Consider the following 106,271-nt stretch of genomic DNA (forward strand, 5'->3'; position numbering starts at 1 on the left):
TTCAGCATCAGCAAAAGTCGTTATTGACAGATCCAAATTCAATGTGCGTTATGGCTCGGGAAGTTTCTTTTCCAATCTAGGAGATAACACTATCCACGACAATTTTGAATTGGATGTGAACCTTAAGTTCTAATAATAGAATATCTTTTAACCGCGCAAACCCAAATTGCGCGGTTTCTTTTTTCTGAAAAAGTAAAAAGAGAAAAATCTTTGTCAATTAAAATTTCATCTCTATATTTGAGGCAATGAAAACTTTTACAGTACATACTTGGTGGTGGAGCAACTTACGTCAAACGTCGTGAAGTAACATTGCTATAGTATAAAACATATACAAAAGGCTTGTCTCACGACAAGCCTTTTTTGTTTCTTTTCTTCCTTTGTCAATATTAATTTTTGATTTAGTGCAGGAAAAAAATAACTAAGATAAAATTTACCGGATTTCCGGAAATGTAAATATTTATAGATGTACCAGCTAACTACGACCCATACAAAACTACTTGCCGATACAATCACACCTGTGAGTGTATATTTAAAGGTGCGGGATAAATATCCAAACAGCCTGCTCCTGGAAAGTAGCGATTACCATGCCAGCGACAACAGCTTTTCGTATATCTGCTGTAATCCAATAGCTTCTATTAAGATTCAAAATGAGAAAATTTTTGAAAGTTTTCCAGATGGCACCCAAAAAACGACAAATATCGATCAGGACATAAATGTCCCGCAAAAAATTCAGCAGTTTTCGCAGCAGTTTAAAGCTGAAAATTCAGGATTTAAATTTATTAATAATGGACTTTTTGGTTACATCGCCTATGACGGAGTAAGATATTTTGAAGACCTGGAAATCACTAAAAAGAAAGGAGATCTTGGATTGCCGGATATGTATTATGCCGTGTACCAGAATATAATTGCCATTAACCACTTCAATAACGAAGCTTATATTTTTGACCATACCTATAATACGGAAAGTAAAATTGAAGAAATAAAGCAGCTTATTAAAGTTCGTAATTTTGCTACCTATAATTTTACGCGTCAGCAGGAGCCTGTCTCTAATTTAACCGACGAAGAGTTTATAGAAAATGTGAAGTTGGGCAAAAAGCACTGTTATCGTGGAGATGTTTTTCAGATTGTGCTTTCCCGCCGCTTTTCCCAAGCTTTTAAGGGAGACGAGTTCAATGTTTACAGAGCACTGCGCAGTGTGAATCCTTCTCCATATTTGTTTTATTTTGATTATGGTGATTTTAAAATCTTCGGAAGTTCTCCCGAAGCGCAGCTTGTGGTAAAAGATGGCCAGGCAGAAATTCACCCGATTGCCGGAACATTTAAACGCACCGGAAATGATGAACAGGACGCCGAACTCGCCAAAAAACTTGCTGCAGACGAAAAAGAAAATGCAGAGCATGTGATGCTCGTGGACCTTGCAAGGAATGATCTTAGTAGGCATGGTAGCAATGTTAAGGTGGAAAATTATCGCCAAATTCAGTTTTTTTCTCACGTCATCCACCTGGTGAGCAAAGTCACTGGTACCAAACATAAAAACACCCCAACAATGCAGGTTGTGGCAGATACTTTTCCCGCCGGCACCCTTAGTGGCGCTCCCAAACACAGCGCGATGAAGCTTATCGAGAAGTACGAAAATGTAAATCGTGATGCCTATGGCGGCGCAATTGGATTTATGGATTTCGACGGCAATTTTAACCACGCCATTATCATTCGCTCCTTTGTGAGCAAAAATCATCAGTTACATTACCAGGCAGGAGCCGGGGTGGTTTCAGAGTCTGTAGAAGAGAACGAATTACAGGAAGTTTATAATAAATTAGGAGCATTAACCAAAGCATTGGAAATTGCAGAAGATATTTAATTTAGGCGTTACCCTGCGGGTCGGGCTTTCGGCAGTCGCTTTTTTAAAGGAAAAACTTTAAAAAGAGCTTCACAAAGCCTCAATCCCTAACGCAAAAGCATCAAAAGAATGAAAAAGATATTAGTCATAGACAATTACGATTCTTTCGTTTTCAATTTAGTTCATTATTTAGAAGATCTGGATTGTGAAGTAACTGTAAGAAGAAACGATCAATTAGAACTGGAAGACGTGGAAGAGTTTGACAAAATCCTGCTCTCACCCGGCCCCGGAATTCCTTCAGAAGCAGGCCTTCTAAAGCCAATTATCGAAAAGTACGGAGCTACCAAAAGTATTTTCGGCGTTTGTCTCGGCCAACAGGCAATAGGCGAAGTATTCGGTGGAAAATTGGGAAATCTGGATTCGGTTTACCACGGAGTTGCCACTAATATCAACCTTTGTGTAAAAGATGAACCTTTATTTAAAGACTTGCCCGATGGGTTTATGGTGGGACGCTATCACTCTTGGGTAGTACTAAAAGAATTACCCGATGTTCTTGAAGCAACTTCTTACGACGAAAACGGACAGATCATGTCCCTTCGCCACAGAGAATTTGATATTAGAGGAGTTCAGTTTCATCCGGAATCTGTCCTGACTCCTGAAGGGAAAAGAATTATTAAAAACTGGGTAGAAAGTCCCTCCTTCAACCTTACCAAAGGGAAGAAAGTAGCAGACACAAATGCATAAGTTTAACCTTAAAATTGCCTCGACATTTTTCTCATTTTTGGGAGACAGAGGAGAATTATGAAAGAACTACTCAATAGACTTATCAACCACGAAACGATTTCCAAGGAAGAGGCGAAGCATGTTATTTTCAACATTTCAGATGGGGAATATAACAGCAATCAGATCGCGGCTTTTCTCACTGTTTATATGATGCGGAGCATCACGATAGAGGAATTGGAAGGTTTCCGTGATGCGCTACTGGAACTTTGCATTGCTATAGATTTAAACGACTACAATCCTGTAGATCTTTGTGGAACCGGTGGAGACGGGAAAAACACTTTTAATATTTCCACAACGGCATCTTTTGTTACGGCAGGAGCAGGCGTGAACGTAGCCAAACATGGAAATTACGGGGTGTCCTCAGTAAGCGGAAGTTCCAACGTGATGGAGCACCTGGGAATAAAATTCAGTAATGATCCTGACTTTCTCGAGCGGTGTATAGATAAAGCCGGAATATGTATTTTACATGCTCCCCTTTTTCATCCTGCGATGAAAAACGTAGCTCCAATCAGAAAATCTTTGGCGGTAAAAACCTTCTTCAACATGCTGGGACCAATGGTAAATCCTGCTTTTCCACAGAATCAGCTTGTGGGCGTTTTTGACCTGGAACTGGCAAGAATGTATGGATATCTTTATCAAAACACTGATAAAAATTTTACTATTCTGCATGCTCTTGATGGTTACGACGAAATTTCGCTTACTGGAAAAACAAAAATTATCTCCAATCATTCTGAAGCTATGGTGGGACCTGAAGATTTTGGTATTCCGACTTTAGATCCATCAGAAATTGCCGGCGGAGGTTCCGTTGAAAGTTCTGCAGAAATTTTTATGGATATCCTGAAGGGAAAAGGAACCGAGGCTCAAAGCAACGTGGTTTGTGCAAACGCGGGAATGGCCATTGCAACTACCCAAAACGTTTCACCACAGGAAGGATTTGCAAAAGCTAAAGAATCCCTGAATTCCGGATACGGACTCCAGGCTTTAAAGAAGTTACAGGAAATAAGTCGATAATTGTCACTTTAGAGGCACGACCTGGAATTAACAGCATATAAAAAATGAATATTTTAGATAAAATAATAGGCGACAAACGCAAAGAAGTTGCATTAAAGAAAACTATAGTACCTGTTTCACAGTTAGAGAACACTGCGCTTTTTGAGCGGGAAACAATCTCTCTCGCCGAAGCGTTGCGAACGAGTAAAAGCGGAATTATTGCAGAACACAAGCGAAGATCTCCTTCAAAATCTGTTATAAATCAGGATTTGAACGTTCAGGATGTAGCTACGGGATATGAGAATGCCGGAGTTTCAGGAATGTCTGTTCTTACCGATGGAAAATACTTTGGTGGCTCGCTGGAAGATTTGCTTTTTGCAAGAGCAAGTGTCAAAATGCCAATTCTGAGAAAAGAATTCATTATTGATGAATATCAGTTACTGGAAGCAAAAGCTTATGGTGCCGATGTGATTCTACTAATTGCTGCCGTTTTGGAGAAGGCTCAAATAAAGCAATTATCGGAGTTTGCAAAGAATTTAAAGCTGGATGTCCTACTCGAAGTTCACAATGAAGAAGAACTTCAGAAATCTATTATGCCAAGTATAGATATGCTGGGAGTAAATAATAGAAATTTAAAGACTTTTGAAGTAAGTACCGACATAAGTAAAGAGCTTTCAGAAAAAATTCCTGAGGATTTCGTTAAAGTTTCTGAAAGCGGAATAAGTTCTGTAGAAGCTATTAAAGATTTGAAGAATTATGGCTACCAGGGCTTTTTAATCGGTGAAAACTTTATGAAAACCGATAATCCCGGAAAAAGTGCAACAGAATTTATAAAAGATCTGACCAAGTAATATCTGAAAAGCGAACCTCAAAAATTGGCAAATATCAGGCTTAAAATATGTGGAATGAAGCAACCGGAAAACGTTCGGGAAATTGCGATGCTTCAGCCGGATTATATGGGACTTATATTTTATGAAAAGTCACCCCGATTTGTCGCTTCAGAAGTGCCGGAAATTTCTTCAACAATTAAGAAAACTGGCGTTTTTGTAGATGCAGCGCTGGATTTTATTCTGAAGAAAGTACAGGAGTATAAATTAAAAGCCATTCAGCTTCACGGGCAGGAAACCGCGGAATTTTGCAGGAAACTTCGGGACAACCTAAAAGACGATAATGTTGAAATAATCAAGGTCTTTTCAGTAAAAGAAGAATTTGACTTCAGCAAATTAAAGGAATATGAAGAGGTTGTGAATTTCTTCCTTTTCGATACCAAAGGAAAAAATAAAGGCGGAAATGGGGTAACCTTTGATTGGGAAGTTCTTAAAAATTACCCCTCCTCTACTCCATTCTTCCTTAGCGGCGGAATTGGCCTTGAAGAAATAGAAGAGATTAACGAGCTGATGACGTGGTTTCAGAAAAATGGAAAGGAAAATCTGCTTTATGCAGTTGATGTAAACAGCAGGTTTGAAGATGAACCGGGACTAAAAAATGTCGAAAAAATGCAACTTTTTAAAGATCGCTTCTCGATTAAATAACAAAATATAACCCAAAAAGTCTTTTAGACTTTGCAGGAGAAATAGAAAATAAAATGACTTACCAGGCAAACGAAAAAGGATATTACGGCGAATTTGGAGGCGCTTTTATTCCGGAAATGCTTTATCCAAACGTTGAAGAACTGCGCTCGCAGTATCTTGACATTATGAAAGAGGAATCCTTTCAGAAAGAATTTAAGGATCTACTCCGGGATTATGTGGGGCGCCCTACTCCACTCTACTATGCGGAACGTTTCAGCAAAAAATACAATGCGAAAATTTACCTGAAAAGGGAAGATCTTTGTCATACCGGAGCTCATAAAGTAAATAATACTGTGGGCCAGATTCTTATGGCAAAACGCCTTGGCAAAAACAGGATAATTGCAGAAACCGGCGCCGGCCAGCATGGAGTTGCAACGGCTACCGTTTGCGCTTTAATGGGAATTGAATGTATTGTTTATATGGGAGAAATAGACATTGAGCGACAGGCTCCCAATGTTGCCCGTATGAAGATGCTGGGTGCGAAAGTAGTTCCTGCAAAATCAGGAAGCCGCACCCTTAAGGACGCCACTAATGAAGCGATTAGGGATTGGATCAACAATCCGGTTGATACTCATTACATAATAGGATCTGTTGTTGGACCGCATCCTTATCCAGATATGGTCGCGAGGTTTCAGGCAGTTATTTCTGAAGAAATAAAAATTCAGCTCAAAGAGAAAGAAGGCCGCGAAAATCCCGATTATGTCGTGGCTTGTGTTGGTGGTGGAAGTAATGCTGCCGGGGCTTATTTTCATTATATTGATAATCCTGAAGTTGGCATTATCGCTGTTGAAGCTGCCGGAAAAGGAATCCAGAGTGGTGAAAGTGCCGCGACCTCAGCACTGGGAAAAGAAGGAATCATCCACGGAAGTAAAACTTTGCTGATGCAAACTGAAGATGGACAGATTACAGAACCGTATTCAATTTCTGCCGGGCTGGATTATCCGGGAGTGGGACCTATGCACGCAAATTTATTCAGAAGTGGCCGCGGGGAATTTATTTCGGTTACCGATGAGGATGCCATGAAAGCCGGTTTACATCTTGCCAAACTCGAAGGAATTATTCCTGCTATCGAAACCTCCCATGCGCTCGCAATTTTTGAAGACCGGAAGTTTAAAAAGGACGACATTGTAGTGGTAAACCTTTCGGGACGCGGTGATAAAGATCTTAATACTTATATCGAATATTTTAATTTATAACATTTGACCTCACAGGTTTTAAAAACCAGCGGGTCTGGCCAACCATTATTATGAATAGAATTACTCAAAAACTGCAGGAAGACAAAAAACTGCTTTCCATATATTTTACCGCCGGCTATCCTGAACCTGAGGACACGGTACAAATTATTCAGGATTTAGAAAAAAGCGGAATCGACTTTATAGAAATCGGACTTCCTTTTAGCGACCCTTTAGCCGATGGCCCAACAATTCAGGAAAGTTCTACCAAAGCTCTAAAAGCTGGAATGACTACTAACCGACTTTTTCAGCAATTAGAAGAAATCAGAAATTCTGTTGAAATTCCGCTGATTATCATGGGATATTTTAATCCCATACTTCAGTTTGGCGTGGAAAGATTCTGTCAAAAATGTGAAGAATCAGGTATCGACGGACTGATTATCCCCGATCTTCCGGTAGATGTTTATAATGAAGAGTATAGAGCAATATTTGAAGCTCACGGACTTCAGAATATTTTTCTTATCACTCCGCAGACTTCCGAGGAAAGGATCAGGTTTATAGATTCTGTTTCCGACGGCTTCATATATATGGTGAGTACAGCGAGTGTTACGGGTTCTACCAAAGGATTTAGCGAGGAAACTAAAGATTATTTTAAGAGAATTGATAGTATGAATCTTAAGAATCCGCAGATTGTAGGCTTCGGAATTGGAGATCATGAAACTTTTGAGCAGGCCACACATTATGCGAAAGGAGCAATTATTGGCAGCGCTTTTATAAAGCATCTCAACCAGCACGGGATTGGAAAAACTGCGGAATTTGTTAAAAGTATTCGCTAAGCTTTAACCAAAGTCTAACATGGTTTTAATACAGTTTTAGTCAGTCTTTACGTATCTTAATTAAGAATTATAAAAAGGAAAATTATGGGACGTATAGATGAAAGTAGAAATAAGAGGAAAGAACAGAGACGGAGCGATAATGATCCTCTAAGTGGTGAAATTGGAAACCGCGATACCGAAACCAATGACTTTGATATTGATGACAAAACCATCAAAGACCAGCAAAATAAGAAGTAATGGGTAGAGGTGATAAAAAGACCAAACGCGGAAAAATTGCTATCGGTACACATGGAAAGTTAAGACCTAAACGTAAAAAGTTTAAGGTAAAACCAACCACCATGGCCGACACACAAAAGAAGAATTTGGAGCAGTAGTTTTAGAAATGCTCCTTGTATTGGAGAACCCTGAAATCAATTGTATTGAATTCAGGGTTTTTCTTTTTTAGATGTTTATATAATTCCATACTACCAATTGCTCGATTGGCAGATCCAGAAGGTGCGGTTAAAGAAACTGTTTTGATCAGCCTGCCGTCAAGCACAAACTGATGAATTTTAGGAACATCATTGGAAATTACTTTCAGCCGTATGTCGCTTCCTATTTCTCTTAAATGCCTGCGGAAAAAATATTCCGGTCCGTTTTTGCTGTTTCCGCCGGTAAACAACAGCGTATCAATTTTTGGATGATCCCCAAGAATCTGGATCATATTCCTGAGCTCTATCTGTTCCATTCCAAGATCTGAAGCATCAATTTTTTCCCTCCGGCTGCTTTCCACCATATCACAAATCCCAATACCGCGGCTTTTTAACCATTGCTTCCGATGCTCCACAGCTTCTTCAGTAGTTTCAAAACGAAGGCCAATGTCAAAGATTTTATCCAGCACCCGCCAAAGCAGTCCGTCCCGACTTCCGTAGCAAAAATCTACGTCACCTTCCTTTAATTGCCGTTTAGTAAATCGCGGTGGTGGCAATGTCCCAACGATCAACTTCGTGGCATTTTCAGGAATGAAAGGGCGATATGGATGCGTGTGGTGGAAAATGTCTTTTCTTTATTGTTTATTGTTTATTGTTTATTGTTTATTAATAAGATGCCGGCACTAAAAAGACAATTATCGACTAATAAATTATTTTTAGAATTTTTGCTCTTGCAGCGCAACAGTATTTTTTCTTGTTTCTGCTTTTGTTGTCTGATGTTAAGAAAAGGTGGTAGGCTCAAAATGGCAATTATCGACTTAATCGTTCAAAAGAATCTTTGTTCTTGCAGCGAAGCGGTCTTTTTTCCTGTTTCTGTTCGATATCAATCTTTTCAAGAATCTACAATTGTTTATAGTCTACCGGATAAAGACCGGCTCGTTTTCTTTCTCAGTATGTTCTTCGCTAAAGCGATAATTGTCATAATCGTAACCTTTTATATCGTCCAGAGACTGTGCGTCTTTATCAATTATATAACGCACCATAGAACCTCTGGCCTTTTTTGCGTAGAAACTAATGATTTTAAGCTTTCCGTTTTTGAAATCTTTAAAAACCGGAGAAATAACCGGAACTTTTAAAGCTTTAGTATCAACAGCCTTAAAGTATTCATTACTGGCAAGATTCAGAAATATTTCATCATCTTCTAAATCCACATTAAGCGCCTTAGTTACTTTCTCCTGCCAGACTTCGTATAAGTTCTTTTTTCTTTCAATACCGATAGAAGTACCCATCTCTAACCTGTATGGTTGCATAAGGTCGAGTGGTCTTAGAATTCCGTACATTCCCGATAAAATCCTTAGGGTATCCTGCAGCCGGTCGATTTTCTCTGTCGGAATTGTATATGCATCGAGTCCGGTGTAAACATCTCCAGCAAAGGCATACATTGCCGGACGGGCATTTTTCTTATTGTGATCTTCTTCAAATTCCTGATAGCGGGTATAATTTAGATCAGCCAGTTTATCACTAATTCTCATTAAATCTGAAATCTCAGCTTTTGTCATTCTCGAAAGCTTACGATTTAATTTGGCAGAGTTTTCCAGGAATTGCGGCTGCGTGCCGCGTGTAGTTGGTAATTTTGAATCATAATCCAGGCTTTTTGCCGGGGAAATTACAATTTTCATATTCTGAAGATTTTATCCAAAGATAAGCCGAATGAGATAAAACGAAAAAGCATGTTCTATTACTTCTTTATTGAATAATAGAGAAGGTTTATTTCATTTAAACAAAGTATACTTCGTGAAACCGAAGACTTCAATCAATTGCAACGCACTATTTATTCTAAAAGTAATACAATAGCCTTTAAAAGTCAGATCACGAACTTCCTCGTTATCAAAATAAATAGACTTTCTGAAAGAATAGGGATTAGAAGAAATTTTTCTTATTTCTAAAAAAAGGTCATTTTTAAACTTCCGGGCGGCTAAAGGTTTATCTTTTGCAATGTACCGTATCTGCTTTTCAAGGTTAAACCTAAATTTACCTGATAGTTTTATCTTCATATCGAGAAATAATCCTATCCAGTTCAATATCTACTTCGTCTAAACCAGATAGTGTTGAAGTTCCATTTTCAACAGCTTCCAATTCCTGATGCAACTCTGCTTTCTGCTGCTCAAAAACATTGTCTGAAATTATTTCAATTTCATTTTGATCAATTTTCTTAAGCAGGCTTAGTAGATGATCATAAGCCTCTTTGCTTTTAATTTTCAATAAAATATTTTCCATGGTACTGCAATCTGCAACTAAAGATAAATAATTAAAAGGCAGAGTTTTAGATCCTAATCCAGAATTTCCTTCTGATTCTTTGCGTAGCTCTCCCACTTTGCGATGCAATCCTGCATATCCTGCGGAATCCCGTTATTAAAGCTCATCCACTTTTTAGTTTCCGGATGAACAAAGCCAAGGGTTTTGGCATGTAAAGCCTGTCTCGGCAATACCTTGAAACAGTTCTCTACAAATTGTTTGTATTTTGTAAATGTCGTTCCCTTTAAAACTTTGTCTCCACCGTATCTTTCATCATTAAAAAGGGTATGGCCAATGTGCTTCATATGCACCCGAATCTGATGTGTTCTGCCTGTTTCCAGCTTACAGGAAATAAGCGTCACATAACCATAACGCTCCAGCACTTTGTAGTGAGTAACGGCCGGCTTTCCTTTCTCTGCATCCTCACCTTCATATACCGTATTCTGAAGTCGGTTTTTTGGGTGTCTTCCAATGTTTCCTTCTACAGTACCTTCGTCTTCTTCTACATTTCCCCAAACAATCGCAACATACTCGCGCTCGCTGCTTTTATTAAAAAATTGCTTGGATAAGTGCGTCATTGCCTGCTCTGTCTTAGCTACGACTAAAAGTCCGCTGGTATCCTTATCTATTCTATGTACCAAACCGGGACGGTCACTGCTGTTATTGGGCAAATTTTCGAAATGATATACCAGGGCATTAATTAGGGTCCCGCTGTAGTTTCCGTGCCCGGGATGCACCACCATACCCGCCGGTTTGTTTACAACCAGCAGCGTATCGTCTTCATAAACAACATCCAGCGGAATATTTTCCGGAGTTAGTAAAAACTCATATGGTGGATGTTCAAACATCACCTGAACTACATCTCCAGCCTTTACTTTATAATTTGATTTTACAGCAACTTCATTTACGTAGATATTCCCCGTCTTTGCTGCCTTTTGAATCTTGTTACGGGTAGCTTTTTCGATATAATTCATCAAATATTTGTCCACCCGCAACGGATTTTGTCCCTTTTCGGCTACAAATTTATGATGCTCATAAAGCTCATCATCCTGCTCTTCAATATCGTGACCTTCTTCTTCTTTCATTAAAATTCAATTTCTTCTTCTACACCCGTCTCGCTTTCTTCCTCTTCTTCGCCTTCCTGCCTGTACCTGCCAGAACCATCACCCAATACAAGGTCGATAACTGACGTTTTCATAAGCTCATCTCCCGGCTCTACCAGCTCTCCCCTATGACGCATTTCCAGCACTGCATCTTCAGCAATATCTGGTTTATAGGTAACTTCACCAATTTCAAATCCTAATGAGCGCAATGTTGGCTCTACCTGTCTTCTTGTTTTCCTGATTAAATCATTCGGAATAGTTACTTTTCGATATCCTGAAGGATTCAGCGTTAAATAAATTTTCCGGTCTTCTTTCACAAATTTCCCGGGCTCCGGCACCTGTTCTATTACTGAATAGCGGGGAAAGTCTGGATTAAAATTGGCAGAATCCAAAATTTCAAACCGAAGATCCAGTTCATTAAGTTTGTCATCTACATTATCTAAAGACATTCGCGCCAGGTCAGGTACTTTTATACGTTGATCCTGGTTAGTAGAATATTCCAACCACTGAAGTGCCAGAAAAACAATAACCACAATGGCTATTGCGGCCAAAACTAATTGTATCAAAAAAGTTTTGCTGAAGATAAATCGTATTATTCCCATAGATTGGTTTAAAAAACAAAGATATAAAACCCTGCGGTTTTGGATGCACCCGTTATTAGTGATATTTTTGATAACGATTTTAATCTCTACATATTGAACATGAAGAAAAAAATTGCCATCGCCATGGGTGGCTATTCCAGTGAATATCGCATTTCCATCAACAGTGGAAACATGGTATATCAACATCTTAGCCGCGAATTATATGAACCTTACCGTGTTCATATCTTAAAAGGTGAATGGTTTATGGTGGCAGATGATGACACACCTTATCCTATTAATAAAAGTAACTTTACCGTAAGAATTCAGGATAAAACAATTTCTTTTGACTGCGTTTTCAATACGATTCATGGAACCCCCGGTGAAAATGGACTTTTACAGGCATACCTTGAACTTCTTGGGATTCCGCAAACTTCCTGTGGTTATTATCAGGCCGCTCTTACTTTTAATAAACGGGATTTAATTAGTGTTTTAAAGCCCTACGGAATTAAATCTGCGACTAATTTCTTTCTGAACAAGGAGGATAATCTCAATCCTGGCGAAATTGTTGAAAAAGTAGGCCTACCGTGCTTCGTAAAAGCGAATCGTGCCGGAAGCAGCTTCGGGATCACCAAAGTAAAAACGAAAGAGGAGCTTATTCCGGCTGCAAAAACAGCTTTTAAAGAGGATGATGAAGCAATTATTGAATCTTTTCTGGATGGAACCGAAGTTTCTGTAGGCGTGGTCACATATAAAGGAGAAGTTATTGCCCTGCCGGTAACGGAAATAATTTCAGAGAACGAGTTTTTTGATTACGAGGCTAAATACCTCGGAAAATCACAGGAAATCACTCCCGCAAGAATTTCTGAAGAGCAAACTAAGAAGGTGCAGGATATTTCTATTCTTATATATAAAAAGCTAAAGATGAAAGGTCTTACCAGATCAGAATTTATTTTTCATGATGGCGAGCCACATTTTATTGAGATGAACACAACGCCTGGGCTTAGTAAAGCTAGTATTTTACCACAGCAGGCAGCAAAAGCAGGAATTAGCCTGCAAGATCTCTACGGAAGTGCTATTGAAGCCGCTTTGGAAGAATAACTTTTTTTCAACAGAAATTTTTACCTTTAAGCTTATGAGAAAAGCAGTTTTTCCGGGATCTTTTGATCCGCTTACTTTAGGACACATAGATATCATTGAGCGCGCATTGCCCCTCTTTGATGAAATTATACTGGCAATTGGTACCAATTCTGAAAAGAAGTACATGTTCTCCCTCGAGGAAAGACTTTCTTTTTTAAAAGAAGCATTTAAAGAAGAAACTAAAATAAAGGTCACCACTTACAGTGGACTGACTGTCGATTTTTGCAAAAAAAAGGAGGCCGCTTTTATCCTTCGGGGATTAAGAAATTCTAAGGATTTAGAATTTGAAAAAACCATTGGTCAGACTAATTTTCAAATGGCCGGAATAGATACCATTTTCCTGGTGAACTCTCCGGGCAAAAGCCATATCTCTTCTACTGTAGTAAGGGATATCATCAGGCACGGTGGGGACTACAGTTTTATGGTTCCGGATGTGGTAAGGAAAAAGTGAATGAGTAGAATTAAATATTCTCCTTAATTCCATCAGTTACGTTTTCCAAAGCATTGAAGCCAATACCTAAAAATGTCCATTATCGATCTACTGTTTTTTAGCCCTCACAGGTTTTTAAAATCTGTGAGGGCTAATATCAAAACTGGCAATTATCGAAATACTATCCCGTTATTGATTAAAAATTATACCTCACTCCTACTCCTCCAAAATAGTTTCTTGGATTACCTGGGTAATAATATCTTGGAGCGGCACCTCCAAAGCCTACAGCATTGGTAACCACGCTCGCTGCGTAATGTTCATCTAAAACATTATTGATGCCGGCGTTAAAATTAATTTCAAAATAATCTGAAACATTTAAACTATAGACTGCCTTTAAATTTACCAGCTCATAGCTATCTGTATATTCTGAATTACTGTCATTCAGCGGAATTTCTCCCACCGCTCTGTAGTTACTGTAAAACGTGAGGCCCCAGGCTGTAGAAAGATCCAAACCTAAATTGACTGTAGATTTTGGAACTCCCGGCAGCTCATTTCCTGCATTATCCACATCCTCATTTATAAATTCATCGAATTCAAAAAAGTTAAAAGCTGCATTAACATAAGGTTTTCCGGTTATTCCTGCTCCAAAGTCAAAATTGTATTGTGCTAAAAATTCAATTCCGTTATGATCGGTTTTTCCGGCATTTACACCTACATATTGATCCTGACCAATACGCTGCGCAACAAGCAGATTCTCTATCTGGATGGAATACAGTGCAACTTCTGTGTATAACCTATTGTTTAACCAGTTTCCTTTAAACCCGATTTCGTAATTTATTCCGGTTTCGGGCTCCAGGTCTGTATTAATTTGCCCTTCAGGAGTCAGGGTTTCTGCTACAGTGGGAGTAGAAAATCCGTGGCTTATTGACGCATAAATATTTTTTCCAGGTGCAACTTCATAAGTTGTTCCTATACGTGGAGAAAAAATAGTATTAAAACGGTAATCCCCGGTTTGATCAACCTCATCTTCAGCATATAAATCGGTTAAGGTATACCCTGTAGTATTAATATTAAAACCTGCTTCGGCATTCCAGTTTTCGGTTATTTCCAGGCTTATCTGTCCAAAAAAATTAGCGTAGTTTCTTACCTGCTCATTGTTACTTAACCGTGCTCCCCTAACGCTTCCCTGATCTGTAAAATCTTCGAAAAGATTTTCGAAAGTGCCAATCTCGTACCATTCATTGTAATATTCTGCACCAAAGCTAAGCTGAGAAGCCAGATCACCAATATTAGTGTTCAGATTAAATTTTGTACGTGCCCCGGCTGAAAGTCGTTCCTCTTTTAAAATATCAAATGGCCTTGGCTCATAACCATTTCTGAAGTTCATATAAATACTTGTCGTATTATCAAAGTTTTCAGAAAACTGATGCGTATAAGCCAAGCCTAAAAGTCCGCGGTCATAAGATTCGTATCCTTCTGAAGCACCCCAGGTATATGCCGCTGTTTCAGGATCATTAATAAAATCCTCTTCATTTAAAGAACTTGGAATAAAAGCTTTTAATTGGGTGAAATTTGCCAAAAATGAGAGGCTGTTATTTTCAGAAGTTAAGAGCTTCGCATTTACAAGAGCAGATTTACGGTCATATTCCCCATTTTCACGATACCCATCGCTTTTTAAATGAGAATAATTGGCAAAAAAGCTTGTATTTTCTGAACTGTGTGAAGCCAGAACTGTTTTTTTAGAAGTATTAAAGCTGGAAAGTTGATAATTGACCTTTCCGGTGGTTCCCTGTGCTTCAGGATTAGCAGAGTACAGATTTATTGAACCTCCCAGACCAGCTCCATAAATACTGGAAGTAGGTCCTTTGATAATTTCTACCCTTTCCAGAGATTCCTGATCGATATCATCCAACGTGAGTTCACCTTCTGCGGTAGTCATTGGAATTCCATCAAAATATGCCTGAATTCGATTCGTGCTGTATTGAGAGCGCGCTCCAATACCACGAATATTGATCTTGTTGGTATTTAACGCACCCTGATTCACGTACATCCCCGGCACATAATTGAAATTATCCATTAATGCCGTGGCATCTGTACGCCGGAGATCATTTTCTGTGAGTAAACCTACTGAAGCAGGCACTTCCTGAAGTTCATTAGGGATAATTGTGCTTCTAACAACAACTTCTGAAAGATTATCCCGAACAGGATCCAGCGTAATTAATAGCGTTTCATTATAAGATGTAACGGTTCTGTAATTATTCTGAAAACCTAAATAGGTTATTTCCAGTTTAATCGGAAGGTCTTCAGCTTCCAGAGAAAACTCTCCATTTTCACCTGAAAAAACTACAGCATCCGAAGTAAGATTTTTAATTCTCGCATCTACAATTGCTTCAGAATTCTCCGAATTAATAATTCTACCCTCTATGTTCTGACCAAAAACTTTTCCGAAGCAGATAAAAATTAAAGCTGCTAATATTCTTCTTTCCAATAGTTTAATTTTTTTTATTCGACTGAAATTTTCCAGATTACATTCCCATCATCGTCATTTACCAGCAAAGAACCATCGGGTAAAGTGGTGACACCTACTGGTCGACCATAAACTTTACTTGAATCTTTGTCTGCAAAAAACCCGGTAAGGAAATCTTCTGGTTCTTGCGGTTTCCCGTTTTCGAAAGGTACGAATAAAACTTTGTATCCGGCGAGATCGGCCCTGTTCCACGATCCATGCTGTCCTACAAAAGCTCCGTTTTTATACTTATCAGGAAATTGATCTGCTTTATAAAATGTAAGGCCCAGAGAAGATGTGTGGGCGCCCAAAGGAACATCTGGCACGATGGCTTTTTCAACAAGTTCCAGGTGCGGATCTTCTGCCCATCGAGGGTCTTTTATATCCCCAAAATATGAAAAAGGCCAGCCATACCAGCCATCTTCTTTTACACTGGTGAGATAATCTGGAACCAGGTTATTTCCAATTTTGTCACGCTCGTTCACAGATGTCCATAACTCCCCGGTAACAGGATTCCAATCCATTCCCACAGGATTTCTTAGACCTGCACCATAAATTTTTTCACCAGTTCCATCAGGATTAATTTCAATAATGTTAGCTCTACGTTCCTCCTTTTCCATCCCGTGTTCTCCTGCGTTACTGGAAGAACCTACAGATATATAAATTTTGCTACCTTCCTTATTGGTAATTATATTTCTTGTCCAGTGGTGATTGTAACCTCCTGCAGGGAGCTCTACAACAGTTTCCCCACTTGCATCTATTGAAGTTTGTCCCTCTTTATAAGGAAACCTTTTAAGACCATCCACATTTGCAACGTAGAAATAATCATCCAAAATCAGCATTCCATAAGGCTGATTAAGTCCTTCCATAAACACATATCGCTCATCGGGCATTCCGTCTTTATTTGTGTCTCTAAACATGGTAATACGGTTGGCACTTTTTTTGGCGTCATTAGATTCTACCACAAAGACATCTTCATTTGGTGCGACATAACTCCTGCGGGGATGCTGGAGATCTTCCGCATATAAAGTCACTTTAAAACCCTCAGGTGCTTTGGGCTTATTTCCGGACCATCCAATAACTTCACTTTCATTAGTGACAGATTCAGAGGAATAGGGAGGAGGAAGCTCTAAAGAACCTACAGCTGTTTGAACCACATTTGCCGGCCTGTTCGCTATTTCGTCCTTCTTTTCTTCACTTACTTCGTTAAACTGTGCAAATGTTGTCATGCTCATTCCAAGAGCAAAAAGTACACTTAATAAATTTGATTTTCTTTTCATTTTCAAGCAATTTTCTCAAAAATACTCCGAAATTTGTGCCGGGAAAAGTTTTAGAAGCTGATTAGGTTTCCTTTAACAAGGGTTAAATCCGGCATACACCTCTGCATATATTGTAAGCTATGGTAGTTTTAACTATGTTTACCAACAATTATTAAGAAGCTTTTAAAAATTTTGAAGCAGACATCACAAGAAACTTTTTTGTGTGTAATGTCACTCTCTTAAATTCGCTCAAATGAAAAAAAAAGCAATAGTAGCTTTACTTTTTTTACCCCTTTTTATTTCCTGTGATTTATCCAAATATCGCCTGGTGGTAGACTATGATTTTGAAACAAGATTTGAAAAATCTGAAGGTAAAGAGACTGCAACGTATTCTGAAATTATTGATTTTTACGCTCAACTGGATAAAGCTTACACAACTATAAGCTTTACGGAATTTGGTTCTACAGATAGCGGTAAACCTCTGCATCTGGCGGTTTTCAGTCCTTCCGGAGATTTTGATCTGGAAAAACTGAGGCAGGAGCATACGATAATCTTGCTGAATAACGGCATTCACCCGGGAGAAAGTGACGGTATTGATGCCACGATGATGCTCTTTAGAGATTTGGCTGGTGATTCTATTGATGTACCAGAAAATACAATTATCGCCACTATTCCTATTTATAACATAGGTGGTGCACTAAACAGAAATTCCACTACGAGGACAAACCAAAATGGTCCTGCGGAATATGGATTTAGAGGAAATGCGAGGAATTATGACCTGAACAGGGATTTTATTAAAGCAGATACCAAAAATACCAGGACTTTCTATGAAATTTTCCATCAGGTAAAACCTGACGTTTTTATCGATAATCATGTTAGTAACGGTGCAGATTATCAATATACCCTCACCCATTTATTCACTCAGCACAACAAGTTGGGAGGGGAACTGGGAGAGTATCTTAATAAGAAAATGATGCCCGCTCTGGAAGATTCGCTCAAACAGAAAGACTGGGATATCACGCCTTATGTAAACGTTTTTGATAAAGTTCCTGAAGAGGGGTTTAGTCAGTTTTTGGATTACCCAAGATATTCTACCGGCTATACTACGCTTTGGAACACCCTTGGGATGATGGTAGAAACCCATATGCTAAAACCTTACGACCAAAGAGTAATGGGAACTTATGAACTTATGCGGTCCATTGTAAACATTACAGATGCTGAAAGCGCCACTATAAAAGATCTTAGGGGACGTGAAACAAAGAAATACCTTACAGAAAGGTGGTATCCTGTAGATTTTAAACCAGATATGGAAAATCCTACCACAAGAGAATTTAAGGGTTATGCAGGAGAAAGAATTAATAGCGAAGTTACCGGGCAGGATCGCTTAAAGTACGACCGCAATCAACCCTACTCAAAGGAGATAGAATATTTCGACAATTTCACAGCACAAGATAGAATTGAGATTCCGAGGGCGTATATTATTCCGCAAGGATGGTGGGAGGTAATCGATCTTTTACAGCTCAATCAAATAAAAATGGAACCTCTGGCGCAGGATACCGTAATTTATGTAGAAAAGTACAGAATCGAAGAATTCGAAACTGTAGAATCACCCTTTGAAGGTCATTATCTTCACCAGAATACGCAGGTGAGTAAAACCACAGATTCGGTTAGCTTTAGAAAAGGAGACTTCTATGTAACCACTTTTCAGGATGGGGCGAGATACCTGCTGGAAACGCTGGAGCCTACTACAGTAGATTCGTTCTTTAACTGGAACTTTTTTGACACTGCCCTTCAGCAAAAAGAACATTTTTCACCTTACGTTTTTGAAGATATAGCCAGGCAGTTATTGGATACAAACCCCAAATTAAAAGAAGAATTTGAAGAAAAAAAGAATTCAGATTCAGATTTCAGAGATGATTCCTACGCTCAATTGCAGTGGATCCACAGGAGATCAGATCACTACGAAAAAGCCCATTTACGCTATCCGATCTTTAGAGTTCCCAGATAAATATTTTTCAGAAAAAAGAAGTTTTATATTAGCGTATGACTTTTTAAGTGCTTTTTGACTCTTTTCAAAATTTTTCCATTTCGCTTTTTCTATCCCCTCTTTTTGTTCCGGTTTTAACTCTCCGTCGTAGGATGTTCGCATTTCATACCAATGCGTTACCTTAAGCCTGTAATTACCCTTGCGCTTAAAGACATGATACGTTTTCTGAATAAATTTGGTTATCTCCAAATCCTGAACACCGGTTTCTTCTTTTACCTCACGAATAGCAGAATCTTCTATGCTCTCCTTTTTTTCAGTCTTTCCTTTAGGAAGATCCCACCTTTTGTTACGGTAAATAAACAAGATTTCATCCTTATCATTTAACACCAGGCCACCAGCAGCGGTCACTACCCGTAATTTCTTCAGTAAAAACTTCAGAAGTTTTTCTTCGTCTTCATGATAAAGGTTTACGTAAAGCAGTTTTCCTTTATTGATCTTCTTTATCAACTTCTTCAGTCTTACGGTTTTAATAGGGTAAGAAGTATATGCTTCACCAATTTCTTTTTTTGTGGAAAGAATAATTGGGACATCATTTACAAAAACTTTATACATTTGTACTATGATTTTAAATAAAGAAACAGCAAAACAAACCGCTGAACTATTATTGCAAATTAAAGCAATAAAATTAAACCCACAAGAGCCATTTACATGGGCCAGCGGATGGAAGTCCCCGATTTACTGTGATAACAGGGTGATATTGTCTTACCCCCCAATCAGGAACTTTATACGCGAACATTTCGCAAAACAGGTAGAGGAACTCTATGGGAAACCAGATGTAATTGCAGCTGTGGCTACAGGAGCGATCGGAATTGGTATGCTCGTCGCAGAATATTTAAGCCTACCTTTTGCCTATGTAAGGCCTGAAGCCAAGGGTCATGGAAGAAAAAATCAAATTGAAGGTAATATTGAGGAAGGTCAGAATGTAGTTGTTATTGAAGATCTTATCAGCACAGGAAAAAGCAGCCTGAATGCTGTAAAAGCGATAAGAGAAGCAAAAGCGAATGTAAAAGGAATGCTGGCTATCTTCACTTATGATTTTATTGTTGCCACGGAAAATTTCAAAGAAGCAAAGGTAGAGCTTCATACTCTAAGCGATTATGATTACCTGATTGAAACGGCACAAAAAACAAAATATATTAATGGTTCTGAAGCTGATATTCTAAAAGAATGGCGTCATGATCCCGCTAATTGGAATAAATAATCATGAATTTAGAAAGTCCAAAAGTAACCGCAAATAAAAATCAGCAGGAAATGTTTGAATTTTTGACCAATGTCGAAAATTATGAACAGTTAATGCCAGAGAGCAAGGAAAAATTTAAAGTATTAGATCAGGAGACTTTTTTGTTCGCCCTAAAAGGCATGCCAGAGATAAAATTGAAAATTCAGGAGACCGAAGAGCCAAAGTTAGTGGTTTTAGGCTCTACTTCAGATAAACTGAATTTCTCCCTTAATATCCATATCGATAATTTGAATAAAAATAAGAGTGAAAACCAGCTTTTCTTTCATGGCAAGTTCAATGCAATGATGAGTATGATGGTTAAAAGTCCGCTACAAAAGTTTATCAATAGCCTTGCTGAAAATATAGCGAAAGTATAGGCTGCACTTCAGATAAGAGAGCAGCAAAAAATGGCAAATATCGACCTGCAGAGTTCACAAGCCCTTATGAGTTAGATAATTGCCATTAAAATAGGATTATTTTCTTCAGAAGAGAAGTTTTATTTCCTTAAGATCGAAAGTTTTATAATCGGAATCTTCTGTTTCCACGAATAATCTTCCTTCACGCGTTACCCCTCGTATAATTCCGGTTAAATGGCTACCGTCTGGAAATTCAAAGGCAGAAACCTTGTCTTTTCTAAACATTTTGGAAATATATTCGTCCAAAAGCAGTTGTTTTTGGTGAGCTGCCAATGTTTGAAGCCCTTTTTCGATAGCATCCAGTAAATTTTCCAATAGCCTGTCAAGGTTAAAATTCTGACCTGACATTTGCTGCATAGAACCTGCCTGGGGCAGGTTTTGGAATTCCATTTGATTTACATTCAATCCTATTCCCAATACCGATGCCGATATATTGGCATTTTTTAGAATGTTTTCAATTAAAATCCCGCAAAGCTTAAAGTTTGCTGACATTATGTCGTTAGGCCATTTGACCGCTACTTTTGGAATTTCATATTTCTTTAAAACATCTGCAATCGCCAAAGCTACCGCTGCACTTAAAAAAAATTGATCTTCAACCGCAAAATCAACATGAGGATACAACACACTAAACGTAAGATTTTCACCGGGGTTTGAAACCCATCCTGCACCACGCTGGCCTTTACCTTTGGTCTGACAATGAGCCACTACACATACAGGCTCAAAAGTAGATTTGCCGTGGTACAAATCACGAGCAAATTCATTTGTAGAATTGATGGCATTAACTTTGATTATACGCATGTAGAAACTAAAGGCGCAAAGGCATTAAAATGTTATAATATAACAGGCTTTAAAAAGACTAAAAAGTAATAACTTTGCGTAAAGAAATAAATTTAATGGCAAAAAAAGAAACGAACAGCGATCAACTTATTGCTCAAGTTATAAAGGGAATTGAAGAAGTAAAAGGAAATAATATAGACATCCTGGACCTAAGGGAAATTGAGAATACTGTTTGTGATTACTTTATCATCTGCAATGGTACTTCTAACACGCAGGTAAATGCCATAGTAAATTCCGTACAAAAATCTGTTAGTAAATCTCTTAAGGACAAACCCTGGCATATTGAAGGTAGCGAAAATGCCGAATGGGTACTTATGGACTACGTAAATGTTGTGGTTCATGTTTTTCAACGACATATAAGAGAGTTTTACGACATTGAAAGTCTTTGGGGTGACGCAAAGATCACCAGTATTGAGACCAATTATTAAATCTAATCCAGAAGTAAGCAAGAATGGCGAAAGAGCAACCCAAAAAGAAACTAGATCCTAAAAAGCCTAAATTTAGTGCGTATTGGATCTATGCGGCTATAATTATTATTTTCTTAGGAATTCAATTTTTTACCGGCGGCGGCTTTAACGAGCCAGCCAAGATCACACCAAACCAGTTTGAAGAATACCTGAAAGATGGTGATGTTCAAAAGGTCGTTATTGTTAATAGTCAAAAGGCAAATGTCTATCTCACCGAGGAGGCAAAACAAGAAGATCAACATCAATCCAAGACTAATGAAGAAATGTTTGCTGCGGGAGATACCCCAGCCTATACCTTTAATCTTGGGAGCCTTGAGAAGTTTCAGAATGACGTAGAAGATATTGAGCAAGAATATAACGTTTCAGCAAACGTGACCTTTGAGAGGGAAACTAATGTTTGGGGTGAAGTTTTCTTTACACTTTTACCTTTTATACTAATTATAGGTATCTGGATCTTTATTATGCGAAAAATGAGTTCTGGTGCCGGTGGTGGTGCCGGGGGTCAGATTTTCAACATTGGAAAATCCAAGGCGAAGCTTTTTGATCAAAATACCGATGTAAAAACATCTTTTAAAGATGTTGCCGGATTGGAAGGAGCAAAAGAGGAAGTACAGGAAATCGTAGACTTCCTGAAACAACCAGAAAAATATACTGCTTTAGGTGGAAAAATCCCAAAAGGAGCTTTATTGGTTGGTCCTCCGGGAACCGGTAAAACTTTATTGGCAAAAGCCGTAGCTGGAGAAGCTAAAGTTCCGTTTTTCTCGCTATCGGGCTCAGATTTCGTCGAGATGTTTGTAGGAGTTGGAGCTTCCAGAGTACGTGATTTGTTTAAACAGGCAAAAGAAAAATCTCCTTCTATTATTTTTATTGACGAAATTGATGCCATTGGTAGGGCGAGGGGAAAAAGTAATTTTTCAGGATCTAATGATGAACGTGAAAATACGCTTAACCAGTTGTTAACAGAAATGGACGGCTTTGGCACCAACACAAACGTAATTGTGGTTGCAGCAACAAACCGTGCAGATGTTTTAGATAAAGCCTTAATGCGTGCAGGACGTTTTGACCGGCAGATCTACGTAGACCTTCCCGATCTAAATGAGCGAAAGGAAATTTTTGAAGTTCATTTAAAACCGTTAAAAAAGGTTGCAGATGAGCTGGACACAGAATTTCTGGCAAAACAAACTCCAGGATTCTCGGGAGCCGATATTGCGAATGTTTGTAATGAAGCTGCTCTTATAGCGGCAAGAAAAGGAAACAAAGCAGTAGGAAAACAGGATTTTCTTGATGCCGTAGACCGAATTGTTGGTGGACTTGAGAAAAAGAATAAGATAATTACTCCTGAAGAAAAAAGAGCTATTGCTTTTCACGAAGCAGGGCACGCAACGGTTAGCTGGATGTTGGAACACGCAGCTCCTCTTGTTAAGGTAACAATTGTTCCCCGCGGGCAGTCTTTGGGTGCAGCCTGGTACCTACCGGAAGAACGCCTAATTGTAAGGCCAGAACAGATGCTGGATGAGATGTGTGCAGCTCTAGGTGGTCGTGCGGCAGAAAAAGTAACGTTTGATAAGATATCAACCGGCGCACTTAGCGACCTTGAAAAAGTAACTAAACAGGCAAGAGCGATGGTCACAATTTATGGCCTTAACGATGCTGTAGGAAACCTAACATACTACGACTCTTCAGGGCAAAGTGAATATAATTTTACAAAACCGTATAGTGAGCGTACTTCAGAACTTATAGATAAAGAGATTTCGGGACTTATTGAAGCTCAGTACCAGAGGGCCATCGCTCTTCTTACAAAGAACAAAGATAAGCTTACCCAATTGGCTGAAATCCTGTTAGATAAAGAAGTTATCTTTAAAGATGATCTTGAGAAAATTTTTGGTGCGCGACCATTTGCTAAAGATCGGGAAGAGCTTGCTAAAGCCACTAAAAACGTAACTCCGGAAGAGGAAGTAGCCCAGGCTAATCCCGATTCTGATAATTTTGATGGAGATACTGTTGCTAATAGTAACAGCGATTCCGTTAAAAAATAGTTTTTTAAGCATCTGTAAAAAATCTTAATTTGACCTAAGGTTAAATTAAGATTTTTTACCTTTGAGATAATGACGTCGAGAACCACACATAACACTTTATGAGTCTATTTAGCAGATTCCTGAACCCCAAATCTAAATCAGACAAAAAGCAGGAAAGTCCTGAAAAAGCTGATAGGGGAAAGTATATGCCTGAGGTAAAATTACCGACAGACGAGAGATTTATGCTTAACTTCAGGAATAATGGGGGGAAATTTCTCTATTGTGAGAGTAATGATGAAGTTCTTGAGGCTTTTGACAACATCCTGCTGGAAAACGACTGGTATGAGAAAGAATGTTTTTGTTTTGACCAGGGGCTTCAGGATAAGTTTAATAATTTTAACCTTGATTTTAACAGATCTTCCCAGGCAGCTTTCCTCCTTTCTACCTGTGAGTACCTTATTGCCAATGATGGGTCTATCCTTATATCCTCAAACCAGATAAAGGAAAGCAAATTGCATGATTTACCCGCTAATTTTGTCATTCTAGCCTCCACTAGTCAGCTTATTGATACTATTGGGGAAGGATTACGGGGCATAAAATTCAGAAATAAGCAACATATTCCCTCCAATATTACCACCATTAAAAATTTCGAAACGCAGAAAGAAGGTGATTTTATGAGCTATGGAAGTAGCGCTAAAAACCTATATTTGCTACTTCTTGAAGATCTTTAATATATGAGGGAAGCCATAATCAGAACTATTTCAGGATTATTGTATATATCCATTTTGGTAGCTTCTATCCTCTCTTCTGAATTTGTTTTTATTAGTTTGTTCTATTTAATTGGTCTAGTGTGCCTTGTTGAAATGCAAAAACTACTACATCTTAAAAGTTATGCATTATATGCAGTACAGGCCTTGCTTTTTTACCTCTTCAGTTATTTAAAATTTGATCAGGACGCTACGATCCTTCTTCTCTTTATTACCATGTTCGTTAATTTGTTTCTTGTTAAGGATTTAATGGTGGTTAATAAAATTCCGGTGTTTGAAAAGAAGAAATACATTATTATTATTTTCTACCTTATCTCCTCCGTTATTTTTCTTACACTTATTCCAACTATTGCGGGAGTTTTTATACCTAAACTGGTCGTTGGAATTTTTATTTTGATATGGACTAATGATACTTTTGCCTTTATTGTGGGTAAAAATTTTGGTCGCAGAAAACTTTTTGAGCGCATTTCTCCAAAGAAAACTATTGAAGGTTTTTTAGGCGGACTCATTTTTAGCTGCGTAGCCAGCTATTTTATTCACTTTTACACGGAATTTTTAACTTTCCCAATTTGGTTGGGATTAGCTGTAATATTAAGTATTTTTGGTACGCTGGGCGACCTTATTCAGTCTAAGTTCAAAAGACAGGCAGGCGTGAAAGACAGCGGAAAACTAATGCCGGGACATGGCGGCCTATTTGACAGGTTGGACAGTATTATTTTTGCCAGTCCCTTTGTTTATGCATATTTATACCTATTAGATTATGTTTCATAAAGAAGGTTATAAGATAATGATCATTACTGCAATTCTATTAATTGCAATAAATGTTCTTAGTTACAGTTTAATAAACACGTACTGGATTAAATTTTTAATCCTTATCGTCACGATCCTACTTTTCCTGCTCGTCATCCAATTTTTCAGGAATCCGAAGAGAAAAACTGAAATTAATAATCAAAATGTAGTAGCACCAGTAGATGGAAAAGTTGTCGTAATTGAAGAAGTTTACGAAAAAGAATATTTTAAAGACAAAAGATTACAGGTTTCTATTTTTATGTCCCCCATAAATGTTCATGTTACCCGGCATCCTGTGGGAGGAAAAGTAAAATTCAGTAAGTATCATCCCGGGAAGTTTCTTGTAGCATGGCACCCTAAATCCAGTGAAGAGAACGAAAGAACTACAGTGGTTGTAGAAAATGAAGTTACAGGAGAAATTCTATATAGACAGATTGCCGGAGCTATGGCCAAACGAATTGTGAATTATGCCAAAGAGGGAGAGGAAGTTATCCAGGGAAGTGACAGTGGCTTTATCAAATTTGGTTCCCGTGTAGATGTTTTTATGCCTTTAGGTACGCCACTAAATGTAGAGCTTAATCAAAAAGTTAAAGGCGGCATAAGTGTGATTGGAAAAATTCAGGAATAATTGAATTATGCCAGAGGAAAAGAATACAAAGTTTTTAAAGGCCTATAAAATGGCAAGTACAACAGATCAAAGGTTTCCACCAGATGTGTTGCTTCACTTTTATGCTTACTATAAGCGCGCTACTTCAAAAAATGGCTTTTATCTGCCACCTACCAGTGTTGGAGATTTACGCTCCGCCTTTAAAGTAAATGCTCTAGTTCAGGTTAAAGATTTGACCAAACAAGAGGCTCAGGAAAAATATATTGACCTGGTAGAAGAATATATTGGCAGCGTAGATTAGTCTCCACTGCCAAATTTCTTAAAAAATTCTTCCTCTTCTATTTCAAACTTTCCAGACTCGCTTTTAAAGCCTCTATTTTCGATTCAGCATCTGCTTTCTTTGCTTTCTCTATAGCGACCACTTTTTCCGGAGCATTATTTACAAACCGCTCATTAGATAGCTTTTTGTCAACAGACTTCAGAAAGCCTTCAGTATAAGAAAGCTCCTCTTTCAGTTTCTTTATTTCAGCATCAACATCTATGGCTCCAGTTACAGGAACAAAGTAGTCATTTGATTTTACACGGAAGGACAGTGCTCCTTCAACCTGCTTCTCCACATACTCCAGTGCCGAAAGATTACCCATCTTTCTAATAACAGGGTCAAAGAATTCTGAAGTTTTTTCGTTGTTTAAAACTTTAAATTCAATTTCATTTTTAAAAGATATATTTTTTTCTTTTCTGATCTTTCTGATTCCCGTGATCACTTCTGAAGCAACTGAAAAATCTGAAATAATTTTTTCATCGAAAGAACTTAATTCTGGCCACTTAGCTATAATTAAAGCTTCCTGCGGAGTTCTTCCTGTTATTTCCTGCCAGATTTCTTCGGAAGAAAACGGTGTGAAAGGATGCAAAATCCTTAAATTATCTTCAAGAATAGCAATAACTTCCTTAAATGTAGTGGCATCTATTGGCTCTCCAAAACCAGGTTTCACCATTTCGAGGAACCAGGAACAGTAATCGTCCCAGATGAGCTTATAAGTTGCCATTAAAGCATCGCTAATCCTGTATTTATCGAAATGATCTTCTATTTCATGCAAAACCTTTAGAAACTTCGCCCTGTACCAGTCAATTGCAATTTTTGAAGTTTTATCCTGTTCTTTTTCTTCGGAAATTTCCCAACCTTTTACAAGCCTGAAGGCATTCCAGATCTTATTTATGAAGCCACTCCCCTGTTTACAAAGATCTTCATCGAACATAAGATCGTTCCCGGCAGGAGAACTTAATAACATCCCCACTCTCACGCCATCTGCGCCATATTGCTCAATTAATCCCAGTGGATCTGGAGAATTCCCCAGAGACTTTGACATTTTCCGGCGCTGCTTATCCCGAACAATCCCAGTTAAATAGACATTTTTAAAGGGTCGTTCTCCCTGGTATTCATATCCTGCCATAATCATACGAGCTACCCAGAAAAAGAGGATTTCTGGAGCGGTTACAAGATCATTTGTAGGGTAATAATACTGAATTTCCTTATTTTCCGGCTCCAGAATACCGTTAAAGACACTCATTGGCCAAAGCCAGGAAGAAAACCAGGTATCTAAAGCATCCTTATCCTGACTGATGTCCGATAATTGCCATTTTTGACTACCCGTCTTTTCTTTAACTTTCTCAAGGGCTGCTTCGGGATTTTCAGCAACAACAAAATCTTCTTTTCCGTCACCATAGTAATAAGCGGGAATCTGCTGTCCCCACCACAATTGTCGGGATACATTCCAGTCCCGCACATTTTCCATCCAGTGCTTGTAAGTATTCAGAAACTTATCCGGAACGAGATTTATATCGTCACCAACAACCGCTTTTATTGCAGGTTCGGCAAGATCTTTCATCTTTAAAAACCATTGATCACTCAATTTAGGTTCTATAACCGCCCCTGTACGTTCGCTGGTGCCTACTTTGTTAATATGCTCTTCAATTTTAACGAGAATTCCCAGCTCTTTCAATTCCTCTGTAATTTCCTTCCGAACAACAAATCTGTCTTTGCCTTCGTAGTGCATTCCGTAGAAATTCAAGGTAGCATCATCGTTCAAAATATCGATAACTTCAAGATTATGCTTGTCACCTAACATTTTATCATTCTCATCGTGTGCCGGAGTTACCTTTAAACACCCTGTACCAAATTCCAGATCTACATATTCATCTTCTATAATCGGAATTACACGATTGTTGATAGGAACAATAGCTTTCTTTCCTTTTAGGTGGAAAAATCGTTCATCATTAGGATTTATACAAATAGCCGTATCCCCAAGAATGGTTTCCGGTCTGGTGGTGGCGATCGTCAATGTATCGTCACTACCTTCAATTTTATATTTTAGGTAATAAAGATTCCCCTGCTTTTCCTGATGAATAACTTCCTCATCAGATAGAGTGGTTTTAGCTTCAGGATCCCAATTTACCATTCGGTAGCCCCGATAAATTAACCCTTTTTCATAAAGATCTATAAAAACTTTTATGACTGAAGCAGACATCTTTTCGTCCATAGTGAACTTTGTCCTCTCCCAGTCACAGGAAGCTCCCAGTTTCTTTAACTGTTCCAGAATAATTCCACCATGCTTATGGGTCCACTCCCAGGCATGTTCCAGAAATTCTTCCCGGCTCAGGTCATTTTTATTGATCCCTTCAGCCTTAAGTTTTGCTACAACTTTAGCTTCCGTAGCAATAGAAGCATGATCTGTCCCCGGCACCCAGCAGGCATTAAAGCCTTTTAAACGAGCGCGTCTTACCAGTACATCTTGAATGGTATTGTTCAGCATATGTCCCATATGCAAAACTCCAGTTACATTAGGCGGAGGGATTACAATGGTGTACGGTTCTCTCTCGTCTACTTCTGAATGGAAATAATTATGATCCATCCAGTATTTGTACCACTTATCTTCTACTTGTTTTGAATTGTATTGGGAAGCAATAGCCATAATTTGGTCTGATTTTTGAAATAAAAGCAAAAGTAATTATAACTGAAGGATTTTGAAAGAAGTTGAATTGAATAAAATTTGGTGTAATTTTTAATTCAGAGTATCTTTACAATATCTATCTAAACCCAAAAAACATGAAAAAATTAGTACTAATTGCCACTTTTATTTTAGCCGGAATAGGAACTACAATGGCACAGGCCAAAATAGTATTCCAATCTGAGACAATTGATTATGGCGAAATTAAAAAAGGAAGTGATGGAGTTCGTGTGTTTGAATTCACAAATACAGGAGATGAACCACTTGTAATTAAAGAGGTATCCTCCAGCTGTGGTTGCACCATTCCGAAAAAACCTGAAGGCCCTATTGCGCCGGGAAAAACCGGAACTATTGAAGTAAAGTACGATACTAAAAGAGTGGGACCAATTAGAAAAACAGTTACTGTTTACTCTAATGCTGAAGAGACTATAAAAGCCCTTAAGATTAAAGGAAAAATTTTACCGGAAGAAGTTACCGAGATTTAAAACTAAATTTTAAGAAACAAAAACCTCCCAACTGGGAGGTTTTTTGTTTTTCAGAAAAGGTAAAAAGGTCAGTTTATGGTTGTGTTTAAATTCCTTCTATATATTGGCCGCAACCCTATCAATTCTACTATTATTTTTGCATTTTTGTATTCTATAAAAAATTGACAGTTATGCCTAGTATTTCCCAGAAGGGTCAAAATATGCCCCAATCCCCTATTCGAAAGCTTGTTCCATATGCAGAAGCCGCTATACGGGAGGGAAGGACGATCTACCAGTTAAATATTGGCCAACCGGATATAAAAACTCCGCAGATAGCATTAAATGCTATAAAAAATAATAACATAGAGGTTCTCTCCTACAGTCATTCGGCTGGTTTTCTTAGCTACAGGGAGAAGTTAGCAGGATATTATAAAAAGCATGATATCCCAGTAAGCGGCCAAGATATTATAATTACAACAGGAGGGTCTGAGGCACTTAATTTTACAATGGGCAGCATTACAGACCCTGGTGATGAAATAATCATTCCGGAACCTTTTTACGCCAATTACAATGCTTTTGCAGAAACTTCAGGCGTGAAAATCCTGCCCATACAGGCTTCTTTTGAAAATAATTTTGCTTTACCACCTGTAAGTGAATTTGAAAGCCTCATTACAGAAAGAACAAAGGCTATCCTTCTCTGTAATCCTGGAAATCCTACCGGCTATCTTTATACAAAAGATGAAATTCAGCAAATAGCAGATCTTGCTATAAAGCATGATATTTTTGTCGTGGCGGACGAAGTTTACCGCGAGTTTGCCTATGACGGTGTAAAACATCATTCCATCATGAGTATTGAAGGATTGGAAGATCACGCTATAATGGTGGATTCTGTTTCCAAAAGATACAGTATGTGCGGTGCCAGGATTGGTTGTCTTGTTTCCAAGAACAAGGATGTAATAGCCGCTGCCATGAAATTTGCACAGGCAAGATTAAGTCCGCCTACTTTTGCTCAAATAGCGAGTGAAGCAGCATTAGATACTCCGCAGGAATATTTTGATGAAGTAAATAAAGAATATACACTTAGAAGAGATATCCTTATAGAAGGCCTGGAAAAAATTGAAGGTGTAAAAGTTGCAAAACCCAAAGGGGCATTTTATTGCATAGCCGAGCTTCCGGTAGAAAATGCCGAAGACTTTGCAAAGTGGCTCCTGGAAAATTTTCAGCATAATAATGAAACAATAATGGTTGCACCGGCGGCAGGCTTCTACTCTACTCCAAATACCGGTTTAAACCAGGTGAGGATTGCGTATGTTCTAAAAAGGGAAAATCTGGAGCGGTCAATAGAAATTCTTGAAGTAGCCCTTAAGCAATACAACAAATAACATGCAGTTTCTGCATAATGCCTCTTTAAAGGAATATAATACGTTTGGAATTGACGTTAGCGCCAGGCGCTTTATCTCTGTTACTAATGTAGAAGATCTAAAGGAGGTGCTCGCGCAAACATATTCGTCAGAACTTTTTATTCTTGGCGGCGGAAGCAACATGCTTTTAACAAAAGACATTGAAAAAACCGTTCTTCATATTGATCTGAAAGGGAAGGAATTAATTTCAGAAAATGAAAATGAAGTTCTTGTAAAAGCCAGTGCCGGTGAAAATTGGCATGAATTTGTTTTATATACACTTGAAAAAGGACTGGGTGGCCTGGAAAACCTCTCCCTTATTCCAGGAAAAGTAGGAACTGCTCCTATTCAAAATATTGGGGCTTACGGGGTGGAACTCAAGGACGTTTTTGAAGAGTGCGAGGCGATACACATACAAACCCTGGAACAGAAAACCTTTAGTAAAGAAGCATGTAAATTTGATTACAGAAATTCAGTTTTTAAAAATAAGCTCAAAGGTCAGTATATCATTACCAGTGTTACCTTCAGGTTGACAAAAAACCATCATGTTTTGCATACTGATTATGGGGCAATAAAAAATGCGCTTGATCAGAAAGGCATTAAGGATGCAGGAGTCAAAGAGATTTCTGATGCCGTGATATCTATAAGAAAGTCAAAGTTACCCGACCCCAGAATACTTGGAAACAGCGGAAGTTTTTTTAAAAATCCTGTTATTTCAGTAGATCTTTTTGAAGAGCTGCAACGGGCTTATCCTGAAATGCCTTCTTATACTGTTTCACCCCAAGAAGTCAAAATTCCTGCGGGCTGGCTAATAGAAAAGGCGGGATTAAAAGGATACAGAAAAGGCGATGCCGGTGTGCACAAGAATCAGGCGCTTGTACTGGTAAATTATGGAACGGCAACGGGTATGGAAATTTTACAATTATCGCAAAAGGTTCAGGAAAAAGTAGAAGAAAAATTTCAGATCAAGCTTGAACCCGAGGTTAATATAATATAATTAGAAAAGAGGCTTCCTAAATAGATAGATAGCCTCTTTTTCCTACTTCGCTACTACCCTAATCAGGACTTCTTTTTCATGATAACGGCATCAATAAAATGAACAACTCCGTTGGAAGCATCCACATCTGCCTGTGTAACGGTTGCAATATTCCCATTGGCATCCCGAAGAACAATATTATCTCCACTCATCATAGCCGTAATATCTTCACCTGCCATCGTGCTAAAGGTATACTCCCCGTTATTACTCTGAATTTGCTGACTCAGTTCATCGGATGTGATTTCATCCTCCACAACGTGATACTTCAATAAATCTGCAAGTTTATCTTGATTTTCGTTCATCATTAAAGTATCCAGCTCCTCCTGACTTATCTCGCTAAATGCAGAATTTGTTGGCGCAAACACTGTAAAAGGCCCTTTTTCTGTTCTAAGTGTCTCAGCTAAATCACCTCTTTCCAGTGCATCAACTAATGTATTTAAAGAATCTGACTCCATGGTTCTGGCGACAATACTATTGTCCTCCAGCTCCTTTTGCTCTTCATCGGCTCTTAAAGCCGCCTCTCTTTTCATCTCAGCCTGTTCAGCCTGAGCCTTCTCCTGTTCCTTCTTCTTTGTGTCTTCACAAGCAGTGAATATTAGAACAGAAAAAACACATATAATAAACAAATTTTTTATTTTCATATTTAAATTATTTATTGAAAACATCGAAGATATCTCCTAACTGTTAAACATTCAGTTAATTACCTTTAAATTTTAGTTAAAGAGAGACAATATCGGCATAAATTGTCTTCACATTTCCCCAGACCTATTTTTATTCTTATTTTTGCATTAGAAAAAGGAAAAAAATGGAAGTCTTTATAATTAGCTTTATACTCATAGCACTTGCTTTTGCCGGAATTGCAATTAAAATCTGGGGGAAAAAAGATGGAAAATTCGCAGGTACCTGCGCCAGCCAAAATCCTTTCTTAAATAAAGAAGGTGAGGCTTGTAGTTATTGCGGAAAATTACCTGATGAGATTGGCGACTGTTCTACTACTGAAAAGGCCAGGTAAATTTAATGTCAACAATTTTACTATTCTTTTTCCTGCTGATTGCAGCAGTTAATCTTGCCTATTTCATTAGCTTTTTCAGTTTTGCCTCCCCGAAGAAATCTTCATCTTCACCTGCTGCCCAACCAGTTTCTGTTATTATTTGCGCAAAAAATGAAGCACAAAATCTTAATTCTTTTCTTCCTTCAATATTAGACCAGGATCATCCCGATTTTGAAGTCATACTCATAAATGATGCATCAATGGATGAAACGCTGGAAGTAATGGAGAAGTATAAAGAATTGGATCCACGAATTAATATTGTAGATGTAAAGAACAACGAAGCATTTTGGGCGAATAAAAAATATGCATTAACCTTGGGTATTAAAAGAGCCAAAAACACACATCTTCTGTTTACGGATGCCGACTGCGCGCCTCAAAGCAAATCCTGGATTAGCGGAATGTGTAGAAACCTGCAGGAGGAAACATCTATTATTCTGGGTTATGGAGGCTACTTTAAAAATAAATCTTCTTTTTTAAATAAATTGATCAGGTTTGAAACTCTGCTTACTGCAATTCAATACTTTTCCTATGCAAAACTAGGAAGTCCTTACATGGGAGTAGGTAGAAATCTTGCCTATACTTCAGAACTATTTTATCAGCAAAGCGGTTTTGCCAGCCATCTGCACCTTAGATCAGGTGATGATGATCTCTTTGTTAATGAAGCTGCCACCAGCATGAATACATCCATCTGCGATTACCCCGCTGCTTTTACCAGAAGTGTACCCAAAAGCACATTTAGCGCGTGGATTAAACAGAAAAGAAGACATGTTTCCACAGCTAAGAATTATAAGAAAAAGCACAAACTTCTTCTGGGCCTTTTCTATTTTTCCCAGATCATGTTCTGGACTTTGTTCTTCGTACTACTCTTTGCCGAAAATTGGCAAATTTCGACAGTCACCTTTGGAATAGTAATTTTAATAAAGGCTGCACTGTACTACAAATCTGCGGAGAGGTTAGATGAAAAAGATGTAGTTTGGTTATTTCCGATTCTGGAATTATTTTTAATCTTTACACAAAGCGGTATCTTTATAGCTAATATTTTTTCAAAACCTACTCATTGGAAATAAAACCAGAAAGGCTTCTAATCAAAATAAGGGAAGCAAAAGGCGGTAGTCAGGCGGCCTTTAACTATCTTATGGATACTTTCTGGAATGACGTTTATGGTTTCCAGCTAAAAAAGACCAGGGACGAATACGAAGCTGAAGATATTAGTATCCAGACGTTTTCAAAGGCATTTAATAAGATTGAGACTTTTGATGAAGACTACTCCTTTAGTACCTGGCTAATAGCAATTTCCAAAAATATTCATGTAGATCTTATAAGGAAGAAGAACTCCTCTATTCGTTCCCGAACAACAAATCATGATGAAGAAAAAGTTTATGCCATTGCAGATGAAACTCCTTCAATTGAAGATAAACTTATAAGTGAGCAGAACCTTGCTCAATTATTAAGAGATATCAAGCAACTAAAACCACATTATCAGCAGGTTATTAATCTCAGGTATTTTCAGGAAAAATCTTATAAGGAAATCGCAGAGAACCTCGATGAACCAATGAATAATGTTAAGGTCAAGCTACTGAGAGCCAGAAAACTACTTGCAGAAATTATTAAAGACCGCAAACATGAGTAAGGTATCTTACTCTCTACTGTCTAAATTTATGCAGTTCGCTATAATATCGTATCTTTGAATAACAGAATTTTGCTATGAGTACAGACACTATCGCACCCATAAAAACTAAGCCACAAGCCAAACCAAAATGGTTAAGAGTTAAACTTCCAACAGGTAAAAAATATACTGAGCTACGTAATTTAGTGGATAAGTATGATTTACACACTATTTGCACCTCGGGAAGCTGTCCTAACATGGGGGAATGCTGGAGCGAGGGGACAGCAACCTTCATGATTCTTGGGAATGTCTGTACACGCTCCTGTGGATTCTGTGGAGTAAAAACCGGAAGACCAGATACCGTAGAATGGGATGAGCCTGAAAAAGTGGCCCGTTCTATTAAACTTATGAAGATAAAACATGCGGTAGTTACAAGTGTAGATCGTGATGATTTGAAAGATATGGGTTCTATTATTTGGGCTGAAACCGTAAAGGCAATACGCAGGATGAATCCTGAAACCACCTTAGAAACCCTTATTCCAGATTTTCAAGGAAATGAAAGGAATTTGGATCGTATTATAGAAGTAATGCCAGAGGTTGTTTCACACAACATGGAAACCGTAAAGAGATTGACTCGTGAAGTAAGAATTCAGGCAAAATACGAACGCAGTCTGGAGGTTCTGAGGTATCTTAAAGATCAGGGAATCAACCGCACCAAATCTGGAATTATGCTAGGTCTTGGCGAGCAGGAAGAAGAAGTTATCCAAACGCTGCATGACCTTAGAAATGTTGGTGTGGATGTAGTGACTATTGGACAGTATTTACAGCCCAGTAAAAAACACCTTCCTGTTAAACAATTTATCACTCCAGATCAGTTTAAAAAGTACGAAGCCATAGGATTGGATTTAGGATTTCGCCACGTCGAAAGCAGTGCGTTAGTTCGTTCTTCCTATAAAGCACAAAAGCATATTAATTAATTGCATTTTATTAATCTATGGCGCTACCGGCAAATATTGCCATTAACGGGTTTGGCAGGATAGGTCGTAATTTTTTTCGACTTCTCATTAACCATCCCGATTATAACGTGGTGGCAATAAATGATGTTGCCGATGCTGAAACGCTTACCCATTTACTTAAATACGATAGCATCCACGGCAAACTTTCCGAAGAAGTTATAGGAGAGAATTCTACAATTACCATAAAAGATAAGTCTACAGCCGTTCTGAATTATTCCCATCCCCGGGATATTCCGTGGGATATATATGATGTGGATTATGTGGTTGAATGTTCCGGAAAATTTAAGTCTACTAAAGACCTTAGAGAGCACCTGAAACCAGGAGTTAAAAAAGTTATTCTTTCTGTTCCCCCCGAGGATTCAGCGATTAAAATGATCGTGTTGGGAGTAAATGAGCATATCCTCGACGGAACAGAAAAAATTATTTCCAATGCCTCCTGCACAACAAACAATGCTGCTCCTATGCTTAAACTCATTCATGAAAATTTTGAAGTTGACCAGGCATATATAACTACCGTACATTCCTTTACATCAGACCAAAGTCTTCATGACCAACCCCACCGGGATCTTAGACGCGGCCGGGCTGCGACACAATCTATTATTCCTACGACCACGGGCGCGGCAAAAGCTTTAACTTATATTTTTCCTGATCTAAACAAGGTAATTGGAGGCTGCGGAATAAGAGTTCCCGTGCCTAATGGTTCTTTAACAGATATGACGCTGAATATAAAAAAAGAAACTACCATCCAGCAGGTAAATGAAGTTTTTCGTGCTGCTTCTGAAACGAATCTTAAAGGAATTTTGAATTACACTGAAGATCCTATTGTTTCAGTGGATATTTTGGGAAATAGCGCATCCTGTGTATTTGATTCGCAAATGACTTCAGTAATTGGCGGAAAAATGGTAAAATTGATTGGCTGGTATGACAATGAAACAGGATATTCTAACAGACTTTTAGATTTAATTGCAATGATTAATGATAAATAACTATATTTAACTCCTTTAAGTTGCTACCTACAAGCCCAAATGAAGAACTTAAGCATTTTAATTCTCTTTTCTTTCTTTTATACCTCCACCTTTGCCCATCAGGATCAGGAAGTAAAAAATGAAGACGAAATAAGTGAGCAGATTCAGCAATTGCTTAGCGGAGCTGAATCCTCTATCTTACAATATAATTTTGATGCTGCAATTAGAAAACTGGATTCTTCCATGGTTCTTTCTAAGAGCATCAACCACAAAAGATACATTGCTTTATCCAGTAACATCCTTGCTAACTTACGGTACATAAAGCACGAATATGAAAGTTCAAATAAGCACATAAAGAGGGCAATTGCAATTCAGGAGGAAATTGGGGACGAAATTGGCCTTGCCTATAGTTATATCCAATACGCAAAAACACTAGACCTTCAAAAAAAATATTCAGAAGCTGAGGACTATTTGGATCTTGCGGAAAAAATATATACCAATAATAATAACAGAGAACAGCTCGGCCTTGTCGCGCTCAACCGGGGAATTGTTGAACTCCACCACGAAAATGATTATAGAAAAGCATTAACATATTTTAATAATGCGGAGATTTACCTCAGCAACAGTGAAAATGAATATGAGAAGAGTCGCCTGGATTATTATAAGTCTTCTGCTCATTTATCTCTTGGAAATTTAAATGAAGCTGAAGAAAGTGCAAAAAGAGCCCTGGCTATCGCTAATAAAAACAGCTTTGCAGGAATAATTATTAGCGGCAACAGAAAATTAAGTGTTATAAATGAAGCCAAAGACCAGCCAGAAGCAGCACTTGCTTACTTAAAAACCAGTTATAGGACTAAGGATTCCGTATACGATTTAAACGAAGCAGAATTGGGCCGTGAAGCAAATAGCAGATATGGACAGGACGCATTAAAAAATACCCTAAGCGCTTTAACCCTTCAAAATGCTGAACAGGAAAAATCGCTTAAAGTTAACAAACTCACTACTATTTTGAGTGTAGCACTCATTACTATCCTATCGCTTTTAACATTATCATTATACAAAAACAATAATCTTAGAGCACGCGCTAACGACTTGCTGCAAAAAAAGAATTCTGAGCTTACGCTTGCCAAAGAGAATGCTGAAAAAGCATCCCTTGCAAAAGCGCAATTTTTGAGCACAATAACACACGAGCTTCGGACGCCATTATACGCTGTTACCGGCCTAACCCATTTACTGCTGGAAGAAAGTCCTACAGAGAATCAAAAGGAACACCTTAATTCTCTTAAATTTTCGGGAGAGTACCTGCTTTCTTTGATAAATAACATTCTGGACTTAAACAAACTGGAAGCCAATAAAGTTGAAGTAATGCAAACGACCTTCAATTTAAAAAGAAGGATATCAGATGTTCTTGTCGCTTTAAAAAATTCCGCAGACGAAAAAAACACGGTTATACACCTGGACTTTGATAAATCTATTCCGTCTAAGCTCAAGGGCGATCCACTTAAGATTTCCCAAATCCTTATCAATTTAATAGGTAACTCAATAAAATTTACTGAAAACGGAGATATTTGGATCAATGTATTGAAATTGAAACAAGTAGAAAAAACAGTTTACCTCGCTTTTGAGATTAAAGATAATGGTGAAGGCATTAGCAAAGAAAAGCAGAAGGCAATCTTTGAGAACTTTACCCAGGGATCTACCGAGATAAATAGAAAATTTGGAGGAACAGGTCTTGGTTTATCCATTGTAAAAAATCTTTTGAGCTTATTGAACAGTGAAATTAGAGTAGAAAGCGACTTAGGAAAAGGTTCTAAATTCATCTTCGATTTAAAATTTGAAGCCCTGGAAAATCCAGCATTAGGACAATCTGAAAATTTAAAGGAAGAAAAGCCGGTAGTACTCTCCAACGACATAATGATGGACAAGCGTATTTTGATTGTTGAGGACAATAAAATTAATCAAATGATTACCAGAAAGATCCTGGAGAAGAATAAGGTTATTTGTGATGTAGCCGATAATGGAACCATTGCGATTGAAAAAGTACACAATAATCACTTTGATCTCATCCTGATGGATATCCATATGCCCGGGATAAGTGGAATTGAAGCCACTATTGAGATAAGGAAGTTCAATGAAACTATACCAATCATTGCCCTTACAGCAGTCACGCTCGATGAAAACCTGGATGAATTTTACCTAAATGGATTTAATGACATTATCCCAAAACCATATAAAACAGAAGAATTCTTCAACAAAATTAACAAATACCTCGCTGCAAATGCAGAAAGCACAGTATAAGGTTTTATAGAGAGGACCTTTAAAGACATAAGAATTGATGCGGCTTATTAAATAATACAGTCAAAAATTATTTTAATACTAAGGTATAATTGCACCTCATTCTGTTTTTACAAAATTTAATATCAAATCATTAAAATCTTTTTCTCCCTCAATAAATTTTGTCTCGATTGGCAGGTAAAATAATTTTGAGGGTAAAAGCCGTTCCTTTAGTCTCACAAAATCTTTTTCTGTAGCCAGAACCAGGTTTTCCTTTAATAATTGTTGTATTTCATCTTCTGCAAAATGATGATGATCTGGAAATTTTCGATGCTGGAAATTTAGATCTTTATCCTTCAAATAATCTACCAGCGGCTTTGGATTTGCAATTCCTGTGACCAGCACAAAATCTTTTCCTTTTAACTCATCTAAGGCTACTTTAGAGTTTTCTGAAGTAATTTTTTCAGCATAAGAAATATAGCTAAAGAGCAGTTTCTGATTTTTATTCAGTTTAAGAGCTGCCCTTATTTGTTCCATCTCTGCCGTTTCAATATTGGGCGGACATTTAGTTACCACCACGATATTTGCCCTTTTTGCACCTTCTCTGGATTCACGCAAATTCCCGGCAGGCAATATTAAATCTGAAGCATAGAGATTGTTATAAGAAGTGAGCAAGATATTAAGTCCTGCCTGCACTTTACGGTGTTGAAAAGCGTCGTCCAGCAAAATAACCTCAGCCTGCTCCCCAACCAATTGAGCAATTCCGTTTCTTCTGTCTGCATCTACAGCTATAATAGCATCTGGAAATTTCCTTTTGAACTGAAGTGGCTCGTCCCCCACTTCTGCCGCAGTTTCTTTGCCCGATAATTGCCAAAATCCGCTGGTCTTTCTTTTATAACCCCGCGAGAGCGTGGCAACACGATATTCTGAAATAAGAAGTTGTACCAGATACTCGATCATAGGAGATTTCCCTGTACCACCGGTGTTCAGATTTCCCACGCAAATCACCGGAAGATCGTATTTTTCCGATTTTAGTACTCCCTGATCGTAAAGTTCGTTCCTGGCGCGTGTAATCCCATCATATATCAGGGAAAACGGAAAGAGTAATTTTCGAAATATCGCCATGGAACCAAGGTATAATATTTATATTTGAAACGCTTTTACTTAAGCCGATAGTAACTAAATCGGAATCCAAAAATAGGAAATTATGCTTATAAAGGAGATTATACAACACCTGGAAGAATTTGCCCCTCTAAACTATGCTGAAGATTTTGATAATGTAGGATTATTAGTTGGTAATGCTGAAATTAAAGCTACCGGGGCTTTAATAACTCTGGATACGCTTGAAAGCGTAGTGGATGAAGCTATTGCCAAGAATTGCAATCTTATTATCAGCTTCCATCCTATTATTTTCTCCGGGCTTAAAAAATTAAACGGAAAAAATTATGTGGAGCGGACTGTCATAAAGGCAATTCAGCATAATATTGCCATCTACGCGATCCATACTGCACTGGATAATCAGCATAAAGGTGTTAACGACATGATCGCCGAGAAGCTGAACTTAATTAACAGAAAGATTCTAATTCCCCGTAAAAAAAGCATCAGGAAACTCACCACCTTTGTTCCTAATAAAGATGCTGAAGCATTGAGAATTGCACTTTTTGAAGCCGGAGCAGGAAGCATAGGAAATTATGATAATTGTAGTTTTAACCTACGGGGACTGGGTAGTTTTAAACCAAATGATGAAGCCCACCCTACCATTGGAGAAAAAGGTAAACTTCACTTTGAAGAAGAAACGCAAATCGGAGTTACTTTCCCCGTTCATCTGGAATCAAAAGTCCTTCAGACGTTATTTAAGAAGCATCCTTATGAAGAAGTTGCACATGAGATCACAACTCTGGAAAACACACATCAACATCTGGGAATGGGAATGATTGGCGAGCTCGAACAGGAAATTTCCGAAGAAGATTTCCTCAAATCTGTAAAAGAAACCTTTAATGCTGGAGTAGTTCGACATTCTGAATTGCTGGGAAAAACCATAAAAAAAGTAGCAGTGTTAGGCGGTAGTGGAAGTTTTGCTATTGAAAATGCGAAACGTGCCGGAGCAGACATTTATATTACTGCAGATTTGAAGTACCATGACTTCTATAAAGCTGAGAAACAGATAATTTTAGCAGATATTGGTCATTATGAAAGCGAGCAATTCACAAAAAATTTACTATGTTCTTTTCTTAGCAAAAAAATTCGTAATTTTGCACTTATTTTAGCAGATACAAACACCAATCCTATCAAGTATATATAACTATGGCAAAAAAAAACGATGTTACTGTAGAAGAGAAGTTAAGAGCATTGTACGATCTTCAGTTAGTCGATTCCAGAATTGACGAAATTAGAAACGTACGCGGCGAACTTCCTTTAGAAGTTGAAGATTTGGAAGACGAAGTAGCAGGATTGAACACGCGTTTGGAAAAATTAGAAGCCGATATTGAAGTAATCGAGAATGATATCAAAAGTAAGAAGAACCTTATAGATGAGTCAAAAACTGCGATGAAAAAGTATTCTGAGCAACAAAAGAACGTTCGAAATAACCGTGAATTTAATGCTTTGAGCAAAGAAGTAGAGTTTCAGGAACTGGAAATCGAACTTGCCGAGAAAAACATTAAAGAATATAAAGCTCAAATTGAACAGAAAAAAGAGGTTATTGCCAAGACAACAGAGCGTGTTGACGAAAGAAAAAAACATCTTGAACACAAGAAAAATGAGCTAGATGAGATCCTTGCTGAAACTGAGAAGGAAGAGCAGGCCCTTATCGACAAGTCTAAGGAATACGAGCAAAACATTGAAGAACGCCTTGTAAAAGCATACAAAAGAATTAGAACCAACGTTAAAAACGGTCTTGCAATTGTTCCCGTAGAACGTGGTGCTTCAGGAGGTTCCTATTTTACTATTCCGCCGCAGGTAATTATGGAAATTGCAGGTAGAAAAAAGATTATTACAGATGAACATAGTGGGCGAATCCTGGTTGATGAAGAGCTAGCTAAGGAAGAGCAGGAAAAAATGGACGGCCTTTTCAATAGGTTTTAGTTCCATTCTTTAAAAATAGAACACAAAGCTGCCGGAAATCTGGCAGCTTTTTTTGTTTTACACCTTTGAGCATTGGGATTAACATCTGTTTTACAGTATTTACTGTCCAAAAAGTTATATTTAAAGCAAAAAATAATTCGCGCAGTAATTCCCCGAAATAGTACAACTGTGAATTTTAAATCTAAAAAACTATGAGAAGTCTTTTAAGTGTAATCCTAATATTTTTTATGGCCTGCGGAAATCAGGCACAAAAAGAATCTGTTACAAAACCAGAAATTGCCAATGCAGAGCCTATAGAAGTGGCTACTGAAGATGGAATGGCACGTGCTTATTTTGCCAGTGGTTGTTTTTGGTGTGTAGAAGCAATTTACGAAAGTATTGAAGGAGTGGATGAAGCCATTTCAGGTTATGCAGGAGGACACACAAAAAATCCTACATATGAAGAAAGCAACACCGGCAGGACCGGTCATGCCGAAGCTGTAGAAGTTATTTACAATCCTGAAGAGGTCGATTTCAGAACGTTGGTAGAGGTTTACTTTGGATCTCAGGATCCAACACAAGTTAATGGACAGGGACCCGATATAGGTTCCCAATACCGTTCTATTGTTTTTTATCAAAATCAGGAACAAAAAGAAATTATAGACGAAGTGAAATCCCAGGTAGCTCAGAACTACGAAGAACCAATAGCGGCAGAAATTCTTCCGTTTCAAAAATTTTGGGTAGCAGAAGACTATCACCAGGACTACGAACGAAACAATCCTAACAACCCTTATATTCAGAATGTTTCTATTCCAAGACTTAACAGATTCAAAAGCAACTTTCCGGAGATTTTAAAGTCTAATGCTCATTAATTTGCATAGGTAGTTTTTCTCTCAAAATCAACAACAAGAATGTCCCGGGAGACAGGAATTATTTTGTTTTGGCAAGCAGCTCGAGTATCCTGTCTTCTACTTCCTGGTTATTCCATCTGTTGCCGATATTGTCCATTTCCATGACCTCATCCATAATTTTTCGTTGCCTCTCACCTAATGCTAAAGCTTCAGAATAAGGTTTATCTGAAAAAGTTACTCTGGAATACATAGGAATCCAGCTTTCAGGATGTTTTTCTCCCATTCGGTTTTCTATTTTTTTCCGAAGAAGAAAATCGGGATCAGCTGTTTTGCTGCTCATTTCTATAAAATTCCTATAGCTAAGCTCGGCAATAGCATCTGTATTAAGCTTTCTTTCATTCTGATATTCCTCAAAAATCAATTTCCAGTTATCATTATGCTTATGGATTTTTTCAAATAATATCGAAATGTCTTCAAAACCGGCATTCATTCCCTGTCCATAAAAAGGAACAATAGCGTGTGCCGAATCTCCAACCAGAGCCACCTTATCGCCAAATGTCCATGGAAAACATTTAATTGTCACCATTGCACTGGTAGGATTTCTGAAAAAATCACCCTTTAAATTCGAGATTTCATCTTTTATATCCGGAAAATATCTCTCAAAGAAATCATCTGCCTTTTCTTCTGTAGAAATACTTTCAAAAGAAATCTCCCCTTCAAAAGGCATAAAAAGCGTACAGGTAAAACTGCCATCCTGGTTAGGCATGGCTATTAACATGAATTTGCCACGCGGCCAAATATGAAAAGAGGCATTGTCCAGTTTATGGCTACCATCTTTATTTGCGGGTATCCGAAGTTCTTTATAACCTACATCAATAAAATGTTGGGAATAATCAAACCGACTCTGCCGCTGCATCTTGTGACGAATGCGGGAAAAAGCACCATCTGCTCCAAAAATGAGATCAAAATCGTATTCCTCCCACTCTCCTTTTTCCGTTTCCCCGGTATAAAGTTTAGCATTCGGCATATCGATATCCCAAACCTTTTCCTCAAATTGAAACTTTACTCCGGCAGCTTCAGCAAGATCGATCATCTTTCGGTTTAATACTCCGCGGGAAATAGAAAATATGGCTTCTCCTTCTTTACCATATTTCTGAAAGTAAAGTGGTTTATTATTTACATGCATTGCTCTTTTATCCAAAGGAAGAGCGAGTTTTCGAATTTCTGTCTCAATTCCTACTGTTTCCAGAGCTTTCCAGCCCCTGTTAGACATTGCGAGATTTATGGATCTACCTGAAAATTCTACCTTCCTAACATCAGGTCGCCGATCGAAGACAGTAACCTCGTGGCCAAGCTTTTTTAGATATAGGGCCAGCAAAGATCCCACAAGTCCGGAACCGACTACTGCAATACTTTTTTGTTTCTGCATGTATTAAGCTTTGTTATGCGTAACCTGACGGGACAACATATCACCTTGCGAAAATACTCATTATTTATGAATTATAATGAAAGGAAGCCCTGGATGGCATGTTGAGCTAGCGCAAAGCGTTTAATTGACAGAATTTCTAATAAAAACCATAATCCAGTGATAAATTCTTCTTTACCCGCAAAATTTGCCCTAAATTATCAAGAAACTTAAAATACTAAAAAATGGATAAACAAAATTTGGATCAAATGCGAGCGACATTAAGTAAACTTGAAGACATCAAAAACAGTCAGGAAAGCATTATCGATAAGATTAACCATGTTATCACCGATCTGTTCCAAAGCCCGGATAGCGAGCTGGAAAAGTCGATGGAAGCTGCACATCAGAAATCTTCTGACAATGTTGATGCAATACGCGAAGCAATTGACGCGTACGAAATGAAGATCAATAAACTCGAAAACCAAAACTAATTTAAAATAGCATTAACAACTATTTATGCGGGGTATTACTAACTTGGAGTTAGATTTTAATCTTTTTTTAATCTTTAACCTTTTTGATGAAACATATTAATGCTGAAGATATTCGGGAGATGGATAAAATTTTCCGACTCAACCTTATTAACAGTTGTACCGGCTACAAATCTGCTAATCTTATAGCCACAAAATCTAACTCAGGTGCCGCTAATGTAGCAGTATTTAGCTCAGTCACTCATATGGGAAGTAATCCCCCGCTCCTTGGTTTCATAACGAGGCCCAGGGATGTGGCGCGTAACACCTATAACAACATTAAAGAAAATTCATTCTTTACAGTTAATCATATTCAGGAAAATATGATTGAAAGCGCGCACCAGACTGCGGCAAAATACGAGGAAGAAATATCTGAATTCCAAAAAACAGGACTTGAAGAAGAGTATCTGGATGAATTTTTTGCTCCTTATGTAAAACAGTCCGCTGTTAAACTGGGTTGTAAATATTTAAATGAATATGCAATTAAAGAGAACGGTACCACTTTAATCATTGGTGCGATTGAGCATGTTTATTTTGATGAAAGCATCCAGGCTCCAGATGGATGGTTGCGGTTAGATGATGCCAGTACTGTGGCAGTTAATGGACTTGATGGATACGCATTGCCAACACTCCTGGATCGCTTCCATTATGCCCGTCCGGGACAGGAAATCAAATCCTTCTTTAAAAAAGAGGATTAGTTTTTCATATCAAAAAGGAAAAAATATTATGCTTCATCTTGAGGGAAATCAGTTAAACCCACGAAATGGAACAGATTGAAACAAAGGCTAAAGTGAAATGGAGTTAAACCGTAGTTAAAGCTTAATTAATCCTGCTTTCTATTTCCTAAATTCGTGAAAGCTAGCAACATTAGTTATACCTAAAATTTTGATTATGAAAGATTTAATTTGGCTTATCATCCTATTGCTGGTCATCGGCTGGCTACTGGGGCTTTTTGCTTTTGACCTTGGTCAATTTATTCACGTCCTGATTGTTCTGGCCGTTTTTCTTCTCTTGTATAAATTACTAACCGGTCGTAGACTTTAGGAGTATAACCCTTTGATTTCTCAAAGGGTTTTTTATTTTTAAAAATCATCGCAGCAAATATGTGGAGCTTAAAAAATAAAAAAGCGGTTATTACCGGAGGAACAAAAGGTATTGGTAAAGCTGCTGTTATAAATTTTGTAGCGTTGGGAGCAGAAGTTCTTTTCACGGCAAGAAATATCGAAGAAGTTAAAAATCTCGAGGAATCATTGAGGAGTGAGGGTTACAAGGCTAAAGGTTTCGTTTCAGATTCAAGTGTTAAAAAGGACCAGCTGGAATTACAGGAATGGCTGGAGAAGAACTGGGGTGTTGTAGACATATTGGTTAATAATGCCGGAATAAATATTAGAAAAAAAGCCGGGGAATATTCTGAAGAAGAACATCGGAAAGTTCTTGAAATTAACCTCATTGCTCCTTTTGAGCTCAGTCGTAAATTGTATCCGCTTTTAAAGAAATCAGGGAAAGTCACCATTATTAACGTCGCTTCTTCTGCAGCCACACAAGATGTAGGCACAGGTACTCCATATGCGATGTCCAAAGCAGGTTTACTGCAGCAAACACGTAGCCTGGCAGTAGAATGGGCTGATGACGGAATAAGGGTTAATGCTGTTTCTCCATGGTTCACTGAGACCCCGCTTACCCGGGGTTATCTTACGCAAAAAGATAAAATGAATCCTATTATTAACCGCACTCCTTTAAAAAGAGTAGCACAGGCAAAAGAAATCTCTTCTATAATTGCTTTTCTAGCAATGGAAAAATCATCTTATATCACCGGCCAGAATATAGTTGCCGACGGTGGCATGAGCATAAATGCAATATAACAATTGAATTTTGTACATTTAGTGTAATCTAATTCCGAAATGCGCCGGAAGATTAAATTCCCTATAATATGAAAAAGATATTCTTCCTTTCTGTTCTAGCCATGGCTGTATGTAGCTGTAATCAGAATACTAATAATTCAAATATTACAAGCAATTCCTCATCTGAAGAAGTAAAAGATTTGCCGCAAGAAATTGCAAATGCAAATGGTTTGCAGTCCTTCGATAATGTTGAAAAGCTCAATTTCACATTTAATGTAAAGGTTCAGGATAATTTAAGATCTCAAAGAAGCTGGGAATGGCACCCAAAAACCAATGAAATCAGTTTAACAGAGAACGGTACGACAAGTAGCTATACCCAGGATGAGGATTTGACTGAAGACGAGAAAAAAATAGATCAAAAATTTATAAATGATACTTACTGGCTGTTATTCCCTTACCAGCTGGTCTGGTCTGATGCAGAGATTACAGAAGAAAAAGATGCAACAGCTCCCATAAGTGGCAATACAATGGACAAGCTAGTTGTTTCCTATTCAAGTGACGGCGGTTATACTCCAGGTGATACTTATGATATTTATTACAACGACGATTTAATGGTCCAGGAATGGGTTTATAAATCTGCCGATGGTAAACGCGAAATGCCTACCACCTGGGAGGACTATCAGGACTATAATGGGATGAAAATTGCCAAATCTCATAAGTCACCTGATGGTAGCTTTGAGCTCTACTTCTCAGATATCGCTGTGGAATAGATCTTATAAAAGACAGAGCCTTAAAAAGACAATTATCGATATTAATTTATTGCTTTTTATTCAGAATCCCCTGTTTTAATACCTGTCCAAAGCAAAAAACATCTAAAAATGAACAATAAAATGGTGCAGGAGCCAACCTTATGACGTTGGGTTCACGCCAGTCCACAAAAACGCCATTTTTCATAAGATAATTGAAGATTTCTTTGCCTTCACCATGTAGAAATACCGAAATTTGAGTTCCCCTTTCCGACTGGTCCGAAGGAGTGATAATTTCAAAAGAACTTTCTACTTCTTTATCTATTTCTTGCAGTACAAATTCCAGATAAGCGACAATTTTATTCCGTTTTTGGATAAGAGCCGGCATTCCAACCTCATCAAACATCTCCAGGGAAGCCAGATAAGGAGCAAGTGCCAAAACCGGAGCATTACTAATTTGCCATGCATTTGCATCGGGTTCCGGTTGAAATTCAGGTTCCATTAAGAACCGTCTTTCCTTATTGTGTCCCCACCAGCCTTCGAAACGGGGTAAATCTTTGCGATTATGATATTTTTCATTAATGTAGCACCCGGAAGCATTTCCAGGACCGGAATTCATGTATTTATAACTACACCAGGCGGCAAAATCCACCTTCCAGTCATTCAATTTAAGCTCGACATTTCCAGCCGCATGAGCCAGATCCCAACCTACAAAAGAGCCAATATCGTGTCCTGCTTTAGTGATTTCTTTTATATCAAAAAACTGCCCGGAGTAATAATTTACTCCTCCAATCAAAATTAAAGCACACTCCTCTCCTACTTCTCTAATTGTTTGAAGAACATCTTCAGTCCTAAAATGGTTCTCACCCTCGCGTTTCTTTACTTCCACAATAACTTCGGAAGGCTCATAACCATGAAATCGCACCTGACTTGCCAACATATACTGGTCACTTGGGAAAGCTTTTTCTTCACAGATAATCTTACATCTATTTCCTGATGGCCTGTAGAAGGAGACCATTAATAAATGAAGGTTTACTGTAAGCGTATTCATCACCGTAATTTCTGAAGGCTTTGCGCCCACGACTTTGGAAAGCTTTTCTGAAAAACGTTCATGATAGTCCCACCAGGATTTTTCGGCTTTAAAATGACCTTCCACAGCCAGTTCTGCCCAATCCTGCATTACCTCATCTACATACTTTTTTGCGGATCTTGGCTGTAGGCCAAGTGAATTTCCCACAAAATAAACAACTTCTTTCCCATCTACTTCAGGAAAGATAAAGTGCTCTCTGTATTTAGCAAGATCATCTTCAGCATCTAACTTTAGAGCAAATTCCCTGTTATTTTCAAATTGCATAGCATCTTTTTTTGTGTAAAAATACAATTTACCAAAGAGAATAATTGGTAAAATTTGCCTGTCAAAATTATTTAGATTTGTAAGAAAGTAAAGCAATGAATTTTCTGCCCGATAAAATCGATAACTACATAATTGCCAATTCTCAAAAAGAACCTGAGTTTCTTGCAAAGCTTAATCGCGAGACAAATCAAAAAATACTACAGCCGCGTATGTTAAGCGGACATTACCAGGGGCGGTTACTAAGTATGCTGTCTAAGATCATTCGCCCAAAAACTATTCTTGAAATTGGAACCTTCACTGGTTATTCTGCTTTGTGCCTGGCAGAAGGACTGGCAGAGAATGGGACAATTCATACAATTGATGTAAATGAAGAGCTATATGATTTTCAGAAGAAATATTTTGAAGCATCTGATTACAGCAATAATATTCAGCAATATCTCGGGGATGCCCTGGAAATAATTCCGCAGATCAATAAAAAATTCGATCTGGTTTTTATAGATGCAGATAAGCCAAACTACCCGGCATATTTCGATTTGATCATTAACAAAATGAATCCAGGAGGAGTTATTTTATCTGATAATGTATTGTGGAGCGGAAAAGTCGTCGAAGAATTAAAATCAGATGATGAATCTACAAAAGCGCTGTTGATGTATAACGAAATGCTGGCTAATGATACCCGCGTGGAGACAATTATACTTCCTATAAGGGATGGACTTACCTTAACCAGGAAGAAATAGAATAACTATTTTAAGCTGCAATTCTATAAAGCAAAACGCTTACCTGATCTTTGGTAAACCCAAAAGAAAATAAAGGCCATTATTATGCCTACACACGCACCCACGAAAATATCTGAAGGATAATGGACTCCCACGAAAATTCTGCTCAGCACAAAAATTAGAGGCCATATATAGGCAAGAAAAATCCACGCCGACTTTTCTTTTAGCACCAACACGATAAAAGTCACGGCTGCAAAAGAAGTAGAGGCATGTCCAGAGAAGAAACTATAGTTAGTAGGTTCCTGAAGGATACGTATAATTTCTATAAGGTCTGGATTATTATTGGGCCGTAATCTAATAGCAATCCCCTTTACCAGATTTGTGAATGCCAGAGTAGTTCCAACTGTGGCAAGCAGAAAAAGTGAAGCCATTAATCCTTTTCTCCAATGAAAAGCGATAAAAAAAAGGATAAAAAACAGAATGTGTAGCGGAATCCAATTCTCTGGTTGGGTAACAAATATCCAGAAGTTGTCGTGAGATTCAATTCCTAAGCTATTCAGATAAACAAAGAGTTCCCTGTCCCATGTTTGTAGCTTATCCCACATGCTTTTCTACAGAGTAATTATAATTTGCGCCTTACAGAGCCGGTGATCTCATCGATATCTTCCCGTACCTTATCTATTTCACCTTTAATATCGTTAGACATATTTTTATCTATCCCCTGCTTTTCTGCACTTCGTTGGATTTCACCTTTAATATCATTGGAAGCATTACGGAGGGTCTTCATTCCTTTCCCTAAACCACGGGCAATTTCCGGAATTTTGTCTGCTCCAAAAACCATGACAAGGATGAACATAATAAAGGCGATTTCAGCACCGCTAATAAATAATGGTAGTAATAACATAGCACACAAATATATATACAAATATGACCAAAAAAAAAGCCGACTCGTTAAAGTCGGCTTAATATTTTAAGTTAAAATTTTTACTCTGCGTTTTCCTTAAATTGTTCAAATTGGTTCTTTGTCTCCGTCTCTGGCCAAACATTGTTGGACAGATCAACATCTGCAGTTTCCAGATCTGGATCAATGGTGATTTTTACAATTTCTTTGTCCGTAGCAATTGCTTTACTAACCCGATCATCATTTTTCCTCCAGATTTGAGCAGGATAAGTAACTTTCTCTGCAGTACCATCGGCATATTCATACTCCACAATAAGTGGCATTACTAAACCTCCCGGTTTTTCAAAAACAATTTGATAAAAGTATTTAGGTGCTTTAAGGTTACGGCGCTCCTCTTCAGAAAAATTATCCATGAGATATTCCTTAAGGGAAGGTGCATTTTCCAATACAGATTTTCCCTTCATACTTTCTTCAAAACCTTCGCCACCTTCTTCCACTACATAAAGCGCATCAATATCATCGGGATTGGATATACCCTGACTTCGTAGAAACTCCACAGCCTTCTCTGTTGGTTTATCTGTCACAAAAAGCTTCTGAACCTGCTCAATTCCAATATCTACATTATCGGTTCCATAGAACCAGCCGTTCCAGAACCAATCCAGATCTACACCTGAAGCATCTTCCATAGTTCTAAAAAAATCTTCAGGAGTTGGATGTTTAAACATCCACCTTTGAGCATACGTAGCATATGCATAATCAAATAACTCCCGCCCCATTACGGTCTCCCTAAGAATATTAAGTGCTGTCGCAGGCTTTCCATAAGCATTATTACCAAGTTGGTGCACTTGTTCAGGATTGGACATAATTGGAGCAATAAATTGCTGATTCCCCTTCATATAAGGAATTATTTTAGAAGGTATGCCTCTTCTGGAAGGATACTCCTCCAATGGCGTTATAGCTTCCGGATATTCTTCAGCAAATTTTTGCTCTGCCAGAAACTGTGTAAAAGTATTTAGACCTTCATCCATCCAGCCCCACTGGCGCTCATCACTATTCACGATCATCGGGAAATAATTATGCCCTACTTCATGAATAATTACACTTATCATCCCAAATTTTACACGATCGCTATATTCACCATTTTCATCTGGCCGTCCATAATTCCAGCAAATCATTGGATATTCCATACCCTGATTCTTTGCGTGTACTGAAACTGCTTTATGGTAAGGATACTGGAAAGTATAATTTGAATAACTCTTTAAGGTACTGGCAACTGCTCTTGTTGACCACTGTTCCCAAAGCGGATTCCCTTCTTTAGGATAAACAGAAACTGCCATAACATCTTTCCCCATCACATCTACAGCCATCATATCCAACAGGAACTTTCTTGATGTAGAGAAAGCAAAATCCCTCACCATATCAGCTTTATAGGTCCAGGTCTTTGTTTTACTGGTTTTTCCCTGCTCAGCCTTTTCTGCCTCCTCCTGAGTAACAATCATTACAGGCTCATCATAAGATTTTTTTGCCTGCTCATACCGGTTCATCATTTCACGAGAATACACTTGTTTTCTATTCTGAAGTTCGCCGGTAGCCTCCATGATATGATCTGCAGGAACTGTAATATTTACTTCGTAGTCTCCAAACGGAAGTGCAAACTCCCCGCTTCCCCAAAACTGCATATTTTGCCAGCCTTCTACGTCGTTATAAACTGCCATTCTGGGAAAAAACTGAGCGATTACATAGGCCCTATTGTCATCTTCAGGAAAGTATTCGTATCCTGAACGTGCTCTGTTAGTAACATGGTTATTAATGTTATACCACCATTTAATGGTGAAAGTATAGTTATCTCCAGATTTTAAAGGCTCGGAAAGATCTATCCGCATCATGGTCTCATTGATGGTATAATCCAACGGTTGTCCGTTTCTGGATACTTCTTCAATGTTAAAACCACCATCAAAAGGCTCTTCAAGGTATTGACTAACAAAACGACCCGGAGTAGAAACAGGTGTCATTCCACTTGGATCCTTCTCGAGGGCAGGTGCATCCTTTTTTCGAATGTTTTGATCCAGCTGCACCCATAAATACGATAATTCCTCCGGAGAATTGTTATGGTAAGTGATGACTTCCTCTCCATCTAATCTCGTATTTTCATCATCCAGCACTATATCCATTTTATAGTCTGCCTGATTTTGATAATAAGCAGGACCCGGAGCTCCCGATGCAGCACGGTATTGATTGGGGGTTGAAAAAATCTGGTAAAGTTGTCTAAATTTGTTCTCATTTATATGCCCCTCCTGTCGCTGCGGCTCCTGACCTTCGCCATTGTTCTCCTGAGCATTAACTCCGGCAAACAGGAACATCGCAAAAACTGAACATACTAATCTCATTGTTCTCATTAAGTAATTTTTAATTTAAAGATTGCTAAAAGTAATATTTTCATTGTTAATGAATAAACACTACCCAAAATTTATAACTCCTTTATCCCGGTCTTTATCCAGTAAAAGGCTTTTTATTTGGTCGTCCATTTTTACATGTACCACGTTTTTCTGATCATCATAGAGATCGGTTAAAACAGCATTTTGTACTTCAATCTGCTTAAAATCAGGCACGTTCTCTACCTCAACATATAGAATTAATTGATCCCCATCATATTCTTTTCCCAGGTAATTAAGCTTCAATTTTTCATCATTGATCATAAGATTTAGCTTTTGCGAAAGATATTTATCTATGCTGTTTCTAACATCCCCTGTCTCCTTTTCATGAGAAAGACTGATTTCTTTACCGTAACGCTGATTGAGTACTTTCTGAAAATCATCAATAAAAACCCTACTGATAATTTGGAGAGCACCTGAATCCTTTTTGTATTCAATTTCCGTCACACTTAAAAAAAATTCGTGGCGGCCATTCGTCTTAAAGGAAGAAAACATTACGAAGCAAACCAAAATCAGAGTTAATTTTTTCATTTAGAATTTTTTGTAATCTTAGCAAACATCAGTCCAAATTGTACATTTGAATAAAATCAGGAGCACGTCTTTTATACAGCTCCATAAGTTCTATTACTTTTTCTTCGCTCAGCAGGTTTTTAAACTGCGGTTCTTCAGCACAGAAATAGAGAAAACTAGTTACATTAGCCTCAGGAATTTTAAGGTCATCTGTGTAGAAAGAAAATGGCACCATTTTCTCGGCCTTTTCCACCACAGCCCGAAGTTTTTCATTTTTTCCGACCTTCTTCAGCATCTTTATTTCTCCGTTCAAATGTCCAAGAAGCAAATCCACAGGGCTGCCCCCATAAACCGTCAGTTTTCGTTCACTTACAGTTCGAACATCCGGGCCTATACGTTTAAAACCATAATTTTCTTCGATAATGTCCATTTCAGAAATGTCACTTACGAGATTTCCGGTCAAAGAGATATTGCTGATCTTTACTTCCTCCAATTCGTTCATTCCGGGTATCAGCTCCACTTCAAGATAACCCGTTTCAAAAATCATCCTGCTAATTTCGACTTCAAGTTTTTCGTATTGGATTGAGGAAAATTGGAGGGTGTCATTTTCCCTTACCACAATTTCAAATACTCCTAAAGTAGAATTAATGGTACCCCTATTAGTACTTGTATTAATGATATTTATAAAACTTCCTTCCAGGGAATCATTTAAAATTCTTCCCTGAAGTTTTATACTTTCCTGACTCCATGCCGATGAAAGATTCGCAATGCAAATAAATCCAAAGAGGATTATGCTCCATTGGAAATTTTTAATTTTAGAAATAGGTCCCATTAGCAAAAAGTGATGATGGTGATGATTATAAAAGTAATGAGCAAAATTTTATTCTGAATCTTTCACATTCAGAAATTCAGGAGCATATTTTATATAAAACTCCAACAGATCCAGCCTGTTTTCCTCTTTTAAAAGATACTTCAGCTGATGATTTTCTGCACAATAATAAACGAAATTAATAATTTTATCTTCCGGAATTTTTAGCTCTTCAACAAAAAAACGGGTAGAAAAAGCAGCTACACCCTTTTCTACCATCTGCTGAAGTTTTTCATTCGCAACTATTTTCTTCAGCTCCTTTGTCCTTCCCGTGATGGCATTGATCAAGGGATCCAGACCAGCTGACGCTCCTGCACCATTTGAAACAGATGTAGATATATTGGTAGCAGTAGCCGTATGAAGTCGCCTTTCTGCAGCACTAAGAGGTGTCCTGTTAGCATTGGGAATTCCAAACTGGGAAATACTATAGGTATCCATTGCACCTATATCCCTGCTCAAATTTCCAGTGAGATCGATATTGCTGATTTTTACCTCGTCCAATTCGCTTACTCCCGGCACCAGAAGTACTTTTAAATATCCTGATTCGATCACCAATGGAGTTATTACAACTTCCAGCTTTTCATATTGAATTGAAGAAAACTGAAGGGTATCATTTTCTTTTACCTGAATTTTAAACTCACCCGAAGAAGAGTTTATAGTTCCTATATTTGATGTTTTATTGATAATGTTGATAAACGAACCGTCCAGAGAATCGTTGACAATTCTTCCGTTTAACTGAATACTCTCCTGGGCAAAATTCAAAAATGGAATAAAAAATATAAGAACAATAAAGTTTTTCAGCATAAAAATTAGGTAGATTTTCTGCGTCTCTAAAATTCCTGCCTGTACTGCTCCTTCTGTTCAAAAAGAAACTGCATAATTTCCAAATCATTTTCGGTATTCAGGAATTCCTGGGTTAGACCATTATCTATAACGTATAAAAGGAACTGGTTGGTATGTTCCCCGGCAATATTAAGGGTTTCTACGAAATAATCCTCCCCCATACGTAGCCAAATTTGATCTGCCAGCTGCTGGTGAGAAAGCTTTTCCTCTTTTCTGCCATTTTTGCCGTATTCGCTAAAAAGTGCTCTAAAAATGTTTGCAAAATTTAACCCCTGATAATCACTTGCCGTTACATTTCCCATCGCATCATTGCGCACATAACCAGAGCGGTAACGTTGCGGCGTACTTTTTAACCTCTGCAGTTCTGGGGTAGAGACCCATTCTTTCTCACCACCTATCACCCTGATTCTTTTCACATCTACTTCTATGATTCCTGAAAGGTCGCTTATTTTAACCTCGGGAAGGTCATTAACTGCAGCATTTAAGTTAACGGTCATCACCCTTTCTTCCATTAAATTTTCTGTCACTGTTATTGTAAAATCCTCAAACTGTATTGCCGAAACGACAAGACTGTCGCCTTGCCTGGCCATTATCTGAAAATCACCATTTTCAATTGTAACCGTTCCTAAGCGTAAGTTTTTATTGAAAATTGTAATTCCACCGGCAGCATCACCAGGCGGTACAAGAATGCGTCCATCCAGAACAGTCTGGCTTTCCTGTGCACCCACCACAGCAGGTATCAGAACCAAAAAAAGGATAAAAAGATTACGTACCGAGACTTTCATTCTTTAAAGTAACAATAGTTCCCTCTAATAATGACAAATAGTACTTTAAATTCCTCTTAAAAAAGCAATTTTTCTACTTTTACAAAAATTAGACTATGAAAAACGCCATTCTTGCAAGTACTTCAACTTTACACGACCAGAAATACCTTGAATACCTCCTTCCGGAGATAAAAAAGTTATATAGCGGAGCATCTGAGGTGATTTTTTTTCCGTTTGCAAGACCCGGAGGCTTATCTTTGGATGAATATACCGAAAAAGCAAGCGAGGCCTTTAAAATGGCAAATATCGACCTAAAGGGAATACATGAATATTCCAATCCCGCTGAAGCTCTGGAAAATGCAGAAGGTATTTTTACCGGTGGCGGCAATACTTTTCTTCTGGTTTCAGAATTATATCGTAATAAACTGATGCAGCCCCTAAGAGAGGCAGTCTTAAACGGAACTCCTTACCTGGGAACGAGTGCAGGAACCAATATTGCAGGTTTAACGATGCAGACGACTAATGATATGCCTATAGTGTATCCACCAAGCTTTAAAACGCTGGGAATTATCCCTTTCAACATTAATCCGCATTATTTGGATCCCGACAAAAATTCCACTCATAAAGGGGAAACCAGAGAGACCAGGATCAAAGAATTCCATACGATCAATACTCAACCTGTAGTAGGCCTTAGAGAAGGTAGCTGGCTTGAAATTATGGATAATAAAATATCGTTAAAAGGAAGCCTTAGCGCCAGAATTTTTGAAAAGGATAGGTTACCTTACGAAGTAGATGCAAACAATACTTTAACGGATCTTAATTAAAATATGGATTATCAGAAAATTCTTGACACTATTTATGAGGAAATGAGTTATCGCGATGTGACTGGCAAAGTAGCCTCTTACATTCCTGAACTTGCTAAAGTAGATCCTAAGAAATTTGGAATGCACCTCTACTGCGGGGAAAAGCAGCACTACGGTTTTGGTGATAGTGAAGAGAACTTCTCTGTACAAAGTATCACCAAAGTTTTTACGCTGGCCATGACGATGAAGATTATGGGAGAAGACCTTTGGAAACGTGTAGATGTAGAACCTTCAGGAAATCCTTTTAACTCTCTTACTCAATTAGAACAGGAAAGCGGAATTCCGCGGAATCCTTTTATAAATGCCGGAGCCCTTGTAATATCTGATATTCTTGTAGATCACCTGGATAATCCTAAAGAAGATCTTCTCAATTTTGTACGGAAAATTACCGGTGACGATGACATTCATTATGATCCAACTATTGCTGCTTCAGAAAAATCTACAGGATATAGGAATATTGCGCTGGCAAATTACATGAAAGCATTAGGAAATATTAAGTGTGATGTAGATCCAATCCTGGATTTCTATTTTCACCAATGTTCCCTGGCGATGTCGTGCAAAGATCTCGCTAAAGCTTTTATGATTTTTGCAAACAAGGGCAACATTCTGGAAACGGGAGAAAACGTCCTAAAACCGGAAATTGTAAAACGAATAAACGCGCTTATGCAAACCTGTGGCTTTTATGATGAAGCCGGTGAATTCAGTTTTGAAGTTGGTCTCCCGGGGAAGAGTGGTGTAGGCGGTGGAATTGTAGCTATACATCCAGAAAACTATTCTGTTGCGGTATGGAGCCCTATTTTAAACCCCAAAGGAAATTCTGAATTAGGGATGAAAGCACTAGAAAGATTGACAACACTCACTGGGGTTTCGGTATTTTAAGCTCTATAAATTGAGATAAAAGATTTTTTACAAATCAAATCGAATCCTCTATAACTCCTTTTATTTCAGATTTGGGCAAAAAAAAGCTCCTTAGTTTCCTAAGGAGCTTCTAAAGGGTGGAAGACCGGGTTCGAACCGGCGACCTCCTGAACCACAATCAGGCGCTCTAACCAGCTGAGCTACAACCACCATTTTAATTGCGGTTGCAAATGTAAGTTATTTCTATAATTTCCCAAAGAAAAAATTATTATTTATATCAAGTCAAATACTGAATCTACGGCTACATGCCGCTCTACGATAAAGCCTTCAGCATGTTCTGTATTAATAAGTCGACCTAAATCCCTTGCCCGATACGTGATACTCTCCAAAAAGTTACTACTGGAAATAGGAGTCTGAGGTTCTTTACTTTCCGCATCAAAAAACTGAGTTCTATAGGCTTTGACAGCAGCCATCTTGATATCTATATAACCCGAAATATCCACCACAAAATCAGGCTCCAGATTCTTCCATTGGATGTAATGGAAAACATGTTTTGGGCGCCAGGCTTCCTGCTTTACCTTTTCATGATAGGTTTCAATCTTTCTTAAGCCGCTTAAAAAACATGCGTCACTTACCAATTTTGCTCCTTTCCCGTGATCGATATGACGATCTTCTACGGCATTGCAAAGCACTATTTCAGGTTTATATTTCCTTAGGATTTTAATGATTTCCAGCTGGTGTGAAGTGTTATTTACAAAAAACCCATCACTGAATTCGAGATTATGGCGCATTTTAACCCCGAGAATTTTCGCTGCGTCTGCTGCTTCTTTATCCCTTGTCTCTGCAGTACCACGGGTACCAAGTTCTCCCCTTGTCAAATCCAGGATTCCCACCTTTTTACCCCGGTCTACTTCTTTTGCTATAGTTCCTGAACAACTAAGCTCCACATCGTCTGGATGTGATCCTACAGCCAATATATCTAATTTCATCTTTTCTTTTTACTTTTTGCTAATACTGATAAATTCAGAATAGCTTTACGGTCATTTTCAGCTTCTCTTAAGCTTTTACTGCTTCAATGGCTTGTTTAATATCCTCAATAAGATCTTCTTTTTCTTCAATGCCTACTGAAAACCGCAGCAAACCGTCTCTTATTCCTTGTTTTTCCCTTTCTTCAGGAGTTAAAAGTCCGTGGGAAGTTTTTGATGGAGACAAAATCGTTGACTCGACGCCGGCAAGGCTCATTGAGGATTTGATTAGTTTTAGTTTCTTCTGAAATAAATCTGCATCCAACTTTTCATTTAGTTCAAAAGAAAGCATTCCGCCAAAACCTTTCATTTGAGCAGCCGCAACCTTGTAATCTGGATGAGATTGCAAACCGGGATAATAAACCCTTGCCACATCTTCATTTTTATCCAGAAATTCTGCCAATTCCTGTGCGTTTTCGTTTTGCGCCTTAACACGAAGCCCCATGGTCTTTAAACTTCTTTCCAGGAGCCAAACTGTATAGTCACTCAGACTGCCACCGAAATTTTTGGCTAGTTGAAACACTTTGTCGATATGTTCTTCCGAAGAAATTACAGTACCGGCGAGAATATCACTATGCCCTCCCATATATTTAGTTGCGGAGTGGATCACGATATCAATACCAAAATCTATAGGATTTTGATTTACCGGTGAGGCAAACGTATTATCGATCATGCTTACCAGCCCATGTTTTTTGGCAATTTTCGCTATAGCTTCTATATTTGTAACTGTAAGCAGCGGATTAGAAGGTGTTTCAATGTAAATCACTTTCGTATTATCTTGTATCTCCTTCTCAAATGATTCAGGACTATAATCTTCTGTAAACGTATATTCAATCCCGAATTTGTCGAATTCTTCCACTACCAGGTTGCTGGTCCCTCCGTATAAAGTGTTCTGGAGTACCACGTGATCTCCATTATGTAAAAAAGCCAACATTGAAGTACTCACTGCAGCCATTCCGCTACCGAAAATAAGTGCAGCTTCACCATGTTCCAATGCCGCCATTTTTTGGGCCAGCGCAACCTGGTTTGGAGTATTAAAATAACGTGGATATCGTTTTACCTCAACATCTTCAAAAGCATAGGAAGTGGACATGTAGAGAGGGGAAACTGCTCCTTTAAACTGTTCGTCCTTTAGTTCACCCACGTGGGTACAGATGGTATTAATACCTTTATATTTCTTCATCATATTCTGATTATTATAACCCGGTTTTTTAATTTTTTTCTAAAGTAAAAAGAATAATTTAAAAAAGGTTCTGTTTTCAGCTCGTTTGGATATGTTTGGTATTTACAAAAGTTAAAATTAGTTAAACCAAATTCTCAGTTATTGAAAACATTAAATTTGAGGTATATTTAAGAAAATTGGAATTGAAATGAACATAGTAAAAGCTTACGCAGCGCATAATAGCGGTGCGAATTTAGAACCACTTGAATTAGAACGAAGAGTACCAACAGCAGAGGATGTAAAAATTAAAATTCTTTATTGTGGTGTTTGCCATAGTGACATTCACCAGGTGAGGAATGACTGGAAAAATTCCAAATATCCCGTTGTGCCGGGACACGAAATAATAGGAAGAGTAACAGAGATTGGGAAAGAGGTTTCTAATCTTAAGGAAGGAGATCTTGTTGGTGTGGGTTGTATGGTTGATTCCTGCCAGCATTGTGAGTCCTGTGAGGAAGGCCTTGAGCAATATTGCGAAAACGGGATGATAGCCACTTATAACGGAAAAGATAAGCATTTGGGTGGTCACACTTTTGGCGGATATTCTGAAAAAATCGTAGTGGATAAGAAATTTGTCCTTAAAGTTCCTGAAAACATAGATGCTAAGGCCGCGGCACCTCTTTTATGTGCCGGAATTACCACTTATTCGCCGCTTAAAAAGTGGAATGTAAAAAAAGGTGATAAAGTGGGAGTTATTGGTCTTGGAGGTCTAGGCCATATGGCGGTGAAATTCGCTCATGCAATGGGTGCTCATGTAGTAATGATTACAACTTCGCCTGAAAAAAGAAAGGATGCTACCGAGCTTGGGGCAGACGAAGTGTTAATTTCCAAAGATCAGGATGACATGAAAAAGCAGAAAGGCAGCTTCGATTTTCTGCTAAACACTATTCCTGTCGGACATAACATGAATCCGTACATTGCCTTGTTGAAGAGAGATGCAACCATGGTACTCGTAGGAGCTATTGAACCTTTGGATCCTATACATGGCGGCGGACTTATCGCCGGTCGTAAAAGAATTGCAGGTTCTAATATTGGCGGGATTGAGGAAACCCAGGAAATGCTCGGCTTTTGTGGAGAGCACAATATTGTATCAGATATAGAGATGATCGATATCCAGAACATAAATGAAGCCTACGACCGCGTGGTAAAATCTGATGTAAAATATCGTTTTGTTATTGATATTAACTCGCTAAGTGAAAATTAACATGAGTATACTTTCTTCCCTTTTAGGAAATGCCGGTGCGATTGATAAAGATCAACTTCAGGCAGATTACGGTAAACTTCTAATTCCTTCCGAAACTCTTGAAGCAGGATTTAAAATTATTAGAGACACCTTTATTTTCACCAATAAAAGGTTAATTATTATTGATGTGCAGGGGTTAACGGGTAGAAAAATTGAATATTTTTCAGTAATCTATAAAAGTATTTCCAGGTTTAGTGTAGAAACTGCAGGAAGTTTTGACCTGGATGCAGAATTAAAAATCTGGATTTCAGGAGAACAGACACCTTCCATATCAAAACGTTTCAACAAAAAAGTAGACATTTATGAAGTTCAGAAATTGTTAGCTGAATTTACACTTTAAGATGATTGGAAAATAACCACTTCTGTATATTAAAGAGCAAAACATCATTAGTTTTTTACTAATTCGAAGCGGCTTTTTAAGTAAAGCCCGTTTCAATTTCAAGAACTGAAAATCTTTTTTAATCCTCCTTGTCAAGTCTTGTTTCATGGCTTTCCCTCTGCCAGGGAAATTTACCTTCAATTTCCAGTTCAATAGAAAAACTAAGGAAGGTCCTAATTAGTACAATTACTGCAAGAGCCAATACCCTATCCATGGTTGGCTCTGTTACCACAGTAGCGATTATATCTCCCGCTACAAGTATTTCCAATCCCAGGAGAATTCCTTTACCTAATTCCTGTCTTAGCAGCCGGTAAGAACGTGGTTTGGTTCCCTGTATAGAAAAAAGAAATCTACCAAGGGCAATTGAGGTCCAAATCACAATAGTGAGTATACCCGCTACTTCTATAAATTTTGCTGTGTATTCTATATAAACTTGTAGCTCTTCCATAAATACTAAATGATGCTTTTTTCTTAAAGTTATAAATTAATCATTAAACCAAACCACTACTTTTCACCAGATAACTTTTGATATACGCCATTGGTCCATCCAAAACCGTCCTGTGTAGGATATTCTCCCCCGCCACTTTCCTTGGTTAGGTCTTCTACATTATATTTTTCCAGCATCTTATAAGTGCGGGCATAAACAGCTTTATTAATCTCCAGCCAACGATTTCTAATTCTATTTGCCAGTGCCTCCTTTCCATAATTCCTTAGGTCCTTTATACTAATCCATTGTAAGGGCGCCCAGCCATTTGGAGCATCCCACTGCTCCCCGGTATGATTAAGCGTGGTCACTACACCTCCTGATTTCAAAAAATCACTCTGAATTTTTTCTGCTACTTCGTTGGCCTGCCCGGGTGCAGAAATTTTAAAAAAGAGCGGATAAAGTCCTGCGAGTGATACTACTTCAGTATTTTTATTTCTTCTGAAGTTATAATCCATATAGAATTCTTTTTCACTATTCCAGCAGAATTTATTTATAAGTTTTTTTCTCCTTTGCTGTTTAATTCTAAATTCTTCAGCTTCGGAAGTATTGCCGGTAAGTTGGTATGCTTTAGCAATTGATCCTTCCAGGTTATACAACAATGAATTAAGATCTACGGGAATAATATCTATAGTATGAATTGTATAGAGACTAAACTCGCCTGAAGCATCTGCATCCAGCCATCTGCTGGAATAATCCCAACCGGACTCTGCGCCGGCCCTTAAATGTCTATAAACTTTCTCTTTACTTAATTCAGGAAAAGCGGCTACGGCCTCTTCTGCAGTTTTAACATCTTCGCGATAACTTTCCGGTCTTGGCTCGGAATTATCATCCCAATACCTGTTCAGGATTTTTCCTTCAGCAACCTGAACCACTCGACGATGGGCAGGATTTTCCTGACTCAAATGTTCCACACCGGCCATCCAGAAATTATATTCCTTCTTCATTTCCTCGAGATAATCCACGTAAACCTCATCTCCTTCCTCTTCAGCCAAAATTTCGACCATCATTGCAAAAAATGGCGGTTGAGATCTCCCGAGGTAATAAGTTCTGTTTCCGTTCGGAATAAATCCATAAGTGTTAATGAGGTATGCAAAATTATCCACCATATTCCGAATAATCTCTGTCTCTCCATCTTCCTGTAGTCCCAACATTGTAAAATAACTATCCCAGTAATATATTTCCCTAAATCTCCCGCCGGGCACGATGTATGGATTGGGCAAAGGTAAGAGTGTACCGGAAACTTGTTCATCTGCCGGCCTCTTTAGAACCTGCCACAACTTTTTTATGTGTTGATTAATTGACGAAGAATCTGACTGGTAAAAGTCACCACCACCACCAGGAATTTTGAAATTGGCCATAACAAATTCTGAAATTGAGTTTACAGATTTATCATCCAGCTTACGATATTCTTCTCTAATCTCCTTTACGTCCTTTTTTGGTATGGCATCTACAAAAGCTTTGCTATCAGGAAAGATTTCTTTGGTTTGCACGTCATAAAAAAGTTCTCCGTAAAGTTCCTCCGGCGGCAGAATCATAATTTCGTCCTGCTGTTCTGTTGAAGCTGCAGAACAGGACGAAAGGAAAATGACGATTAAGGAATAAACGAGGCCAATGTGCTTTGCTTTATACATAAAAGAAGGATTTTCAGCTTAAATTAAAAATTTTAATCCTGAACCGCAGCTTATGTATAGAATAGAAGTTGAAAATTAACTTTTCAGAAATAAGTAATTCCTAAATTTGTCTGAAAAATTGGAATCAATAATGGAAATACTCTCCTATGCTCCCCGATATGCCGAAAACTTTAAAAATTTGAACCTCGCATGGCTGGAACGACTGTTCTCTGTAGAACCACATGACAAAGAAGTACTGGAAAATCCCGATAAATACATTATTCAACCTGGAGGCAACATTTTCTTTGTAAAAGACGCCGGTAAAATTATTGCTACCGTGGCTTTAATGAAAATGGAGGAAGGAGTTTATGAACTCACTAAAATGGCTGTCGCACCAGAATATCAGGGAAAGAAGATTGGGCAAAAACTATTAAATCATAGCCTGAAATTTGCCAAAAATCAGCATTGGGATCATCTTATTATATATTCCAGTCGCAAACTTGAAAATGCCCTTTACATCTATAAAAAATACGGTTTTGAGGAGATCCCCATAGAGGAAAACAACCCATATGCGCGTGGAGACATTAAATTAAAGCTGAACCTTTCTTAAATCTTTACTAAACGAAAACTCATTCACTATCAGGTTGCGTAAATTTACACCTAATCTGCTGTTATGCAGCGCATGCAGCTATAATGTTTAATAATTGTCATTTTTTGATACTCTTCTTAAGTTCAAGAAATCACATTTAAACTTCAAATTATGAAAGGAATATTTACACTTCTCACGCTTGCTATTTTATTTGTCTCCTGTAAAAATGAACAAAAAGAGCAGGCAGAAAATGACGTTACAGAAATGACAGGAACCACCGTAGAGGAGGAAATGGATTCTGTTTCAATAGACATTGAGCCCATTTCTCATGCTACTGCAGTGTTTAAATGGGGTGACGCAGTATTTTATACAGATCCTGTTGGTGGATCTGAAGCATTTAGCGGTGCTGAAGAGCCTGACTTTATTTTAATAACCGACATTCATGGAGATCATATGGATGCCGAAACCCTGCAGGCGATGGAACTGGACGATAGCCTTAAAATTATAGTTCCACAGGCGGTAAAAGATCAATTACCTGCGGAAATGAGCGATCGGCTTGTTGTAATGAACAACGGAGAAAGCATGGAGCATATGGGCTTTACTATTGAAGCTGTGCCGATGTATAATTTACCTGAAGCTGAAGACGCCATGCACGTGAAAGGCCGCGGAAATGGTTATGTGTTAGAAAAAGACGGTACACGCCTTTATATTTCTGGTGATACTGAAGATATACCGGAAATGAGAAATCTGCAGAATATTGATGTAGCACTGGTTTCGATGAATTTACCATACACAATGCCGGTAGATCAGGCTGCGGAAGGAGTTTTGGCATTTGCTCCAGATAAGGTTTATCCTTACCACTATAGAGGACAGGACGGACTGGCAGACGTTGAAAAATTTAAAGAACTGGTCAACCAGGGAAATGAAGATATTGAAGTAGTTCTTGCGGATTGGTATCCGGAGAGGGAATAACTCACAGATCAAAATGCTCAAAAAAAGATAAGGAGCCGTCTCATTTTCCAAAATGGGACGGTTTTTTGTTTTTAATTCTTATCCCGTTCTGAAATAAGGATACCCTAAATGGTAGTGTAATGAAAAAATCAACAAAGACAGGGTCTTTAAAACATAGCCCAAAAGGATTAATCGATTTCCTTTAAACTTTAAATTGTTCAGGAATTGATTCCGGGTAGTTCGGAAGAACTCAAGCCTGTTATAAATATGATATACAAATAGCACCAGGATATAGTCCTAATGATCTCTATAAGGAATCTGTCCAGGATGGAAACGAGAAAACTACATATGATTTCTCGAACAGTTTCGGGGTAAATAGTTCAGTACAGGCTCCTGAAATAGCCTAAAAAAGAAAAGCTACAAGCTTTACCCTTTGATACATCATTCGGACAGGGGCTTACAGTAATATTCAAATGGATATTAAGGAACCTTAAATGATAATGTTATAGCACAAGTATGACAGAGGAGTACGCCCCACATGAAAACGCTTGCTGCGCAGGTAAACGGGATTTTGAAGAAAAAATTTAATAGCTTATTCTATAGAACTGGCAACAAAAAAGTGATGGGGTCAGAGATACTATTAATCTATTCAACTCGTTAGGACCTCATTTATCTAGAGGTTGACACCAAACAAAATGCACAACCATAGTGAACTGAAAAGAAAACAGTATAAAAAAAAGCTGAACAGTGACACCATTGTTCAGCTTTAATTAATCCTTCAAGAATATCCGTAACGGTTATTCAGGACTAGACAATCTTATTAATTTAAATTTTCAAGAAGAGAATCCATTTCTTCAACTTTTTCCTCATTCCCTAATTGGGTATAAATATTCTTAGCTGTTCTTACAGCTTCAACATTAGAATTATCCTTTGCTATAATAGCTTCAAGATATGGAACGGCCTCTTTATAAACATCATTACGTTCTTTTTGTAACTCTTCATATCGTTTATTATCATCCTGGCCCATCCCCAGATTGTTCATTTCTTCAATGATTTCTCTTTCTTTGCTCAATACAAGGGCAACAATATTTAGCTTTGCTTCAGTCATATCAGGATCAAGTTCAATAGCCTTCTCATAATAGCTCATGGCTTTTTCCTTGTTACCAAGATCGGCACTATTCACACCAAGGTTATAGTATAAAGAAGCATTGTCTGGAGCCAACTCTATAACTTCTTCCATTATTTCGTTATACTTTTCTTTCTCACCCATGTTATAATACATATTAGCCTCTGCCTGCATTAGTTCTATATCATTAGGATTTTCACGTTTTGCATCTTCCATTGCTGCAATTGCTTCATCGTATTTCTCCTCACTGATGTAGATCCTGGCAATAAGACTGGCGATATCACCTTTTTTAGAAGGAATTTTCCTTACTGAAGGGTCTGAATAGTTTCCGGTTTTTACCATAAGATCCATTTGTTCCTTATTGGCCATCATTTCCTCTTCTCCTGTTTCAGTATTAACAGCTATATATTCTGCTCCCGAACCGTCATATCCTTCTTCTTTTAAAATATTAAGATATTCTAAGCCCATGTCATAATCGCCTGCCTGTACTGCATTATTTGCAGCATAATATAAATGAATAGTATCTTTTTTTCCACTTAATTGGTAACTGGTGTGTAATTTTTCAGCAGCTTTGGTAAATTCCTGAGAATTTTGGTCGTTAATAGCTCCCTGAACAAGACTATTCCTCACAGCAACCAAACCATCCTGAGCCTCTTCAGCTCCCATATCTGCTGCTTTCTGAAAAGCCTGTGCAGCAGTATTTAGATCTTCAAGAGAAACATTTTCTCCCGAACCTAAATAAGCCTGACCTTTGTAGAGATAAAATCTTTCTGTCCATTTGTCGTTAGCCTCAGAAAGCAGGGGTTCTGCCTGGCTTATGGCTTGTTGTGCCTGAGAATAATTGCCATCTTCGACAGCATCTCCCGCGTCTCTTATTTCACTTTTTTGTGCAAAGGCTGTCAGCGATAAAATTGACAGCCCTAAAGTCAAAATATTAGTCTTCATTGTTTTTGGTTTAATGATTTTTATTTATTCTTCACTATCGTCAGCAATAGTTGTGCCATTGCTTTCCGGATTAGTAGGCTCAGGCGTTTCAGCATCTGCCATTGCATCTACGTCATCTTCATCACGAAGGACTTTGGCTACCGCTGCAATAGAATCTTTACCTTTAAGATTTATAAGCCGAACTCCCTGGGTAGCACGACCCATAACTCTCAGATCTGCCACACCCAACCTTATTGCAATTCCAGATTTGTTAATAATCATTAGATCATCCTCGTCTGATACATTTTTAATAGCAACCAAACCTCCTGTTTTTTCAGTTACGGAAATAGTTTTGACTCCTTTTCCTCCCCTGTTCGTGATCCGGTAATCTTCAAGGCTGGAGCGTTTGCCATAACCATTTTCTGAAACCACCAGGATATTTGATTCCATATCGTTAACAGAAATCATTCCCACGACTTCATCTTGATCATCAGCCAATGTAATACCTCTAACTCCGGAAGCATTTCTTCCCATTGGACGAGTTTTCCATTCTTCAAAACGGATGGCTTTACCACTTCTTACAGCGAGCATTACCTGGCTTTCACCATTAGTCAACCTTGCTTCCAGAAGTTCGTCATCCTCTTTAATAGAAATGGCATTTATACCATTAGCGCGCGGACGTGAATATTGTTCCAGGGAAGTTTTTTTCACCTGACCTTTCTTGGTGGCCATAATGACATAATGCTTGTTCACATAATCCTCATCTTTAAGATCCTGTGTACATATAAAGGCTTTTACTTTATCATCTGGTTCAATATTGATAAGATTTTGAATAGCCCTTCCCTTAGAGGCTTTACTTCCTTCAGGAATTTCGTAAACTCTCATCCAGAAGCATTTACCTTTTTGAGTAAAGAAAAGCATGTATTGATGATTTGTTCCGGAAAAAAGGTACTCCAGAAAATCTTCATTCCGGGTGGTAGAACCCTTTTGCCCTACTCCTCCTCTATTTTGAGTTTTATACTCGGTAAGGGATGTCCTCTTTATGTATCCTGCATGAGAAATAGTAATTACTACCTGTTCATCAGGTATCATATCCTCAATACTTAGATCACCTCCTGCATATTCTATTGTTGAACGACGCTCATCACCATACTTCTCCTTCACTTCAAGAAGCTCATCCTTAATCACCTGCATTCTTCTTTCCTTTCTTGCAAGAATGTCCTTAAGATCTTCAATCGTCTTTAATATTTCATCATACTCGGCACGAAGCTTATCCTGTTCAAGACCGGTAAGTTGTCTCAATCGCATTTCTACAATTGCCCTGGCCTGAATTTCAGTAAGTTCGAAACGTGTCATTAATTTCTCCCGAGCCTCTTCAGCATTACCCGAAGACCTTATAAGAGCAATTACTTCATCAATATTGTCTGAAGCAATAATTAAACCTTCGAGTATATGTGCTCTGTCTTCTGCTTTCTTAAGTTCATACTCAGTTCGTCGGACCACAACTACGTGACGATGTTCCACAAAGTGGTAAATAATATCCTTTAGGTTAAGCATTTCAGGACGTCCATTTACAAGTGCAATATTATTTACACTAAAAGAAGACTGTAGCGCAGTATGCTTGAACAAGGTATTAAGGACAATATTTGGAATAGCATCCCTCTTAAGCTGATAAACAATACGCATTCCGTTTCGATCGGATTCATCCCTGATCAGGCTTATACCTTCAATTTTTTTATCGTTAATAAGGTCAGCAGTTTTTTTGATCATATCTGCTTTATTGACCTGGTAAGGAATTTCCGTCACAATAATACTCTCCCTTCCATTTACCTCTTCCAAAGTAGATTTGGCACGTACAACCACACGGCCACGACCTGTCTTAAAAGCTTCCCTTACACCATCATAACCGTAAATTGTACCACCAGTAGGAAAATCAGGAGCTTTGATATGCTCAATTAACTCATCTATTTCTATATCGTGATTCTCAATATATGCAATGGTACCGTCTATAACCTCTGAAAGGTTATGAGGTGCCATGTTGGTTGCCATACCAACAGCGATACCACTTGCCCCATTAACCAGAAGGTTTGGAATTCTTGTAGGTAAAACTACAGGTTCATTAAGAGAATCATCAAAGTTTAGCTGGGTATCAACTGTTTCTTTATCGATATCTGCCAGCATATCCTCACTTATCTTGCGCATTCTGGCTTCGGTATATCTCATTGCTGCAGGACTATCACCATCTACAGAACCAAAGTTACCCTGGCCATCTACAAGTTGATAGCGCATACTCCATTCCTGAGCCATTCTCACCATGGTATCATATACAGAAGAATCACCGTGCGGATGGTATTTACCTAAAACTTCCCCAACTATCCTAGCCGATTTTTTATATGCTCTGTTGGAGAGAACTCCCAGTTCATACATCCCAAAGAGAACCCTTCGGTGTACTGGCTTTAAACCATCACGTACATCCGGAAGAGCACGTGACACAATGACCGACATCGAATAATCGATGTAAGCCGATTTCATTTCATCTTCAATGTTGATAGGAATTAATTGTTCTCCTTCAGCCATATTAAAAAAGTTTATTTTATTTCAAAATTCTAACAGGGCAATTTACGCATTTTCCTCATGTTTTATGCCGCATTAGCCGCTTCTTTACGTATATTTTATTAACAAATTTTTAGTGCACTTTCGTTAATAAGTTCGTTATTTTGAATTTTGATTAATGGAAGTAATTTCGTCAATTAGCTTACGACTGATCTTAGGTACAGTTTTTGAATTCTAATGATTAGTAATTTAATGAGAGAAAGGAAAATAACATGGATGATAATTTTTCGCCAAGAGTAAAAGATGTAATTTCTTACAGTAAGGAAGAAGCATTACGACTCGGCCACGACTTTATAGGGACAGAACATCTTATGCTTGGTTTGCTGCGTGACGGTGATGGTAAAGCAATAGAAATATTAAATGCACTTGATGTAGATCTTAGTCATTTAAGAAGAAAAGTAGAAATATTAAGTCCTGCCAATCCTGGTTCAGGATCAATTTCTAACGAAAAGAAAAATCTTCACTTAACAAGACAGGCAGAGCGTGCGTTAAAGACAACTTTTTTAGAAGCAAAGCTTTTTCAAAGTACGTCTATAAATACCGCACACCTGTTATTATGTATTCTAAGAAATGAAAACGATCCTACCACGAAGCTTTTAAACAGGCTTAAGATCGATTATGACGGAGTTAAGGATCAGTTTAAATATATGATTGCCAATGATGAGGATGACTTTTCTGATATTCCTTCTGCAGAATCCTTCTCTGATGAAGGTGATACAGATGATGCTACCAAGGACAATCCATTTAGTGGCGGAGGTGGTAGCGGACCTGGCAAAACTTCAAAGAAATCTAAAACCCCGGTACTAGATAACTTTGGCCGTGATTTAACCGCAATGGCTGAGGCTGACAAGCTTGATCCTGTAGTAGGAAGAGAGAAAGAGATTGAACGGGTCTCACAAATTTTAAGCAGACGTAAAAAAAATAATCCGCTTCTTATAGGAGAACCAGGTGTCGGTAAATCTGCCATAGCTGAAGGTTTGGCACTAAGAATTGTAAAAAGAAAAGTATCTCGTATTCTTTTTGATAAACGTGTGGTAACATTAGATCTTGCAAGTCTGGTTGCAGGCACCAAGTATCGCGGGCAATTTGAGGAACGAATGAAGGCTGTAATGAATGAGCTGGAAAAGAATGAAGATATTATTCTTTTTATAGACGAAATTCATACAATAGTTGGAGCTGGCGGCGCTACAGGTAGTCTGGATGCAAGTAATATGTTTAAACCGGCTCTTGCAAGAGGGGAAATTCAATGTATTGGAGCTACCACTCTTGATGAGTACAGGCAATATATTGAAAAGGATGGTGCCCTGGAAAGAAGATTTCAGAAGGTAATTGTTGAGCCTACTACGGTAGAAGAAACAATAGAAATCCTTAACAATATTAAGAACAAATATGAAGAGCACCATAACGTAGCTTACACAGATGAAGCGATAGAAGCCTGTGTGAAACTTACAAACAGGTACATGACCGATCGTTTCCTTCCCGACAAGGCTATTGATGCTTTAGATGAAGCAGGTTCGAGAGTTCATATTATAAACATAGACGTTCCTAAGCAAATTCTTGATTTAGAACGAAAGCTTGAAGAAGTAAGGGAGAATAAAAATTCCGTCGTTAAAAAACAGAAATATGAGGAGGCTGCCAAACTTCGGGATGACGAGAAAAATCTGGAAAAAGAACTAAGCCTGGCGCAGGAAAAATGGGAAGAAGAGTCGAAGAAACACAAAGAAACTGTTAGCGAAGATAGTGTTGCTGACGTGGTTTCAATGATGACTGGTGTTCCTGTAAATAGAATTGCACAGACAGAAAGCAATAAACTGGTTGAACTGCCTAATAAAATTAAAGGCAAGGTAATAGGACAGGATGACGCCGTATCTAAAGTTGTAAAAGCTATACAAAGAAACAGAGCTGGTCTTAAAGATCCTAATAAACCAATTGGCTCCTTCATTTTCCTTGGCCAGACAGGAGTTGGTAAAACACAATTGGCAAAGGTACTGGCCCGGGAATTATTTGACAATGAAGACACTCTTATCAGAATTGATATGAGTGAATATATGGAGAAGTTTGCTGTATCAAGATTAATTGGAGCACCTCCGGGATATGTAGGATACGAAGAAGGTGGACAACTTACTGAAAAAGTTAGACGTAAGCCTTACGCCGTAATTCTTCTTGATGAAGTTGAAAAAGCACACCCCGATGTATTTAATATGTTGCTTCAGGTTCTTGATGACGGATATTTAACAGATAGCTTAGGTCGTAAAATTGATTTTAGGAATACTATCATTATAATGACCTCCAACATTGGAGCACGAAAACTGAAGGATTTTGGACAGGGCGTTGGTTTCGGAACTGCCGCAATGAAATCTCAGGTAGATCAGAACACCAGAGGAGTTATTGAAGGTGCGCTGAAAAAAGCTTTTGCTCCGGAATTCCTAAACCGTATTGATGATGTTGTAATTTTTAACTCTTTAGAAAGGGAAGATATTCATAAAATTATTGATATAGAACTGGCCAAATTGTACGGACGTATTGGAAGTCTTGGTTATACCTTAAAATTAACAGACAAAGCAAAAGATTTTATTGCGGAAAAAGGGTTTGATAAACAATATGGTGCAAGACCTCTTAACCGGGCAATTCAGAAATATATTGAAGATGCACTTGCTGAAGAAATTATTACGGCTCATGTAAATGAAGGAGACACTATAATGATGGATCTTGATGAAGAGAAAAATGAGCTAACGATAAATGTTGATAACACCGTTAAGGAAACTAAATCCTAATCTTAAACTTAGTTTATATTAAATAGAAGCCGTCTCATTTACCAAAGTGGGACGGTTTTGTTTTTTAACTATTGTCCCGTGTCCTAAAATAGAGCTACACTTAAATGCTAGTGTAAAGAAAAAACCAACAAAGACAGGATATCTGAAATGCACCAAAAAAAATTACTCAATTTCTTATAAACAATAAGTTGTTCAGGAAACACGTTAAATCTTAATGAGGAAAAACAAGTAAAAATAACGGTGACAAAGCACCTGAACAGAAAATACTTGAACCGGAATCAAAATTAGAGCTGCTAAAAAAGCACAGGGCTAAAGCTGAGCACTCTACCGAGCGGATAAGAAGGCAATCATCTGCGACATGCTCTATCTATTTTATAAAGATCCAGATTTCCTTTTCGAGGATTAAAATATACTTTTATATATTGAATTGACTTCCTAAAATGTTCTGTATAAATGTTGCCCAAATCCCTTCCTTTACTCTACATGTGTAATTGTCTGCTCTTTAATCGCCTCTATAGCTACTTTAGCCTTGAAAGATGCACTATACAAAAAGAAGAGCAGCTGCAGCCATAAAACAAAAAAGCTGAATCAAATAAATGAGACAGCTTCTTTTTTATGTGATAACGTCTTTTGACTGAAATAAGATAGATGAATGATGTTAAGCCTTTATTCTAACAGGCATTACAAAATTTTCAAATTTGCTCTCCATAGAGGATTTGATTTTCCTGTAGTTTAGCCTGCTTTTAATATAAGCCCTCACATCCTTATTTTCGCATTCAATAAGCAAGACTACCAATTCTTTGTCATCATTTAAAGTTAAAAGAACGTTGGTGACCACATCCTCCTCCAGTTTCAGGTCGTGATCCTTAAGAAGCTTTTCAATTTCATTTTTTACAGCACTGGGATCTTCTGTAGTAATCTTAGCATTTACAGATAATACGCTGCCGACGCAAAAAATGAACATCAGCATTAAAAAATTAATTCTTTTCATAATAAATAAAATTTAAAGGTTATACGTAAAAGACTGACCTTCAGTATTCATCGTTACAGAAGTATCCCTAATTCACAAAGTTTTAACGTTTAATGGGTTTTTTGATCTCCGTATTTTTTCAGGTTTCATTTCCGAACTTTTAAAACTGCAACATAGAAAAGAAAGATATCGGCGTGTTCAGAAGAGGAATAAAAAAAGGCTGCCCATTAGGGACAGCCTTTCACTTTCTGAAAAATATGTTATTCTAGGAAAGTACTTCCTGTACTTTATCTGCAGCTTCCTGGAATTGTACAGCACTGTGCACTCCCAGTCCGCTTTCATCTATCAATTTTTTGGCAACATCTGCATTAGTTCCCTGTAACCTTACGATAATTGGAACATTTATGGCATCACCCATATTTTTATAAGCATCTACAATACCTTGTGCAACACGATCACAACGTACAATTCCACCAAAAATATTTACAAGAATAGCTTCTACTTTTTCATCTTTAAGAATTAGGCGAAAAGCCTCTTCAACTCTTTTGGCATCTGCCGTACCACCAACGTCCAGGAAGTTGGCCGGCTCACCACCTGCCTGCTTAATAAGATCCATTGTTGCCATTGCAAGCCCGGCTCCATTTACCATACACCCTACGTTTCCATCAAGTGCAACATAATTAAGTCCGACTTCCTTAGCCTCAACTTCAGTAGGGTTTTCTTCACGAATATCTCGCATTTCAGCATAATCCTTGTGACGGAAAAGTGCATTATCATCTAAAGTCACTTTTGCATCTACCGCCATAATTTTGTCATCACTGGTTTTTAAAACCGGATTGATTTCAAAAAGCGAAGAATCAGATTTATCAAAAGCAGTATAAAGAGAGCTTACAAATTTAACCATCTCTTTAAAAGCAGTACCGCTAAGGCCAAGATTAAAGGCAATTCTACGTGCCTGAAATCCTAAAAGTCCAACAGAAGGATCAATTTCTTCAGTAAAAATTAAATGCGGAGTTTCTTCAGCAACAGTTTCTATATCCATTCCACCTTCCGTAGAATACATAATCATATTGCGACCTGTAGAACGATTTAACAATACAGACATATAATATTCCTCTGGCTCGTTTTCTCCCGGATAATATACATCTTCAGCAACAAGTACCTGGTGTACCTTTTTACCTTCAGCACTGGTTTGTGGAGTTACCAGGTCCATCCCGATAATGTTTCGTGCAATTTCCTCAACCTCTTTAAGGTTTTTAGCAAGTTTCACCCCGCCACCTTTACCACGTCCACCGGCATGAACCTGTGCTTTAATTACGTGCCAGCCAGTTCCGGTCTGTTCGGTTAATTCTTTTGCAGCATTTACTGCCTCCTGCGCATTGTGAGCAACAATCCCTCTTTGGATTCGAACTCCGAAGCTATTCAGTATTTCCTTTCCTTGATATTCGTGTATATTCATAATCAGGTATTTCTTCTGTATTATTTATAGTTCACAAAAGTAACAAATACAATACTATTGTACCAATCTTTTTTAATTAACTCATAACCGCTCAAAAGTTTCTTAAAGACCAAAGCCCTACGCACCTCTAATTGTATGGCAGATATTTAAGCACCCCCCGTCAACTATATGGTTATCGTAACTTTCCCTGTCTATTTTGTTCTAACCAGGAATTCTCCCGTATTTTTGCGCTTTTAATTTTCTTGCATGAATAAAGCACTATTAGCTCTGGCAATTGGAGGATTTAGTATTGGAATGACCGAATTCGTGATTATGGGAATCCTACCGGATGTCGCCACTGCTCTCAATATCACAATTCCACAGGCAGGCCATTTCATTTCGGCTTATGCTCTTGGGGTTGTTGTTGGCGCTCCTTTGCTTACTGGAATAGGATCAAAATGGCCTGCACATAAAGTTTTAATGTTGCTTATGGTTTGGTTTACGGTGTTTAACACCCTTTCTGCCTTTGCCAATTCTTATCATTTATTACTTATTTCCCGCTTTTTATCTGGTTTACCTCACGGTGCTTTCTTCGGAATTGGAGCCGTGGTCGCAGGGCAACTTGCGAAACCAGGGAAATCTGCCCGGGCCATTGCCACAATGTTTACCGGGCTTACCGTTGCTAACGTCCTGGGAGTACCTTTTGGAACTTATTTAGGACATAACTATAGCTGGAACGTCTCGTTTATGGCTGTGGGTGTAGTCGGAGTTTTGGCAGTTCTGAGCATTAAATTCTGGATGCCGGAATTATCCCGTCCTTCCAACAACGGAATTATAAAAGATTTGAAAGTTCTGAAAAGACTGGAACTATGGATGGTAATATTACTTACTACCGTGGGAACAGGAGGATTTTTTGCCTGGTACAGCTACATAGCCCCACTAATCACAGAAGTTGCAGGTCACCCGGAAAGTATAGTAAGTTACGCCATGATTCTTGCGGGGCTTGGTATGGTGCTGGGTAACCTGATTGGCGCTAAACTTGCTGAAAAATTTTCTCCTATATATTCTGTTTTAATCAGTCTCGCTTTAATGGTGATTGTACTTATTGCCAATACTTATCTGGCTTCAGATAAAATTGCAGTCCTCGTGATGACCTTCATTATCGCAACGGTTGCCTTTACGCTTTCCACTCCTATTCAGATGGCGGTGATAAATTCAGCTAAAGGATCAGAAATGCTGGGTTCTTCCTTAAATCAGAGTGCTTTTAATATGGGAAATGCATCAGGTGCATATCTTGCAGGATTGCCAATCGCCTATGGTTATGGATTTACTTCTGCAGACTGGGTTGGAGCGGGAATGGCAGGGGCAGGTATCTTTATTGCAGTGGGCGTGATCTGGATTAGAAAAAGGAATACACAAAGAGCAGCGCTACAAACCTGATTTATATAACAAATTTACTGAATTGGTTATTTTTCAAATCCGGTTTGCCGAAAATCAAATTTCTCCTGTATTTTTGCCACCTCATAATTCAGAACAAATGAACAATCAAGACCTTTTAGCTGTAGCCGAAGAATTTGGAAGTCCGGTTTATGTATATGATGCCGAAAAAATTATTTCGCAATACAACCGGTTAACCAGTGCTTTTAATGTAGAAAAACTGCGTATACATTATGCAGTAAAAGCCCTGTCTAATATTTCTATTCTGAAGCTTCTAAACTCTCTTGGCTGCGGACTCGATACCGTGTCGATCCAGGAAGTAAAATTAGGTCTTGAAGCCGGCGTGGATCCTTCCCGGATCATCTATACACCAAACGGCGTTTCTCTGGAAGAAATTGAAAAGGTTGCCGCTCTGGGAGCGCAGATAAATATCGATAATTTATCCATTTTAGAACAATTCGGGACGAGACATCCTGAAACTCCGGTCTGCATCAGGATAAACCCTCATGTAATGGCGGGAGGTAATTCCAAAATTTCTGTTGGCCATATTGATTCGAAATTTGGCATTTCCATACATCAAATGCCGCACCTGCTTAGGATTGTAGAAAATACCGGCATGAATATCAACGGTATCCACATGCATACAGGAAGTGATATTTTAGACATTGGAGTATTTTTACACGCTTCAGAAATTCTTTTTGATGCGGCAAGGAATTTCAAAGACCTTGAATTTTTGGATTTTGGCAGCGGATTCAAAGTTCCGTATAAAGAAGGAGATATTGAAACAGATATTGAAGACCTTGGAGCGCAACTTACCTCAAAATTTGAAGCATTTTGCAAAGAATATGGTCGCGAACTTACGCTCGCTTTCGAACCTGGAAAATATCTTGTAAGTGAGGCCGGGAAATTCCTTGCAAAGGTCAACGTGATAAAACAAACCACCTCAACCGTATTTGCAGGAATAGATACCGGGTTTAATCACCTTATTCGCCCGATGTTTTATGGCTCACATCACCATATTTCGAATATTTCCAATCCTGAAGGCAAGGAACGCTTCTACTCTGTTGTGGGATATATTTGCGAAACAGATACTTTTGCCAGCAACAGGCGTATTGCTGAAATTACCGAAGGTGACATTCTTGCCTTCAGCAATGCCGGGGCTTACAGTTATTCTATGTCCAGTAATTTTAATTCCAGGTACCGCCCTGCAGAAGTTTTGTGGTATAAAGGTGAAGCACACCTTATTAGGAAAAGAGAAACTTTTGAAGATTTAATTAAGCACCAGGTTCCCGTAGATCTTGACATTAATGTGGAAAGTGCACAGTCTTCATAAGCCATAAATCGAACTGTAGGTCGATAATTGCCATTTTAGAGCAGTCTCTTTTTTCTGTTCTTACCTACTAAAAAGTTGAGGAATCTTGTAGAAGTATTTGCTCACCATACCTACAAGGTTCAAAAAAACCCTGCAGGAACATATAAAATGTAAATAAATCCTGTTTTCTATAATTTCTTCTGAAGTTTTCTTGAAAATACGTTTATTTCACCCGAAAAACCTTCAGTTTTAATAAAATCCTAACCTATTTCTTTTAAGCTATTCAGTATCTTAAGTGAAAAATCGGGAAATGAGCTACAAACTGGAAAAACAGGAAGACCTTAATGAAAACATCAATAGAATTGCTTCCGAAGAAATAGAAGCCTGTCTTACTTCACTCAAAAAGGCTGAAATTAACGAAGCAGTTCACGATATTCGCAAACGCCTGAAGAAACTCCGCGCCCTTGCAAGGCTCGTCCGGGACGAAATGGGCGAAAAGCAGTACAAGAAAATCAATATTTATTTTCGGGACCTGGGACGTGAACTGGCGCCAATCAGGGATCTTACCGCGAACATGGAAACGGTGGACAACCTTAAAGAAAGGTATGGTGATCATATCTATGTAAAATTTTTTGACAGCATCAAACAAGAATTAGAGAAAGAAAGAGACAAGGTCACAGAAGAGCTTCAGGAAAAAGATTTCTTTTCAGAATATCTTGTGGAAAAACTTGAAACTGCAAAGGAGAGATTAGAAGACTGGCCGGTGAAATCTACTGATATTGCAGTTATACTTCCCAGCCTGAAGAGGGTTTACGAAAGGGGAGCCGATGCCCTGGAGGAAGCTTATGCCAACCCTAATGCCGCAACTTTCCACGAATGGCGAAAAAGGGCAGAATACCTGTGGCATCATAGTGAATTGCTTCAGGACGTTTGGCCGGGATTATTTAAAACCCTGGAGGCAGAAATTCATCTTTTGGCAGATTATTTGGGCGACGATCACGATCTTATGGTTCTGGATGAAAAATTATTAAATAGCGATTTCAATTTTAAGGATGAAAAGCAAAAAGAAATGATTCATGCTCTAATCAAGGAATATAGCGACCATTTAAGGACTAATGCTGAGCTGCAGGGAGCGTTGATTTATGCTGAAAAACCTAAAGCCTTTAAAAACCGTATAAAAAAGTACCTAAAAATAAACTGGAACTAGAACAACTGCACGAAAATGGCAAAAACAAAGGCTCCGCTTTATTTTATCGCTCTTGTTCCTGATGATGAACTGGAAAATCAAATACGGAAGTTAAAAGAAGAGGTCAAAGAAAAGTATAATTCTGAAAAAGCATTGCGATTACCTGCACATATCACGCTTCAGATTCCATTTAAGATGGATGAAAAAAATGAAGATGTTGTTATTGAAGCTTTACAGGAAGTCGCCGTTAAAGCCGATGCTTTAAAACTACAATTATCGGGCTTTGGAAATTTTTCGGGTAGGGTAATTTATGTAAATGTATCTAATCCTTCGCCGGTCCTTCAGTTACATAAAAACATTCAGGAGATTTTAGCTTCAACAATCCGTATGGAAGATCGGGAAAAGAGTTCAGATATTCATCCGCATATTACTATTGCCACACGTGATCTTAGCCGGAAAGAATTCAAGAATGCCTGGCCGGAATATAAGAAACGTGACTTTAATGCTTCTTTTATGACCGAAAATCTTACGCTTTTCAAACATAATGGAAAAACCTGGGATGTTCTGAAGGAATTCGCTTTAGTAGATTAGCTTCAACAAAAGAAAAACCAGACTATTTTCTGATTTTACAATTTTTAGAATATCTTAGTGACTTCATCTTTTAAAAACTTCAAAAATGATCAAACCTACCGTTGCTTTTTTACTCCTTTTACTATTTACATCAATTACTAATGCACAAGATCAGGAATTTTACCAGTTAAAAATTTATCATTTCGAGGATGAAGCGCAGGTAGAGCGAACAGATGATTATCTTAAAAATGCTTATTTACCTGCTTTAAAAGAAACGGGAATTCAAAATATTGGAGTATTTAAACCTCGCCAGTACGAGGAAAACGACACCATTAAAAAAACTTATGTGCTTATTCCTTTTAATTCGCTGGAGCAATGGAAAAATTTAAATCAGGAACTTGGACAGAATCAAGACTTTCTCGATCAAGCTGAAAGTTTTATGAATTCCGCTTATGATGATGCACCATATCTTCGGTTTCAGTCCATCTTATTAAAAGCTTTTGAAGATATGCCGCAAATGCAGGCTTCTGCTTTAGAAGGTCCACGGGAAGGCAGGATTTACGAGTTGCGTAGTTATGAATCTCCAACAGAAACGCTTTTCCAGAATAAGGTGGACATGATTAACAACGGCGAAGTGGAAATATTTGATAAACTTGATTTTAACGCTGTTTTTTACGCTGAAGTCATTTCTGGACCAGACATGCCCAACCTTATGTACATGACCACTTTCCCCAATAAGGAAAGCCGTGACAAACACTGGAAACAATTTAGCGCTTCTGAAGACTGGGAGGAACTTAGTTCCCGACCTGAATATCCTTCTCAAAATGTTTCTCACGCAGATATTCTATTTTTATATCCAACAGCATATTCAGATTACTAATTCCTGAGTAGCCGTTATGGATGAAAGCTACTCAGCAGATCAGGAGTACGAACGCTTGGATTTTAGAAACGAGAAACTTCTTACTGAATATGAAAATTGCCATTTTAGAGGGTGCGTTCTTTCCAATCTGAATTTAGGAGAAGTTATCTTTTCGGAATGTGAATTTGAAGATTGTGATTTTAGTTCTTCAGCATTAAACGGAACTTCATTTAGAGACTGTAACTTCAAAAACTGTAAACTTTTAGGCCTAAGATTTGAAGAATGTAGTGATTTCCTGCTTTCCTTCAGTTTTGAAGCCTGTGACCTCAGTTTTTCTTCATTTTTTCAGCTTAAAATTAAAAAAACGAGATTTAATAACTGCAAACTGGAGCAGGTAGAGTTTTCAGGAGCAGATTTAACCGGTGCTATTTTTACGAATGCGGACCTGAGCAATGCTACCTTCCTAAATTCTAACCTTGAAGGCGCAGATTTTCGAAAATGTGAAAATGTTACGATAGATCCTGAAGAGAACAGGCTTAAAAATACCAAATTCTCACTAGAGAACTTACCGGGCCTTCTGACCAGATACAACCTAAAGATTTCCTAAAAAGTGGTATATCTTTTATAAAATGTACCTAACGCATTAGCAGGTTTCGAAAGCCTTACGTAACATTGTCCGTTACAGATGTTTCAACAAAAACGAAATAATTATATACCGGCGTGAGCGAAAAGATAAAAATCAGGAAAACCGAAGTATTATCAAACAGATGGGCTTTATTAAACGAAATAACTTACAATTTCCAGAGAAGGGATGGTTCCTGGGAAGTGCAGAACCGGGAAGCCTATGACCGGGGGGATGGTGCCTGTATTCTTTTATACAACAGGTGCACAAAAAAAGTAATCCTTACAAGGCAATTCCGTTTGCCAACTTATCTGAACAACAATCCCGGCGGCATGATGATAGAAGCCTGTGCCGGATTATTGGATAAAGATTATCCGGAAAAATGCATCATTAAAGAGACCGAAGAGGAAACAGGCTACAGAATTCCCAAAGCTGAAAAAATTTTTGATTCTTATATGTCGCCGGGGTCTGTCACAGAACTTATTCATTTCTTTATTGGTGAATATTCAGAAGACATGAAGGTGAGTGAAGGCGGTGGACTACAGGAAGAGCAGGAAGATATTGAAGTATTGGAAATGGATTTTGAAGAGGCCTATGCTAAAATAGCGAAAGGAGAAATTAAAGACGGCAAAACCATTATGCTCCTGCAGCATATGAAAATTCATAATATTATAAGCACTCCTGTGGAAACTAAACTGGTTCAGGAAGAAGAGCGCTAATCCTCTGATGCTGCTTTAACGAATTCTTAAACATGAAGACTTAGTTCTTTTGTATCTTCATAAAAAATCAGATTAAAATGTCCAAAGGCAAAAAGTTTCTCCTGTATCCCACGATAATCATTGTGGGAACATATTTTTTATTTCTTGGACTCTCAAAGGGGGAAGGCTTCTTATCTCCCTTCATAACTGCCGTTATCCTTTCACTCTTAATGCTCCCTCTGGCCAGAATCATGGAGCGAAAAATTAGCCGGTCTGCGGCATCTTTAATAAGCGCCTTCCTTATTTTTCTTGTTTCTGTTGGATTTCTGGCGTTAGTTTCTTTTCAACTTAAAAACTTTGTAGAGCAGTGGCCGGATATTAAGAAAACCATGAAACCCAAAATTGAGCAGTTAAAGGATTTTGCACAACAAAACACTCCTTTAAATGAGGAGCAACTTCAGATATCAGATTCCACAAGTAAATCTAAAAACACTGATATTCCTATTGTAGGAGGTTCTGAAGAAAATTCAGGAAAAAAAGCAGCCAGTTTTCTTGGTACGCTAACGGGAGCCATAGGTAATTACCTACTTACCTTCATCTATATTTTCTTTCTTCTTAACTACAGGCATAAACTGAATGAGTTCATTCTGCATTTATTCCCCAAGGAAAAGCGACAGAAAGTTAAGAAAGTTATTGCGAAGTGTACCAAAATTGCACCCCAATACCTGGTTGGAAGATTAATGCTTATAGCCTTTCTTGCAATTCTGTACGCTGTAGGTCTGGGAATATCCGGTGTTGATAACTTTGTTTTAATCAGTATTATTGCTGCATTTTTAAGTCTAATCCCTTATATAGGAAATATGATAGGGCTCGCCATGGCCATGGCTTTTGGTTATCTTACCTCGGGAGAAACGGGAGTTTTAATTGGAGTGCTAATTACCTTTGGAATTGCACAATTTCTGGAAAGTTATGTGCTGGAACCTTACGTGGTTGGCGATCGTGTAAATCTCCACCCCTTTGTTGTAATTCTGGTTGTAGTAATTGGCAACTTAATGTGGGGAATTGTAGGAATGGTATTAGCCATCCCGATTATGGCAATTATCACTGTAATTCTGCTTCATGTCCCTGCTCTAAAACCCTATGGGATTTTACTTAGCAAGGAACCTTTTCCGAAGGATCGATAGAGCAGTTTCCGCTAATATGAGAAGCATTTTTCCTGTTGAATTATGTAACTTGCGCCAAAATTTACTACACTTTTTGGCAGATGGAAAGCAAAAAACAAGTAGCAATAAGGACTACCTATTTCAGTATACTCGGGAATGTTCTGCTGGCCCTTGTCAAAGGTATTACAGGGATTTTCGGGAATTCTTATGCTCTTATTGCAGATGCGATAGAATCTACTACAGACGTCTTTTCTTCTGTTTTAGTACTGTTCGGGATAAGATACTCTACCAAGCCGGCAGACGAAAATCATCCCTATGGCCATGGAAAAGCCGAGCCGCTAATCACATTTGCAGTAGTCGGATTTTTGTTAGTTTCTGCTACCATTATTGCTTATGAAAGCATTATTAACATCCAGACACCGCATAAAATCCCGGAAAGATATACACTTATAGTTCTTGGAATTATTGTAATCATTAAAGAACTTTTTTATCGTTTTGTTTCAAAAAAAAGTGACGCTACCAACAGTACTTCTCTTAAAGCCGATGCATGGCACCACCGCAGCGATGCCATTACTTCCCTTATGGCTTTTGTCGGAATTTCCATCGCCGTTTATATGGGCAAAGGTTACGAAACTGCAGATGACTGGGCGGCTTTATTAGCTTCAGGATTTATCGTATACAATGCGTTTCTAATTTTTCGTCCTGCTTTAAGTGAGATTATGGACGAGCACCTTTATGATGATTTTATTGATGACATCAAAACGATTTCAGATTCTGTGGACGGTGTCATAGCTATTGAAAAGTGTTTTGTGAGAAAAGCCGGATTATTTTTCCATATTGATCTTCATCTCATCGTTAAAGGAGATATTACAGTTACTAAAGGTCATGCTATTGCTCATAACCTGAAAAATGAATTGCAGGAAAAATTTCCTGAAATTTCTGATGTGCTTATCCACGTGGAGCCAGATCAACAATATGTGTTGAAGTAGCGGGAACTTTAACTCCCTTGCCGAAAGATCAGGATTGAATTTATAATTCGGAAAGTAACAGTACCCTGATTTCAACCTTTAATTAGTTGTTTTCCAAAACTGAGGTTAAAAACTTACCTGTAGTTGTAATTTATATTAATTTGGCTTAAGAACTATTACATAGCCTATGCTATATTTATTACATCAACCCGAAGACCAGGAACAGGTAGAAGAAGAAATCTTACCACTACTTGAATCTGTAGAGGTTAAGACCGTCCCTTATCCACCAACAGAGCTGTCTCCCCTGGAAAATGATATAATTTGTTGCTATCTAAACAGTGAAGATTTACGTGACTTCCTGCCACAGGCATCCAAAAACGAATGGAAAGTGGGGATACTTCCACATCCCGAAAATACACATACAATAAAAGGTCTGGGCCTATCCAGCGATCTGGGAACAGCAATAGAAGAAATTGTAGAGACGGGAGAAACAAGACATTTAGACATGCTTTTCTGCAATAATATTCCAGTGTTTCAGTCCGTTAACATTGGTAATGTCTTTATTTTCTCAAAAGATAATAATTCAAATAATTTCTTTTCTGAAGTATATTCTTTTCTGAAAAATATCCGGAGGCTTTCTTCTCTTTCCCACCAGGCTTTTACAATAAGCGCTGGCGACGAGAAAATAATTACTACTTCTGCTCTTGGCATCATCGTGGTAGAACATCCATTGGGTTCAGTAGTAGCCAAGCGTTTAATTTCTGAAAACGCAATGAATGACGGGTTATTTAACACTCTTGTTCTTAGCCCTCAAAATCTCCTGGAACTTTTATGGTTCTTATTCCAGAGCCTGATCCCCCTTCAAAAAAAACTTAGTAATTTACCTCCTTTTATAGGACATCTGCGAACTGCCGAATTAAAAATTGACAATCCTGCTCCGGTGGAATTCACACTCGATGGTAAGAAGGAGGAAGCTAAGGAAATATTGTTTAGAATCCAGCAGGAGGCACTGTGTATACAGCAAGCAAGTATTTATTGCACCACCAAAGATGGACCTGAACAAAAAAAGAGTTTAAAAACGGAAGGCTTACCCACAGGAGAAAAACGGAAAGAATTAACAAAAAGAACAATTCCAATCCTTCCCAGAGCAACAGCTGAAGAGTTCCAGGACCTTTTTAAAGTTTTACGTGAAAACTCCAGAACCACATCTATTTACGTAGTGATGATGATTCTCTCTACGTTAATTGCCACCTTTGGACTTTTTGCAGATTCCTCTCCTGTAATTATAGGCGCAATGATCCTGGCTCCTATTATCGCCCCCATTGTTTCATTTTCTATGGGAATGGTAAGGTATGATACCCGAATGCTAAAACAGGGCATACTTACTATCTTAATAGGCACAGCTGTTTCGCTGCTATTTGCCGCAACAGTCAGTATTATAATTCCGTTAAAGATCACTACTTCTGAAATTGCTGCCCGTCTCTCCCCTACCCTATTGGACATGGGTATTGCAGTTGCCTCTGGTATTGCCGCAGCCTACGCCCATGCTAAAGAAGGAATTGCGAAAAGTCTTGCCGGAGTCGCAATTGCAGTTGCACTTGTCCCACCCTTAGCAGTAGCGGGAATTGGTGTGGGCTGGTGGGATTGGGAGGTTTTTTCAGGTGCTTTTTTACTTTACCTTACCAATCTTGCAGGAATTATAATGTTTGCCGGAATAACTTTTCTCGTACTTGGTTTTGCTCCTTTTAAAAAAGCGCGAATGGGCCTTGTCTATACATTAATAGTTATTGGGCTGGTGATGGTCCCCCTATCACTTTCTTTTAACCGAATAAAAAAAGAAGCTAATATTACTCAAAAGTTGGAAGGAACCACAGTGAATGAGGTGGTAGTAAGGGATGTAAGAGTAAGGTTTTCTGATACCTTACGCGTTTCCCTCACCCTGGTAAATTCGGAGACACTAAAAAGTGATGAAATCAGAAAAATAAAAATAAAGATTGAAGATGAGATTGGGGAACCTATCAACCTGGAAGTGCTCTCAGCCAGAGGTTTCTGATATTCAAAACGGCAGCATCCTGGTTTACCTTTCTGTAAGAAAAGAAGAGGTAATTGTTGAAGTGAAGAAAATGACTACAAAAAAGAACCATTCATTGTTAATTTCTTAAAAAAAAGGGTAATTATCGTCTGTTTTGTTTTTGAGCCGACTCACATTTTTATATGTTTGAACAAATCGAAATAATTAAAGAAACGAAATTATGCTTAAAATGAAAAAATTTGCGAGTCTACTCGTATTTATCGCGCTTATTGGTTCTGTAAATGCCATTGCACAGACCCAACCAATGCCTCAACAGCAAAAAGTGGAAGTAGATGTCGATAACGAAGAGCTTGCTAAATTTGCAGAAGCTTATCAGGGCCTAAGGATGGTAAACCAGGAAGCTCAGCAAAAAATGGTGAAGGTGGTAGAAAGTGAAGGATTTGAAATACAACGTTTTAATGAAATGTACCAGACTTCTATGAATCCTAACGAAGAACTGGATGCAAGCGCAGACGAAATGGAAAAGTATAAAGCGACTGTTCAGAAAATCGAAGGAATGCAAGGTGAGTTTCAGGATAGAATGGAAGAAGTAATTACAGAGCAGGGTTTTACCATGGAAAGATATGAAAAACTGGCTATGGCATTACAAACAAATCCTGAGATGCAACAAAGAATGCAGGAAATGTTACAGGGTCAATAATTGTAAGACTTACTTAAAATGGAAATTTTTACCTGAAGCCTCAGATAAAAAATTTTAATAAAAAATTTATAAATATGTGGTTTTTCGATAATTATATTTATCTTTGACCAAATTAAATTTAAGTTATAATGAATAAAGGAACAGTCAAATTCTTCAACGACACAAAAGGATTTGGATTTATCAAAGAAGAAGGATCAAACAAAGAGTACTTTGTACATGCAAATGGTCTTATCGACGAAATTAGAGAAAATGACGAAGTAACGTTTGATCTCGAAGAAGGAAGAAAAGGATTAAACGCGGTTAATGTTAAACAAGCTTAACCACTAGTTTTAAATACTATATTCTTGGCCTTACATTTTGATGTAAGGCTTTTTTTATTTCTGGACATTACAAAACTGCGAGAGGTAATCTACTAATGTATATACTGGATTTTATGGTCAATTTAACTTCAGTGGTTTCGGCAACTATTGCATATTACTTAATTTTATGGAAAAGAGAATTTAAATACTCAAAACAAACAATTTGATTCGTGTAGGGAAGACATATTTATTTATGGGGATTCTCACTTTTCTTTTCTTAGCCAGCGCCTATAGCCAAAATATGAAACAAAAGGATAGCCTTAAATTTAGTAATAAAATTGTGCCCGAGGTTATATGGAGAGAAGCTTATGTTGCTCTTTCCCATTATCCGGAACTTAAAGATACCCCAATAGAATTTCGTTTTAAAAAGAATATTAAGAAGTCCTTCATGCAGGCACAGCCCAAGATCGGGGATTTTTTAAAGAGGAAGGGCAATCGCTCTTATTTTATAATGATAAGCGAACGTTTTAATATTGAAGGACAGGAATTTGATGTTACTAACGTACCTTCAGACGTATTAATTGGCTGGATTGGACATGAGCTGGGACATATTATGGATTACAAAAACCGTAGTGCGGTAAATATGTTATGGTTTGGTACAAAATACGTTCTTTCGAAACGTTATATACGTGAAGCTGAGCGAGCTGCTGACACATATGCGGTAAATCACGGATTAGGAGAATACATCATCGCGACCAAGGATTTTATTCTTAATCATGCTCATCTTTCAGAAAAGTATAAGAACAGAATTAAAAGCCTTTATCTTTCACAAGAAGAAATTATGGAATTGGTAGAAGAGCTGAATTAGCTTTCCAGTTGCTTCTTAACGAAAGCCTCCCACTCGGCAAATTTCTCTTCCTTCATTACTTTTTCCATTTTGACCTGACCGCCTTTCTTTTTATTCGCACCACTCCATTCGGGAAATAGTCCTGGTGGAATAGTAGTTACTTTCACTCCTTTAAGTGATTTAGAACGGGCTACTTTATAATTTTTATTAGCTCCCTTGAGCTCTTCATCCAAAGCCTGTGCAAGTTTCTCTTCCTCAATATTGGAATCTGTACCAAGATACCAGGAATGATAGAATTCCCCGTCTATTCTTACGGCAGCAATGGTATATTCGGGTATTTTAATGTCAAACTTATCTTCCAGTGCCTGAATGGCATCATTCATTTTATTTACTGAAAGCTGAGATCCTACCACGTTCAGGAAAAATTTAGTTCTACCGGTAATTCTAATTTCGTGTTTTTCAACATCAGTAAATTTGACTGTATCACCAATTAAATACCGCCATGCGCCGGAAACTGTACTTATAAGCAAAACGTAATCCTGCTCCTCCTCAACTTCAGAAAGGGAAATTACCGGAGCTTCATCTTTTATAGAACCATCTTCATTTATAAATTCCGGTTTAAAAGGAACAAATTCAAAATAAATTCCGTTATCCAATATAAGTTTCATAGAATGAGAATCGGGTCTTTCCTGAATTGCAAGAAATCCTTCAGAAGCAAGATAAGTATCTATTACTTTTAAAGGATGGTCAAGAAGGGCATTAAAACTCTTCTCATAAGGTTCAAAAGCAACTCCCCCCGAGGCATAAACCTGGAGATTTGGCCAGATGTCGTGAATGTTATCTACCTTATGATACTCAATTATCTTCTTCATCATTAATTCTGTCCACGAAGGAATTCCGCTGATCGCTCCCACGTCCCAGTTTTTGGCATTTTCGGCAATTTTCTGTACCCGGTCATCCCATTCATCAATTTTAGCAATTTCTTTGCCTGGCTTGTAATAGCCCTGAAACCAGGACGGAATGTTACTTGCACTAATTCCGCTAATCTCGCCTTCCTGGTGATCACCTTCGTCATGCAGATCTGTAGAACTTCCCAACATCATAATATCCTTTTCGAAGAAATCTGAAGGAAGGTCAAAATGACTTAAAGCACTCACCTGCTTAATGCCTGCTTTTCTTATAGCTTCCACCATATCTTCGGTTACAGGAATCCGCTTACTGGTTTTTCCGGTTGTACCGGAACTAAGAGCAAAATAAGGAGGTTTTCCAGGCCACGTCACATCTTCTTCCCCTTCATGCATCTTACTCCACCACTCATTATTTATTTTATTATAATCAAAATAAGGGACCTTTTCAGCAAAGGATTTTTCAATATTATCGGACTTCAAAATGCCTTGAAAATCGTAATGTTTACCAAAAGAAGTATCTTTAGCTTTCTTCAGCAATTTTTCCAGTTCGCCGTGCTGCGCCTTCTGTGCATCAGGATCCGACACAAGTGTATCTCTTAAATCAATAAGATTTTTAATAATGGAACCTATAATAGCCATACAATTGGAGTTTTGCCTAATTAGTAAAGTGATCTAAATTATTTAAAACTACGAAAGGAGCATAACTTCTTTTGGCAATTATCAATACTTTAACTAAAACATAAACGCTTTAAAATGCACCATCTCAAAGATATCTCGAAAAGCCATGGAAAGGCCATAGTCAAACAGAAAATGAATTTATTTTACTCATAGATTTTATTTTTTATATCTTGCCCTGCACTTTTAATTTCCTGCCCGGAAAAAAGTGATTTAATCTTAACCTACTTATTATGAATACAAACAATTCCGCAATTACCGAGAGATATCCTATGGTATCCTATGAAGAAGCTTCCCCTGAAGTAAAAGAAATATATGACGACACAAAAAAGACGCTTCAACTTCCTTTTGTTCTAAACTGGTTTAAATGCCAGGGAGACAATGTCACCCTCTTAAAAGGCAACTGGAGCAAATTGAAGAATACGTTAATGGAAGGGGAAGTGCCAAACGTACTTAAGCAACTCATTATATATAATGTTTCCAAGAAAAGAGGTTGCAACTACTGCTCCCATGCCCATGGCGTTTTTGCAGACAGCATGAGTTCTATGATCTCTGAAGATGAAAATTTTAAAGCTACAGAGAATCTGGATTCCCCCACTATGCCCGCAAGTTTCCGCACAGCAGTAAATGTAGTAACAAAAGCTGCCCTAAATCACGACCAGATATCTGATGCAGATTTTGAAGAACTGCAAAATGCTGGTTTCTCAAAAAGAGAAATACAGGAGCTTATGGCGCAGGCCGACCTTGTAAATATGCTTAATACCATAGCAGATGTTTCGGGTATTAAAATTGACAATGAATTGCTGGAAACCACAGAATAATATCTAGTAAACAAATGGCTTCCGTTAGCAACAATTCCTACCAGCAATACCGCATTATTTATGAGGCTTATTCCAAATTTGCCAATGGAATTAACCGCTGTGGAAGCCTTCAGGATGTTCTGGAAAATACCAGCAAGCACTTGAAATATTTACTCAATTTTCATCTCGTCAAGATGGTATTCGATCAAGAGGATCATTTTTTAACTTTTTCGTTATTCAGAAATGAAATCACGCATACCGTTACTGAAAAGGATTCGCTGCTTTCTTACGAAGAAGAACTTTTTACCAGTGGCATTCCTTTAAAGACTGCGAAAATCCCCTTGCAACTTTTCGACGGAAAAATTACAACCGGTAATCTTATAAATCCGGAATTATGGGCATGGTCATTTCAGAAAAACGAAAGAAAAGCTTTGGTTTCTCTTATTTCTGATGAAAATAAACCATTTGCTTATGCCGATGTTGAAATTTTAAAACTGGTTACAGATTGTCTTGAAGCAAAATTTCAGGAGATATTCCTTAAAACTCAGCTAGCCAGGAAAAATAAATCCCTATCTGAAGCTTACGATACTATTAAGCATCAGAATATTCAAATTAAGGAGATAGTAGAAAATCAAAAACAGACCATAGAGGAGCGTACTCGTGAAATAAGGGAGAAGAACCAAAAACTACTTCACATTTCTGCATTAAATGCACACAATGTCAGAGAACCACTATCCAGGATTCAGGGCATAACCCAGCTTTTTGATATTTTTGATGATGAGACCTGCCGGAAAGAATTAATTCCTAAATTAGTCGCTTCTGTAGAAGAAATGGACCTTGTTTTAAAAGAAGTTATAGAAATGGCTTCTCAGGAACTGGTTAAGTTAAAAGCTGAAAAAACATGAGCCCTATATACCTCATAGACGATCAACCTATTGCAAACTTTATTACCAAAAAATTACTTGAAGTTGAAGGTTATAAAGAAAATATACAGGATTTTACCAATCCCATAGAAGCCTTTGCAATAGTAGAACAGGAAAAAAAGAATGCTTTGATCTTTCTCGATCTCAACATGCCTGAAATGACAGGCTGGGAATTTCTCGAAGAGATGCGCAGGAAAGGAGTAGCACATAAAACTATTATTCTCACTTCAAGTACCAGCGAACTGGACCAACAGAAGGCCATTGATTATCCTTGGGTCGTAGAATATGTGGTAAAACCACTTAATAAGGAAAAATTTAAACTCCTCTCCTCCTATTTAAAGCCACCTTCTAAAAATGGCAATTTTCGATCTATACCCGATTAGTTAATCCAAAATGGAAGTAAAACCAGACCATAAAGCGCTTATTGAACTGGCACATGCAAAAATGTATTTTGGAAAGTACAAAGATTACTTTCTTTCCGATATTCCCGAATACTATATGGTATGGTACAAACAAAAAGGTTTTCCCGAAGGGAAACTTGGTGCGCAAATGCAACAGGTTTACGAGCTTAAGGTTAACGGAATGGAAGGTATCCTGCGAAAAATCAGAAAAAATTACCCACAATAGCACTTCATTTTCTGAGGCTTTATTTTCTTAAAAAACTCCAAAATATTAGCTTCTGATATTGTCAGGTTTTTCTATTCTTATTTGTAATTTAGCGCCCTGAATTAAAGACGCAACAAATACTCTTAACATGGCCGAAACCAAGTATATTTTTGTTACCGGCGGCGTATCTTCTTCCTTAGGAAAGGGGATAATTGCAGCTTCTCTGGCAAAACTTCTACAGGCGCGTGGCTTTAAAACCACAATTCAGAAATTAGATCCTTATATAAATGTGGATCCCGGAACATTAAATCCTTACGAACACGGCGAATGTTATGTAACTGAAGATGGTGCCGAAACAGATCTCGATCTTGGACATTATGAGCGGTTCCTCAATGTAAATACTTCCCAGGCAAACAATGTTACTACGGGAAGAATATACCAAAGCGTAATTGAGAAAGAGCGCCGGGGGGAATTTCTCGGAAAAACCGTACAGGTAGTCCCACATATTACTAATGAAATAAAGGAACGTATCCAGATCCTTGGTAAAAATGGCGATTTTGATATTGTAATCACAGAAATTGGTGGTACCGTAGGAGATATAGAATCGCTGCCTTACATTGAGGCGGTAAGACAACTCAAGTGGGAACTGGGGGATGACAATGCTCTTGTTATCCATCTTACACTTGTGCCTTACCTATCTGCAGCAGGTGAACTTAAAACAAAACCCACCCAGCATAGCGTTAAAACATTAATGGAAAGCGGAATAAAAGCAGATATACTTGTATGCCGTACAGAACATGAACTTTCTGATGACATACGACGAAAATTGGCAATTTTCTGCAATGTTCGCCAAGAAGCAGTTATCCAATCCATTGATGCAGATACCATTTACGATGTCCCTAACATGATGCTCAAGGAAGGGCTTGATACCGTAACACTTAAAAAGCTTTCCCTGCCAGATGATAAAACTCCTAATCTGGAACGATGGAATGAATTTCTGAAAAGACATAAAAATCCAAAAGCAGAAGTGAGGATTGGCCTTATTGGGAAGTATGTAGAATTACAGGATTCATATAAATCCATACTGGAAGCTTTTATCCACGCAGGTGCAGAAAACGAGGTGATGGTGAAAATTGAAAGTATTCATTCAGAATTTATTAATGAGAATACTATTCAGCATAAAATATCGCACCTGGACGGTATTCTTGTTGCTCCCGGATTTGGAGAAAGAGGTATTGAAGGTAAAATTGATGCGGTACGTTTTGCCCGCGAGAATAACTTGCCGTTTCTGGGTATTTGCCTGGGAATGCAGATGGCGGTTATTGAATTTGCCCGTAACGTGCTTCAGCTAAAAAATGCAAATTCCACCGAAATGGATCCCAAGACTAAACATCCTGTTATCGATATTATGGAAGAGCAAAAAAATATCACTCACAAAGGTGGCACAATGAGATTGGGAGCCTGGGATTGCAAATTAACAGAAGGTTCTATAATAAATAAAGTTTACGGCAAGACCCAGATAAAGGAAAGGCACCGGCATCGTTACGAATACAACAACAAGTATAAAGAACAACTGGAAAAAGCAGGTATGGCCGCAACGGGAATTAATCCCGAAACGGGGCTTGTGGAGATAATCGAACTTACTGAACATCCGTGGTTTGTAGGTGTACAATATCATCCCGAATACAAAAGCACAGTCGCCAGTCCGCATCCGTTATTTGTAAGTTTTGTAAATGCAGCCTACAACTACTCAAAAAATAAAAATGCCAAGTTGGCATAACTTTAAGAAACGGCCATCTTTTTGAATGATGGTTCGCTATAGTACTAAGCATGGAAGAAAAGAAAATAGACGTTCAATCTATAATAGGATTTTTACTTATTGGTGCAATCCTGTTATGGATGCTGTACAACAACTCTACAGAAGAAACGGCACTTGAAGAAAATCAGGAAACAGAGCAGGTTGAAATTACACCGGACCAGCAGCCAAATAATATAGCCTCCACAGAAGATAACCTGGGAACAGATCAGGATTCAACAGCTTTGGCAGAAGCACGACAGAGACTGGGCGCTTTTGGTTACTCTGCAACCCTGGAATCAGCTTCTGAAAATTCCACTACGATATCCAATGATGTACTGGAATTAACAATAGATAACAAAGGAGGGTATATTTCTGAAGCAAGGCTTAAAAATTATAAGACCTTTGACTCTATTCCCGTATACCTGATAAAGGATGATAATGCGACTTTTAATATCAATTTCTCCACAACCGATGGTCGTACATTAGAGACTCAAAATCTTTTCTTCGAACCTGAAGTTAGTCAGAATGGTGACAATCAGGTGCTTTCTATGAAGTTAAAAGTTTCTGAAGATGAATTCCTTGAGTATCGTTATGTACTGAAACCTGGTGAATATATGCTGGACTTCAGTATTCGTTCCCAGGGACTTGATGACGTTTTCAACGGTTCCCAGGACATTAACCTGGATTGGAAATTAAAGGGTTACCGGCATGCCAAGAGTATTTCTTACGAGAGCCGGTATACAGATTTGATGTATGAGTACGAAGGTGACAAAGATGATTATCTTGGTGCCGGCGACGTTGAAACCGGCGAGGATGAAGATATTAGCTACGTTGCATTTAAACAGCACTTCTTCACATCGATTCTCCTCACCGATAACCCATTTGAAAGAGGAACTTTTAGAACAGAAAATCTTGTTGAAGATGAAGAAGTAGACACCCTCTACACAAGGGATTTTGCCGCAAGCTTTCCCCTGGAGCTACAGGGCGGTGAGCTTAATTATAACATGAACTGGTATTACGGTCCTACAGACTATAAAATCTTAAATGACTACGATCGTAATCTAGATGAAATTGTACCTCTTGGTTGGGGGATTTTCGGCTGGATAAACAAATATATCTTCATTCCGTTTTTTGCTTTCTTAAGCAGTTTCTTACCAAGCTACGGGATTGCAATTATTGTAATGACGATAGTGGTTAGGATTGTGCTCTCCCCGGTGACTTATAAGTCTTATTTATCTCAGGCAAAAATGAAGGTTTTACGTCCCGAGATCAACGAGATAAACGAGAAGTACAAGGACAATGCAATGAAGAAGCAACAGGAAACCATGAAGCTTTACAGCAAAGCTGGAGCAAGTCCTATGAGTGGTTGTTTACCTGCCTTAATGCAAATTCCGGTCTTCTATGCACTGTTCCAGTTTTTCCCCAGTGCTTTCCAGTTGCGCCAAAAAGGCTTTTTATGGGCAGATGACCTTTCCAGTTACGATGTTATTGCAGAACTACCTTTTAATATTCCGTTTTATGGGGATCACGTAAGTTTATTTCCAATACTTGCATCTATAGCAATATTTATATACATGACCATGACTACCGGGCAAACCATGCAGGCAAATCAACAGCCGGGAATGCCTAACATGAAGTTTATCATGTACCTTTCACCTTTACTGATGCTTTTCTTCTTTAATAACTATGCCAGCGGACTTTCCCTGTACTATTTCACATCCAACCTTATTACCATCGGAATTATGCTGGTAATTAAGCACGTAATTATAGATGATGAAAAAATACATGCTAAGATTGAAGCCAATAAGAAGAAGCCGAAAAAACAAAACAAGTTTACCAGAAAGATGCAGGAGATGATGGAGCAGGCTGAAGAACAGCAGAAAAAAGGAAAAAGATAGACTAAAAAAGCCCGGCATTGCCGGGCTTTTTCAATAGGACCATAAAATTATTTTTGCCAAATAAAGCAAATCCTGTAGAACAGGTTTCTTTCTTTAACGTTCTATTAGTCTGCAAACTTTTAGAACCTTACAAATCGGTCGGCCTTTCATAATGTATATATAAAACCTAACTTCTAGTGATAAAGTCACTAATGACAATAAAAAAATTAAATTTGAAATAAATACATCTTTTTTCAGTTGAAATAAGGAGATTTTAATGCCGGGCATGTATCAACAACTATGTATACTATTATTCCTTTTAATAGGAATGCAACTATTTTCGCAGGAAGAAATAAATCAGCTGGATTCTGAAGGTAGACGACATGGGAAATGGACTGTCAATTTTAAAGGAACTTCCCAGTTAAAATTCGAGGGGATTTTTGAACATGGAAAAGAAACCGGAGAATTCCGTTTCTATAAAAGAGGATTTGATAATCATCCTTCTGCCATCCTCCACTTCAAAGAACAAATAGATTCCGTCACTGCTACTTACTACACTCAAAAAGGAGAACCCATAAGCACCGGCAGGTTAATTGACCAAAAAAGGGAAGGAAAATGGATCTATTATCATCAGGCTTCGAGAGACACCATGATGATTGAAAACTATCAAAGTGACCAGTTAAACGGACTTCAGAAAACATTCTTCAAGAATGGGAAGTTGGCCGAGAAGAGCAAATATAAAAATGGAAAAAAGAACGGACAAAGCTTTGTTTATTCTGAAGAAGGAGTTCTACTGCAAGAACTTAATTATGAAAACGGAGAATTACATGGGCCGGTAACCTACTATAATGCCGAAGGTGATACCCTTATTGAAGGACAGTATATTCGGGATCAAAAGAAAGGAAACTGGAAATACTTTCAGAATAAAAAGTTAACAGAAGAAAAAGAATTATAGCTCACTTATAAATACGATATATTTACATTTAACCAAAAAACAACATAGCATGAAAAAGATATTTTTATTATTTATGTCACTCGCAGTTTTGTCCTCCTGTAGTGATGATGATGAAGCCAACGGAACTTCTGATGACCGAATCCTAGGCACGTGGTTTCTAGTCGAAGTAAATGGTATAGAAAATCTCCCTTTTGAAATTAATGAATGTATTTTGAGGTCCAATGTTACCTTTAATAGTAATAACACTGCCAATTCTAATTATTATACTGGAACCACTTCAGAAAATTGCAGTCTTGATGATGAAGAAGGGCGCTGGGAGAAATTAGAAGGAGATTCAAAATATCAATTAACCATTCCGGTTCTTGGAAGTCAGAGAGGAACAGTAAACTTTTCAGGTGATAATTCGGAATTTACGTTTATACCAGATCTTATTCCAGCGGCGAATATTGTTTTCGAAAAAAGATAGTTTCAATTCCTAAAACTGAATCAAGGGTGGCTTTTGTCACCCTTTTTTATTTCGTAATTTTGCCATCTCTTTTCCGACTTTTAATAGGAATTATAGCATATAGTAATGAAAAAGGTAGTTGTTGGTTTATCCGGAGGTGTAGATTCAAGTGTTTCAGCATATTTGCTGCAACAGCAGGGCTACGAAGTAATCGGGCTGTTTATGAAGAACTGGCATGATGATTCTGTGACCATTTCAGATGAATGCCCGTGGCTGGATGATAGTAACGACGCCATGCTGGTGGCAGATAAATTGGGGATTCCATTTCAGACGGTAGATTTAAGTGAGCAGTACAAAGAGCGTATTGTAGACTATATGTTTAATGAATATGAGCGGGGCAGAACTCCAAATCCAGACGTTCTCTGCAACCGGGAGATCAAATTTGATGTATTTATGAAAATTGCCCTTTCTTTGGGTGCAGATTATGTTGCTACCGGTCATTACTGCAGAAAAGGGGAAATTGAAAAAGACGGAAAGCCAATTTACCAATTATTGGCAGGGAAAGATGCCAATAAAGATCAGTCTTACTTTTTATGTCAGTTAACTCAGGAACAATTGGCAAAAAGCCTCTTCCCTATTGGGGAATTGCAAAAATCTGAGGTGCGAAAGATAGCAAAGGAGCAAAATTTGGTAACAGCAGACAAAAAAGACTCTCAGGGACTTTGTTTTATCGGGAAAGTGAGACTTCCGGACTTCCTTCAGCAAAAATTACAACCAAAAGAAGGAGTTATTGTAGAAATTGATGCTGATAAAGAGCTTTATGCTGAAGACAAAGCCGAATACAGGTCGAAAATTGACAAATTAGAGCACCTGTCTAAAAAGTATAAATATGCTTCAAACGATGGCAAAATTGTGGGAAAACACCAGGGAGCGCATTACTTCACTAAAGGACAACGTAAAGGTTTGGCTGTAGGTGGTACTCCGGAGCCACTTTTTGTAATTGATACAGATGTAGAGGAAAATGTGATTTATACCGGACAGGGCAAAAACCATCCCGGCATCTACAGAAAAGCCTTATTTGTTAATAACGAAGAAGTACATTGGGTGCGCAAAGATCTTGCGCTTCAGGAAAATGAAGAACTAAAGGTGAAAGCAAGGATACGTTACCGCCAGCCGCTTCAGGACGCCACGCTTTATCAGACCGGAAATGGATTGTATGTTGTCTTTGAAGAAAATCAGGCTTCTATTACTGAAGGGCAGTTTGTCGCGTGGTACCACGGAGAGGAATTGTTAGGATCTGGCGTTATTTCTTAATTCTACTAACTTTTCAACCGAAACAAATGCCCAACAGGATTACCAAACTTTTCAATATTAAATATCCGCTAATCCAGGCGGGAATGGTCTGGGCGAGCGGATGGAAACTCGCCTCGGCAGTAAGCAACGCCGGAGGACTGGGAATAATTGGCGCCGGTTCTATGTATCCTGAAGTCCTTAAAGAACATATTCAAAAATGTAAATCTGCCTCCAGTAAACCTTTTGCTGTGAATGTTCCCCTACTCTATCCCAATGTAGAGGAAATAATGAAAATTATTGTAGATGAAGAAGTACAGATTGTGTTTACATCTGCTGGAAATCCAAAGGTCTGGACAAAGTATTTGCAGGAAAAAGGGATAAAAGTAGTTCACGTGGTGAGCAGTCTCAAATTTGCTTTAAAGTCTGAAGAAGCCGGAGTTGATGCGGTTGTTGCCGAAGGTTTTGAGGCAGGAGGCCATAATGGTCGTGATGAAACCACTACATTCACGCTCATCCCGATGGTTAGGGAAAAACTGGAAATTCCGCTTATTGCTGCGGGAGGGATCGCCACCGGTCGCGGAATGCTCGCCGCTATGGTTCTGGGTGCTGAAGGCGTACAGATAGGTAGTAGATTTGTAGCCTCTCCAGAAGCATCTTCCCACCCCGATTTTAAGGAGATGGTAATAAAAGCTCAGGAAGGTGATACAAAGCTTACTTTAAAGGAGCTGACTCCAGTAAGGTTACTTAAAAATAATTTCTACGATCAAATAGAAAGCCTTTATCAGAAAAAGCCTTCCAAAGGAGACCTGCTGGAATTGTTGGGACGTGGGCGTGCAAAAAAGGGAATGTTTGGAGGTGATCTTGAGGAAGGGGAACTCGAAATTGGGCAAATTTCAGGAATCATTCATGAAATCAAACCCGCCGCCGAAATTGTAAGAGAGATAATTGAGGAATTTAAAGCAGCTCAAAAAGAAGCTGCTGCACATTCTTTTTCCTGAATTAACCAGGTTATAACTTATTCGGCGTATTTGCTGTATTTCTGGAGCTCCTTCTGTACAAAATCCCGCCACTTTAACTCTTCCTGTTCTATACGGCTGTGATTACTTTCTGCATCAAAGGCATTTTGCATGGTTGTTCTTTCCTGTTCATATTTCCTGTAGATCGCTGTTAGTTCCTTCTGAACATCTCGTCCACCCTCATATTCCGCCAGGGCTTTGCGTAGTTTTCGCGCATGTAATTCAGAAATATCAAAATGAAGCTGTTCGTGGGCCAGAATAAAATCCTTTTTCACGATATTATCTTTTTTCCAGGAATTGTTGGGGTAAAAGTTTGCTTTAACATCATAATCTACTAGAACCACCTTATTACCACTTTCACTTAAACTCCAGCCAATGGAAATCCCCGAATTTGTACTGGCTTTATAAGTGCTGGAGGAAGAAGGTTTACCTCTAAAATCTTCCCAGGTAAGAGGTCGGTTTTCATTCCATTCCATCTTTTCCTTTTCACGCTGTGCAAAAAGAAAAGAGGAATACAAAAGAAGAAAAGTCAGGAGAACCTTTCTCATCATTTATATAAAAAGGAAATATTTTTCTCTATTTCAGGATGAAGGCTATTTAATACAGGGCAGGTTCTGGCAGTATTTTCCAGGATCTTTTTCTCCTTCTGCTGGAAATCTGATTGAAATTCAATTACCACATCAATTTTTGATATTCTGCGTGGCTCTGCTGCCATGGTCTTGGTCACCGCTGCAGTCGCTCCGGTTAAATCTACCTCCATGTTTTCAGCCTTTATTCCCATAACCGTTAACATACAAGAAGCCAAAGCAGTTGCAACAGTATCTGTCGGAGAAAAAGCCTCGCCTTTGCCATGGTTATCAACCGGCGCATCTGTGATTATTGTGGAACCACTTTTCAAATGTTCTGCTTCAGTTCTTAATCCGCCTTTATAAATTACTCTAGAAGTCATTTTCTACGCTTAAACTTAAGTCCTCATTTACACTTAATATATACACCGCGTCATTCTGGAAACCACCTCCGGAAATAGGCATATAATGAAATTTGTTTTCATAGTATTCTGTATAACCCTGGTATCTTGCAAAAGAGTCATAAAGATCTTTGGCACTCGCTAATCTAAGCAATACGTCTAAAGTAAGGTCATAGCCTCTTACCGCATATTGGTTGGGTACGATTGCAAACTTTTCTACATACTCTTCTATAAATTCTCTGGTATTTTCCTGGTTATGCTGTTTATCTACAGAAGGATAATGAAAGTTTAGTCTTCCCAAATGATTGTTGGAAACATTGTCATTGTCATAACCAGCACCTTTTGCGGTAGTAAAGAGTTTAATGTTTTTGTCTCTTGCAAGCCTGTTAAGGCCTGAGGTTACACTACTTAAAATTCCAACATTGTCTGATTCCAGAATCACCCAGTTCTCCCGATTTGCATCAAGAACCTGATTCATTGCACTTTCAGAAACATATCCATTCCCGGGACTAATGAATCTTGCCTGGGGAAGGATATTGCTCAGCTTACTTTTTATCTCGTAAGACTTACCGTCTGCGATTACAACAACATTTTTATTATCGGCATTTCGCTCCAAGTATGCCACCATAGCATCTGCCAGCATTTCATCTGTTGGGCGCGACTGGAATAAATTGTCGTAAGGACGCATCTGTTTGTTTGAAAGCGGACTGATTACAGGTACATTCTCTCTTGCCAGACTGGCAGCAGCTGCCTCTGTGGTAGTTTGCAGAAGCGGGCCTATAACAGCATCTGTGTTACTGAAGTTATGTGTATTTACAATATTGGTTACCTCCTGAACATTTTGCTTGGTATCAAAAACTCTAAGATTTGTAGAAATCCCAAGCTCCTTTGCTTCTTCTACGGCCATTAAAACTCCGCTGTAGAAATCTAGGGAGATACGCAAAACCCTGTCCTCCAGAATAGCCTTCTTATAATGATCTAGGGAATCGCTTTCTATTTTCTGCAGATTGTAAGGAAGCATAACCACAAGCTCCTTTGTCCTCAGGTTAGTAAGGGAATTCTTTAAGTCAATACTTCGATCTGCAGCTTCTTCAAAATTTTCAATATCAAAGTCACCTTCTCCAGTTTCCGGATCTGCCGGAATTTTTAAAACCATACCCGACTTTACGCCATCTTTTAAAGCAGGATTCAGCGCAATAAGTGAATCGCGGTCTATTCCGAATTTTCTTGTTAAACGGAAGAAGTTTTCTTTAGGCTGAACCTCATAAAATTCGAAAGTTTCATCAGTAATTATTACAGGCTCATTTTCAAGAACGTCGGTTCCTACCTTCAGCATAATTCCCGGCTGCAGTACATCTACAGTGGGATTCATTTCTTCAAGTTCCTGAACGGTAAGACCATACTTGCGTGCAATTCCGTATTTTGTCTCTTTCGGAATTACCACATGCTCACGTGTACTTCTTGTCTCTTGTGGATTTACTCCTGAATTTTGCTGCTGTGGCGCAGAAACCGCTGCCGATACCTGTGCAGTCGTTTTCTGCACTTCAGAAATGACAGGTATTCTTATTTCTTCTCCCGTCTGAAGTTCTTCAGAATATAAATGCTTATTGTAACGCTTAATCTGGTCGATCTCTACATTATACTGCTGTGACAGCCCGTAAAGCGTCTCTTTCTTCGCAACTTTATGTGTTCTGAAACTTGCAGCATCGCTCTGGGACGATTCAGTTTGGGAAGAATTCAGCGGAATGACAAGTTTAGCTGAAACATCAATCCCATCTTTAGCATCAGGATTATATTTAAATATATCTTCTGTGGAAACATTGTAGGATCTCGCTATACTGTTAACAGTCTCCCCTGAAGTTACAGTATGATATTTAAACTGTTGTGCTACAGCTTCAGCAGTAAAAACCTGAAACAGTAAAAATAACGCAAAAATGTACTTCATCTTATATTCTTTAATTGTCCTTCCGCATTCTATTCCCACTCTATTGTGGCAGGCGGTTTGGAACTTATATCATATACTACTCTGTTAACGCCTTTTACCCTGTTAATTATTGTATTGGACGTTTTTTGTAAAAACTCATAGGGTAAATTTACCCAATCTGCCGTCATTCCGTCTGTAGATTCTACAGCTCTTAAAGCCACTACCTGCTCATATGTACGTTCGTCTCCCATCACTCCTACCGATTGTACCGGCAGTAAAATTGCTCCTGCCTGCCAAACTTTATCATACAACATGGCATCACGCAGACCTTGTATAAAGATATGATCTACTTCCTGAAGAATCCTAACCTTTTCTTCAGTAATATCACCCAAAATTCTTATTGCCAGTCCCGGCCCGGGAAATGGATGTCTTCCTAAAAGTTCAGGATCTATTTCCAGCTCGGCTCCAACTCTTCTTACCTCATCCTTAAAAAGCATTCGCAAGGGCTCCACAACTTTCAGCTTCATAAAGTCCGGTAAACCACCAACATTATGATGCGATTTAATAGTTACCGAAGGCCCGTTTACTGAAATTGATTCGATAACATCGGGATAAATGGTTCCCTGTGCCAGGTAAGTCACATCTGTAATTTCATGTGCTTCATCATCAAATACTTCAATAAAAGTATTTCCAATGGCTTTTCGTTTTAATTCCGGATCACTTATTCCTGCAAGAGCATCCAAGAAACGTGCCGAAGCATCTACGCCTTTCACGTTAAGCCCCATATCTTTATATTGATGCAGAACACTCTCAAATTCATCCTTCCGAAGGAGTCCATTATTAACAAAAATACAGTATAAATTCTTTCCTATAGCGTGATGAAGAAGAACTGCTGCAACGGAAGAATCTACACCCCCACTTAAACCCAGCACTACCTTATCATCACCGATCTTCCCCTTTAATTCTGAAACAGTTAGATCTACAAAAGCACCCGGAGTCCAGGATTGCTCAACACCACAAATTTTTACCAGAAAATTTTCCAGCAACTTCTTCCCATCTTTGGAATGATAAACTTCAGGATGGAACTGAATGGCATAAGTCTGCTCTCCTTCAATTCTATACGCCGCATTTAATATATCGCTGGTACTTGCCAGCCTTACCGCATTGGTAGGCAACTCCTTAATAGTATCACTATGGCTCATCCAAACCTGTGAATTTTCAGGAATATCCTTAAAAAGTGGTTCGTTATCTTTTATTACAGACAGGTTTGCCCTTCCATATTCCCTGATTTCTGATGCCTCCACTTTTCCGCCGTGAAAATGGGCAAAATATTGAGCGCCATAACAGACAGCCAAAATGGGAACTTCGCCTCTTATTTTTGAAAGATCGGGATGCGGCGCATCTTCATTTCTGACAGAAAACGGACTTCCGGAAAGGATGACCGCTTTAAAGCTCGAAAGTTCTTCAGGAACCTTATGAAAAGGATGAATTTCGCAGTAAATATTTAATTCTCTTACGCGCCTCGCAATAAGTTGAGTGTATTGCGAACCGAAGTCCAGGATAAGTACGTTATTTTGCATGCGCAAAAGTAATAATTTGATGCAAAAATAAAATAGCAATCGTCGGATTTTATACCTTTATTACCATCTTAATGTCAAATCATGAAATACATAAGTGCAATTATTTTTTCAGTCGCTATTGTAGTGGCTGCAGTATTTTTAGGAAATGCATATGTAAGCCGCGCCAATCCAGATGGAGTGATTTCGGTGACCGGCTCGGGTAGTGAAAATTTCACTTCAGATCTTATTGTCTGGGAAGGACAGTTTAGCCGTGTTAATCCCGATCTGGAAGAAGCTTATGAACAGCTGAATGAAGATAAAGAAACGGTAAGAAGATATCTTCTGGACAAAGGCATTAATGAGGATAATATTGTCTTCAACTCTGTCCAAACTAATGAACAGCAGGAAAATCAGTATCAAAATGGCAATTATGTGGGCAGCATTTTTAAAGGTTATGAACTAATCCAATCGGTGAAAATTGAATCTAATGAAGTAGAACTTATAGAAAGTGTTTCCCGTGAGATTACAGAATTACTTAATAAAGGCGTTCAGTTTAATTCTACTCCCCCGCGATATTATTATACAAAAATTGCCGATCTTAAAATTGAAATGATCTCTAAAGCTACTGAAGACGCTCGTTTAAGAGCTGAAAAGATTGCGCAGAACAGTGGCGGCAGCCTGGGAGACCTGAAAAGTGCAAATATGGGTGTTTTCCAGATCACCGGGCAAAACAGCGGCGAAGATTTTAGCTGGAGCGGTGCTTATAACACTGCCGATAAAAAGAAAACCGCCTCTATCACGATGCGTCTTGATTACGAAATCGACTAAACTCAGAATAACCCGAAAATTGCCAATTTTCGATCTTATTCGTTTTTTTCTTCTAAACTGAAAAAGACAATCTCACAATAAATTTTAATTTATATGCTGAAAATTATTATTTTTAACTGCCAATAGAATTAATCTGGCCGATAAGTCTGCATTCCCTACTCCGCAGCTTTACAAATCGTGCAATAAAAGTAATTCCAAAAAATCTCAGCTCGAATTGCATAAATCAAGTCTGAAGTTTAACCGGTTTTATTGCCCAATTGTAACAAAACAGAAGCTTAAGACACTAACCATAAAATCCAGAATTATGCAGCAAATCACCAGACGTAAATCGTTAATTTTAATAGCATTGGGAATGTTTGTAATTGCCGTTTCACAGTTCATCACTCGTTATACAGAAATACCCGACATTGCACAAGGTGTATTAACAGGTATTGGAATTGGCCTGTTACTAACCGCAATTTTATTCGGAAGGTTTAAAACCGCCCGATAGCCAAAAAAATTCTTTATCCCTGTTATCCCGAATTTAGTCCGACAAATCTGCTTACCCTACTTCGCTACTTGTCTATATCCGGTTTCTGAATGACATGTTCCTTACCGCATTAAGAGCAAAAATAAGAGCAGCCCGAAAATTGGCAATTTTCGATACTTGGTTAGTTTTTCTTTTAATGAAAGTTTGATTTTAGAAGGGAATATGAAAATTTTTAAGCGTTGGTTATATCCTCCAACCTTAGGATGTAATCGTAGTGGTATGTTTATTAACTTGTTAGCATTTATTGTAAAAGACCAATAATTTTAAAATCAATTTGATGAATACACGCTTATGCACATTTTTTATTTTTCTTTCTGTCCTTTCTGCTTGCAATAGAACTTACAAAGGGGAAGTCTTAGATGGTGTTTTGGAGGTGCCTGAAAATCGGAACAATCAAAATTCGCAAACCATTGAATTAGTTTACAAGGTATTAAAAGCTAATACACCCGATTCAACGAAAGTACCCATTGTATATCTACAGGGCGGGCCTGGTGGGGCTACCTTGATTATGGAGGAGTATTGGGCAAATCACCCACTAAGGAATGATAGGGATATTGTACTAATGGACCAACGTGGGACAGGCGAATCGGAAGCAATCTGTGTTAATAGTGGAAAAGCTCTCTTCACTATTATGAGGCAAGATTATAACATAGAAGAGGATTTTGAAGCTACGAAAGTGGTAATGGCGGCTTGCAAAAAAACCATTCAACAAAAAGGGAGTGACCTTGCAGGATATAACAGTAGAGAGAATGCCACGGATTTTGAGGATTTAAGAAAAGTACTAGGCTATAAAAAATGGAACCTATTTGGAGTTTCCTATGGTTCAAGATTGGGGTTGACTATAATGCGAGACTTTCCGGAAAGTGTTAGGAGTGCCGTTCTAATGGGTGTATTTCCGCCCGAATTTAATATGTACGGGGACAGGGTAAGAAGCCTTAACGGGTCTCTATTAGGAGTTCTTCAGAGTTGTAAAGAAAATAAAAGTTGTAACAAGCAGTACCCCAACCTAAAAGAACGTTTGCATAAAGTATTGACAAAATTGCAAAGCAGTCCGTTGAGTTTTAACTATAAAAATGAACCTTTTGTACTTAATTCTCACGATGCCTTTGTACTCCTTTTCGTATCGCTCTTTGATATTCATACCATAGAGAATATCCCATTTTTTATTGAGTCTTTAGAAAATGGAGAAACTGAAACTATAATTGAATTTTTAAAAGCTTATGAGCATTTAAATAACCTCCTTAATTTACCAATGAACTTTTCGTTCAATGCTTATGAAGAACTTCCTTTCTATGACAAAGAAAATTTAGATATGGCGATACAACAATCTGAATTTGGGTTCGGATTAGATTATTACAATGCGGTCATCAAAATAATGACTGATTGGCATTCATACAGGGCTTCAGATATTGAAAAACAACCTGTTATTTCAGACGTCCCTACCCTTCTTATTTCAGGCAGCTTAGATCCAGTTACTCCTCCAAAGAATGCTATTGAGGCTTCAAAAAAATTAAAAAATAGCTATGAAGTAACCTTTAAAAATGAAAGTCATAGTTTTTTTAATACTTGTCTTTTAAAAATAACAGAGAATTTTATAAACAATCCATCTACTAAACCGAATATGAATTGTAGTTCCGAGATAAAACCAATAGAATGGCATTTATCGAAATCTAGCCAATAGAAAACAACAAATG

At 38.2% G+C, this 106,271-nt stretch carries 107 protein-coding genes and 1 tRNA gene (1 of these 108 running past the window's edge); 72 read left to right on the top strand and 36 right to left on the bottom strand.

Features of this window, described 5'->3' with window-relative positions:
* The 10 genes from RM541_RS06840 to RM541_RS06885 form a co-directional block, all read left to right on the top strand.
* Window positions 1–133, top strand: the 3' end of a protein-coding gene (locus tag RM541_RS06840) for a YceI family protein (protein WP_311499477.1). The gene continues 368 nt to the left of window position 1, outside the view; only the last 133 of its 501 coding nucleotides appear in the window; its start codon lies beyond the left edge, outside the window; its stop codon occupies window positions 131–133.
* A gap of 330 nt (window positions 134–463) precedes the next feature.
* A complete protein-coding gene (locus RM541_RS06845; RefSeq protein ID WP_311499478.1) occupies window positions 464–1,858 on the top strand; it encodes an anthranilate synthase component I family protein in 1,395 nt (464 codons plus the stop codon).
* 108 nt (window positions 1,859–1,966) lie between these two features.
* The gene (locus tag RM541_RS06850; protein ID WP_311499479.1) at window positions 1,967–2,581 is read left to right on the top strand and encodes an anthranilate synthase component II; all 615 of its coding nucleotides are present in this window, start codon (window positions 1,967–1,969) and stop codon (window positions 2,579–2,581) included.
* A 57-nt stretch (window positions 2,582–2,638) separates the two neighbouring features.
* Window positions 2,639–3,631, top strand: a complete 993-nt coding sequence (gene trpD, locus RM541_RS06855) for an anthranilate phosphoribosyltransferase (RefSeq protein ID WP_311499480.1) — start codon at window positions 2,639–2,641, stop codon at window positions 3,629–3,631.
* Window positions 3,632–3,675: 44 nt separating this feature from the next.
* Complete coding sequence (trpC, locus tag RM541_RS06860) at window positions 3,676–4,461, top strand: indole-3-glycerol phosphate synthase TrpC (RefSeq protein WP_311499481.1); 786 nt, start codon at window positions 3,676–3,678, stop codon at window positions 4,459–4,461.
* Window positions 4,462–4,485: 24 nt separating this feature from the next.
* A complete protein-coding gene (locus tag RM541_RS06865) occupies window positions 4,486–5,142 on the top strand; it encodes a phosphoribosylanthranilate isomerase (RefSeq protein WP_489752721.1) in 657 nt (218 codons plus the stop codon).
* A gap of 53 nt (window positions 5,143–5,195) precedes the next feature.
* The gene (gene trpB, locus RM541_RS06870) at window positions 5,196–6,377 is read left to right on the top strand and encodes a tryptophan synthase subunit beta (RefSeq protein WP_311499483.1); all 1,182 of its coding nucleotides are present in this window, start codon (window positions 5,196–5,198) and stop codon (window positions 6,375–6,377) included.
* A 50-nt stretch (window positions 6,378–6,427) separates the two neighbouring features.
* Window positions 6,428–7,189: a tryptophan synthase subunit alpha gene (gene trpA, locus RM541_RS06875; RefSeq protein WP_311499484.1), complete on the top strand. Its 762-nt coding sequence runs from the start codon at window positions 6,428–6,430 to the stop codon at window positions 7,187–7,189.
* An 84-nt stretch (window positions 7,190–7,273) separates the two neighbouring features.
* Window positions 7,274–7,426 (top strand): hypothetical protein, encoded by a 153-nt coding sequence (locus RM541_RS06880; protein WP_311494277.1) that lies wholly within the window; start codon window positions 7,274–7,276, stop codon window positions 7,424–7,426.
* Window positions 7,426–7,563 (top strand): 30S ribosomal protein THX, encoded by a 138-nt coding sequence (locus RM541_RS06885; RefSeq protein ID WP_311494278.1) that lies wholly within the window; start codon window positions 7,426–7,428, stop codon window positions 7,561–7,563. The genes RM541_RS06880 and RM541_RS06885 overlap by 1 nt, the downstream gene beginning before the upstream one ends.
* Before the next feature lie 2 nt (window positions 7,564–7,565).
* Here the strand turns inward: RM541_RS06885 and RM541_RS06890 are convergent, their stop codons facing one another.
* From RM541_RS06890 to RM541_RS06915, 6 genes are all read right to left on the bottom strand, one after another.
* Window positions 7,566–8,225, bottom strand: a complete 660-nt coding sequence (locus tag RM541_RS06890) for a uracil-DNA glycosylase family protein (protein WP_311499577.1) — start codon at window positions 8,223–8,225, stop codon at window positions 7,566–7,568.
* Between the two features lie 291 nt (window positions 8,226–8,516).
* Entirely contained in the window at window positions 8,517–9,278 is a 762-nt protein-coding gene (gene yaaA / locus RM541_RS06895; protein WP_311499485.1) for a peroxide stress protein YaaA, read from the bottom strand.
* Window positions 9,279–9,371: 93 nt separating this feature from the next.
* Entirely contained in the window at window positions 9,372–9,653 is a 282-nt protein-coding gene (locus tag RM541_RS06900) for a type II toxin-antitoxin system RelE/ParE family toxin (protein WP_311499486.1), read from the bottom strand.
* The gene (locus RM541_RS06905; protein WP_311499487.1) at window positions 9,631–9,876 is read right to left on the bottom strand and encodes a hypothetical protein; all 246 of its coding nucleotides are present in this window, start codon (window positions 9,874–9,876) and stop codon (window positions 9,631–9,633) included. Before RM541_RS06905 ends, RM541_RS06900 begins: the two co-directional genes overlap by 23 nt.
* 53 nt (window positions 9,877–9,929) lie before the next feature.
* Window positions 9,930–10,979, bottom strand: coding sequence for an RluA family pseudouridine synthase (locus RM541_RS06910; RefSeq protein WP_311499488.1), 1,050 nt, complete (start codon window positions 10,977–10,979; stop codon window positions 9,930–9,932).
* Complete coding sequence (locus RM541_RS06915) at window positions 10,979–11,599, bottom strand: PASTA domain-containing protein (protein WP_311494283.1); 621 nt, start codon at window positions 11,597–11,599, stop codon at window positions 10,979–10,981. The genes RM541_RS06910 and RM541_RS06915 overlap by 1 nt, the downstream gene beginning before the upstream one ends.
* A gap of 99 nt (window positions 11,600–11,698) precedes the next feature.
* On the opposite strand from RM541_RS06915, the gene RM541_RS06920 reads away from it, so the two are divergent.
* Both RM541_RS06920 and coaD read left to right on the top strand, forming a co-directional pair.
* Window positions 11,699–12,676 carry a D-alanine--D-alanine ligase gene (locus tag RM541_RS06920; protein WP_311499578.1) on the top strand — a complete coding sequence of 326 codons (978 nt, stop codon included), beginning with the start codon at window positions 11,699–11,701 and terminating at the stop codon, window positions 12,674–12,676.
* A 34-nt stretch (window positions 12,677–12,710) separates the two neighbouring features.
* Window positions 12,711–13,166: a pantetheine-phosphate adenylyltransferase gene (coaD, locus tag RM541_RS06925; protein WP_311499489.1), complete on the top strand. Its 456-nt coding sequence runs from the start codon at window positions 12,711–12,713 to the stop codon at window positions 13,164–13,166.
* 175 nt (window positions 13,167–13,341) lie between these two features.
* On the opposite strand, the gene RM541_RS06930 is transcribed toward coaD, so the two are convergent.
* Entirely contained in the window at window positions 13,342–15,633 is a 2,292-nt protein-coding gene (locus RM541_RS06930; RefSeq protein WP_311499490.1) for a TonB-dependent receptor, read from the bottom strand.
* 14 nt (window positions 15,634–15,647) lie between these two features.
* On the bottom strand, window positions 15,648–16,931 hold the full coding sequence (locus RM541_RS06935; RefSeq protein ID WP_311499491.1) for a PQQ-dependent sugar dehydrogenase: 1,284 nt from the start codon (window positions 16,929–16,931) through the stop codon (window positions 15,648–15,650).
* Window positions 16,932–17,163: 232 nt separating this feature from the next.
* Between RM541_RS06935 and RM541_RS06940 the strand changes: the two genes are divergently transcribed.
* A complete protein-coding gene (locus RM541_RS06940) occupies window positions 17,164–18,918 on the top strand; it encodes a M14 family metallopeptidase (protein WP_311499492.1) in 1,755 nt (584 codons plus the stop codon).
* On the opposite strand, the gene RM541_RS06945 is transcribed toward RM541_RS06940, so the two are convergent.
* The gene (locus RM541_RS06945) at window positions 18,886–19,509 is read right to left on the bottom strand and encodes an NUDIX hydrolase (protein ID WP_311499493.1); all 624 of its coding nucleotides are present in this window, start codon (window positions 19,507–19,509) and stop codon (window positions 18,886–18,888) included. The genes RM541_RS06940 and RM541_RS06945 overlap by 33 nt on opposite strands.
* Before the next feature lie 7 nt (window positions 19,510–19,516).
* On the opposite strand from RM541_RS06945, the gene pyrE reads away from it, so the two are divergent.
* Window positions 19,517–20,158, top strand: coding sequence for an orotate phosphoribosyltransferase (gene pyrE, locus RM541_RS06950; protein WP_311499494.1), 642 nt, complete (start codon window positions 19,517–19,519; stop codon window positions 20,156–20,158).
* Window positions 20,159–20,160: 2 nt separating this feature from the next.
* Window positions 20,161–20,553, top strand: coding sequence for an SRPBCC family protein (locus RM541_RS06955; RefSeq protein ID WP_311499495.1), 393 nt, complete (start codon window positions 20,161–20,163; stop codon window positions 20,551–20,553).
* A gap of 105 nt (window positions 20,554–20,658) precedes the next feature.
* Here the strand turns inward: RM541_RS06955 and RM541_RS06960 are convergent, their stop codons facing one another.
* Window positions 20,659–21,390, bottom strand: a complete 732-nt coding sequence (locus RM541_RS06960; RefSeq protein ID WP_311499496.1) for a biotin--[acetyl-CoA-carboxylase] ligase — start codon at window positions 21,388–21,390, stop codon at window positions 20,659–20,661.
* Window positions 21,391–21,485: 95 nt separating this feature from the next.
* On the opposite strand from RM541_RS06960, the gene rsfS reads away from it, so the two are divergent.
* From rsfS to RM541_RS06990, 6 genes are all read left to right on the top strand, one after another.
* Window positions 21,486–21,857, top strand: a complete 372-nt coding sequence (rsfS, locus tag RM541_RS06965; protein ID WP_311499498.1) for a ribosome silencing factor — start codon at window positions 21,486–21,488, stop codon at window positions 21,855–21,857.
* A gap of 23 nt (window positions 21,858–21,880) precedes the next feature.
* The gene (gene ftsH, locus RM541_RS06970) at window positions 21,881–23,932 is read left to right on the top strand and encodes an ATP-dependent zinc metalloprotease FtsH (RefSeq protein WP_311499499.1); all 2,052 of its coding nucleotides are present in this window, start codon (window positions 21,881–21,883) and stop codon (window positions 23,930–23,932) included.
* 98 nt (window positions 23,933–24,030) lie between these two features.
* Window positions 24,031–24,642, top strand: coding sequence for an LUD domain-containing protein (locus RM541_RS06975; protein ID WP_311499500.1), 612 nt, complete (start codon window positions 24,031–24,033; stop codon window positions 24,640–24,642).
* A 3-nt stretch (window positions 24,643–24,645) separates the two neighbouring features.
* Window positions 24,646–25,449, top strand: coding sequence for a phosphatidate cytidylyltransferase (locus tag RM541_RS06980; RefSeq protein ID WP_311499501.1), 804 nt, complete (start codon window positions 24,646–24,648; stop codon window positions 25,447–25,449).
* Window positions 25,439–26,095: a phosphatidylserine decarboxylase family protein gene (locus RM541_RS06985; protein ID WP_311499502.1), complete on the top strand. Its 657-nt coding sequence runs from the start codon at window positions 25,439–25,441 to the stop codon at window positions 26,093–26,095. Before RM541_RS06980 ends, RM541_RS06985 begins: the two co-directional genes overlap by 11 nt.
* A 7-nt stretch (window positions 26,096–26,102) precedes the next feature.
* The gene (locus RM541_RS06990; protein WP_311494297.1) at window positions 26,103–26,375 is read left to right on the top strand and encodes an acyl-CoA-binding protein; all 273 of its coding nucleotides are present in this window, start codon (window positions 26,103–26,105) and stop codon (window positions 26,373–26,375) included.
* A gap of 37 nt (window positions 26,376–26,412) precedes the next feature.
* On the opposite strand, the gene RM541_RS06995 is transcribed toward RM541_RS06990, so the two are convergent.
* Window positions 26,413–29,043: a valine--tRNA ligase gene (locus RM541_RS06995; RefSeq protein WP_311499503.1), complete on the bottom strand. Its 2,631-nt coding sequence runs from the start codon at window positions 29,041–29,043 to the stop codon at window positions 26,413–26,415.
* Window positions 29,044–29,177: 134 nt separating this feature from the next.
* Between RM541_RS06995 and RM541_RS07000 the strand changes: the two genes are divergently transcribed.
* From RM541_RS07000 to murB, 3 genes are all read left to right on the top strand, one after another.
* Complete coding sequence (locus tag RM541_RS07000; protein WP_432264665.1) at window positions 29,178–29,564, top strand: DUF1573 domain-containing protein; 387 nt, start codon at window positions 29,178–29,180, stop codon at window positions 29,562–29,564.
* Between the two features lie 170 nt (window positions 29,565–29,734).
* Entirely contained in the window at window positions 29,735–30,925 is a 1,191-nt protein-coding gene (locus RM541_RS07005) for a pyridoxal phosphate-dependent aminotransferase (RefSeq protein WP_311499504.1), read from the top strand.
* Window position 30,926: 1 nt separating this feature from the next.
* Window positions 30,927–31,940, top strand: coding sequence for a UDP-N-acetylmuramate dehydrogenase (murB, locus tag RM541_RS07010; RefSeq protein ID WP_311499505.1), 1,014 nt, complete (start codon window positions 30,927–30,929; stop codon window positions 31,938–31,940).
* Window positions 31,941–32,002: 62 nt separating this feature from the next.
* Here the strand turns inward: murB and RM541_RS07015 are convergent, their stop codons facing one another.
* A complete protein-coding gene (locus RM541_RS07015) occupies window positions 32,003–32,620 on the bottom strand; it encodes a fasciclin domain-containing protein (protein ID WP_311499506.1) in 618 nt (205 codons plus the stop codon).
* 164 nt (window positions 32,621–32,784) lie between these two features.
* Here RM541_RS07015 and RM541_RS07020 point away from each other — a divergent pair, with 164 nt between their 5' ends.
* From RM541_RS07020 to RM541_RS07045, 6 genes are all read left to right on the top strand, one after another.
* The gene (locus tag RM541_RS07020; RefSeq protein ID WP_311499507.1) at window positions 32,785–32,991 is read left to right on the top strand and encodes a membrane or secreted protein; all 207 of its coding nucleotides are present in this window, start codon (window positions 32,785–32,787) and stop codon (window positions 32,989–32,991) included.
* 5 nt (window positions 32,992–32,996) lie between these two features.
* Window positions 32,997–34,097 (top strand): glycosyltransferase, encoded by a 1,101-nt coding sequence (locus RM541_RS07025; protein WP_311499508.1) that lies wholly within the window; start codon window positions 32,997–32,999, stop codon window positions 34,095–34,097.
* Complete coding sequence (locus RM541_RS07030) at window positions 34,088–34,660, top strand: RNA polymerase sigma factor (RefSeq protein WP_311499509.1); 573 nt, start codon at window positions 34,088–34,090, stop codon at window positions 34,658–34,660. Before RM541_RS07025 ends, RM541_RS07030 begins: the two co-directional genes overlap by 10 nt.
* 74 nt (window positions 34,661–34,734) lie before the next feature.
* Window positions 34,735–35,613 (top strand): lipoyl synthase, encoded by an 879-nt coding sequence (lipA, locus tag RM541_RS07035; RefSeq protein ID WP_311499510.1) that lies wholly within the window; start codon window positions 34,735–34,737, stop codon window positions 35,611–35,613.
* Window positions 35,614–35,630: 17 nt separating this feature from the next.
* Complete coding sequence (gene gap, locus RM541_RS07040) at window positions 35,631–36,638, top strand: type I glyceraldehyde-3-phosphate dehydrogenase (protein WP_311499511.1); 1,008 nt, start codon at window positions 35,631–35,633, stop codon at window positions 36,636–36,638.
* A gap of 39 nt (window positions 36,639–36,677) precedes the next feature.
* Window positions 36,678–38,915 (top strand): tetratricopeptide repeat-containing hybrid sensor histidine kinase/response regulator, encoded by a 2,238-nt coding sequence (locus tag RM541_RS07045; RefSeq protein ID WP_311499512.1) that lies wholly within the window; start codon window positions 36,678–36,680, stop codon window positions 38,913–38,915.
* Window positions 38,916–39,011: 96 nt separating this feature from the next.
* Here RM541_RS07045 and lpxK read toward each other — a convergent pair whose 3' ends face one another.
* Window positions 39,012–40,016 (bottom strand): tetraacyldisaccharide 4'-kinase, encoded by a 1,005-nt coding sequence (gene lpxK, locus RM541_RS07050; protein WP_311499513.1) that lies wholly within the window; start codon window positions 40,014–40,016, stop codon window positions 39,012–39,014.
* A gap of 82 nt (window positions 40,017–40,098) precedes the next feature.
* Between lpxK and RM541_RS07055 the strand changes: the two genes are divergently transcribed.
* The 3 genes from RM541_RS07055 to msrA all read left to right on the top strand — a co-directional run bounded on the left by RM541_RS07055 (window position 40,099) and on the right by msrA (window position 42,826).
* Complete coding sequence (locus tag RM541_RS07055) at window positions 40,099–41,193, top strand: Nif3-like dinuclear metal center hexameric protein (protein WP_311499514.1); 1,095 nt, start codon at window positions 40,099–40,101, stop codon at window positions 41,191–41,193.
* A gap of 2 nt (window positions 41,194–41,195) precedes the next feature.
* Window positions 41,196–41,975: a zinc ribbon domain-containing protein gene (locus tag RM541_RS07060; RefSeq protein WP_311494310.1), complete on the top strand. Its 780-nt coding sequence runs from the start codon at window positions 41,196–41,198 to the stop codon at window positions 41,973–41,975.
* 191 nt (window positions 41,976–42,166) lie between these two features.
* Entirely contained in the window at window positions 42,167–42,826 is a 660-nt protein-coding gene (msrA, locus tag RM541_RS07065; protein ID WP_311499515.1) for a peptide-methionine (S)-S-oxide reductase MsrA, read from the top strand.
* A 58-nt stretch (window positions 42,827–42,884) separates the two neighbouring features.
* Here the strand turns inward: msrA and RM541_RS07070 are convergent, their stop codons facing one another.
* Complete coding sequence (locus tag RM541_RS07070) at window positions 42,885–44,234, bottom strand: FAD-dependent oxidoreductase (RefSeq protein WP_311499516.1); 1,350 nt, start codon at window positions 44,232–44,234, stop codon at window positions 42,885–42,887.
* Between the two features lie 221 nt (window positions 44,235–44,455).
* On the opposite strand from RM541_RS07070, the gene RM541_RS07075 reads away from it, so the two are divergent.
* The 5 genes from RM541_RS07075 to RM541_RS07095 all read left to right on the top strand — a co-directional run bounded on the left by RM541_RS07075 (window position 44,456) and on the right by RM541_RS07095 (window position 47,348).
* Window positions 44,456–44,701 carry a hypothetical protein gene (locus RM541_RS07075; protein WP_311499517.1) on the top strand — a complete coding sequence of 82 codons (246 nt, stop codon included), beginning with the start codon at window positions 44,456–44,458 and terminating at the stop codon, window positions 44,699–44,701.
* Window positions 44,702–44,787: 86 nt separating this feature from the next.
* Entirely contained in the window at window positions 44,788–45,435 is a 648-nt protein-coding gene (locus tag RM541_RS07080; RefSeq protein ID WP_311499518.1) for a flavin reductase family protein, read from the top strand.
* 193 nt (window positions 45,436–45,628) lie between these two features.
* On the top strand, window positions 45,629–45,781 hold the full coding sequence (locus RM541_RS07085) for a lmo0937 family membrane protein (RefSeq protein WP_311494315.1): 153 nt from the start codon (window positions 45,629–45,631) through the stop codon (window positions 45,779–45,781).
* A gap of 59 nt (window positions 45,782–45,840) precedes the next feature.
* Window positions 45,841–46,599, top strand: a complete 759-nt coding sequence (locus RM541_RS07090; RefSeq protein ID WP_311499519.1) for an SDR family oxidoreductase — start codon at window positions 45,841–45,843, stop codon at window positions 46,597–46,599.
* Between the two features lie 68 nt (window positions 46,600–46,667).
* Entirely contained in the window at window positions 46,668–47,348 is a 681-nt protein-coding gene (locus RM541_RS07095) for a hypothetical protein (RefSeq protein ID WP_311499520.1), read from the top strand.
* Between the two features lie 46 nt (window positions 47,349–47,394).
* Here RM541_RS07095 and kynU read toward each other — a convergent pair whose 3' ends face one another.
* Window positions 47,395–48,678, bottom strand: a complete 1,284-nt coding sequence (kynU, locus tag RM541_RS07100) for a kynureninase (protein WP_311499521.1) — start codon at window positions 48,676–48,678, stop codon at window positions 47,395–47,397.
* Between the two features lie 95 nt (window positions 48,679–48,773).
* Here kynU and RM541_RS07105 point away from each other — a divergent pair, with 95 nt between their 5' ends.
* Complete coding sequence (locus tag RM541_RS07105) at window positions 48,774–49,415, top strand: O-methyltransferase (RefSeq protein ID WP_311499522.1); 642 nt, start codon at window positions 48,774–48,776, stop codon at window positions 49,413–49,415.
* A gap of 23 nt (window positions 49,416–49,438) precedes the next feature.
* On the opposite strand, the gene RM541_RS07110 is transcribed toward RM541_RS07105, so the two are convergent.
* The 7 genes from RM541_RS07110 to RM541_RS07140 form a co-directional block, all read right to left on the bottom strand.
* Window positions 49,439–49,999, bottom strand: a complete 561-nt coding sequence (locus tag RM541_RS07110) for a phosphatase PAP2 family protein (RefSeq protein WP_311499523.1) — start codon at window positions 49,997–49,999, stop codon at window positions 49,439–49,441.
* A 17-nt stretch (window positions 50,000–50,016) separates the two neighbouring features.
* Window positions 50,017–50,298 carry a Sec-independent protein translocase subunit TatA/TatB gene (locus RM541_RS07115; RefSeq protein ID WP_311499524.1) on the bottom strand — a complete coding sequence of 94 codons (282 nt, stop codon included), beginning with the start codon at window positions 50,296–50,298 and terminating at the stop codon, window positions 50,017–50,019.
* 80 nt (window positions 50,299–50,378) lie between these two features.
* On the bottom strand, window positions 50,379–52,691 hold the full coding sequence (locus RM541_RS07120) for a M1 family metallopeptidase (RefSeq protein ID WP_311499525.1): 2,313 nt from the start codon (window positions 52,689–52,691) through the stop codon (window positions 50,379–50,381).
* 60 nt (window positions 52,692–52,751) lie between these two features.
* Entirely contained in the window at window positions 52,752–53,258 is a 507-nt protein-coding gene (locus RM541_RS07125) for a DUF6702 family protein (protein ID WP_311499526.1), read from the bottom strand.
* Between the two features lie 28 nt (window positions 53,259–53,286).
* Window positions 53,287–54,069: a hypothetical protein gene (locus RM541_RS07130; protein ID WP_311499527.1), complete on the bottom strand. Its 783-nt coding sequence runs from the start codon at window positions 54,067–54,069 to the stop codon at window positions 53,287–53,289.
* Window positions 54,070–54,117: 48 nt separating this feature from the next.
* Window positions 54,118–54,909: a peptidase associated/transthyretin-like domain-containing protein gene (locus RM541_RS07135; protein ID WP_311499528.1), complete on the bottom strand. Its 792-nt coding sequence runs from the start codon at window positions 54,907–54,909 to the stop codon at window positions 54,118–54,120.
* A 26-nt stretch (window positions 54,910–54,935) separates the two neighbouring features.
* Window positions 54,936–55,733 (bottom strand): peptidase associated/transthyretin-like domain-containing protein, encoded by a 798-nt coding sequence (locus tag RM541_RS07140; protein ID WP_311499529.1) that lies wholly within the window; start codon window positions 55,731–55,733, stop codon window positions 54,936–54,938.
* A gap of 95 nt (window positions 55,734–55,828) precedes the next feature.
* Here RM541_RS07140 and pepE point away from each other — a divergent pair, with 95 nt between their 5' ends.
* Both pepE and RM541_RS07150 read left to right on the top strand, forming a co-directional pair.
* The gene (gene pepE, locus RM541_RS07145) at window positions 55,829–56,536 is read left to right on the top strand and encodes a dipeptidase PepE (RefSeq protein ID WP_311499530.1); all 708 of its coding nucleotides are present in this window, start codon (window positions 55,829–55,831) and stop codon (window positions 56,534–56,536) included.
* A gap of 3 nt (window positions 56,537–56,539) precedes the next feature.
* Window positions 56,540–57,454, top strand: a complete 915-nt coding sequence (locus RM541_RS07150) for a glutaminase (RefSeq protein ID WP_311499531.1) — start codon at window positions 56,540–56,542, stop codon at window positions 57,452–57,454.
* Between the two features lie 114 nt (window positions 57,455–57,568).
* Here the strand turns inward: RM541_RS07150 and RM541_RS07155 are convergent.
* The 3 genes from RM541_RS07155 to RM541_RS07165 all read right to left on the bottom strand — a co-directional run bounded on the left by RM541_RS07155 (window position 57,569) and on the right by RM541_RS07165 (window position 59,644).
* A tRNA-His gene (locus tag RM541_RS07155) sits at window positions 57,569–57,644 on the bottom strand.
* 61 nt (window positions 57,645–57,705) lie between these two features.
* A complete protein-coding gene (bshB1, locus tag RM541_RS07160; protein WP_311499532.1) occupies window positions 57,706–58,422 on the bottom strand; it encodes a bacillithiol biosynthesis deacetylase BshB1 in 717 nt (238 codons plus the stop codon).
* Window positions 58,423–58,489: 67 nt separating this feature from the next.
* Window positions 58,490–59,644, bottom strand: a complete 1,155-nt coding sequence (locus tag RM541_RS07165; RefSeq protein ID WP_311499533.1) for a trans-sulfuration enzyme family protein — start codon at window positions 59,642–59,644, stop codon at window positions 58,490–58,492.
* A gap of 184 nt (window positions 59,645–59,828) precedes the next feature.
* On the opposite strand from RM541_RS07165, the gene RM541_RS07170 reads away from it, so the two are divergent.
* A complete protein-coding gene (locus RM541_RS07170; RefSeq protein ID WP_311499534.1) occupies window positions 59,829–60,881 on the top strand; it encodes an NAD(P)-dependent alcohol dehydrogenase in 1,053 nt (350 codons plus the stop codon).
* 1 nt (window position 60,882) lies between these two features.
* Entirely contained in the window at window positions 60,883–61,260 is a 378-nt protein-coding gene (locus tag RM541_RS07175) for a PH domain-containing protein (RefSeq protein ID WP_311493445.1), read from the top strand.
* Between the two features lie 118 nt (window positions 61,261–61,378).
* Here RM541_RS07175 and RM541_RS07180 read toward each other — a convergent pair whose 3' ends face one another.
* Window positions 61,379–61,747, bottom strand: coding sequence for a DUF1622 domain-containing protein (locus RM541_RS07180; RefSeq protein WP_311499535.1), 369 nt, complete (start codon window positions 61,745–61,747; stop codon window positions 61,379–61,381).
* A gap of 56 nt (window positions 61,748–61,803) precedes the next feature.
* Window positions 61,804–63,417, bottom strand: coding sequence for an alpha,alpha-trehalase TreF (gene treF / locus RM541_RS07185; RefSeq protein ID WP_311499536.1), 1,614 nt, complete (start codon window positions 63,415–63,417; stop codon window positions 61,804–61,806).
* 130 nt (window positions 63,418–63,547) lie between these two features.
* On the opposite strand from treF, the gene RM541_RS07190 reads away from it, so the two are divergent.
* Both RM541_RS07190 and RM541_RS07195 read left to right on the top strand, forming a co-directional pair.
* Window positions 63,548–64,006, top strand: coding sequence for a GNAT family N-acetyltransferase (locus RM541_RS07190; RefSeq protein ID WP_311499537.1), 459 nt, complete (start codon window positions 63,548–63,550; stop codon window positions 64,004–64,006).
* Between the two features lie 150 nt (window positions 64,007–64,156).
* Window positions 64,157–64,957: an MBL fold metallo-hydrolase gene (locus RM541_RS07195; RefSeq protein ID WP_311499538.1), complete on the top strand. Its 801-nt coding sequence runs from the start codon at window positions 64,157–64,159 to the stop codon at window positions 64,955–64,957.
* 799 nt (window positions 64,958–65,756) lie between these two features.
* Here RM541_RS07195 and RM541_RS07200 read toward each other — a convergent pair.
* Both RM541_RS07200 and gyrA read right to left on the bottom strand, forming a co-directional pair.
* Window positions 65,757–67,007 (bottom strand): tetratricopeptide repeat protein, encoded by a 1,251-nt coding sequence (locus RM541_RS07200; RefSeq protein ID WP_311499539.1) that lies wholly within the window; start codon window positions 67,005–67,007, stop codon window positions 65,757–65,759.
* Window positions 67,008–67,031: 24 nt separating this feature from the next.
* Window positions 67,032–69,563, bottom strand: a complete 2,532-nt coding sequence (gene gyrA / locus RM541_RS07205; protein ID WP_311499540.1) for a DNA gyrase subunit A — start codon at window positions 69,561–69,563, stop codon at window positions 67,032–67,034.
* A 248-nt stretch (window positions 69,564–69,811) separates the two neighbouring features.
* Here gyrA and RM541_RS07210 point away from each other — a divergent pair, with 248 nt between their 5' ends.
* Window positions 69,812–72,373: an ATP-dependent Clp protease ATP-binding subunit gene (locus tag RM541_RS07210; protein ID WP_311499541.1), complete on the top strand. Its 2,562-nt coding sequence runs from the start codon at window positions 69,812–69,814 to the stop codon at window positions 72,371–72,373.
* 658 nt (window positions 72,374–73,031) lie between these two features.
* Here RM541_RS07210 and RM541_RS07215 read toward each other — a convergent pair.
* Together RM541_RS07215 and sucC are read right to left on the bottom strand one after the other, a co-directional pair.
* Window positions 73,032–73,364 (bottom strand): hypothetical protein, encoded by a 333-nt coding sequence (locus RM541_RS07215; protein WP_311499542.1) that lies wholly within the window; start codon window positions 73,362–73,364, stop codon window positions 73,032–73,034.
* Window positions 73,365–73,608: 244 nt separating this feature from the next.
* The gene (sucC, locus tag RM541_RS07220; RefSeq protein WP_311499543.1) at window positions 73,609–74,802 is read right to left on the bottom strand and encodes an ADP-forming succinate--CoA ligase subunit beta; all 1,194 of its coding nucleotides are present in this window, start codon (window positions 74,800–74,802) and stop codon (window positions 73,609–73,611) included.
* A gap of 246 nt (window positions 74,803–75,048) precedes the next feature.
* Between sucC and RM541_RS07225 the strand changes: the two genes are divergently transcribed.
* The 13 genes from RM541_RS07225 to RM541_RS07285 all read left to right on the top strand — a co-directional run bounded on the left by RM541_RS07225 (window position 75,049) and on the right by RM541_RS07285 (window position 87,495).
* Window positions 75,049–76,221 (top strand): MFS transporter, encoded by a 1,173-nt coding sequence (locus RM541_RS07225; RefSeq protein WP_311499544.1) that lies wholly within the window; start codon window positions 75,049–75,051, stop codon window positions 76,219–76,221.
* A 97-nt stretch (window positions 76,222–76,318) separates the two neighbouring features.
* Window positions 76,319–77,551, top strand: coding sequence for a diaminopimelate decarboxylase (gene lysA / locus RM541_RS07230; protein ID WP_311499545.1), 1,233 nt, complete (start codon window positions 76,319–76,321; stop codon window positions 77,549–77,551).
* A gap of 289 nt (window positions 77,552–77,840) precedes the next feature.
* Window positions 77,841–78,737 (top strand): CHAD domain-containing protein, encoded by an 897-nt coding sequence (locus tag RM541_RS07235; RefSeq protein ID WP_311499546.1) that lies wholly within the window; start codon window positions 77,841–77,843, stop codon window positions 78,735–78,737.
* A gap of 15 nt (window positions 78,738–78,752) precedes the next feature.
* Window positions 78,753–79,307 carry a 2'-5' RNA ligase family protein gene (locus RM541_RS07240; protein ID WP_311499547.1) on the top strand — a complete coding sequence of 185 codons (555 nt, stop codon included), beginning with the start codon at window positions 78,753–78,755 and terminating at the stop codon, window positions 79,305–79,307.
* A gap of 85 nt (window positions 79,308–79,392) precedes the next feature.
* Window positions 79,393–80,166, top strand: coding sequence for an NIPSNAP family protein (locus RM541_RS07245; RefSeq protein ID WP_311499548.1), 774 nt, complete (start codon window positions 79,393–79,395; stop codon window positions 80,164–80,166).
* A gap of 16 nt (window positions 80,167–80,182) precedes the next feature.
* Window positions 80,183–80,752 carry a pentapeptide repeat-containing protein gene (locus tag RM541_RS07250; RefSeq protein ID WP_311499549.1) on the top strand — a complete coding sequence of 190 codons (570 nt, stop codon included), beginning with the start codon at window positions 80,183–80,185 and terminating at the stop codon, window positions 80,750–80,752.
* A gap of 113 nt (window positions 80,753–80,865) precedes the next feature.
* Window positions 80,866–81,486 (top strand): NUDIX domain-containing protein, encoded by a 621-nt coding sequence (locus RM541_RS07255; RefSeq protein WP_311499550.1) that lies wholly within the window; start codon window positions 80,866–80,868, stop codon window positions 81,484–81,486.
* Between the two features lie 77 nt (window positions 81,487–81,563).
* Window positions 81,564–82,649 carry an AI-2E family transporter gene (locus tag RM541_RS07260; protein WP_311499551.1) on the top strand — a complete coding sequence of 362 codons (1,086 nt, stop codon included), beginning with the start codon at window positions 81,564–81,566 and terminating at the stop codon, window positions 82,647–82,649.
* An 80-nt stretch (window positions 82,650–82,729) separates the two neighbouring features.
* Window positions 82,730–83,617 carry a cation diffusion facilitator family transporter gene (locus RM541_RS07265; RefSeq protein WP_311499552.1) on the top strand — a complete coding sequence of 296 codons (888 nt, stop codon included), beginning with the start codon at window positions 82,730–82,732 and terminating at the stop codon, window positions 83,615–83,617.
* Between the two features lie 166 nt (window positions 83,618–83,783).
* On the top strand, window positions 83,784–85,649 hold the full coding sequence (locus RM541_RS07270; RefSeq protein WP_311499553.1) for a TIGR00341 family protein: 1,866 nt from the start codon (window positions 83,784–83,786) through the stop codon (window positions 85,647–85,649).
* Between the two features lie 208 nt (window positions 85,650–85,857).
* Entirely contained in the window at window positions 85,858–86,328 is a 471-nt protein-coding gene (locus RM541_RS07275; protein ID WP_311499554.1) for a DUF4168 domain-containing protein, read from the top strand.
* A 128-nt stretch (window positions 86,329–86,456) separates the two neighbouring features.
* Complete coding sequence (locus tag RM541_RS07280; protein ID WP_311484924.1) at window positions 86,457–86,648, top strand: cold-shock protein; 192 nt, start codon at window positions 86,457–86,459, stop codon at window positions 86,646–86,648.
* Window positions 86,649–86,928: 280 nt separating this feature from the next.
* Complete coding sequence (locus RM541_RS07285; protein ID WP_311499555.1) at window positions 86,929–87,495, top strand: hypothetical protein; 567 nt, start codon at window positions 86,929–86,931, stop codon at window positions 87,493–87,495.
* Here RM541_RS07285 and RM541_RS07290 read toward each other — a convergent pair.
* The gene (locus RM541_RS07290; RefSeq protein ID WP_311499556.1) at window positions 87,492–89,021 is read right to left on the bottom strand and encodes a GH3 family acyl-acid amido synthetase; all 1,530 of its coding nucleotides are present in this window, start codon (window positions 89,019–89,021) and stop codon (window positions 87,492–87,494) included. The genes RM541_RS07285 and RM541_RS07290 overlap by 4 nt on opposite strands.
* Before the next feature lie 269 nt (window positions 89,022–89,290).
* Here RM541_RS07290 and RM541_RS07295 point away from each other — a divergent pair, with 269 nt between their 5' ends.
* The 10 genes from RM541_RS07295 to RM541_RS07340 all read left to right on the top strand — a co-directional run bounded on the left by RM541_RS07295 (window position 89,291) and on the right by RM541_RS07340 (window position 98,752).
* The gene (locus tag RM541_RS07295; RefSeq protein WP_311499557.1) at window positions 89,291–89,878 is read left to right on the top strand and encodes a carboxymuconolactone decarboxylase family protein; all 588 of its coding nucleotides are present in this window, start codon (window positions 89,291–89,293) and stop codon (window positions 89,876–89,878) included.
* Window positions 89,879–89,892: 14 nt separating this feature from the next.
* On the top strand, window positions 89,893–90,762 hold the full coding sequence (locus tag RM541_RS07300; RefSeq protein ID WP_311499558.1) for a histidine kinase: 870 nt from the start codon (window positions 89,893–89,895) through the stop codon (window positions 90,760–90,762).
* A complete protein-coding gene (locus RM541_RS07305; RefSeq protein ID WP_311499559.1) occupies window positions 90,759–91,163 on the top strand; it encodes a response regulator in 405 nt (134 codons plus the stop codon). The genes RM541_RS07300 and RM541_RS07305 overlap by 4 nt, the downstream gene beginning before the upstream one ends.
* 10 nt (window positions 91,164–91,173) lie before the next feature.
* Window positions 91,174–91,407 carry a DUF3820 family protein gene (locus tag RM541_RS07310; protein WP_311499560.1) on the top strand — a complete coding sequence of 78 codons (234 nt, stop codon included), beginning with the start codon at window positions 91,174–91,176 and terminating at the stop codon, window positions 91,405–91,407.
* Between the two features lie 127 nt (window positions 91,408–91,534).
* Window positions 91,535–93,166 carry a CTP synthase gene (pyrG, locus tag RM541_RS07315; RefSeq protein ID WP_311493403.1) on the top strand — a complete coding sequence of 544 codons (1,632 nt, stop codon included), beginning with the start codon at window positions 91,535–91,537 and terminating at the stop codon, window positions 93,164–93,166.
* 50 nt (window positions 93,167–93,216) lie between these two features.
* Window positions 93,217–95,082: a membrane protein insertase YidC gene (yidC, locus tag RM541_RS07320; protein WP_311499561.1), complete on the top strand. Its 1,866-nt coding sequence runs from the start codon at window positions 93,217–93,219 to the stop codon at window positions 95,080–95,082.
* Window positions 95,083–95,347: 265 nt separating this feature from the next.
* On the top strand, window positions 95,348–96,016 hold the full coding sequence (locus RM541_RS07325; protein ID WP_311499562.1) for a toxin-antitoxin system YwqK family antitoxin: 669 nt from the start codon (window positions 95,348–95,350) through the stop codon (window positions 96,014–96,016).
* Window positions 96,017–96,065: 49 nt separating this feature from the next.
* Window positions 96,066–96,482, top strand: a complete 417-nt coding sequence (locus RM541_RS07330) for a lipocalin-like domain-containing protein (protein ID WP_311499563.1) — start codon at window positions 96,066–96,068, stop codon at window positions 96,480–96,482.
* A gap of 105 nt (window positions 96,483–96,587) precedes the next feature.
* On the top strand, window positions 96,588–97,775 hold the full coding sequence (gene mnmA, locus RM541_RS07335) for a tRNA 2-thiouridine(34) synthase MnmA (protein WP_311499564.1): 1,188 nt from the start codon (window positions 96,588–96,590) through the stop codon (window positions 97,773–97,775).
* A 26-nt stretch (window positions 97,776–97,801) separates the two neighbouring features.
* Window positions 97,802–98,752, top strand: coding sequence for an NAD(P)H-dependent flavin oxidoreductase (locus RM541_RS07340; RefSeq protein ID WP_311499565.1), 951 nt, complete (start codon window positions 97,802–97,804; stop codon window positions 98,750–98,752).
* Between the two features lie 17 nt (window positions 98,753–98,769).
* On the opposite strand, the gene RM541_RS07345 is transcribed toward RM541_RS07340, so the two are convergent.
* From RM541_RS07345 to guaA, 4 genes are read right to left on the bottom strand one after another with little or no spacing between them, the layout of a single operon-like run.
* Window positions 98,770–99,321, bottom strand: coding sequence for a DUF922 domain-containing protein (locus RM541_RS07345; RefSeq protein WP_311499566.1), 552 nt, complete (start codon window positions 99,319–99,321; stop codon window positions 98,770–98,772).
* Complete coding sequence (locus RM541_RS07350; RefSeq protein ID WP_311499567.1) at window positions 99,318–99,719, bottom strand: OsmC family protein; 402 nt, start codon at window positions 99,717–99,719, stop codon at window positions 99,318–99,320. The genes RM541_RS07345 and RM541_RS07350 overlap by 4 nt, the downstream gene beginning before the upstream one ends.
* A complete protein-coding gene (locus RM541_RS07355; protein ID WP_311499568.1) occupies window positions 99,709–101,682 on the bottom strand; it encodes an amino acid ABC transporter substrate-binding protein in 1,974 nt (657 codons plus the stop codon). The genes RM541_RS07350 and RM541_RS07355 overlap by 11 nt, the downstream gene beginning before the upstream one ends.
* Window positions 101,683–101,711: 29 nt before the next feature.
* The gene (gene guaA, locus RM541_RS07360; protein WP_311499569.1) at window positions 101,712–103,241 is read right to left on the bottom strand and encodes a glutamine-hydrolyzing GMP synthase; all 1,530 of its coding nucleotides are present in this window, start codon (window positions 103,239–103,241) and stop codon (window positions 101,712–101,714) included.
* 81 nt (window positions 103,242–103,322) lie between these two features.
* Here guaA and RM541_RS07365 point away from each other — a divergent pair, with 81 nt between their 5' ends.
* The 3 genes from RM541_RS07365 to RM541_RS07375 all read left to right on the top strand — a co-directional run bounded on the left by RM541_RS07365 (window position 103,323) and on the right by RM541_RS07375 (window position 106,258).
* The gene (locus tag RM541_RS07365) at window positions 103,323–104,048 is read left to right on the top strand and encodes an SIMPL domain-containing protein (protein WP_311499570.1); all 726 of its coding nucleotides are present in this window, start codon (window positions 103,323–103,325) and stop codon (window positions 104,046–104,048) included.
* A 304-nt stretch (window positions 104,049–104,352) separates the two neighbouring features.
* Window positions 104,353–104,538 carry a hypothetical protein gene (locus RM541_RS07370; RefSeq protein WP_311499571.1) on the top strand — a complete coding sequence of 62 codons (186 nt, stop codon included), beginning with the start codon at window positions 104,353–104,355 and terminating at the stop codon, window positions 104,536–104,538.
* A gap of 316 nt (window positions 104,539–104,854) precedes the next feature.
* Window positions 104,855–106,258, top strand: coding sequence for an alpha/beta fold hydrolase (locus RM541_RS07375; RefSeq protein ID WP_311499572.1), 1,404 nt, complete (start codon window positions 104,855–104,857; stop codon window positions 106,256–106,258).
* Window positions 106,259–106,271 lie beyond the last annotated feature (13 nt).

Origin of the sequence: Autumnicola psychrophila (genome assembly GCF_031846645.1) — a bacterium.
Taxonomy (GTDB): Bacteria; Bacteroidota; Bacteroidia; order Flavobacteriales; family Flavobacteriaceae; genus Autumnicola; species Autumnicola psychrophila.

Coding starts and splice junctions, on each gene's coding strand:
- RM541_RS06845 (WP_311499478.1), top strand. CDS start 464: ATGTACCAGCTAACTACGACCCATACAAAACTACTTGCCGATACAATC.
- RM541_RS06850 (WP_311499479.1), top strand. CDS start 1,967: ATGAAAAAGATATTAGTCATAGACAATTACGATTCTTTCGTTTTCAAT.
- trpD (WP_311499480.1), top strand. CDS start 2,639: ATGAAAGAACTACTCAATAGACTTATCAACCACGAAACGATTTCCAAG.
- trpC (WP_311499481.1), top strand. CDS start 3,676: ATGAATATTTTAGATAAAATAATAGGCGACAAACGCAAAGAAGTTGCA.
- trpB (WP_311499483.1), top strand. CDS start 5,196: ATGACTTACCAGGCAAACGAAAAAGGATATTACGGCGAATTTGGAGGC.
- trpA (WP_311499484.1), top strand. CDS start 6,428: ATGAATAGAATTACTCAAAAACTGCAGGAAGACAAAAAACTGCTTTCC.
- RM541_RS06880 (WP_311494277.1), top strand. CDS start 7,274: ATGGGACGTATAGATGAAAGTAGAAATAAGAGGAAAGAACAGAGACGG.
- RM541_RS06885 (WP_311494278.1), top strand. CDS start 7,426: ATGGGTAGAGGTGATAAAAAGACCAAACGCGGAAAAATTGCTATCGGT.
- yaaA (WP_311499485.1), bottom strand. CDS start 9,278: ATGAAAATTGTAATTTCCCCGGCAAAAAGCCTGGATTATGATTCAAAA.
- RM541_RS06900 (WP_311499486.1), bottom strand. CDS start 9,653: ATGAAGATAAAACTATCAGGTAAATTTAGGTTTAACCTTGAAAAGCAG.
- RM541_RS06905 (WP_311499487.1), bottom strand. CDS start 9,876: ATGGAAAATATTTTATTGAAAATTAAAAGCAAAGAGGCTTATGATCAT.
- RM541_RS06910 (WP_311499488.1), bottom strand. CDS start 10,979: ATGAAAGAAGAAGAAGGTCACGATATTGAAGAGCAGGATGATGAGCTT.
- RM541_RS06915 (WP_311494283.1), bottom strand. CDS start 11,599: ATGGGAATAATACGATTTATCTTCAGCAAAACTTTTTTGATACAATTA.
- RM541_RS06920 (WP_311499578.1), top strand. CDS start 11,699: ATGAAGAAAAAAATTGCCATCGCCATGGGTGGCTATTCCAGTGAATAT.
- coaD (WP_311499489.1), top strand. CDS start 12,711: ATGAGAAAAGCAGTTTTTCCGGGATCTTTTGATCCGCTTACTTTAGGA.
- RM541_RS06935 (WP_311499491.1), bottom strand. CDS start 16,931: ATGAAAAGAAAATCAAATTTATTAAGTGTACTTTTTGCTCTTGGAATG.
- RM541_RS06940 (WP_311499492.1), top strand. CDS start 17,164: ATGAAAAAAAAAGCAATAGTAGCTTTACTTTTTTTACCCCTTTTTATT.
- RM541_RS06945 (WP_311499493.1), bottom strand. CDS start 19,509: ATGTATAAAGTTTTTGTAAATGATGTCCCAATTATTCTTTCCACAAAA.
- pyrE (WP_311499494.1), top strand. CDS start 19,517: ATGATTTTAAATAAAGAAACAGCAAAACAAACCGCTGAACTATTATTG.
- RM541_RS06955 (WP_311499495.1), top strand. CDS start 20,161: ATGAATTTAGAAAGTCCAAAAGTAACCGCAAATAAAAATCAGCAGGAA.
- RM541_RS06960 (WP_311499496.1), bottom strand. CDS start 21,390: ATGCGTATAATCAAAGTTAATGCCATCAATTCTACAAATGAATTTGCT.
- rsfS (WP_311499498.1), top strand. CDS start 21,486: ATGGCAAAAAAAGAAACGAACAGCGATCAACTTATTGCTCAAGTTATA.
- ftsH (WP_311499499.1), top strand. CDS start 21,881: ATGGCGAAAGAGCAACCCAAAAAGAAACTAGATCCTAAAAAGCCTAAA.
- RM541_RS06975 (WP_311499500.1), top strand. CDS start 24,031: ATGAGTCTATTTAGCAGATTCCTGAACCCCAAATCTAAATCAGACAAA.
- RM541_RS06980 (WP_311499501.1), top strand. CDS start 24,646: ATGAGGGAAGCCATAATCAGAACTATTTCAGGATTATTGTATATATCC.
- RM541_RS06985 (WP_311499502.1), top strand. CDS start 25,439: ATGTTTCATAAAGAAGGTTATAAGATAATGATCATTACTGCAATTCTA.
- RM541_RS06990 (WP_311494297.1), top strand. CDS start 26,103: ATGCCAGAGGAAAAGAATACAAAGTTTTTAAAGGCCTATAAAATGGCA.
- RM541_RS06995 (WP_311499503.1), bottom strand. CDS start 29,043: ATGGCTATTGCTTCCCAATACAATTCAAAACAAGTAGAAGATAAGTGG.
- RM541_RS07000 (WP_432264665.1), top strand. CDS start 29,178: ATGAAAAAATTAGTACTAATTGCCACTTTTATTTTAGCCGGAATAGGA.
- RM541_RS07005 (WP_311499504.1), top strand. CDS start 29,735: ATGCCTAGTATTTCCCAGAAGGGTCAAAATATGCCCCAATCCCCTATT.
- murB (WP_311499505.1), top strand. CDS start 30,927: ATGCAGTTTCTGCATAATGCCTCTTTAAAGGAATATAATACGTTTGGA.
- RM541_RS07015 (WP_311499506.1), bottom strand. CDS start 32,620: ATGAAAATAAAAAATTTGTTTATTATATGTGTTTTTTCTGTTCTAATA.
- RM541_RS07020 (WP_311499507.1), top strand. CDS start 32,785: ATGGAAGTCTTTATAATTAGCTTTATACTCATAGCACTTGCTTTTGCC.
- RM541_RS07025 (WP_311499508.1), top strand. CDS start 32,997: ATGTCAACAATTTTACTATTCTTTTTCCTGCTGATTGCAGCAGTTAAT.
- lipA (WP_311499510.1), top strand. CDS start 34,735: ATGAGTACAGACACTATCGCACCCATAAAAACTAAGCCACAAGCCAAA.
- gap (WP_311499511.1), top strand. CDS start 35,631: ATGGCGCTACCGGCAAATATTGCCATTAACGGGTTTGGCAGGATAGGT.
- RM541_RS07045 (WP_311499512.1), top strand. CDS start 36,678: ATGAAGAACTTAAGCATTTTAATTCTCTTTTCTTTCTTTTATACCTCC.
- lpxK (WP_311499513.1), bottom strand. CDS start 40,016: ATGGCGATATTTCGAAAATTACTCTTTCCGTTTTCCCTGATATATGAT.
- RM541_RS07055 (WP_311499514.1), top strand. CDS start 40,099: ATGCTTATAAAGGAGATTATACAACACCTGGAAGAATTTGCCCCTCTA.
- RM541_RS07060 (WP_311494310.1), top strand. CDS start 41,196: ATGGCAAAAAAAAACGATGTTACTGTAGAAGAGAAGTTAAGAGCATTG.
- msrA (WP_311499515.1), top strand. CDS start 42,167: ATGAGAAGTCTTTTAAGTGTAATCCTAATATTTTTTATGGCCTGCGGA.
- RM541_RS07070 (WP_311499516.1), bottom strand. CDS start 44,234: ATGCAGAAACAAAAAAGTATTGCAGTAGTCGGTTCCGGACTTGTGGGA.
- RM541_RS07075 (WP_311499517.1), top strand. CDS start 44,456: ATGGATAAACAAAATTTGGATCAAATGCGAGCGACATTAAGTAAACTT.
- RM541_RS07080 (WP_311499518.1), top strand. CDS start 44,788: ATGAAACATATTAATGCTGAAGATATTCGGGAGATGGATAAAATTTTC.
- RM541_RS07085 (WP_311494315.1), top strand. CDS start 45,629: ATGAAAGATTTAATTTGGCTTATCATCCTATTGCTGGTCATCGGCTGG.
- RM541_RS07090 (WP_311499519.1), top strand. CDS start 45,841: ATGTGGAGCTTAAAAAATAAAAAAGCGGTTATTACCGGAGGAACAAAA.
- RM541_RS07095 (WP_311499520.1), top strand. CDS start 46,668: ATGAAAAAGATATTCTTCCTTTCTGTTCTAGCCATGGCTGTATGTAGC.
- kynU (WP_311499521.1), bottom strand. CDS start 48,678: ATGCAATTTGAAAATAACAGGGAATTTGCTCTAAAGTTAGATGCTGAA.
- RM541_RS07105 (WP_311499522.1), top strand. CDS start 48,774: ATGAATTTTCTGCCCGATAAAATCGATAACTACATAATTGCCAATTCT.
- RM541_RS07110 (WP_311499523.1), bottom strand. CDS start 49,999: ATGTGGGATAAGCTACAAACATGGGACAGGGAACTCTTTGTTTATCTG.
- RM541_RS07115 (WP_311499524.1), bottom strand. CDS start 50,298: ATGTTATTACTACCATTATTTATTAGCGGTGCTGAAATCGCCTTTATT.
- RM541_RS07120 (WP_311499525.1), bottom strand. CDS start 52,691: ATGAGAACAATGAGATTAGTATGTTCAGTTTTTGCGATGTTCCTGTTT.
- RM541_RS07125 (WP_311499526.1), bottom strand. CDS start 53,258: ATGAAAAAATTAACTCTGATTTTGGTTTGCTTCGTAATGTTTTCTTCC.
- RM541_RS07130 (WP_311499527.1), bottom strand. CDS start 54,069: ATGGGACCTATTTCTAAAATTAAAAATTTCCAATGGAGCATAATCCTC.
- RM541_RS07135 (WP_311499528.1), bottom strand. CDS start 54,909: ATGCTGAAAAACTTTATTGTTCTTATATTTTTTATTCCATTTTTGAAT.
- RM541_RS07140 (WP_311499529.1), bottom strand. CDS start 55,733: ATGAAAGTCTCGGTACGTAATCTTTTTATCCTTTTTTTGGTTCTGATA.
- pepE (WP_311499530.1), top strand. CDS start 55,829: ATGAAAAACGCCATTCTTGCAAGTACTTCAACTTTACACGACCAGAAA.
- RM541_RS07150 (WP_311499531.1), top strand. CDS start 56,540: ATGGATTATCAGAAAATTCTTGACACTATTTATGAGGAAATGAGTTAT.
- bshB1 (WP_311499532.1), bottom strand. CDS start 58,422: ATGAAATTAGATATATTGGCTGTAGGATCACATCCAGACGATGTGGAG.
- RM541_RS07165 (WP_311499533.1), bottom strand. CDS start 59,644: ATGATGAAGAAATATAAAGGTATTAATACCATCTGTACCCACGTGGGT.
- RM541_RS07170 (WP_311499534.1), top strand. CDS start 59,829: ATGAACATAGTAAAAGCTTACGCAGCGCATAATAGCGGTGCGAATTTA.
- RM541_RS07175 (WP_311493445.1), top strand. CDS start 60,883: ATGAGTATACTTTCTTCCCTTTTAGGAAATGCCGGTGCGATTGATAAA.
- RM541_RS07180 (WP_311499535.1), bottom strand. CDS start 61,747: ATGGAAGAGCTACAAGTTTATATAGAATACACAGCAAAATTTATAGAA.
- treF (WP_311499536.1), bottom strand. CDS start 63,417: ATGTATAAAGCAAAGCACATTGGCCTCGTTTATTCCTTAATCGTCATT.
- RM541_RS07190 (WP_311499537.1), top strand. CDS start 63,548: ATGGAAATACTCTCCTATGCTCCCCGATATGCCGAAAACTTTAAAAAT.
- RM541_RS07195 (WP_311499538.1), top strand. CDS start 64,157: ATGAAAGGAATATTTACACTTCTCACGCTTGCTATTTTATTTGTCTCC.
- RM541_RS07200 (WP_311499539.1), bottom strand. CDS start 67,007: ATGAAGACTAATATTTTGACTTTAGGGCTGTCAATTTTATCGCTGACA.
- gyrA (WP_311499540.1), bottom strand. CDS start 69,563: ATGGCTGAAGGAGAACAATTAATTCCTATCAACATTGAAGATGAAATG.
- RM541_RS07210 (WP_311499541.1), top strand. CDS start 69,812: ATGGATGATAATTTTTCGCCAAGAGTAAAAGATGTAATTTCTTACAGT.
- RM541_RS07215 (WP_311499542.1), bottom strand. CDS start 73,364: ATGAAAAGAATTAATTTTTTAATGCTGATGTTCATTTTTTGCGTCGGC.
- sucC (WP_311499543.1), bottom strand. CDS start 74,802: ATGAATATACACGAATATCAAGGAAAGGAAATACTGAATAGCTTCGGA.
- RM541_RS07225 (WP_311499544.1), top strand. CDS start 75,049: ATGAATAAAGCACTATTAGCTCTGGCAATTGGAGGATTTAGTATTGGA.
- lysA (WP_311499545.1), top strand. CDS start 76,319: ATGAACAATCAAGACCTTTTAGCTGTAGCCGAAGAATTTGGAAGTCCG.
- RM541_RS07235 (WP_311499546.1), top strand. CDS start 77,841: ATGAGCTACAAACTGGAAAAACAGGAAGACCTTAATGAAAACATCAAT.
- RM541_RS07240 (WP_311499547.1), top strand. CDS start 78,753: ATGGCAAAAACAAAGGCTCCGCTTTATTTTATCGCTCTTGTTCCTGAT.
- RM541_RS07245 (WP_311499548.1), top strand. CDS start 79,393: ATGATCAAACCTACCGTTGCTTTTTTACTCCTTTTACTATTTACATCA.
- RM541_RS07250 (WP_311499549.1), top strand. CDS start 80,183: ATGGATGAAAGCTACTCAGCAGATCAGGAGTACGAACGCTTGGATTTT.
- RM541_RS07260 (WP_311499551.1), top strand. CDS start 81,564: ATGTCCAAAGGCAAAAAGTTTCTCCTGTATCCCACGATAATCATTGTG.
- RM541_RS07265 (WP_311499552.1), top strand. CDS start 82,730: ATGGAAAGCAAAAAACAAGTAGCAATAAGGACTACCTATTTCAGTATA.
- RM541_RS07270 (WP_311499553.1), top strand. CDS start 83,784: ATGCTATATTTATTACATCAACCCGAAGACCAGGAACAGGTAGAAGAA.
- RM541_RS07275 (WP_311499554.1), top strand. CDS start 85,858: ATGAAAAAATTTGCGAGTCTACTCGTATTTATCGCGCTTATTGGTTCT.
- RM541_RS07280 (WP_311484924.1), top strand. CDS start 86,457: ATGAATAAAGGAACAGTCAAATTCTTCAACGACACAAAAGGATTTGGA.
- RM541_RS07285 (WP_311499555.1), top strand. CDS start 86,929: ATGAAACAAAAGGATAGCCTTAAATTTAGTAATAAAATTGTGCCCGAG.
- RM541_RS07290 (WP_311499556.1), bottom strand. CDS start 89,021: ATGGCTATTATAGGTTCCATTATTAAAAATCTTATTGATTTAAGAGAT.
- RM541_RS07295 (WP_311499557.1), top strand. CDS start 89,291: ATGAATACAAACAATTCCGCAATTACCGAGAGATATCCTATGGTATCC.
- RM541_RS07300 (WP_311499558.1), top strand. CDS start 89,893: ATGGCTTCCGTTAGCAACAATTCCTACCAGCAATACCGCATTATTTAT.
- RM541_RS07305 (WP_311499559.1), top strand. CDS start 90,759: ATGAGCCCTATATACCTCATAGACGATCAACCTATTGCAAACTTTATT.
- RM541_RS07310 (WP_311499560.1), top strand. CDS start 91,174: ATGGAAGTAAAACCAGACCATAAAGCGCTTATTGAACTGGCACATGCA.
- pyrG (WP_311493403.1), top strand. CDS start 91,535: ATGGCCGAAACCAAGTATATTTTTGTTACCGGCGGCGTATCTTCTTCC.
- yidC (WP_311499561.1), top strand. CDS start 93,217: ATGGAAGAAAAGAAAATAGACGTTCAATCTATAATAGGATTTTTACTT.
- RM541_RS07325 (WP_311499562.1), top strand. CDS start 95,348: ATGTATCAACAACTATGTATACTATTATTCCTTTTAATAGGAATGCAA.
- RM541_RS07330 (WP_311499563.1), top strand. CDS start 96,066: ATGAAAAAGATATTTTTATTATTTATGTCACTCGCAGTTTTGTCCTCC.
- mnmA (WP_311499564.1), top strand. CDS start 96,588: ATGAAAAAGGTAGTTGTTGGTTTATCCGGAGGTGTAGATTCAAGTGTT.
- RM541_RS07340 (WP_311499565.1), top strand. CDS start 97,802: ATGCCCAACAGGATTACCAAACTTTTCAATATTAAATATCCGCTAATC.
- RM541_RS07345 (WP_311499566.1), bottom strand. CDS start 99,321: ATGATGAGAAAGGTTCTCCTGACTTTTCTTCTTTTGTATTCCTCTTTT.
- RM541_RS07350 (WP_311499567.1), bottom strand. CDS start 99,719: ATGACTTCTAGAGTAATTTATAAAGGCGGATTAAGAACTGAAGCAGAA.
- RM541_RS07355 (WP_311499568.1), bottom strand. CDS start 101,682: ATGAAGTACATTTTTGCGTTATTTTTACTGTTTCAGGTTTTTACTGCT.
- guaA (WP_311499569.1), bottom strand. CDS start 103,241: ATGCAAAATAACGTACTTATCCTGGACTTCGGTTCGCAATACACTCAA.
- RM541_RS07365 (WP_311499570.1), top strand. CDS start 103,323: ATGAAATACATAAGTGCAATTATTTTTTCAGTCGCTATTGTAGTGGCT.
- RM541_RS07370 (WP_311499571.1), top strand. CDS start 104,353: ATGCAGCAAATCACCAGACGTAAATCGTTAATTTTAATAGCATTGGGA.
- RM541_RS07375 (WP_311499572.1), top strand. CDS start 104,855: ATGAATACACGCTTATGCACATTTTTTATTTTTCTTTCTGTCCTTTCT.